This is a genomic window from Aeromonas sp. 600479, assembly GCF_049175515.1.
In the GTDB taxonomy this organism is placed as follows: Bacteria; Pseudomonadota; Gammaproteobacteria; order Enterobacterales; family Aeromonadaceae; genus Aeromonas; species Aeromonas veronii_A.
The window spans coordinates 1-105,429 of the sequence record NZ_JAAKVF010000018.1 but is presented as its reverse complement, the minus strand read 5'-3'; the positions used below and the strand labels follow the sequence as shown (position 1 = coordinate 105,429).

The window sequence follows — 105,429 nt, the reverse complement described above, 5'->3', positions numbered from 1 at the left end:
TCCGTTTCACACCTTGTCCCATCCGGTTCTCCATTTATTGGGAGGAAAGGTGTAAACCATATTCAGGACGGGACACCCGTGCGAAAAAAGCCCCTTGTGCAACACAAGGGGCTTTTTCGTGGCTATCGGTTAGCACATGCCATGATTCAGCGGCGCTGCCAGGTCTCGAATCGGTAGGGGTGCGGGTTCTTTTCATCGGCAGGGTGGCTCTCGCAGTCGATGCGCAGCCACTGGCCATCATCAAACGCGGGGAAGCGGGTATCTCCTTCAACTGACAGATCGATTTGCGTCAGGTAGAGACGATCCGCACTCGGCAACATCTCGGTATAGAGATGACCACCACCGATCACCATCAACTCTTCCACCGTGCTACTCGCCAACAGGGCCAGTGCCGCCTCGACTGACCCCACGACCTCGATGCCCCCAGCCTGATAACCGGGATTGCGGCTGATCACCAGATTGCGCCGTCCGGGCAGCGGTCGACCGATGGATTCGAAGGTTTTGCGCCCCATCAATACCGGTTTACCGAGAGTGACACGCTTGAAGTGAGCCAGATCGGCAGGCAGATGCCAGGGCATCTGGTTGTCCTTGCCGATCACCCTGTCGTGGGCCATGGCGGCAATCATGGAAATCTTCATGGGGCCTCTCACCGTCTGTCAGATTATGGGGCGGTTACGGTACACGACCAGAGAGGGGATCGCCAAACCGAAACTGAGGGCACCAACGATAAAGAGCGCCTTGAGGCCGTTCTCTACCGCACTCTGGATTAACTCCATGGTCACGCCGTTGATATTGAGCTCTACCACCGCAATCATGGTTTTGAACGCATAACTGCCCGGGATCATCGGAATAATCGAGGCAACGCTGAACACCGGACGCGGCGCCAGCAGACGGCGCGACCAGTAGACGCAGACAAAGCCGACCGTGGTCGCCGCCGCCAGCGTCGCCCACTCGATGGGCATACCATAGTGGATCAGCAGGGTACGCAGGCTGTGGGCCAGCGCGCCGCCCATGGCGCAATACTTCAACATCCGTGGCGGCACGTTGAACAGCATGGCAAACCCCACCGCCGGAATGGAGGACCAGAAGGCATCCTTGGCCAGTAGCCAGAGCAAATCCATCATACTTTCCACCCCCAGATACCGGTGACCGACATGGCCAAAATGATACCTATGGCGGCGCTGATGGTCAGCAGGGTCGCGGTCCCCCAGCGGGCCAGCCCCATGTTGAAGTAGCCCTTCACCATGTCGGAAACCGCATTGATCAGCGGAAAGCCCGGCACCAGCAACAGCACGCTGGCCGCCATGGCGAGATAGGGCTGGTCACCCCAGTTGAAGAAGGTGGCGCTGGAAGAGAGCAAGGTGGCGATAAAGCCGGTGGCGGCAAAGTTGATGAGCGGACTGTGATGATGGCGGGCCATCAGCTGGCGCACCCGCATCGCGACGGCAGACGAGAAGCAGGTCACCAGGAAGATGGGCCAATCACCACCAAACAGCAGACTAAAGGCTCCACAGGAGAGCCCTACCATGGGCACCACCAGCCAGGGGTGATAATGGAAGGGGACAATGGCCTCGAGGCGCTGGCGCACTTCCCGTGCGCCGATCAGCTCTTTCTCCGCCATGATGCAGATCCGCTGGATTTCGCACACCACCTGCATGTTGATGCCATGTTCACGCACCCGCCGGGTAGTGGTGACACAGCTGCCCTGATAGAGACTGGTGAGCACAATGGCGCTCGACGAGATAGCCATTTCGACACTCTCCAACCCCAGCGCCATCCCCAGTCGCACCGTGGTCTGTTCGATGATCCGGCTCTCCGCCCCGAACTGGGCCAACAACTGACCCACCTTGACGATAATGCGGGTGATCTCTGTCTGTTGCTCCCGCGACAACACCCGTCTTGGTGTGATACTTCTCATAATCCCTTCGAGTCGTAGCAATAAAAATTTCGGCCATATTAGCCTAACTTTTACCGTTATTCATCCACCTCAATCACAACCTGACTAATAAGTTATTACAAGAAGGAGAAAAGAGATTACATCACAAATACATTACGACTAACATTAAAAACCATAACAATCAGGTCGTCAGCAATTCCCTTTATTATGACCTCACCGATTTGGCTGAAATATCAACCAAGGAGTTTCTTGCAGATTATTTACGACGTCGATAGTCCGCCAGACGGATTATTTTACCACTGCCATCGTTTTCAGGCGGAGGCTCTCCCTCTTCTCTGAACTGGATCATTTCGCTGCGCATCAGATAAAAGGATTCCCGCATCATGTTGGCAATCCGGATACAGCTGTCTAGATTGTTTTTAGCCAGCCGACGCTGACCATCAATCTTGAACTGCAATCCGCGCAGACGGCGCTGCTGATCCGGGCTAGCCCGGGCCATCAACTGGTCTATCTGCTGCCTCAGGATCGCATCCAGCCGGGAAGGCTCACTCGCAGCCAACTCCTTCAGGGTGTCAAAATCAGGCAACTCCATATGCCCTCCTTGGCGACTATTGCTGGCTCTACAACTTGAGGAACCAGCCATATAAAACTTTATATACGACCGAGCGGCAAAGAGCTCACCACACCACTCAGGTAATCGTTATTAAAATGGCAACCATGATGAAAATCATCCATTGAAATAACATGCAGAAACAAACATTTGCTTAAAAAAGAAAGAGCATGCAAAACACTTAGACATTTTAGGCTGCTTTTTTATGTTTTTTATTTCCAATAAAAGTCGGGATAAATTAATTTTGCTTCATTCGACTCTTTATCATCCATAAAATGACCAGTAGCTCCTTCCGACGATTTAACATATCTCACTGATTATGTTATTTTAATTGCCACTTTTATCGGACATTCAAGAGCAGACCATGAGCAAGGCAAAAATCGGTATCGTCACCGTCAGCGATCGCGCCAGCGCGGGCATCTATGAAGACCTCTCCGGCAAGGCCATCATCGACACCCTGAACGCCTATCTGACCTCGGAGTGGGAACCTGTCTATCAGGTGATCCCCGATGAACAGGATCAGATTGAAGCGACCCTGATCCGGCTGGCGGATGAAGAGCAGTGTTGTCTCATCGTCACCACAGGCGGCACCGGCCCGGCCAAGCGGGATGTCACGCCGGAAGCGACCGAAGCGGTGTGTGATCGCATGATGCCGGGCTTTGGCGAGCTGATGCGGGCCGAATCCCTCAAGTTTGTGCCGACCGCCATTCTGTCGCGCCAGACTGCCGGGCTGCGCGACGATACCCTGATCGTCAATCTGCCGGGCAAGCCCAAATCGATCCGCGAGTGTCTGGATGCAGTATTCCCCGCCATCCCCTACTGCATCGATTTGATGGAAGGGCCGTATCTTGAGTGCGATGAAACTGTCATCAAGCCATTTCGGCCGAAAAAATAGCAAAGCCGACCATAAAAAATAATGGCGAGCCACGGCTCGCCATTATTTTTAGCTCATCTGTTCGTGCAGACAAAATGCATCGATTATTTACGGCCGAATACTTTTACGCCCGCTTTGCTGCGCTCTGAATTACCGTACACTTCGATCTTTTTCACACAACGACGCGAACCCAGTGATTTCCACTCGGTCTCTTTATCACTGCTCATCTCCCGATCGAAGCGAATGGTTTTGGTACGATCACCACCATAGGTCACCACCACCCGATCCAGGGTCAAATCACGTTCCGCCTTCACCTTGATATATTTGGTCTGACGGCAAATCACCAAAGGAATTGTCGCACCATGATCACCGGCCCCCAGCAAAATAGTCCGCCCCAGCGTGAACTGATCATCGCCAGCATGGCTGGCTGACGCCACCACCAGCAAGACACCACCCAGCAGGGTGCGCGCGGAAAAACGGGAATTCCAGATAGACATCAGGGACATAACACCTCCAATAAAAAACGGAGTGCAATAATACGGACCGAACCATAACGGAAGCTGTACCCGAACGCGCATTTGTGGCGAAAGAGGTGCGATTGCCTGAGAAAATGGAGAGATTTGCCGGTAAAAATGTGAAGGGCCGCATATTGCGGCCCTGACTGCATATGAGCGCTCAACGCTCCATGATCTGGGTCACATCTTCTTTATTGATCATCACCTCACGCCCTTCATGATCGTAATAGCGATACATACCGGTACTCTCGTCCAGCTTGGGCTTGCTCTCTGTGGTGATCATCTTGCCATCCTTGGTGCTCATGATGTATTGGGAGCTGCATGCTACCAGCCCCAGGGCGCACACCAGGATCATCATCAGTTTTTTCATAGGCGCACTCTTCTCCTTTCACCCTCACCACGAGGGTGTCATATCCAGCCTACTCCAATCCGGCAGGCAGTCGGAAACTTGCACAATAAAGTGAGATCACCATCAAAAATCAGTTACTTGCGACCACCCGGTTTGCCACTGCTACCGGTACCGGAACCACAGCCAAGTGCCAGCCGATCTGCCGCGGCTCTGGCCTGCACCAGACCATAGCCATAGCTGTTGTCCCGTCCGACAGCCCCCAGATCCTGGGCGCTGCTGCGCAGGGTCTGGCGCAGTTGATCATTGCTGCACTCCAGCCGCTGTGACCAGGCCAGGGTGGCGACCCCGACCACATGAGGGGTCGCCATCGAGGTACCGCTGTAGCTGGCGTAACCACTCGGCACGGTCGACAGCACAGCAACACCGGGGGCCGCCAGCTCCACCTGATCGTTGCGTTGCGAGAAATAAGCCAACTGCTTGCTGCTATCGATAGCAGCCACGCTCACCACACTGCTGTAAGAGGCGGGATAGGACTTGCTGGTGTTGCCCGCATTGCCCGCCGCCGCCACACTCAACACATTCTGGCTGTAAGCCTGATTGAACGCCTGCTCTTCCGTCTTGCTGGGCACATTGCCCCCTAGGCTCATGTTGATGACCATGCGAGTAAAGCCACGACTGCTCATCCCCTGCTTGCAGGCATTGAGGGCCCCCACCAGGTTGGAGGTATAAGCCCAGCCGTTGGCGCCAAACACCTTGATGATGTGCAGCGGAACACTCTGATTCGGCAAGACACCGACCACGCCCATGTCGTTCCCCCCAATGGCGGCTATGGTGCCTGCCACGTGGGTGCCGTGACCGTTTTCGTCACTGCTCCAGCTGCCAGTACCAGCGTTGTCACTACCCTGCACCTGCGCCCCATGGGGCAGATCCGGGTGATTGCCGCTATAGCCAGAGTCAATGATGCACACCAGCACCTCTCCGGCCATACCATCGCTCAGTTGTGGCGCCTGTACCATGGGAATGCCATAAGGCAGGGTCTCGGCACTGGCATAACGCTTGGCATCCGGCTCCACCCACAGCACGTTGGGGTTGCGCGCCAGCGCTGTCGCTGCAGCAGCTGGCAACCAGAGCGCCAGCGCATGCTGCTCGGGCAGTTGCAGGGCCAGCTCGCCCCCCATCCCTTTGCTTTGGGCCAGCACAGCGGCCTCCGCCCCCGGCTTGAGTTGCACCAGATAACGAGCCCGTTCGGCAGCCATTACCCCCTGTGCCAGTACGCCTGCCACCAGCAGGCCTGTCCATATCCGTCTCATCAGCCACTCCTTCCATCGACCTGATAGCCACCAGCAAAGTGTAGTGGCAGGCTGGCGCAGGTCCGAGCGGATACAAAAAGGCCGGACATCTGTCCGGCCTCTTCTTTCAAGCGCAAGAGCGCAATCATGACTTGGCGGGCTGGCGCTCACCGGTCACGGTCGGGTTCTTGGGATCGGAACTCCACTCATACCAACCGCCGTCGTAGACGCTGATCCGTTTCCAGTCCATCAGCCAGGCGTAGAAGAAGGCCTCGGAGGCGCGCCAGCCGGTACCGCAGTAGAATGCGGCCTGCTGAGTTGGCTCGATGTTCCACTGCTCCCACATGGCGAGGATCTCGCGGGCCGGCTTCATGGTGCCGTCCGGGTTGTGGAAGTCGCTCATGCTGTTGGCATCCACCCCACCGTGACCCCACTTGGCCCCCGGAATATCGCCCTTCGGCTTGATGTAGCTGTAACCTGAGGTGTTGCCGACAAACTCGTCCCAGGTACGCACACTGACCAGTGCGCTATCGGGCTGCTTGAGCAGCTCTTTCGCCTGACTTAGCGTGGTGTAGTACTCGGGGTGAGCGGGAATGGCCACGCCAAACTCCTTCACCGGCTCATATTTGTTGGGCAGGCCGGTTTCGGTGCGCAGGTGCTGGATAAACCAGGCATCCAGGCCACCGTCCAGCAGGCGTACATCTTCCACCCCCGCATACATCATCAGATGCGCGGCACGGGCAGCCGCCATGGTGTTGCGACCATAGAGGATGACGGTGGTGTCGTGACGGATGCCGTTATCCAGCAGCAGCTTCTTGAGCGCTTCGTCAGAGACCTTGTTCCACAGCGGCTCCTCTTCGAGGCTGTTGGTATCGATATATCCGGCCCCCGGGATGTGGCTGATGAGGTAGGCCTTGGGTGAACCCCAATCCACTTCAAACAGCTTCCAGTCACCCTTGGGCGCAGCGGCAACCGGCTTGCCCTCTTGCAGATCCGCCAACCAGCGCGGATAGACCAGCTGCTGCCAGCGTGCCAGCGACTCGCGCGGTGCGGGTTGCCACCCTTGCAGCTCGAACAGCTGCTTGATCCCCTGCTTGCGCAGCAGACGGGCCACCTCGGCCACTTCGCGGGACGCGCCGTAGAGGGCAACCGGACGATCGGCCTTCAGCCCCTTGATCTCGAGGGCCTTTGGCCACTCTTCATCGCTGTATTTCCACTCGGCAGAGAGGTTCTCGGCGCCCGCCACATGGCCGCCCTGCTTCTCCCCTTCCATCGGCCACCCCTGATAGAAGTAGCTGGCGCGGGTATCCAGGATGACAGCCTGTTTGGCCTTGGCATCGGCCAGCGAGAGCGGTGGCAACTCCCCTGCCACGGCGGGCAGGGCACACCAGAGCAGTAAGGTCGCCAGCGCGGCCTGCAGGAAGCGAAGATGTCGTTTCATGGTGATTTCTCGATTCATAGTGAACAAGGTTAAAAAATGGAGCGACCCAGCCGCTCGGCCAGCAGCTCCAGCGCCGCCGTGCCCGCCAGCGAGTTACCGGCTTTGTTAAGCTCCGGCGACCAGACACAGACGCAGAGCTCGCCCGGGATCAGGGCGATGATACCGCCGCCGACACCCGATTTGCCCGGCATGCCGACACGATAGGCAAAATCGCCCGCCTCATCATAGAGACCGCAGGTGGCGAGCAAGGCGTTGACCTGTTTGGTGGTGCGGGCGGGCAGCAGCGGCACGCTCTCACCCAGTGGCACACCACGGTTGGCCAGATAGATGAATGCCCGCGCCAGATCGACGCAGCTCATGCGAATGGCACAGGCATTGAAGTAGCTTTGCAGCACCTTGTCCACTTCGTTTTCGAAGTTGCCATAGGCCTTCATCAGATAGGCGATGGCGGCGTTGCGGGCAGAGTGCTGATATTCGGAGCGGGCGACCACCTGATCCGCCATGATGGCCGGATTGCCGGAAAGACGGCGCACCAGCTCGAGGGTACGCTGACGCGGCGCAGTGAGGCGGGTCTCCAGCAGATCGCTCACCACCAGCGCCCCGGCATTGATAAAGGGGTTGCGGGGGATCCCCTGCTCGAACTCGAGCTGCACCAACGAGTTGAAGGGCTGGCCGGAGGGCTCCTTGCCAACCCGGGCCCAGATCTCCTCCTCCTGATAGAGGGTGAGTGCCAGGGTCAGGCTCAGGGCCTTGGAGATACTCTGGATGGAGAAGGGTTCAAAAGCGTCACCGGCGGTGAACAGCTCCCCCTCGACGGTACAGACTGCGATACCGAGCCGATCGGCCGGTACCTGAGCCAGTGCCGGAATGTAGTCGGCCACCTTGCCTTGTCCCAGCAACGGGCGCACCTCTTCAAGGATGCTGGCCAGTAATTCGGATGACAACACCATAAGCAATAAGCGATTCCATGACTAAAACAGCGTTGGAGATCCCATCCCCACTGACAAAAATCCCGCCAGCGGCGGGATTTTTCAGTTACCCACAACAAGGCGCCAGATGCGGCAGCCTTGTATCAGGCCGGTTCACCGTACCAGAGGTCGAACAGCTCGGTAACGACCACGGCTTCCATCCCCTTGCCTTCCAGCCAGGATTTGACGGCAGCGCGGTCTTCTTCGGTACACTTGCCCAGTTGCTGGGTGCAGATCATCCCTTCCCAGGCCAGGTGACCGGAGCCGGCAAAAGCCAGTTTGCGGGGTTCAACAACCTCATCGATCATCGCATCGACTACCGCATCGATGGTCTCTTCGGCAGTGCCGACCGGGAAGTTGAAACTGATGTCGAAACCCATTTCCTGGAATTCATCGACGCGCAGTTTCTTGCGCAGGCGGCGGCTACGATTGGCCATGATAGCTCCTCAAGTTAGTTGATACGCTAGGTGTGTTGACGTGCCAGCTTAGCTGACACGCTTGAAAATCAGATCCCAAACCCCGTGGCCGAGACGGTGGCCACGTTGTTCAAATTTGGTCAGCGGACGCCAGTCAGGGCGCGGCACCCAGTTACCGGAAGCAGAGGTGTTCTCGTAACCCTCGGCGGCGCTCATCACTTCCAGCATGTGCTCTGCATAGTTTTCCCAGTCGGTCGCCATGTGGAACACGCCACCGATGGCCAGCTTCTGGCGAATATCCTGAGCAAACGCAGGCTGTACGATGCGACGCTTGTGGTGACGGCTCTTGTGCCAGGGATCCGGAAAGAAGAGCTGCAGGCAGGAGAGTGAACCGTTCGGGATCATGTGCTCCAGCACTTCGACTGCGTCGTGACAAATGACCTTGAGATTGGTGACGCCCGCTTCCTGCGCGCTGCCCAGACAGGCCCCCACGCCCGGGGTGTGCACTTCAATACCGATGAAGTTCTTCTCGGGGGCATTCCTGGCCATCTCGACCAAAGAGGCGCCCATGCCAAAACCGATCTCCAGCACCACAGGAGCTTCACGGCCAAACAGTGCGACCAGATCGAGCTGCTTTGGCTCGAAATCGATGCCCATGACCGGCCAGAGCTCTTCCAGGGCCTTCTCCTGCCCTTTGGTCAGGCGGCCTTCGCGACGGACAAAGCTGCGGATCTTGCGCATGAACTTGCCGTCTTCGTTAAATACATCTTGGGTCACAGGCATAATGGTCTCGTTATTTCATCAATCCGGGTAATACATCTTGTGTCCGATCCCGAGCGGGACCGCTCGCGGCTCGGCATTTCATCGACCCGCGAAAACAGGGGAGCGAATTATCCCAAGATAGGCCCAAGGCGCAAGTGTTTCACGAAACAAATCCCTCATCTCTCACCAATTCATCTATAACGGTTGACAAATGCCGACCCGTTCACAGAATCGGTCACGCGTCGAGTGCATGCTGCCTGCGCAAATAAAACCATACACAACAAAGGATTGCAGTATGAAATACACAGCATTGGCGTTTGCCATCACCGCTTTGCTTGCGGGGTGCAACACATCAACAAATGACTCGCAAGCTCCTGCCGCCGCCGAGCAAGCCTATGAGTATCTGGTGCAGTTGAGTTCAACCGCAGAAGGGATTGGCGCACGCCCCACGGGGACAGAGGCAGAAACTCGTGCCGCGGCCTGGATCCAGGACCATCTGACCGGTTGGGGCTACGATGTGCAACGCCAGTCCTTCACCTACACCAAAAATGGCGCCAGTAAAAACTCCCAAAACCTGATCGCAGAGCTCAAGGGTAAGAGTGACAAGGTGATCCTGATCGGCGCCCACTACGACAGCACAGGTGACAAGAAAGGCTCTGAAGGGGCCACCGACAACGGCGCTGGCGTCGCGGCCCTGCTGGCAGTGGCGGAGGAGCTTAAAGGACAAACCTTGCCCTACACGGTTCGCTTTGCATTCTTCGGCGCGGAGGAGAACGGTCTCAACGGTTCCAAAGCCTATGCCGCCAGCCTCGACAGCACCGCCGTCGCCAAGCTGCTGGCGATGGTGAACTACGACACCATCGCCGGGGGCGACATCGTCTACGTCCACTCAGCCCACTCGGACGTCGCCGAATACAACTGCGCCGATCCGAGCCGCTACAGCTTCGATCCCAAGGTGCGGGATCGCCTCCTCACCCTCTCCAAACAGACAGCGACCCCATTTGCCATTCATCCCAGCTACAGCGGTTATCCGGAAGGGGAGACCGGCAGCTGGTCAGATCACGCCCCCTTTGCCTGCCTGGGGGTGCCGATCGCCTACGTTGAAGCGACCAACTTCACCATCAACGGTGCAGATGGCTACGACGGCTACTCCCAAAGTACCAATCCCGCACTATGGGATTGCTACGACGATGCCACCAAGAGCGCCTGCGATCGTGACAGCGAAACCCAGTGGGGAAAAATCTGGCACACCCAGTATGACCGCCTCGACAAGATGGCGGAACTATTCCCAGGCAGAGTAGAAAGCCAACTTGGCGCCAACACCGACCTGATGATCCGCTTCCTCAAGGAACCGGGTTTGTAAGGTCAGTTGCTTTTCAACAAAACAAGATCGCCCCAACTCAATGCATTGTCGCCACACAGACAGGTAAAATTCGGGCAGGTGCCAAACCTGCCCTTTTTGGGCGATTTTTGTGACAATCATTGCCTCATTTCTGAAATCTGATACAAACGGATAACCTGGCGGTCGAATGGAGCGACCGCCCACATGCCGAGAGAATTGTCTATGCAGCCGTTTTTTGCCCAGCGCTTCGAGAAAGTCGAACCTTCCTTTATCCGTGAAATCCTCAAAGTTGCCGCCAATCCGGAGATCATCTCCTTCGCCGGTGGCCTGCCCAACCCCCATCTGTTTCCGGTCAAGGCGATCGATCAGGCCTGTCAGGATGTACTGCGCGAGCAAGGGGCTGCCGCCCTGCAATATGCGGCGACAGAGGGCTTCGCTCCACTGCGCCAGTATATTGCCGACCGCTATCTGGCCCGCCACGGCATGCAGGTCAATCCGGACAACATCCTCATTACCAGCGGCTCCCAGCAGGCGCTGGATCTGCTGGGCAAGGTACTGATCGACGAGGGACAGGATCTCATTATTGAAGAGCCAGGTTACCTTGGCGCCATCCAGGCCTTCTCTGTCTACCAACCCACCTTCAAGCCAATTACCCTCGGCGAAGCTGGACTGGATCTGGCGGCGCTGGATGCGTTGCTGGCAAACGGCTCAAATGCCAAGCTGCTCTACGGCGTGCCCAATTTCCAGAACCCGAGCGGCGTCTCCTACAGCCGTGCCAATCGCGAGGCGCTAGCCGAACGACTGGTCAACCACGAGCTGTTGATGGTGGAAGATGACCCCTACGGCGAGCTGCGTTTCGAAGGGGAACATCTGCCCCCGATTGCCAAGCTGGCGCCAAACAATACCGTGCTGCTCGGCTCCTTCTCGAAAACCGTGGTGCCCGCCTTCCGTCTGGGCTGGATGCTGGTGCCGGAGTGGCTGCGCAAGAAGGTGACTATCGCCAAACAGGCCACCGACCTGCACAGCAACGCCTTCAGCCAGCAGGTGCTGCACCGCTTCCTGACCGACAATTCACTGGATGCCCATCTGGAGAAGATCAAGGAGATCTATGGTCGCCAGCGTGCCGCCATGGAAGCCGCGCTTGCCCGTCACTGCCCGCCCGGCGTCAGCTACACCAGACCCGAAGGGGGCATGTTCCTCTGGCTGACCCTGCCTGACCACATCAGTGCCATGGCGCTGTTTGACGAGGCGATCAAGGAGAAGGTGGCCTTCGTACCCGGCGCCCCCTTCTACGTGCGCCCAGAGATCAAGAACACCTTGCGTCTGAGCTTCTCCTGCGTCGATGAAGCGACCATCGAGGAGGGGGTCAAACGCTTGGCCCGCGCCCTCCAGCGCATGCTCTGATCGCCCAAGCCAAACCGTATCAACAAAAAACCAGCGAGCATCGCTGGTTTTTTTATGTCCTCAACGCAACCCATCAGCCAAACAGGGTCTTGCAAAACTGCTTCATCGGGATGGGACGGCCATAGAGATACCCTTGCAAATAATCAACATGGCGAGTCCGCAGGTAGTCCGACTGCACCTCAGTCTCCACCCCTTCCGCAACCAGCTTCAAACCCAGCCGGGTTGCAAGATCGATCACATTCTCGACGATATGGCTGGAAAGGGCATCAGACCCGATCATTCCGACAAAGCTCTGATCGATCTTGAGCGCATCTACCTGGAACTGCTGCAGATAAGTCAGGCTGGAGTGGCCGGTACCAAAGTCATCGATGGCGATCATGACTCCCAACTGACGCAATTCAGCAAACAGCTTGTCGGTCGTCTCGTCCGCAACAATCAGCTCCCGTTCGGTCAGCTCCAGCACCAACTTGACGGGGTTATCCTTGAAGGCGTTGATAAAATCCCTGCAGTCGGTCACCAAGCTCAAATCCTTGCAGTGACTGGCACAAATGTTGAAACCGAAATGAAATCCGGCTGGCAACTTGCGGGCATCAGGGGAGAAATAGTCGCGCACCTGAGTCATCAGCAGGCTGGTCATGGGCACGATCAACCCGCTATCTTCCGCCAGCGGAATAAAGCGATCCGGCGAGATCATCCCCTGCTTGGGATGTTGCCAGCGCATCAGCACCTCACAGCCATGCCATCGCTCATCCTCACCGGAAACCACCGGCTGCAGGTAGGGGATAAACTCCTCCTCGATCAACGCCCGCTTGAGCTCCTCTGATGGTGAGCGGCTACGCCCCATCAGCCTGAAGGAACCGATCCCGACCAGCAAGGCCAGCAGAGGATAGAGCACGATACTGCCTGCGGAGTGGCGCCAAGCGTGGATCAGATAATCATGGTTAGTGACCTGAGTGGCTACCTGGTAAGGGAAACTGGCTGACCGATAGGATAGATACCCCTCTTCCGTAGCAGAAGGGGCGGGCCCCATCTGGCCCGAACCAAACAGCGCCGTATTTCCCACCACCAGGGCAATCCGTGAATTCTTGCTGGAGATATCCAGGGTATTGCGCAGGTAGTACCCATCTACCACGATCAATACACTCCCCTTGTCTGTCTGGTGACGCAGCACGATCAACGGACGATCCGGTGTGACCTCATTACCCGGTAGCAGTTGTAGCCTGCCTTCCACATAGATGTCCGGATTGAAGAGACCATCGTAGTCACCATAGAGCGAGGTGCAGTAGATGTGGCTACCAATAGCCAGATTGGCGGAACGCACATCGGGTACCGTAGTCACCTGCTCGCGCAACCGCTGTGCCGCCTCCTGGCAGGGGTGACCCAGCATCCCCTCCAAATTGATGGCTGCTTGCCGAGCATGATTGAAGGTCCTGTCGAACATCTCCATAGCCCGCTGCAAACGAGACTCCGCATCCCGCTCTATCTCCGAAACAGTTTGCCAGATGATGGCAGCCCCCCCCAGCAGCAGGATCCACACCCCAATCAACAGCGACACCAGAAGCCGCTTGTAGAGCTGACGAAGTTTCAATCGACGAAATGGCATGCGGCCTCTTTATTGTGCAAGTCGGGGGACAGCCCGGATGGAAGGCGACAAGGATCGCAATGACTTCGATGGAGCAAAATAACCACCCGACAGAAATCAATCAGTTAACGCTATTATTCCACACCTGGCGGCAAATCAGCGGCACGGTTAACACAGTTGAGTTGCTCATCACATACTCTGCGACCCTGCTTGTTGATCCAGAATCAGCCAATTAGAGTAGAGCAAAAGGGAGCAGGAGTGTGCAGCATGAAAATTCTGATTACCGGCGGAACAGGCTTTATCGGCCGCAAGCTGGTTGCCCATCTCAAGGTCAATCACGAGGTCGTGGTATTGAGCAGGCAGGGGAGCCGCGCATACTCCCTGCTGGGTCACGATATCAAGGTATTGGATAACCTAGACCGACTCGATGACCTCAATGACGTGGACGCCGTGATCAATCTGGCGGGTGAACCCATTGCCGCCGGACGCTGGAGCGAGTCGCGCAAACAGCTGCTCTGCGATAGCCGCTGGCTGTTGACCGAGCAACTGGTGGATCTCATCAAGCTATCCAGCACGCCGCCCAAGGTGCTGATCAACGCCTCCGCCATCGGCTGGTATGGCAGACAGGGCACCGAAACCCTCGACGAGCAGTGCCGCTCTCCCAACGACGAGTTTACCCACCAGCTCTGCCAGCAGTGGGAGACCCTGGCGCAGGAAGCCCAGAGCCGCCAAACCCGGGTCTGTATCGTGCGGATCGGGCTGGTGCTTGGCATGGATGGCGGCGCCCTGCCCAAAATGCTCCCCCCCTACCGACTCGGACTCGGCGGCCCCATGGGGTCAGGCAGCCAGATGATGAGCTGGATCCATGTGCAGGATCTGGTGCGCGCCATGCTGTTCTTGCTGGATCACGAAGAGTGCAGCGGCATCTTCAACGGCACTGCGCCCCATCCGGTCAGCAACCGGGAGTTCAGCCAGACCCTTGCCACCACGCTGCACCGTCCACACCTCTTCTTCGTCCCGGCGCCGCTGTTGCAACTGGTGATGGGGGAGGCGGCAGATCTGCTGCTGACCGGACAAAAGGTGATACCAGCAAGGCTGCAACAGGCCGGTTTTCACTTCAGCTATCCCGAACTGCCGAGCGCCCTCACCAATCTGCTGCGTGAGCCCCGCTAACTCACACCCGCTCGCTGCGTCCACTCGTCAGCACCTCATATAGCAAGCAGCCCGGCCAATGGCCGGGCTGCTTGTTTATGGTGGCTGCGCTATTGCACCTTGTGTGCATCGGCTCGCGTTGGCGGGATTACAACAACCCCTGACCCAGCCCTCGCAGCCGATCGCTCAGGGTGCCAGCCAGCAGCTGGCGCTGCATCCCCTGCCCCGCCAGCGTCACCAGCAGTGCCCCCAGCGTCGGCAGGCCGAGCCAGATGGCCCAGTGGAACTGCCACTGCCCCTCGAACCACCACCACTGCAGGCCAAAGGAGCAGAGCTCCACCACCATGGCGGCACAGAGCCCAGCCAGCGCACCACTGGCCACCAGCTCCCAACGCAGCATCTTCCTGAGCAGACCGCTACTGGCACCCAGGGTGCGCATCAGCAACAGCTCGCGCCGACGCTGAGCCATGCTGGCCTGGGTCTGGGTCAGGAGCACCAGCAGCGCGGCCACTGTCACCAGCCCCAACATCAGCGCCAGCGCCCGGCTCACCTGCTCCGATACCTGAGTGAGCCGCGCAATCAGGTCATCCACATCGATAAGGCTCACCGTGGGGTGACGGCGGATCAACTCCACCTCGGCAGTGCGCCCCGCCTCGGGCAGCCGGTAGCTGCCAAGCCAGGTTCGGGAGAAGGGTGCCAGCAGATCCCCGGAGAAGATCATGTAGAAGTTGGGGCGCATATTGTCCCACTTGATGCTGCGCAGACTGGTAACCCTGGCGCCGAAATTGCGACCCTCGATGGTAAAGGCGAGCATGTCCCCCAGCTTGATATCGAGTCGCTTGGCCAACTCGCTATCCACCGACACCTCGCCGGGCCCGGCGAGCCATTTCCCGGCCACTAGCTTGTTGTCGATTGGCAGGGTGGCGGTGGTAGTGAAGTTGAGCTCCCGATCGACCCCCTCGCGGCCACTGCTGGCCCCCTCGCCCACCGCCTCACCGGCGATATGGGTCAGCCTGCCGCGCACCATGGGGTAGAAGTCGGAGGTGGTGGCCCCGGCTGCCGCCAGCTCGCTCAGGATCCCCTCCCGCTCATTCTCGGCCACATTGACCAGAAAACGGTTGGGTGCATCGACGGGAAGACGAGCCGAAAACTCATCCAGCAGATCGACCCTTGCCGCCCAGAGCAAGCCAAACAGCATCAATGCCAGCGCAAAGCCCGCCAGCTGGAACAGGCCGCTGCTGCGCTCGCGCGACAGGTGGGCCAGCGCCAACCGCAAGGCATGAGGTCCGTTCACGTTTGCTCCCAGCCGCAACATCAGCGCCGCCAGCAGGGCCAGCAGCCCCATCAGCAAGCCCATGCCACCCACCAGACCCAGCGCCAGCCGCACATCGGCGGTAAAGCCCCAAACCAGCGCAAACAGCCCGAGCAACCCGACCGGCAGGGCCAGCCAGGGGGGAATGCCCGCCTCCAGCTCCCGGCGCAATACCCGCAGCGGCGGCACTTTCAGCAGCCGCAAGAAGGGCACAAAAGCGAGCAGCAGGGTGATAAAGAGCGCCACCGCTACTCCCAGGGCAAAGGGGCGCCAAGAGGGAGGCGGCAGATCCGGCGGCAGCAGGTCCCCCAGCAGTTGCAAGGTGATCCACTGCATGGCCGTACCCGCGACCAGACCCAGCAACGCGCCGATCAGCGTCAACGACAGCAGCAGGGTTCCCATCAGTTGCCAGAGCGAGCGACGGGATGCCCCCAGGGTTTTGAGCAGCGCCACCATATTGGTCTGGCGCTCGGCAAAGTGGCGCACCGCGATCCCCATCGCCAACGCCCCCAGCAATACCCCGCTTAGGGAAGCAAGCCGGAAGAAACGCTCGGCATTGGCCAGCGAGCGGCCGACACGGGATTCGCTGTCATCCGGTTTGATCCACTTCTGTCCGGCCTGCAATTGTGGCAATAACCACTGTTCGTAACGAGCAAGCGGCTCCCGCGGCCCCTTGAACAGATAGCGCCACTGCTGGCGGCTGCCGGGTAGCAGGGCACCGGTCGCCTCGATATCGGCACTGTGGATCAGCGCCCGCGGCGCCAGCAGGAAGGGGCTGAAGCCCTGATCCGGCTCCTCACCAAGCAGGCCTGCCACCTTGAGCACCGTATTGCCCACCTCCAGCTCATCCCCCGTTTTGGCCTTAAGCAGCTGCATCACCCGGGCGGAGAGCCAGATCTCGCCGGGGGCCGGGGCACGGGCCGGTTCCAGCTCCAGCTTGCCGTAAAAGGGGAAACCGTCGGGCACCGCCCGAATGGAGGCGAGCTGCAACGCATCGCCGTGAAACAGCATGCTGTTGAAGCTGACGGTGGTCTGCACCGCCAAGCCATCCAGTTTCGCTCGGGCCAGCCAGCCATCCGGCAGGGCGGCGGCAGTGCGCAACACCCGATCCGCCCCGATAAAGTCGCGGCCCGACGCCTTGAGCCCGGCATCGAGCCGATCCGCGACCAGCGCCACACTCAAGACGCACGCCACGCTCAGGGCCAGCGCCAGCACAAACCAGCGTAGCTCGCCACTGAACCCTTCCCGGCGCAGCAGCCGCCATCCCAATCGCCACTGCATCATCCCTTGTATCTCCCGCCTGATCCGCAGCTCACCCCGTTACACCACATCATGGGCCACCTCGCGATCCAGTCTGCCCGCCGTCATGACCAGTTGCCGCTGGCAACGCTCGGCCAGCTGATGATCATGGGTCACTACCACCAGGGTGGTGCCGTGCTTGCGATTGAGTTCAAACAGCAGCTCGATCACCTTCTCGCCGGTCTTGCTGTCGAGGTTGCCGGTCGGCTCATCCGCCAGCAGCAGGCTGGGACGGGTCATAAAGGCGCGGGCGATGGCCACCCGCTGCTGCTCGCCGCCGGAGAGCCGTGGCGGCAGATGGTGCAACCGCTCGCCAAGCCCGACTGCCGCCAACAGCTCGCGGGCCCTCGGCTCGCAGTGGCGTTCGCCACGCAGCTCGGCAGGCAGCATCACATTCTCCAGCGCCGTCATGGTCGGGAGCAGCAGAAACGACTGGAACACAAACCCGATCTGCTCGGCGCGCAATCGGGCCCGCCTCTCTTCATCCTGCTCGCCCAGGGATTTGCCGAGGATTTCGATATCCCCCTGACTCGGCAGATCGAGCCCGGCCAGCAGCCCCAGCAGGGTGGACTTGCCGGAGCCGGAGGCGCCAACCAGGGCCACCGTCTCGCCGCTATTGACTTGCAGATCGATCCCTTCAAGGATGGTGAGGCTTTCCTGGCCGAGGCGAACCGATTTGCCGAGGCCCTTGACGACAATAATGGGGGTTGAACTCATGCTCTGTATCCTTTGTTCCAATCCCTTGATGACAATCCATAGCGGGAGTTGAATTGATGGTGCGTATTCTGTTTGCCTTGTTCGTTGGCCTCGGCAGCCTGCTCTCGTCGGCTCAGGCCCAGACCCTGCTGGTACTGGGAGACAGCCTGAGCGCCGGCTATCAGATGCAGGTTGAGCAGAGCTGGCCCGCCCTGCTCAACCAGAAATGGCAGGCAGAGGGGGGCAAACACACCCTGCTCAATGCAAGCATCAGCGGTGAAACGACACAAGGGGCTCTGGCCCGTCTGCCCGCCCTGCTGAAGGAGCACAAGCCGGACTGGCTGCTGATCGAACTGGGGGGCAACGATGGCCTGCGCGGCTTCGCACCGACCATTACCCGCCAGAATCTGGCCAGTATGATCGCGCTCGCCAAGGAACAGCAGACCCGTGTGGTGTTGACCCAAATCCAGCTTCCCCGCAACTACGGTGCCCGCTATCTGCGCCAGTTTGAACAGATCTTTCCCGAGTTGGCCCAGGCTAACGATCTGCCCCTACTGCCCTTCTTCATGGATGATATTGCGCTGCGCCCTGAACTTATGATGAACGATGGTATTCATCCCACCCCGGCGGCCCAGCCCAAAATCCGCGACAAGGTAGCCGCTTTTATTGAGCCCCTTATGGAGCCATAAGTAACATCCCCCTGTTTACCTCAGCAGCAGGCTGTTCATCAGGGCCCGCAGTTTGAGCGGTTTGACCGGCTTGCTGATGTAGCCATACCCTCGCTCACGGATCTGCACCTGCAACTCGCTCTTGCGATCGGCGCTGATGACGATGCCCCCCAACTCGTCACCACACACCTGTTGCAGCGCAGCCAGCGCCTCCAGCCCGGTCTTGCCATCGTCGAGGTGATAGTCGGAGAGCACCAGTCTCGGCACAAACCCGTCTGCCACCAGCGCTTCGGCTTCGGCCAGATCGACGGCGCAACGCACCTCGCAGCCCCAACGGCTGAGCAAAGTGCTCATGGCGGTCAGAATATCCCGCTCATTGTCGATGCAGAGCACAGCTACGCCTTCCAGCTGGCTGTCACGCACCACCGGCGCCGCCAGCTGATGGGCCGTGACCGGCCGGGTCGCCAGATTGAGGGTCACCGCAAAGACCGATCCCTTGCCCGGCCAGCTTTGCAGGGTGAGCTGATGGCCAAGCACCTGCGAGATGCCGCGGGCGATGGCGAGCCCCAGACCCAGCCCCTGCTCCTTGGCGGTACGGGAGTGATCGAGACGGGAGAACTCGTCAAAAATAGCCTCCTGCTTGTCCTGCGGGATACCGGGGCCGTTGTCCCACACCTCGATGCGGATCTTGCTTCCTGACCTGCGACAACCGAGCAGCACCCGCCCCCCCGGATTGTAGCGAAACGCATTGGTCAGGAAATTCTGCAACACCCGGCGCAGCAGCCGCACATCGCTATGCACCGCATGCTTGCTCTCCACCACCGAGAAGTGGATCCCCCCCGCCTGTGCCAATACCCCAAATTCCGCCTTGAGGTTGTCGAACAAGTCATGCAGGGCGAAGTCGAGTTTCCTGGCTTTGAATTTGCCCGCTTCAAGCCGCGAGATATCGAGCAGATCGCTAATGAGATCCTCGGTCGCCCCCAGCGCATCGTCGATATGGTGGGCGATACGTGCCGGTTCCCCCTCGGCGGGCAACATCTCCAGCAGGGAGGAGGTAAACAGCTTGGCCGCATTGAGGGGCTGGGTCAGATCGTGGCTGACCGCCGCCAGAAAGCGACTCTTGGAGTGGTTGGCCCGCTCCACCTGCTGGTTCACCAGCAATAGTTGACGGTTGAGCTCGGAGAGCTCACGGGTGCGCTCGGCCACCCGTGCCTCCAGATGTTCGTTCGCTTCGCGCAGCACCCGTTCGGCATCGCGAAACGGGGTGATGTCAGTAAAGGTCATGACAAAACCACCGGCGGGCATGGGGTTGCCCTGCATCTCGATTACTCGCCCATCCGGGCGCTCCCGCGCCGAGATATGGGCGCTGCCCCGCTTCATAAAGGCGACCCGCCGCGCCACATGATCCTCGATATCGCCGGGGCCACAGAGCCCCTGCTGCGCGTTGTAGCGGATGATCTCTTCAATGGGGCGCCCTGCCTGAATAAGCCCGGGCGGATAGTGGAACAGCTCGATGTAACGGCGGTTCCAGGCCACCAGCCGAAGCTCCCTGTCCACCACCGAGATCCCCTGCCCGATATGCTCGATCGCACCCTGCAGCAGGCCGCGGTTGAAGCGAAAAACGTCGGAGGCTTCATCGACGATGGTGGCGATCTCCTCGAGCTGCATGTTGCGCCCCTGCAGGGCAGAGGCGAGCACCAGCCGTGCCGATGAGGTACCAAACACCCCCGCCAGCAGCCGCTCGGTGTGGGCAATCAGCTCGGCCGAGGCCTGCATCTGGGGCGCCAGGGTGCCGCCCCGCTCACCGGCGAAACGACCAAAGGCGCGTTTGACCCGGCTTGAACCGACGAAGCGGGCCGCCAGCATCTCCAGCTCCTTGACCGAGACCCGCGCCTGATAGAGGGCGGCGGTATCGCGGCTCGGCTTGCCGACAAAGTTGGCCGCCTGCAGCCGCTCGCTCACCGCAGGGCGCGACAGCAGCGAGCCCGCCACATAACCGAGCAGGTTGAATAGCAAGCTCAGGAAGATGCACCAGGCTCCGAGACTCAGCTCGCGAAATGCGGGCCAGTCCGGCGGTGCCAGCAGTTCGGCCAGCGGTGAACCGGCCAACAGCCCGCTCTCCACCAGCAGGGTGACGAACCAGAGGCTCACCCCGAGGCTCAACCCAAGATAGACCCCCTTGCGATTGCCGTGACGCCAGTAAAGACCGAGCAGCAGGGCTGGCGCAAACTGGGCCACCGCGCCAAAGGAGAGATAGCCGATGCGCGACAAGCTGGTGAGATCGCCGAGCCAAAGGTAGAGCCCCCAGGCCGCCAGCAAGATCAGCAAGATGGCGCCACGGCGCACCTGCAACAGCAGCCGTACCAGCCGCTCGTCACGCCCCTGCCGCCAGAAGCGGCGCAGCAGCACCGGCAGCACCAGATCGTTGCTCACCATGATCGCCAACGCGATGGTGCAGACGATCACCATGCCGGTGGCCGCCGAGGTGCCGCCGAGAAACGCCAGCATTGCCATGCCATCGAACCCGAGGGCCATCGGCAGGCTGATCACATAGGTGTCGGAGGCCATGTCGGCCCCCACCCACTGCTTGCCCGCCAGCGCCAGCGGCCAGATAAAGAGCCCCATCACGAACAGGTAGAGCGGGAAGATCCAGCGCGCCCAATGCAGATCCTGTCCCTGATTGTTCTCCACCACAGTCACATGAAACTGGCGCGGCAGGCAGATGACGGCGCACATCGCCAGCACCGTATAGATGGCAAGCTCCAGCAGGTTGCCAGGGCTCACCGCCACCACCTGTGCAAAGAAGTCGCGAGTCACCACCTCGTGAGCCTCGCCCGGTTTGCTCAGGATCAGCCAGAGGGCGAAGCCCCCCACCGCGATAAAGGCCAGCAATTTGACCACCGACTCGAAGGCGATGGCTACCACCATCCCCCTGTGGTGCTCGGTGGCATCGAGATGGCGGGTGCCGAACAGGATGCTGAACAGCGCCAGCAGCAGAGTGACCCCGAGCGCCAATTCGCTGGTGTTGCTGGTCGGGCTGATGCCGCCGCTGTTGACCATCAGCAGATCCAGCCCGGTAACGATGGCTTTGAGCTGCAACACCAGATAGGGGAGGATCCCCATGATGGCGATGAGGGCGATCACCATGGCAAGCCGCTGGGATTTGCCGTAACGGGCGGCGATAAAGTCGGCTATGGAGGTGATGTGCTCGCGCTTGGCCACCAGAATAAGGCGGGCCAGTAGCCGCCAGCCAAACAGAAAGACCAGCATGGGGCCAAGGTAAATGGGCACCGGTGACCAAGGGGATTCACTCGCCTGCCCCACTGTGCCGAAGAAGGTCCAGGAAGTGCAGTAGACCGCCAGCGACAGGCTGTAGAGCAGCGGTTGCCCCTTGAGACGGTGCCGTTTGTGCTTGTCTGCCACGAAGGCGATCAGAAACAGCAGCCCAAGATAGATGAGCGACAATCCGATCAGCAGCCATCCCTGGTGCATCGATAACCCCTTGTAGATGTTGAGTTTTTGTATACAACCTCGCCAGTCTAGAGAGGCGACAGCCAAAAGTCATCCCCCTGCAGGCAGATTGAATTTATCGTTTTTCAATAAATTCAGCCTTGACACTATATCGTAAAACGATAAACACTAGCGCCTGTTTATTGATAAACAATAATTTCATGCGCGCACGCTCCATCTTTCTCTTTCAAGCAAGAGGTGAAACGATGAAACACCACACGCTCGGACACATCAGCGACCTCATCGAATGGTTCCTGCTGCTGACCCTGCTGGCAGCACCGTTCATGGCCCTAATCTTTCTGTCACATTCCATCTGGAGATAAACGATGAAACACAACAAGCTCGAACGAATGAGCGGCCTGATCGAGTGGGTTCTACTATTTGCACTGGTGGCCACACCACTTATGACCGTCATGGGAGCCTGGTCACACCTGTTGGGTGGCAACGACTATCTGCATCAGGAGCTGGTCGATGCCCTGGCAGTGAATGACGGTTCCACACTCCGCAATGTCCCACTGAACATGCCCTCGCCAGTAGTGACCACTCCGGCCCCCTCGATTGCCGACTACTCCCTCAGTATGGGAACCCGCCTGCTGGCGACCCTGGTCATGCTACTGCCTGATGTAGTTTTCATGCTCATCCTGTGGCAACTGCTCCAGCTGTTTCGTGGCTATCGACGCGCTATGCTGTTCACCTTCGGCCAGATCCGTCGTTACAAGATGATCGGACTGCTGCTGTGTGCCAGTTTCATCGCCGAGATCATCACCACGCCACTGCTGGATATAGTGCTCACTCTGCATGGCCCTGAACTGTACTGCACCATCAATATCAGCTCCTCAAACTTTCAGCTGCTGCTGGGTGGATTGATCGTCTCGGCGCTGGCACTGGTGATGCGGGAAGCAAAGCAGCTGGCCGATGAACAACAACTGACGGTGTGAGGATCCCATGCCCATTATCATCCGGCTCGATGCCCTGCTGGCCGAGCGCAAAATGACCGCCCGCGAACTGGCCCAGCGCATCGACATCACCGAGGCCAACCTCTCGATCCTCAAGAATGGCCACGCCAAGGCGGTGCGCTTCTCCACCCTGGAGGCCATCTGCCGTGAACTCAAATGCCAGCCCGGCGATCTGCTGGGCTACGAGCAGGAGCGCTAACCCTCTTATGAGTCGTCATATCACCCTGTTTGCCCTGTGGCTGCTGCCGCTGTGGGCCTGCGCTGGCAATGACGCGAACGGCCCCCGCTACCTTATCGAGCAGGGCGCCAGCGCCAATGTGCTGCAAGTGCACCTCACTATGCAGGGCAAACCTCCCTTTACCCTGCTCCCCGCTCGTCAGTTGCCGGGCAGTGCCACGCCGGTTTCCCCCGCGCTGGTCTGCCTTGCAGACAACCAGCCGGTTGCCCTCAACCAGCCCTTCTCCTGCAAGGAGATCGGCTGGCAGATCACGCTCACACCGGCTCCGGCAGAGGGTGCTGATGCCTCGGCCCAACAGTCGCTGCTGTTTGCCCCTGACCAGTGGCTATTGACCGAGTGGGGTAACTTTGTGCGCCAGATGGGGAGTCGCCAAGGAAAGGTTTGTCTGCCGGATGGCAGCTGCCAACCACTGCCGGATGTCAACCAGCCGCCGCTGATCCTGCCATTTGGTCTGGACACTGTGCCCGTCACCAAGCCGGATCCGCGGCTGGTGCTGAGCCATGACGAGACCGCCAACCAGCTCGATCTGCCAGCCTTGCAGCAGCAACTGAATGAGATCATCGACTATCTGGCCTTCCAGCTCGATGTGGAGCCACCCACTCATCCATGGCAACTGGTGTGGCTGGGGCGGGATGTGGCGACCCGCTCCCTTGGCGGCGCCGCCGGGGATCAGGTGTTTGTCGCCAACTACCCCACCGAGGCTGGCAAACCGACGCCACAGGCCCCCTTGCGCCTGCTGCGCACCTCGGCCCACGAGGCGGTGCATATCCTCAGCGCTCGCCACTCTGCTCCACAACCCACCTGGGTCAACGAGAGCCTCGCCGAGTACCTCGCCATCAAGGCGCTGCGCCGCTTTCGGCTGCATCAAGTCACGGCGGTCAACGAGCTGGCCGAGCGGGGCAAACAGATGCCCCATCGCGAGAGCGGCCTCTATCGGGCAGCTCGCGAGGTGCTGGCGGGCGATCGCTCCTACTACCCGCTCTTTTACGTCAAGGGGAGCGCCTTCTGGGAAGCGCTGGAGCGGGAACTGCAACACAATGACGTGACGCTGGCGCAACTGCTGCCCCAACTGGGCTGGCTGCCGGATGGACGCTTTGATGCCGCCTCCAATGAGCTGCTTGCCGGCACCATCGGCTCGGATACCTGGCGCCGTCTCAGCCGCCTCTATCTTGGCGAGCAGCAGTAACGCCGCAAACTGCAACAACGAAAAAGGGAGAGCCGTGGCTCTCCCTTTTGTGAGGAGATGATTCAAATAGACAAATATCAGGCTGGAGCACTCTCCTGCGCAGACGGCGCAAAGGGACGCAGCCGCAGGAAGAACACCGGCAAGACCACCAGCACCATCAGGAAGAAGATGCCGCCGCCGAGAGGCTCGAACAGCACGCCGCAGAGTGCCATCAGGGCCGCCACCGTCATGCCGAGGCCAAGGGCCGCATAGAGCGCCTGAGTCGGGATCAACTGCTCGGCCGGTAGCTGACGGGTCATAAAGCGCACCGCCCCCAGATGGCTCATACCGAACGTCACCGAGTGGAGCAATTGCCCCAGCACCAGCACCCACAACTCGGTCGAAGCCCCCAGCAATACCCAGCGCACCACACAACCGATGGCACCGGCGATAAAGAGACTCTGGGCGCCAAAGCGCTGCAAGAAACGCTTGTCGGCGGCAAACATACAGATCTCCGCCACCACCCCGAGCGCCCACAGATAGCCGATGATGGTGCCGCTATATCCTTGCTCCTTCCAGTAGATGGCGCTGAAACCGTAATAAGCGGCGTGGCTCCCCTGCAGCAGAGCGGTCAGCAGCAGGAAACGGCGCACCGGTGCGCTGCGCAGGGTTGCCAGCAAGGACGCCTTGGCGCGCTCGTCCTGACTATCCTGTGGCGCCGGATAGAGCGGCAGCCAGCTGAGCAGCAGCATCAGCACCAGCCCCGCCACCATGGTGTGCAAAATCCAGTCACTACCGAAGTTGCCCACCAGCGCCCCTACCAGGGTAGAGGCGACGATAAAGGCAAAAGAGCCGCACAGCCGCACCTTGCCGTAGTCGATATGCGCCTGCACCACCATGCGGGTTGCCAGCGCCTCACCTACCGGCATCAGGGTCGGGTAGATAAAGTTGGCAATCAGAGTGAGACCGACCAACCACCAGAGGTGATGGCTGAGATAGAAGCCAAGGAAGGCGAACAGACTGAGCAGAGATAACAATCGGGTAACCGGCAGCAGATGACCCGCCCCCTTGATCTGCCCCATCACCATCAGGTTGCCGGCAAAGCGGATCGCCATCCCCGCCCCCAGCAGGAGACCAATCATCTCGGCGCTGACGCCCACCCCCTCCAGCCAGAGCGACCAGAACGGCAAGTAAGCGCCGTAGACAAAATAGAAGGCGCCGAAAAAGAGCGCTAACCAGGAGAACGCGGGCATAGATCCTCTGCAACCAGATGACGGGAGCAGAATGATAACTCATCCGCCCCCACAGATCCCGATGGAAACCCCGCTAAGAAAACGGAAAAACTTCAACAAAATTGAACTATTACCGAAGGTACAGGGTCTACTTGGTAACACCTCCTCCTGGTTAGTGTTGCAATCCTTCCACCCGCCTATGGCGGGTTTCTTTTTTGTCCCCTAATCACTTTGCTTCATCATCAGGATCTGCATCTCGGATTCAAATTTAAATCCATCCTCACAACGAAAAATCATCTGGATACAACAAATCTTCGAGCTATCCTGCACCAAAACTATTTGTAGCGATAAAAAAACACCGGCGTTAAGCCGGTGTCAGGTGATAACTAGATCTGAACATATTGTCCCGGCTTAGTAAAACAATGAATTTAAAAACTTAACTCTCTCATTTGTTTTTTTTAATAGACAACTCTTATATATAGTGGCGTAGCCAGAGCCAGTCATTGACTCGTATGTTTCCAAATCACAGTCAGTATCTCGCATTTTTATCCATGCCTGCTGATTTTTCTTAAGAAAAAATGACACGGGTTTGATGTCTACACCCTCACCATGAATATTTATGGAGTCTAATTCCACCATCTTCTTTTTGTAAACAGAGTTTAATTCCGCATCTGATTTTTCATAAAGCGCAGAGATACACTGATACATTTCAGTCTCTGTTTTTTTGTCAGAGCATTCTTGAGAAAAAGCAGAAAATGAAATGCCTATTGATAATAAAAAAATTAATTTACCCATGATGACCTCGCATTGAATCTTTCTCGGGGGACTCTAAACACATCAATCCAAACACTTCTGTCACTCATCAAATATTTAAAAGCACTATAGTCACCAGACTCTAACCCCTCAACCAAAGTTGGAATAATAGAGTCTCTTGATTTCGAATGGTTATCACCTCTAAATGTTAAATCCACTAAGACTTCCTTTACATCTGTAGGTAATTGATCCCATATGATTTTACCTGGTGGTGCAAGAACATGACGAGAGCCTCGAGCCGCCTCTATTGTACGTTTTGTTGTACTTTCACGATCACCATATACAGATAAAAATAAAAAGTGTTGTTGCTTCCTGGTTAGTATTTGCTCATCCATAGGAACAGAATCATTAATCAAAGCAAGGTGATCTTTAGCAAGATCGCGTTTTTTACCGGAGCCAACAATTAGCCAAGAAGACATTTTATCAGATAATGGCCTTGCATTTTCACTGATCGCCGACAACAAGTTTGAAACAAACGGTTGTGTTTGCTGACCAATATCTAAACCTCGTCCATAAGTGATTCCTGATTGACCAATGACAGTACCATCTCTTTGCATTGGTATATGTGGCTTTCTCGAGAAGTATATGCTCGTGTCAACATCGTTTCCTTCAGCATCAAATGTGAGCTGCCCTTTGGGTACTGTGAGCCATTTTTCATCCATCTCATCATCAGAGATAGGCTCAGCCACCAACCCCATCATCCCTGCCGGATGAATAAACCAAGGCTTGGTATCACCTAATATCGCGCTGGCATCTTCCATCCACGCCATATTGTTGTGTACCTGCATCGCATACTCATAGAGCTTCGGCTGCTCGGCTAACTCCTGCTTTAGACGCGGCCAATCGCCAGGCTTTACCCATTCGCTTTTGTGCTTGATAAACAACATGCGCAACTTGCCCGCCAACTCCTCATCGGCCAGCGCGGCCTTGATATCATCGCCGCTCAGGGTGCCATCGTTGTCCCTGTCTGTCACCAGCTTGTCATAGAGGGTACTGAAAAATTTGCTCGCCTCTTTCTGTTGCGGATCTTCACTCTCGGTATCAGCCTTGTCCAAAAATCCATCGTCATCGCTGCTGCCATCGACCAGCTTGACGCCCAGCTTGTGCCAGTCGTGCTGACTGATGACTTCAACATCACCGCCCTGCAATATGAACTCGCCAGCCAACTCCCCGTCCGCAGCAGTCCGCTCACGTACCTTCACAAAGTTGTTGGCACCGTGAGTGACAATATCAGACTCTTTCACCGCCAACGGTAAGACCAGCGGCCCAAAATTGGCAACCTCGTGAAAACCATGCTTGCTATCGCTGGTGAGACGATAGGTAGTGACCTTTTTCTTTACCAGCAGGTAGCCTTGGCCACCGGTGACCCGCGCCTTGTTATTGATGCAATCTTCAAGCACCTGTTTGTCGCTTTCTGCCACAAACACCTCAAAGTGCACGGCTTTGCTGTCTGCGTCTTTCTCGAAACCGCTGGCTCCGGCAGTGGCTAGCTCATGCTCACCCCAATGACCGATGATCTCTCCGGCCTGCACCGGTATCGGGTTTGCGCTGCGGTCAACGACCGCATCGTCTTTGAATTCGACAGGGATACTCGGTTCTGCGGTCAGTCCGGCCCCCATCTTGCTTTTTGCCAGCCAGCCAACGGCACCTTTGCTGGCATTGGTCATCACCTGATTGGCCCTGTCTTTGACAGTGCCGCTGCCCACCTTGAAAACCTGTACTTTACGAAACTCAGTCGTGCCGCCATTGATGCTTATCATTTGTGCCGGCTCACCAGATATCACGACCTCACTACCTGCAGGCAAGCCCAAGCTCTCAGCTGTGGTGTCAGCGCTTTTACGTAGCCATGTATTACCAGGGATCTTACAGCGAGCTGGTTTGCCTTCTGGTGGTGTCATCCACTTCGGCTTTTGTGGAAACTCCTGCTGTAATTGGCTTGCCGCAATATGGAACAGGCTGTCCGGGTCATTAACGTAGTGCACCAGATAGTAATCGTGGGGCTCATCTTTGTGGTTAAGCAGGCTCTTCACTTCCTGGCCGACCAACTTCACTTCAGCCCCCCTTTTCGCATAGACAGGTTTATCGCCAGACAGCCGACGTGTCAGCTTGGGAGGATGTCCCTCGACCACCGGTTCATAGGTGGACACACCTGTCCCCTTGACCATTACTCGCGCAGCCTCGGAACTGTTGTAGCTGTTCTCACAGGCGATGTGCATGTAGAGGCTGTAGAAAGTCAGACGATTCTTGTTCTGCTCACCGGCTTCGTAGCGATGACGTACCAGACAAAACGAAGGGGAGGTATACAAGTCAATCTTTCCCTCTGGCTTGCCCTCTTCGGTGCTACGGGTCGCCTTGGCTGGTTTGGTCGCCAGTCGGTAGGCCACAATCTCCCCGTCAGCAATCGCGCGCACAGCGCCGCTCGGGTGCCAGCCTCCGCTTTTACTGAAGTGGATACCACCGTGCCAGATACGGTTGCGGCCTATCGGGAAGGTACCGCTCTTGAGGCCGTTGATCTTCTTGATAAATTCATCGAGAGATGCAATCTCGCTGGAGCCGTTCTCACCCGCCAGTTGCATGGGATAGACGATTTTCATCTTTGTCATTCAATCCTAAGTTGTTCGTCGAACATCAAGCGGAGGGCTGATAATCGCTATCGGGCTCCAGCGCCTTGAGCAACGCCTCCATCGCCTTCTCGGTGGCAATCGCCTTGACCAGTTCAACCAGTTCCGGAGCTTTGACCACCTCAACCCCTTTGGGAATAACGGGAGCCTGACCAGCCCAGCCAGAGCCAGCTCCCGGGCTGCCTCCGGCATTGAGTTTGATGGCGGGGCCGACCAGCTTGATGCCGCTCGGGTCAACTTTGACAAAGCTGCCACCCCCCTTGAGGGTGATCTCTGAGCCCGCCTCCAGCACCAACTTGTCACCCACCTTGATATGCACCTCTTCACCCGCTTCCACCAACAGGGATTGACCCAGTTTCTGGTGCAGGGAGGTATCCACCGTCAGCGAATAGTCCGCCTTGATCTGTTCACGCTTTTCACCCTCCACCGTCAGGTGGTCGTTGGCCTTGATGCGAGTCACCCGATCAAAGTCGATGTCGGTGTGCTGGTCATGCTTGATGTGCCAGGCGGCATCGTTCTCTATCAGCACGTTCAGGTCTTTCTGACCGTGGATATAAATCTCTTCCTGTCCCGCCTGGTCTTCAAAGCGCAGCTCGTTAAAGCCCTCGCCCTTGTGAGTTTCGGTGCGCAGCACGGTGCGAGTCTTGTTGGCAGGCAGCTCATACGGCGGCCGGTTGGTGGCGTGGTAGGTGTGCCCCGTCACGATGGGCTGGTCGGGGTCGCCCTCTAGGAAGCTAACAATGACCTCGTGGCCGATACGCGGGATGGCCATCATGCCATATTGACCACCGGCCCAGCCTTGGCTCACTCGCACCCAGCAGGAGCTCTGGTCGTTGGAGCTGCCGTAGCGGTCCCACGGGAATTGCAGTTTGACCCGGCCATGTTCGTCGCAGTAAATCTCTTCCCCTTCAGGGCCCACCACCATGGCGATTTGCGGGCCATCCACCATCGGCTTATGGGGTGCCTCGGGGCTGCCGATACGGGCGCGCCAGGTGGTGCTCGCCTTCACTACGCCAAATTCGTTGTGGTAGACGGTCGGGCCACTGCCGCCCTCTTCCTCCAGCGCCTGCGGTTGCTCACCGGTGTGGCAAATATGGACGATTTGCCAGTCGGTGTTAAGGCTGCCATTGGGGTGTTCGGTGAGTGAGAAGTGCTGGCCCGGCAGCAACGCGGCGCTGTTGGATTTGCCGCTGCCTGCTACCGCGTCATTGCGCAGCGCATCGAGCCGGTGCTGGGCAAACGCCTTGCCGCTCGGGTCCTGCTTGTAGCGGCCCGGGTAGTCGAAGTGCTGATAAGTATCCCGTTGATGCTCAAGCTCTGCTCCCTGCTTTTTGTGGGAGAGGCCATAGGCCGGCGTCTTGAAGCTGTAGTCTTTCAGCTCCACATCCGAGGGGCGCACCGCCTCGCGGTAGTGGAACTGGCGCACATAGGGCCCTTGTTCCAGCGAGCGGTTGCCGAGGTTGAAGAAAAGCTCGGGGCCTTGAGTCAATGCCGCCGCGTCGTCGGCAAACACAATGCGGTGCTTGCCCGCTTCAAATTCGTGGAAGTAGAACAAGCCCTCTTCGGCAGCAAGGCGATTCACGAAATCGAGGTCGGTCTCCCGATACTGCACACAGTATTCCCGCTGGGCGTGCTCGTTCTTGAGCGCAAAGGCGTAATCGGTGATGCCATGTTCTTGCAGCAGGATACTGAGGATTTCATCGGGCTTTTGCGCCTGGAAGATGCGGGAGTTCTGGCGCAGCCCCAGCCGCCACAGGGCGGGTTTTACCTCAAGGCTATAGCGGGTGCGGCGAAAGCCGCTGTCCCCTTGGGCAAACTCGCTCACTACCCCGCACACCTGGCGTTGCAGCTCGCCGTTGTACCACACCATGAGCTCGCAGGGTTGGTCCAGCACGGCGCCAAAGTCGACATCGGGCTGGCTGCTGGCCAGCTCAAGGCGCAGGTTGAACGGCCGATTCAGTCCCTCGTCCAGCTGGAAACTCGCCACCACGAAGGTGCTCTCGGGCAGCGCCCCCACCTTGACGGTAAATTGCAATCCGGTTTGATTAGCCATGGCTCTCCCCTCTTGTCACGGCCACGCGATGTCTGCGCCCCTCTTCAAGACCCCAACCGCCAAACCACGCTACCGCCCTCTCCTGTGCCACAACGGGCAACCAAGATAGCGGCGAACACGGGTTACGGGCGGATTGGGTCTGCATCACAGGACACCCTTTAGTGCTTTGCCATCCCTCCGCGCTCACTCGCAGGGCATCAAACCCCGGCTGGGGGATGGCAAAACAGAAAAGCTCCAGCCAACCCGTTGGCCAGGCTGGAGAAAATGCACAGTACAAGAAGCCGGTTGAACAACCGGCTCAAAGACACATTACTACTTACAAGGAATACCAAAGTACCGAAGCAAGGCTTACGCCTCGATGGGGGCGCGCCAGTCGTCCGCACCGGAAGTGCCGGCAACGGTGTGCTCCCAGTCAATCTTGCGGTAAGCCATGGAGACCTGGATAAGCTGGGTAAAGTCAGACTTCGCCGGGTCCTGGCAGTGGGGCATCTGGCAGTCGATGTCAACGATAGTGGCATCGGTCAGCACGGTAGAGAAGAAGTGCTCCTGCTTGCCCTCAACGGAGGTGCGATACCACTTCAGGGTCACTTTCGGCAGCATTTCGCCGGAAGCCAGCGCGTTGTACATCAGCGGCACGGCTTTGTTCAGGGCGACGGTGAACTTGAACGGCTTGTGGACACGCTGACCGGCAGGCTGACCGGATTGCGGGTCGGTCGGGACGGTGACAACGTGCTGGAACTCTTGTACCAGCATCTCGTCTTCGTGGCCTTGCACGAAGATGTTGCCGACTGAGTCAGAGGTGAAGGCCCCGGCGGTGATATTGCCCTGGGTTTTACCTTCGATGCTGATATAACATGGAGTTGGCATGTGTATGCTCCTAAATAAGTTGGTTAAACGAGATAGCACTCGACCAACCTTTAGCAGCGACCATGCCACTTTTTTATTCTTTATTTATCAGTCAATTACCTTCCATCTGTTCTCTCTCTACGCGCATAGATGCAATAACTTGCGCAATATCATCACACCCACTGGCAAAACTGACATTTTTAGTAATTTAATCTACGTAATGAGCAATTTTTTGCGTTAGGCAGCATCATGCACTGTCATCATCCACATTTTCAATCTGTGCCGTGTCAATGTTCAGTCTGACAATACCCTGCATCAGCGCCCATGATATCGCCTGATTTTTGCAGCTCGCACCCAGCTTCTCCGCTATCCGTTCAAGATGGAAAGTGACGGTTCTGGGCTTGATCCCCAGGATCTGGGCAATATCACTCACTTGCTTGCCTTCGGCAGCCCACTGGCACACTTCCTGCTCCCGTAACGTCAGCTCTTCCTGAGGCTGCCTCACACAGAGACAAACACGGGCTACCGCTTCAAAGACATGCACAGCCAGCCAGCTTAAAAAAGGAGTGGCACTCAACCATTGATGCTCGGTTCGTGGGGCGCGAGTGATCAATGACAGCAAGCCAACATGGCCATTAGCCCCATGCCAGGGAATTGTGATCCCGTCGCGCAGCCCCATCTCATATGCCTGCCGCATCACCTCCAGCCCCACCATATCTTGCCGCTCACAACACTCGGTGATCAGGCTGCCCCAGAGGATGGGGGTGCTCTGCTTCATCCCTTTTCTCACAACGGGATCCACCGTAAAGAAACGTTGTTTGTCATAGGTCTGTACCCATTCGGCAGGACAGCCGTTGAAAATCCTCACGTCAGGTCGCTGAATCGAACTGGGAAAGATGAATCCCAGCCGGAAGTGGTCAAAACCCATCTGCTGGCTAAGGGTACGCAGCAGGGCCACTATGGTCTGCTCGTCAGGGGCCTCATTGAAGCGGGTAATCAGCTCAAGAGCGTCGGCGGTGTCGAGGAAAAAGTTCGATGTCGAAGTCAAAAGCTAGGCACACCCGTTGTAAAGAATTACTAAATGTCATTAACAATAAATCAAATAGCATAATATCTCGCCAACACAAAGAAAAAGGCGAAGCCAATGAATAACATGGTGTGAGCGGGTCACCTCACACCTGGCTACATGTATAAAAAATCCCCGCCTGTCAGGGCGGGGATCCGGTGCGGGCAACAGCCCGAGATCACTGCGTGTGTTGTCTTTTTAGAATACGTATTTGACCCGTGCACTCAGGTTGCGGCCCGGTTCAGTCATCATGCTGTTATCGGAGCCCTCGGCACGACCGGCGATGCGCTCGTAGCTGGTGTACTCCTTGTCAAACAGGTTGAAGACCCCGACGTTGAGCTGCAGGTCGGTCATCGGGTTGAACTGGGCGTACATATCCACCACACCCCAACCGGCGCTCTTCACGTAATCCTTGCCTTTGCTGTCTTTACGGACTTTGTCCATGTCGTCCGCAAAGCGCAGCGCGGTGTTGAAGTTCCATTGGGACTGTTCCAGACGCACACCGACGGAGCCGTTGAGCGGGCTCAGGCTGTTGATGTAGTTGCCATCCCCATCCTTGCCTTCGATGTAGGCGAGGTTGCCCCATACATTGACGATGTCGTTGAGCCAGTAATCCGCCTTGGCTTCGACTCCTTTGGTGGTCGCCTTGCTCAGGTTCTGGTACTGGTAGACGGCGGTGCGCCCCTCTTTGCCCACTTCCACCATCTCGATGAAGTCTTCGAACTTGTTGTAGAAGCTGGCTACTTCATAGCTGAAGCCGTTGCTGCTGCCACGCACGCCGAGCTCGATGCCGTCGCTGCTCTCCGGATTGAGGTTCGGGTTGGGCTCGATGCGATAGCCGTACGCCTGATGGTTCAGGGTGGAGAAGGCACTGTCATACATGGGGGCCTTGAAACCGTGGCTGTACTGGGCGAACAGGTTGGCCGCCTCGTGGGCCTTGAACACCAGACCCAGCTTGGGTGACAACTCCCCTTCCGAGAACTTGTGCAGCTTGTCGCCGGTGTAGGCCGGATCGTTGTCCGGAGTCATCCGGTAGTAGTCATAACGGGCACCCGGGGTGAGCACCCAGCGCTCGCCAAACTTGATCTCGTCAAAGGCCCACAGGGCGCTGCGCTCGCTGGTGGTAGCCGGGAAACTCAGCTCGTTGTAGCCGACAAAATCACCGGGAGTCGTCGGCCCCTTGTAACGGGTACGTTCGTTGTCGGTGTGCTCGTATTCAGCACCCCAGGCCAGGCGGTGGTTGGCGACCGCCTTGTGGAACTGCAGCTGGGCGCCGATGTTCTTCTGATCGAACACGTTGTGATCCAGCGAGTTTTTGGTCACATAGGGGTTGCCGGGGCTGACCGGATACTTGGATGAGGCGTACTGATCCAGCGTCTGCTTGGTGCGGGCGAAGTAAACCTTGCTATCCATCCGATCAGCCCAGCCTTGATTCAGCGCGATGCCGTGATCCAGCACCACAGAGAGGTTGTCGGTCTGCTTGTCGGTGATGGGCTGATCAAAGACACGGGCAGTACCGGTACCGACCTTGTTGAGCTTGACCGCATCCGGCTCCTCGCCATCGGTCAGGTAGTCGACGGTCAGCTTGAGGAACTGCTCATCGGAGAGGTTCCACTTGCTCTTGAGCAGCAGGGCGTGGGTACCGATATCGAAGTCGTTCTTGGTGGAGTCGAAATTCTGGGTCACACCGCCATCGCGCCAGGTGTAGCGCAGCAGGTTCTCCACTTCGCCGGTGCGCAAGGCGCCGGTAAAGCCCGCCATCTTCTGGTGGCTGCTGGAGGCGTAACCGCTGGTCACATCCAGATAGCTATCCTTGCCCTTGAGGAAGTCGCTGGCATCCTTGGTGGTGATGGCAATCACGCCACCCAGCGCATCGGAGCCGTAGGCGGCAGACGCCGGCCCCTTGGCCACTTCTACCTGCTTGATCATGTCGGTATCAAAGTAGCTCTGACCGACACCGCCCTTGCTGTAGGCATCGTTCTGGCGCACACCGTCGCGCACCACCTTGACCCGGTTTTCTCCCATGCCGCGGATGATGAAGGTCTGCGCATCACCCTGACCGCCGAGCACGGTCACACCGGGTTCGTAGCGGAACAGGTCGGCGACGTTGGTGACGACCTGCTCTTCAATCTGCTTGGCGGTGATCACCGAGATGGGGCCGGAGACATCTTCCAGTTTTTGCTCCATCCGTGAGCCGCTGACGACCACGACTTCATCCGCCTTCTGGGTGGCAGCAAAGACCTGGGAGGAGAGACCGGCAGCCACGGCGAGGGCAACCAGAGAGAGTGCGTTATGATGGGTCACAGCGAATCCTTATTGAGAACTGTTATCAAACAGGCCGCATATTACCCGGCTCTCGACAAAGATCAACAAGAAACGAAATCATTCTCATTTGTTTTGAACCAAATTGGTTTTACACTGTCACCCTGTGTTGCCCTTATTCTCTATTAGCCCCCCGAGATGCACCGGCATCCGGGCATATCAGCCGTGAGATCCCATGATTAGACGACTTCCCCTGCTCGCACTGCCGCTGCTGCTGGCAGCCTGTGCCACCCCCACCCAGCCGACCCAGTCATCACAGTTGCAGACGCTCTATGACTACCGACTAAGCAGCGAGGGAGACGCAGACCTGACGCTGGAGCAGGCGATCGCGCGCACTGCCGACGCCGATATCATTCTGGTGGGTGAGCTGCACAGCCATCCCGCCGTGCACCTGTTGCAATCGCGCCTGCTGAGCGGGCTCTACACCGCTGGCCAGCAGCACGGTCGGCCATTGGCCCTCTCCATGGAACAGTTCAGCCGCGCCGATCAGAAGACGCTGGATGCCTATCTGGCGAACCAGATTGGTGAAGCGGCCTTGATCCGCGAAGGCAACGCCTGGCCCAACTATCCGAGCGACTACCGCCCGCTGGTAGAGTTTGCCAAGGCTCACCGGATGCCAGTGATCGCCGCCAACGCCCCCAAGCCGCTGGTGAGCTGTGTCGGTCAGGAGGGGGCTGAGTGGCTCGACAAACTGCCCGCGTCGCGTCGCAGCCAGCTGGCCCGCCAACTGACGCTGGGGGATGATCCCTATCGCCAGAAATTTATGGCCTCCATGCACCACGGCGATGCCGACAGCAACGCCCGCCGCTTCGCCGCCCAGACCAGCTGGGATGACACCATGGCCGAGAGCATGGTGGATTATCTCGCCAAGCACCCGGGCCAGCAGATCATGCATATCGCCGGCAATTTCCACGTCGAGGGGGGGCTTGGGCTCGCCAGTCGCATCGCCAGCCGTAATCCGGCCCTCAAGGTAGCGCTGGTCGTGCCCCGTACAGATGAGACCTCTGTTGCAGATCCCGCAGCCGATGTGCAGGTAACCATCATGCCGCTACCTAAGCGCTGGCAAAACAGTGACGAGATGAAGCAAGATATGGGCGCGCTGCATCAATCCCGCAGTCGTGACTGCAGCCAGTGGCTGCAACCCTAATCTTCCAGGAAACGGCGGGTAAAATATGGATGTGTTACTGATCATCGATGTGCAGCAAGGCTTGTTCAACGAGCCCCGTTACCGCCAGGAGCAAGTGCTGGCCAATATCAATCGGGCTGCGGCCCATGTCAGGCAGCAACAGGGACGGGTCATCTATATCCAGCATGACTCGCCCCCCGGTACCGAACTGGAACCGGACACCCCGGGTTGGCAGTTGCACAGTGCGCTGCAACCGGCCAAAGGAGATAGCCGGGTGCGCAAGACAGCATGTGACAGCTTTCTCGATACCGAGCTTGCCTTCCTGCTGGCCGAGCAGCCGGTCGATCGACTCATTCTCTGTGGCTGTGCCACCGATTTTTGCGTCGATACCACGGTGCGCAGTGCCGCCTCCCATGGGTACGAGGTGCTGGTATTGAGCGATGGTCACACCACCGCCGATCGCCCCCACCTGAGCGCGGCCCAGATCACCGAGCACCATCACTGGATGTGGCGCCACCTCAGCCTGCCGGAGGGGCGCAGTGTGACCCTGCTCACCACCGACGAGCTGCTGGCAGTAACACCCGCCCTGCAGCCGTGCTAATCTGCGAGCCTCGCCTCGTTTCTCACTGGAGTCTGTCGTGCGCCTGTTGTCTGCCACCCTGTTGTTGATTGTTCCCCTGCTGTCGGCCTGCTCCAGCTTGCCCGGCCAGAAGTATGACGGGCCGGAACCCCTGTTTCTGACCCACATCAACGAGGAGGGGAGCAAGCGGTTCACCTTTGAAGCCGCGCCCAACGACACCTTGCCGCGCGGCCTCTCGGCAGCCCAGAGCCAGCGGCTGCTGGAGCAGCGGGAGGCGTTACAGGAGAACCTGCTGACCGAGACCCTGGCGACCAAGCAGTATTGCCGCCAGGGCTACATAGTGCTGAGCCAGACCTCCTGGAAGGTGCGGGGAGAGTGCAACGAAACGGCTACCGACGCCGATCGTCGCGCTTTTCCCAACAAGGCCAGCTGGCAGGATTGAACAGGCCGGATGAGATAACGCAATAAAAACGGGCAGCCCAGTGGCTGCCCGTTTTGTTATGACGGCTGTCGTGGTCGACAGGGATCCTCAGACCGGCGCATCGGCCGGGCTGGTGAGCTCGGCACCGTTGTCGATGCGCTTGTGCCCCTCCACCAGATGGACAAAATCCACCAGCTCGTCACCGGAGACCGCGAACGCCTGGCCGAAGCCCTTGACGAACAGCCCCTGCTCCGGCTTGAGGCGGAACAGTTTGAAATCCTTGAGGTTGGAGAGACCCTTGATGATCTCGCCAAAACGCCCCTCCAGCGCCGCGACCGCCTTGCTCCAGCGAGCGTCGTCACGGGCTACCACTTCAGCCACCGCATCGAAGGTCAGGCGCTTGCGGGCAAACAGCTCGCGGGCACCGCTCTCATCCTCGATCAGCATCAGGGATACCCGCGGCACCTGTTGCAGGTTGCGGGCGTGGCGGGCGATCTCGGAGATCAGCACATAGTAGCCATCTTCCTGCAGCACAAACGGGGCATAGCTGGCGTTGGGATTGCCTTCGCCATCGACGGTGGCGAGCTGCAGGGTACGGCAGCTGTCGCGAAACTCGCGGATCTCCGGTTGCAGGCGGTTCTGCAGACGCTCCTGACGTTCACTCATGCTTTGACTTCCTCTTGAGAGTTGTGGCGCAGCGCCATAAAACGGGTGACCTGATCGGCCAGCAGCTGGCGTTTCTCGTCGCGACCCAGATAGACCTTGAAAATGCAGCGGCCGGAGTGACCGAAGAACTGGAAGGAGTGCCCCTCCTTGCCCATGAACAGCTTGCTGACCAGCGCAATCCCCGCCACGTTGTCGAGCTTGAGGTGACCATGCAGCTCACCGTCGCGGCCCATCAGGTTGTAGTAGCCGCGTGCGTCCTTGCCTTTCGGGAAGGGGGCTTTTACCTCGAAGATGGAACCTTCTGATTCGACGATGGTGGTCACCGGGCCCCAGTCGGCCAGATCTTCCAGCAGACCTTGTGCGCGATCGGCGGGCAGCAGGGTCACCAGCTCGGCGGGCAGATGGCGAACCACCTCCCATTCGCTGATGGCGAGCTGGGCCGCCAGGGTGGACGGATGAGCGCCGGGATCCTGCTCCAGCAGCGCGTGAATGCGTTGTGCAATGCTCATGTTTTCTCCCTTTGCGGGACCAGGTCGTCCCGCTGTTTATCATGGCGGCTACTCTAATAAAGCACTGGAACCAATGCAATTGATAATTGCTATCATTATCAGTGCATTTTTTCCAAAGCCTTGATATTCTCGGCGGCACACCCGTTTTATTCACCCCTTCGGAGGTTAGCATGGGCCGTCGTCTTGCCCTCGCCATCACCCTGCTCTGCAGTTCACTGTCCCCCTTCTCTGCCGTTGCCGCCGACGGACAGAAAGAGCGTATCGTCAGTATCGGCCCCGCCACCACAGAACTCATTCTGGCCCTTGGCGGTGAATCGAGCCTGATCGCCACCGATATCAGCAGCCCCTTGCCAAAAGGGTTGCCCAAGGTGGGTTATCACCGGGCGCTGGCCGCCGAAGGGATCCTGAGCCTCTCCCCCACCCGACTGGTGGGCAGCGACGAGATGGGCCCGGCCCCGACCCTGGATCAGCTGCGTCGTGCCGGGGTCAAGGTGGAAGTGCTGGATACCGCGCCGACCCTCGCCAACCTCAACCAGCGTATCGACACCCTCGCCAGCCTGCTGGGCGATAAAGCAGCTGGTAATCGCCTGAAGGCTGAGATCCAGGCTCAGACTGCTCAGCTGGCGGCGCAAGCCAAACAGAACAAACCGCTCAAGGTCGCCTTCCTGCTGCTGCACAAGGGGCAACCCACCAGCATCGCCGGGGGGGACACCACTGCCAGCGCGCTGATATCGCTGGCGGGCGGCATCAATCCGGTCGCCGAGTTACGCAACTACAAGCCGGTATCCGCCGAATCCCTCATCGAGATGCAGCCCGATCTGGTGCTGGTTAGCGGTCGTGACTGGCAGCAATATGCCGATCCGGCCAAGGTGCTGGCAGAAGTGCCCGCCCTGGCCGCCACCCCGGCTGGCAAGCGTAACGCCATTCACGCCATCGACGGTCACGCCCTGCAAGGGGGCCTGAGCCTCAACTCCCTGCAACAGGCGAACCAGATCGCCCAGTGGATCAAGCAGGGGTCATGATGCGGTTACCCCTCTCCTGGCTGTTGGCCTTCACCACGGCCGCACTGGCACTGTTGCTGCTCGGTTCGCTGGCAACCGGCCCCATGACCCTCACCCTGGGCGAGAGTCTACGGGCGCTGTTTGCCGGGCAGGAGAGCGGGATTGAGTCGCACAAACTGCTGATCGTGCAAGAAATTCGCCTGCCGAGAACCCTGCTCTGCATCGCAGTGGGGGGAATTCTCGGGCTCTGTGGCGCCGTGATGCAGGGGCTGTTTCGCAACCCTCTGGCTGACCCCGGCATCATAGGGGTCTCCGGCGGTGCGGCGCTCGGCGCGGCGCTCGCCATCGTGCTGCTGGCCCCCCTCGGCCAGCAGCTGCAAGCCACCATCGGGGTTGGCCTGCTGCCGCTGCTCGCTTTTCTCGGCGGTGCGCTGACCACCACCCTGGTCTATCTGCTCGGCACCCGGGAGGGCGGCACCTCGGTGACCGTCATGCTGCTGGCCGGGGTCGCCATCACGGCGCTCTCCGGTGCAGTGATCGGCCTGCTCACCTATCTGGCGGACGATCAGATGCTGCGCAACCTGAGCCTGTGGCAGATGGGAACGCTGGCGGCAGGCAAACCGGCCGATGTGGCGCTGGCCCTGCTCACCCTGGCGGCCCTGCTGTGGCTCTTTATGCGCGATGCCAATCCCCTCAACGCCCTGCTGCTGGGGGAAGGAGAGGCCCGTCATCTTGGGGTCAATGTGCAATCCCTCAAGCGTCGCCTGATTCTGCTCACCGCGGCGGGCGTCGGGGTGGCGGTGGCGGTATCGGGGATGATCGGCTTCGTCGGGCTGGTAGTGCCCCATCTGGTGCGCCTGCTGGCGGGCCCCAACCATGTCAGGTTGCTGCCGCTCTCGGCCCTGCTTGGCGCCGCCCTGCTGCTGGCAGCCGATATGCTGGCGCGCACCCTGCTGGCCCCCGCCGAGCTGCCGGTGGGCATCATCACCGCCCTGCTCGGCGCCCCCTTCTTCATCTGGCTGCTGGTAAAAGGCCGCCGCGCCCTGTGATACGGACTGTTATGCAACCACTCTCATCCTCACTCTCCTCCCCCCTGTTGAGCTGCACACGACTCAGCCTGCGCCGTGGCCAGCGCCAGATCCTGGATGGGCTCGATCTTAGTCTCGAGAGCGGCACCCTCACCGCGCTACTCGGCCCCAACGGGGCGGGCAAGAGCTCGCTACTCAAGTGCCTGACCGGCGAGCTGGAATATGAGGGCTCCATCACCCTGTTTGGCGCGGATCGCCAGCAGTGGGACAGCAGCCAGCTTGCCCACCGGCTCGGGGTATTGCCGCAAAGCTCCTCCCTCAACTTCCCCTTTCTCTGCGAGGAAGTGGTCGCCATGGGGCGCCTGCCACACAGTGAACCGGCGGCGCGGCGCGACGAGATTGTGGCTGCGGCCATGACCCACGCCGGGGTCGAGCATCTGGCCAAGCGGCTCTATCCCGGGCTCTCCGGCGGCGAGCGGCAGCGGGTGCAGTTTGCCCGGGTGCTGGCGCAGATTTGGCAAGCCCCCTCCCCGACCGAGCAGGCCGAGCAACCCCGCTTGCTGCTGCTCGACGAACCCACCTCGGCGCTGGATCTGAAATACCAGCACCAGCTGCTCACCATGGCGCGCGCCCTCGCCAGCCGCAATACAGCTGTGCTGGTGGTGCTACACGACCTCAATCTGGCGGCGCGCTATGCCGATCGGCTGGTGATGCTGGAGCGGGGCAAGCTGATGGCCGATGGCACGCCTGCCGGGGTGCTGACCCCTGAGCTGATCGCCCGTCTCTATGACTATCCGGCACAGGTGATCCACCACCCCGAGAGCGGCCTGCCGATGGTGGTGTGACAAATTCAGAGTGCGGTAACGGCTGGAAGCGCGCCATTCATCCCGGAAACTGCAGCGTAAAAACCGGTTTTTCACACCCCATATCGCCCTGCTAACATTCATCATCGCCAGATATGTGGTGTGAATATCCTCACACTTTGCTCAGGCAAAACCCCCGCAGCATCACCGTCTACTTATAATGACGCCGCCTCACAGAAGGCATAACTCATTGATGCTACGGAATAATTACAATGAAGAATATCAACAAGACCCTACTGGCTGCCGCCATCTCCCTCGGGATGCTGGCTGGCTGCAACAGCGACAACGACTCAAAGGCAGCTGATCCCATGGTTCGTTTTGCCACCTTCAACCTCTCTTTTGACCGCACTGCCGCCGGTATGCTGACCGGTGAGCTGGCGCTGACCCGCACCGAGCAGGATGCCCTGCTGGCCCGCCTCGCCGAAGGGAGCCTGAGCGGCGCCACTGAAACCAAAGCCAAGAACGTGCAGCAGATCCGCAACGTGGCGGAGATCATCCAGCGCACCCGCCCGGATGTGTTCCTGCTCAACGAGTTCGACAACGACGGCAAAGGCGAGAGCACCGCCGATCTGAAAGCCTTCAACGACAACTATCTGGCTCACGCCCAGCACGCAGAGGTGACGGCCATCAGCTATCCGGTGATGCAGAACTTCGCCACCAACACCGGCCTGATGAGCGGTTATGACCTCAATCTGGATGGCAAGGTCAACAGCGGCCCCGACGATGCCTGGGGCTTTGGCAACTATCACGGCCAGTACGCCTTTGCGGTGATGTCCAAATATCCCATTGACACCAAGCAGATCCGCACCTTCCAGAACTTCAAGTGGAAGGATATGCCGGGCGAGCAGAACCCCATCATCGATGACTGCAACAATCCCAAGGTCAAGATCCCGGCCAGCCGCCAGTGTGGTGATGCCTGGTATTCAGACGCAGCCTGGCAGCAGTACCCGCTCTCCTCCAAGAACCACGCCGATGTGCCGGTACGGATCAAGACCGAGAAAGGGGAAGAGGTGATCCACTTCCTGATCTCCCACCCGACCCCGCCGATCTTTGCCAACGCGGCGCGTCACACCGTCAAGCACAACCGCGCCGAGATCGCCTTCTGGAATGATTACGTCAAGGGTCTCAACTACATGACCGATGACAAGGGCACCAAGGGTGGGCTGGCCAAAAACGCCAAGTTCGTTATCGCGGGTGATCTCAACGCCGATCCGCTCACCGGTGACGGTGACCTGACCGCCATTCAGGATCTCCTTAACAACCCGCTGATGAATCAGGCCATCACCAATGGCACCCTGATCCCGGTCAGCGAAGGGGGCCCGGAGTGTGTCAGCAAGGGGGCCGACTGCAAACGCAACCTCACTCGCCCCAACCCGGAACGCATCACCAACTCCAGCGTGCTGCAGCTGGATCACGTCATCCCCTCCGCCAACCTCAACGCGGTCAAGAGCGGCGTCTTCTGGCCTGCCAGCTTCGAGGCCGGTTATCACCTGGTCTATGACGCGAAACTCGGCATCGCCAAGGGAGTCAGTTCGGATCACCGCATGGTATGGGTCGATCTCAAACTCGACTAACTCTGCCATGACCCCGCTGCGGTGGGGTCTTTTATTGGCGATGGGTGGCGAGCTGAACACTGCTCGTTAATCCACCGCCCTGCCATTGGATTATCCATCCATAACTCCTCCATGGCCTTTGAATGGGCCTCGCGATCACAGAACCACCGCGCCAATGGTGGTAGCATGCCTCCTCTTGCCATCCGGCCGCACGGCGGATACGGTGGCCCTCCCTCCTCCGCTTTCACTTTTTGAGGAACGATTTGATGGAACTGCTTCTACTAAGCAATGGTAAAGCCAACGAATTTCCGGGTCTGCTCGGCTGGGCCCGCGATCGGGTTCAAAGCCTGCTCGCGCGCAAACAGGTCAAGCGCATCCTGCTCATCCCCTACGCGGTGATCCGCAGCGACTGGGATGCCCGCGCCAACGAACTTACAGAGAGCCTCGGGATCGAGACCATCAGCATTCACCACTTCGATGATCCGGTCGCGGCCGTCAATCAGGCCGACGCCATCTTTATCAGTGGCGGCAACACCTGGCGCCTCAACCAGATGCTGCATGAAAACGGCCTGATCGTGCCGATCCAGCGTGCCGTGCGCGAACGGGGCGTCCCCTATGTGGGCTGGAGCGCCGGTTGCAACGTGGCGACCCCGAGCATCCGCACCACCAACGACATGCCGGTCTGCAACGCCGCCGTGCTGCCCGCGCTGGGCCTGTTCCCGCTGCAAATCAACCCGCACTATCTGGATGCCAGCATCAGCGGACACATGGGCGAAACCCGCGACGAGCGTCTGGCCGAGTTCTGCGCCATCAACCCGAGCGAATACGTGGTGGCCCTGCGCGAAGCGAGTCTGCTGCAGATCAGCGGCGATACCGTTGAGTACTGGAGCGCCCGTGAGCAGGACTTCAAGATCTTCAAACAGGGTCAGGAGCCGCAAGCCTTTATGGACGCCGCCCCGCTGGCCGAGCTGACCCCCTTCAAGGTCGGCTGAGCCACGCAGAGCACCGCGCCACTGGCAGGCGGATAGCTCGCGAAACCGTTAAAACAAAAGAGGGATGGCTCAATGCCATCCCTCTTTTTATCGTCATCTTTCGGCTGGTTGCAGCCTGATTACTCACCCTGCAGGGTCACCAGCACCTTGCGGGCACCGCCATCGACGCGATGTTCGCCAAGCCAGATCCCCTGCCAGGTGCCGAGCGCCAGCTGACCATCACGGATCGGCAGCAGCAGGCTCACCCCGAGCAGGGAGGATTTGATGTGGGCGGGCATGTCATCCGGCCCCTCATAGGTGTGGCGATAGTAGGGGGCATCCTCCGGCGCCAACCGGTGCAGATGGGCCTCCATATCGCTGCGCACACTCGGATCGCAGTTCTCGTTGAGAGTGAGCGAGGCGGAAGTGTGTTGCAGCAGCAGGTGCGCCATGCCGACCCGGTAATCCGTCAGCATCGGCAGCTTGGCCACCAGCTCGTCCGTCACCAGATGAAAGCCCCGCGAACGGGGCTTCAACGTCAGCAGGCACTGCTGCCACATCAGACGTACTCCATAAAGACGCGGGAGGTGAGCTTGGTGATGAGTTCGTAGGGGATGGTGCCAATCTCGTCGGCCACCCGCTCCACCGGCAACCCCTCGCCCCACAGTACCGCCTCGTCGCCGGGCTTGTCGGTGGCGCCAGGCCCGAGATCGACCGTGCTCATATCCATGGAGACACGCCCCACCAGCGGCACGATGCGACCGTTGATCAGCACGGAAGTGCCGTTGGGCGCCATGCGCGGATAGCCGTCACCATAGCCGATGGCGATCACCCCGAGCCGGGTATCGCGATCCGCCACCCAGTTGGCGCCGTAGCCCACCGGCTCGCCCGCCTTGTGATCCCGCACCGCAATCAGCTGGGTCTTCAAGGTCATCACCGGTTGCAGGTCGTAATCGGCTGCCACCGTGTTAGGGAACGGCGACACGCCATAGAGGATGACGCCGGGGCGAACCCAGTCGCAGTGGGAGTCTGGCCAGGCCAGAATGCCCGCCGAGTTGGCCATGGCCCGCTCGCCCGCCAGCGGTGCGGTCAACTTGCTGAACAAGTCGATCTGCTCGCGGGTGGTGGGCTGCTCCAGCTCATCGGAGCGGCTGAAGTGGGTCATGATGTTGAACGGCTGCACCACGTTCTTGCACTTGCCGAGTCGTTCGATAAAGGCGGGCATCTCGTCGGCACGTACCCCGAGGCGATGCATGCCGGTGTCGAGCTTGAGCCAGGCAACCACGGGCGCTGGCAGCTCAACCTGCTCCAGCGCTTCGAGCTGCTCCCAGGTGTGAACCGCCGTCTGCAGGTTGTTGGCCGCCAGCACCGGCAGATCGTCGGCAGAGAAGAATCCCTCCAGCAGCACGATGGGTTTGACCACGGCGCAGGAGCGCAGCATCAGCGCCTCTTCGATACGGGCCACCGCATAGGCATCCGCATCCACCAGGGTGCGAGCGACCGGCAGCAGTCCGTGGCCATAGGCGTTGGCCTTGACCACAGCGATGATCTTGCAAGCGGGAGCGTGGCGCTTGACCACGGCGAGGTTGTGGCGCAAGGCCGCAGTGTTGATTTGGGCAGTAGCCGCTTTCATGGTTTTCCCTTACGAGGGCACAAATGGTCTCCCCCTCATCGGGCAGAAGACCGCCACTCACTTATCGTCGTCGAAGGCCGGACCGGCATAATTGTCGAACCGGGAAAACAGGCTCTGACGGGCTGCCTTGCAGTGAATGGCAAGCGGGTCAGAGCGGTGGTGGCAATCCTGACCACAGGATTGCCATGATTGTTACTTATCAATAATCGTCGTCAAACGCCGGACCGGCGTAGTTGTCGAACCGGGAGAACTGACCCTGGAAGGTGAGGCGCACCCGGCCGATGGGGCCGTTACGCTGCTTGCCGATAATGATCTCGGCAATCCCCTTGTCCGGGCTGTCATCGTGATAAACCTCATCACGATAGATAAACATGATCAAATCCGCATCCTGCTCGATGGAACCCGATTCACGAAGGTCCGAGTTGACCGGGCGCTTGTCGGCCCGCTGTTCCAGGCTTCGGTTCAACTGGGAGAGCGCCACCACCGGGCACTGCAGCTCTTTCGCCAAGGCCTTGAGGGAGCGGGAGATCTCGCCGATCTCCAGGGTACGGTTGTCAGAGAGCGCCGGCACCCGCATCAGCTGCAGGTAGTCCACCATGATCATGGATAGGCCACCGTGCTCGCGTGCCACCCGACGGGCACGGGAACGTACATCGGTCGGAGTGAGGCCGGAGGCGTCATCGATATACATCTTGCCCTTCTCCAGCAGCAATCCCATGGTGGAGGAGAGGCGTGCCCAATCCTCGTCGTCGAGCTGACCGGTACGCACCTTGGTCTGGTCGATACGACCGACCGAGGCGAGCATACGCATGATGATCTGCTCGGAGGGCATCTCCAGCGAGAAGATAAGCACCGGCTTGTCGGCCGTGAGGGCCGCATGCTCACAGAGGTTCATGGCAAAGGTGGTCTTGCCCATGGAGGGACGGGCCGCAACGATGATCAAATCCGAACGCTGCAAACCGGCGGTCATCTTGTCGAGATCGTTGTAACCGCTCGATACCCCGGTCACCCCGTTGTGCGGCGTCTTGAACAGCTCTTCAATCTTGTCGACGGTCTGCTCGAGGATGAGCTTCAGGGGCTGGGGCCCCTCGTTGGCGCTGGTGCGCTGCTCGGCAATCTTGAATACCTTGCTCTCGGCAAGATCCAGCAGATCGCCTGATGTACGGCCTTGCGGCTCGTAGCCCGCTTCGACTATCTCGTTGGCGACCGAGATCATCTCCCGCACCACCGCTCGCTCGCGCACGATTTCGGCGTAGGCGTTGATGTTGGCGGCACTCGGGGTGTTCTTGGCGATCTCCACCAGATAGGCGAAGCCACCCGCCTCTTCCAGCTGTTCGGAGCGCTCCAGCTCCTCCTGCAGGGTGATGAGGTCGATGGGGTTGCCCGCGTTGGAGAGGCGGGTCATGGCCTGGAAGATCAACCGGTGCGGACGGCTGTAGAAATCCTGATCGATCACCCGTTCGGCAACCCGATCCCAGGCATCATTATCCAGCATCAGGCCGCCCAGTACGGACTGTTCGGCCTCAAAAGAGTGGGGAGGAACTTTCAGCTGTTGTGTCTTGGCGTCTTTTTTCGCCGTCACTTGCTCTGCCATACACATAAAAACCGCAGCGGGAAGGGGACGGGAATTTTACAAAAGAAAGCCAACTACGGCGAGCCCTATCTGGCGGCTCATACCATCATAAAGGGCCAAACCAGAGTCTGCTCTACCTTGACCATTTTGATTTTGCTTCGCATTTTGCGCTCCTTGCGACTCAATCTTCTGCTTTTCATCCGGTTTACTCCTCTTGTTTGACGCCGCATCGCGGCTACCTCGTTCATGAATAATTCATGCCAGAGGTGATATTGATGAATACAAGCTGCGACACAATTAGGGACAGGCAGCCTGCCATGCGCCTTGCTGAGCTTGCCAAAGCGGAGCATGCCCCACCCACAGACGAGAGTGAAAAGAGTCAAAATGAAAAAGATGCTGACCCTGTTTGCCGTGATCCTGGCCATTGGCCTGGGGGCACCTCACGCCGAAGCCAAGAAATTTGGCGGCGGCAAATCCTTTGGTAAAAGTTACAAAACTGCGCCGGCCCAGCCTGCGGCCAAACCGGTCGACAACAAGAATCCGACACTGAATGCCCAGACGCCGCCGAAAAAGAGCGGCATGATGGGTGGCCTGCTGGGCGGCCTGCTGGCTGGCGGCCTGTTTGCCTACCTGCTGGGCAGCGGTGCCTTTGAAGGTCTGCAAGGAATGGACTTCCTGCTGATCGCCCTGCTGGCGCTGGGTGCCGTCTTCCTGATCCGTACCCTGCGCAAGGGCAAGGTCGCGACACCACAGCCACAACAGGCAGCCTATGCGGGCTATCAGCCACCGCAATCCACGGCCCCGCAGCAGTTTGAGCAGAGCAACAGCGCACCGCAAGCCACCGGCTTTGCCGACAGCGATGTGCCGTTCCGCCTGCCGCCAGGCTTTGACATGAACAGCTTCCTGGCCGGTGCCCGCGATCACTATCGCACCCTGCAAGAGGCGTGGAACAAGAACGATCTGGAAAAGGTGCGCGAGTACGTCAGCCCCGAGCTGTTTGAACAGCTCAAAGCCGAGCGCGCCGAACTGACTGGCGACCAGCACACCGAAGTGATGTACGTCGATACCCAGCTGGTACGCGCCGACTACGGCAGCGACTGGGCTCAGGTAAGCGTGCGCTTCAGCGGCCGCTACATGGACCGTCAGGAGCAGGTCGAGGAAGACATTAAAGAGGTGTGGCACCTCGAGCGCGATCTGGCCAAGAACAATGCCCCCTGGCATATCGTCGGTATCGAACAGCTGTAAGGTTTAGATTGTCACTACGCAAGAGGCGGCCCACGGGCTGCCTCTTTTCATTTCATCCCCTCACCTCATACAGGCGATGGCTATCGTCATTGATGATTGAAGAGTTGTAACCGCCACCCAAACAACGACAAAGGGCAGCCACCGGCTGCCCTTTCGGATCACATCTGGGGCTATGCGCCCCGCTGACGAATCAGTTACACCCTTCGGTAGACGTTGAGTTCAGATAGCTCACCTCATTGCCTGGCTGATAATCGGCCACGTTGATGGTCTTCTTGATTTCGATGAACTCTTTCAGCACGGCAGCATCGACCAACCCGGCATTGATGGTATCGATCTTCGGATAGCCGTCACCACCGGAGGCGCTGAAGCTCGGGATCGCGAAGCTGTAGGTTGCTGCCGGATCAAACGCCTTGCCACCGATACTGGTGATATTGACGCTCTTGGCTTGGCAATCCACCGCCATGTTGATACCGCCAAACTGGGCATAACCACCGGTATTGCGGGTCTTGGTTGCCACCTGGCCCAGATAGGTCGCCAGATCACTCCCCTTCATGGCCGCCTTGTTGACCGTGTTGCCAAACGGGTGCACCAGCAGCACGCTGCGGTAGGTGATATCACCGGCCGGGATGCTGTCACGCACACCACCTGAATTGACGATACCAAAGTCGACCCCCAGCTTGCTGCTGGTCGCCGTGGTGATGAGACGACCCAGGTTGGTCTGTTTGTTGCGAACCGAGTTGCGATCACCAACCAGCAAGCCATCTGCCGAGCCAATGACGACATTCAGCTCTTGCTGACCTTTCTCCTGATAACCCAGCAGGGTGTTATACAGCTCGGGGTCCTTGGTGATCTCATCCTGGATCAACACCATGTTGGCCGGGTCCTTGGTCACGGCACCGTTGGCATCGATCGCCTCGCCCTTGGCATTGCGCTTGATCAGGTTGACCGGGATCAGGTCATAGCTGGTCAGGGTCAGCTTGCCATTCTGGTAGTCAAACTGGGCGCGGCCCACATACTTGCCCCACTCGTGAGCCTGCATGATCCAGGTACCGTTTTGCTGATCTGGCTGGCAGTTATCACCCGGTTTGAAATTGGCGTACTTGTTGGTGGTGCCCGGTTCCATACAGACCGGATTCTGGGAGTGACCACCAATGATGGCATCCAGAGTCCCTGCCGGCAGCGCACGAGCCATCTCTACATCGCCCGGCGCGTTGCTACCGTGCTGACCATCGGCATAGTGGCCCATGTGGGTGATGGCAAAGACCAGATTGGCCTCCTTGTTGTCACGGATCTGTTTGCCCAGCTTGGCCGCCTCGCTGGTCGGATCGCGGAACTCCAGGGTCTGCACGTTGTTGGGATCCACCAGCTGGGCGGTATCCTCGGTAGTCAGCCCCAGCACGGCGACCTTGAGGCCGCTCTCCAGCTTGAACACCTTGTAGGGGTCAAAGTAGTGTTTACCGCTGGCCTTGTCATAGATGTTGGCCGAGAGCATGGGGAACTGAGCCCACTTACGCTGCTTTTCCAGCACGCTGAGGGGGTTGTCGAATTCATGGTTGCCCACCGCCATCGCATCGTAGCGAATGCTGTTCATGCCGACGAAGTCAGGCTCGGCATCCTGCAGATCGGACTCCGGCACCCCGGTATTCACGTCACCACCGGAGAGCACCAACACCTCGCTGCCAGCAGCCTTGGCCTCGCTACGCAGCTGCTCGACCAGAGTCTTCTGGGCAGCCATACCATACTCATTTTCGGCGTTGTGCCAGAAACGGCCGTGGGTATCGTTGGTGTGCAGGATGGTCAGTTTGCAGACATTTTCGGTGCAGGGTGCAACGGTGTCATTGCTCGAGGTATTACAGCCAGTCAGTGCAGCAAGCACGGCCAGTGCCACGCCGCCTTTGATGAAGTTATTATTCATATCCATATCACCTTGATTGTTTTGTTATTTAATGACCTTATCCAGCCGGTCGGGCGCCAATATAACAAACTACAGATGACCGTTTTTCATCGATGACTCACAAATTCCGTTAATTGTGATCTTCACCCCAACATAGAGCTTCTTATTGATTTCTAGAGTTTTTCGTTGAGATGTCACTCACTTGCAACGCCTTGTTATCAAGGTGGCGCCACGTATACGCCCCTTTATGGCATACTCCCCAGCCAACCATGCCCGAGGAGAGAGTTGATGGCCAAGTACGACAAGATTTCCCCCGAGACCCAGCAGGAGGCGATGAAAATTGCCCGTGCCAACCAGAAGCCGGGGCAGACCAAAGAGCAGACCCAGCTTATTGCGCAAGGGATCCAGAAAGGCATCGACGAATACAAGAAGCAGATGAAGGCGCGGGCCCGCGAAGCAAGCCGCCAGAAAAAATGGCAGGCCAAAGCCAGGCAGCCACAGGGCACGCCCCAAACCGAAGTGCAAGACGATCAGCTTGAACTGGTTGAAGTAAGCCATCAGCATCTCCTTCCCTGGATCTTGCTGGTGTTGAGCTGGCTGGGATTTGCAGCAGCCTGGTTCTGGTCGCACTAAGACGCGCTAGCAAACCTTTATCCGGGATCCTCTTCACAGCCCGGGCCCGGGCTGCTGGTGATTACCTGCGAAGAGTGGTTAAATCCCGCGCCTCTTGCACCGGACAACCGGTTTTTTGACGATCAGTTTTCAGGAAAGATGTTATGAACCCCGCTCCGCTCTATCTGCTGGCCCCTTTTGTTCTGTTCCTTGTGACCATGCTGCTCTATCGCATTTCGCCGCTGCGGGCGGTCGCCGCCGGTGGGGTACGCTGGTTTATCCTGCCGGCCTTCACCCTGTTTATTTTGCTGATCATCATCAATGGAGCCGCCGATCCCGCCCTGCGCGATCCGGCATTCCACTGGTTGATGCCGGGCCTTGGCTTTGCCCTGAGCCTGTTTCCGGCCCTGCCCAAGGCGCTGGTGCCACGGCTCGCCATCAAGGAGGGGGCCTTTGCCGCCCTCGGTCTGATGCTGATGAGCCTGGCCATGGTCTACTGACCAACTGGCCACAGCCGTTAACATGACTCAAGGGGCGCTCTGTGACGGGCGCCCCTTGTACAAATAATGGCCGGCAGGCATCTTGGTGACAGGATAACCAGCAAGGAGGCCAGATGGACAATCCGCCCGATTTCATGGCGCTGTGGGATTATCAGGATCCCGCCGCCAGCGCCCTTCGTTTTCACACCCTTCTTCCCGAAGCGCGCGCCGCCGCCGACCTGCAACTCGAACTGGAGTTGCTGACCCAAATTGCCCGTACCCATTCGCTGCAGCGCCAATTTGCCGAAGCCCACCAGCAACTCGACGAGATAGAGCCTCGCCTCACCGATCAAACCCCCAGAGCACGGATCCGGGCCCTGCTGGAGCGAGGCCGCACCTTTAACTCGGCGGGCGACAAAGCCAGTGCCAAACCGCTGTTTGAACAAGCTTGGCAATGGGGGCTCAAGGAGAAGGAGACCTATCTTGCTATCGACGCCGCCCACATGATCGCCATCGCCGCACCGCTGGAAGAGCAGAGCCGCTGGCATCAACTGGCGATGGAGCTGGCGGAACGCAGCAGTGACGAGAAGGTGCGCGGCTGGCTGGCCCCCCTTTACAACAATCAGGGCTGGACCCTGTTCGAACTGGGCCGCTTCGAGGAGGCGAAAATCCAGCAACAGAAGTGCCTGGCCTGGCATCTGCAACATAACCAGCCGGCCAAGGCGTTTATCGCCCGCTGGAGTCTGGCTCGCCTGACCCGGGCCCAGGGTCAGCACCAGCAGGCGCTGGCAGAGCTGCACCAGCTCAAGGCCGATATGGCCGAGGCTGGCGAACCTGAGGATGGTTATCTGTTCGAGGAGCTGGGGGAGAATGCCTTGGTGCTGGACGATCCGCTGGCCGCGGAATACTTCTCCCGCGCCTGGTTTCTGCTGTCACAGGACCGCTGGTTCAGCGCCAACGAGGGGGAGCGGCTGACCCGCCTCAAGCGCCTCGCCAAACTCTGATCCCCAAAATAGCAAGGGCGGCACGCTAGCCGCCCTTTCTGCTGGCAAGATGGTTCAGGCCCGATTGGACTCTTCCCACCCCTGCTTTTTACGGTAAATGGTGGAGGGGCTGATCTCGAGCAGGGCCGCCGCTTTGGGAATGTTGCCGTCACAGCTGGCGATGGCCTGTTCGATCACCTCTTTTTCCACCAGCCAGAGCGGGCGGATAGGCCCGTTGGCCACTCCGGTGGCGGCCGGAGCCGATGCCACCGCTGCCGCAATCGCAGCCGGCAGTTGGGGGCGAACCCCATTGAGCGGTGGCGGCAGAATATCCGGGCTCACCAGCTCCTTGTCGTTGAGCACCACGATATTGCGCACCACGTTTTGCAGCTCGCGTACGTTGCCAGGCCAGGGGTAGTCGAGCAGCACTCGCGCCGCCTCGACATCGAAATCCTTGAAGCGTTTGTTCTCCTCCTTGGCGTAGCTCTGCAGCAGGGTACGCGCCAGCAGCAGGATATCCTCGCCCCGCTCCCGCAGCGGCGGCAGGGTGAGGGGAATGACGTGGAGCCGATAGTAGAGATCCTCGCGAAAACGGCCCGCTTTTACCTCGACCAGCGGATCCCGGTTGGTGGCGCAGATAAAGCGGACATCCACCGTCTCGAGCTTGCCACTGCCGACTCGCTGCACTGTGCCGGTCTGAATAAAGCGCAGCAACTTACTCTGCAGATCCAGGTCCATCTCGCAGATCTCGTCGAGAAACAGGGTACCGCCATCAGCCAGACTGGCTGCCCCCTTGCGATCCCCCTGGGCGCCGGTAAAAGAGCCCTTCACATGACCGAAGATCTCGCTCTCCATCAAATCGTGGGGAATGGCGGCGCAGTTGAGGGCAATAAAGGGCTGCTCGCTGCGGGGACTGCACTGGTGAATCGCCTCGGCACACACCTCTTTGCCGGTGCCGCTCTCGCCAGTGATAAAGACGGTCGCCTTGCTGGGCGCCGCGCTCTCGATGATGCGATAGACCGCCTGCATCGCCATGGAGGCACCGATAAAACCGAAGAAGGAGCAGCGCTCGAAGTTCTCCCGATAGTGGGCAACCAGCGAGCTCAACTGCTGGTGTTTCAAGGCATTGCGGACGGTGGCGCAGAGCCGCTTGCTGTCAAACGGCTTGGTCAGAAAATCGAAGGCACCGAGGCGCATCGCCTCCACCGCCACATCCACCGAGCCGTGGGCGGTGATCACCACCACCGAGCAGGGCAATTGCTGTTCGGTGATCATTTGCAGAATATCCATACCGGACATATCCGGCAGCTCCAGATCCAGCAGCACCACGGGGGGAGGACTTGCCAGCAACTGCGCCAACGCTTGTTGACCACAGTCGGCCAGCACCACCTCATACCCCTCCTGGCGCAGGTACTGTTCATAGACCACCGCCAGACTACGGGTATCTTCCACCAGTAGGACACGCGATTTATTTTCAGCCACTGGACTCATCCTTGTATTTGATTCTGCGATCTATTTTGCCTTATTTTCGCGCGCAAACCCAACGCCAAGACAACTCTGTTATCCCGCGATTGCAGGGAATACACAAGTAAAAACGGCTCCTTAAGGAGCCGTTTTTAACTACAAGAAGGGATTACTTCTTGGCGTCATCAGCAGTCGGCTTCTCGATAGCCAGCAGCTCAACGTCAAACACCAGCACGGCGTTCGCCGGGATGGAGCCTGCACCGTGCTCGCCATAGGCCAGCTTGGACGGCAGGAAGAACTTGAACTTGGAGCCAACCGGCATCAGCTGTACGCCTTCAGTCCAACCCGGGATAACCTGGTTGAGCGGGAAGGTAGCCGGCTCGCCGCGATCGACGGAGCTGTCGAACTTGGTGCCGTCGGTCAGGGTACCGGTGTAGTGCACCTTGACGATGTCGGTAGATTTCGGCTTGGCACCAGTGCCCATCTTCTCGACCACGTATTGCAGGCCGGATTCAGTGCTCTTCACACCCTCTTTCTTGGCGTTTGCAGCCAGGAACTCTTCACCCTTCTTCAGATTCTCAACGGCGTCTTTCTCGGCCTTGGCCTTGGTCAGCTCGTTGATCTTGGCATCGTAATCCTGCAGTACCTTCTGGATCTCTTCATCAGTCATCTTGGCTTCTTTGCCCAGACCGTCGGTCACCCCTTTCAGGATCACGGCGTTGTCCAGTTTGATGCCCAGTTCCTGCTGACGCTCCAGGGTATTGGCGATGTAACGACCCATGGAGAGGCCAATTGCGTAGCCAGATTGCTCTTCAAAGCTCTTGGCTTCGGCCTTGGTCGCCTCTGCCGGCTTGCTGGCTTCTGCCTTCACTTCGGCGGTATTGGCCGCAGCAGGCTTCTCGTCTTTTTGGCAAGCAGTCAGACCGACGGCAACCGCCGCCGCCAACAGGGACACCTTCAGAAATTTGTTCATCAGTTTCTCCAAACTCCAAATACCGCTCTCGGTTCCATCGTGAAATGAGAGGTTTATCGTGATAAGCGCCTTATACTAACGCCGTGATCGCAGGTAACAAAAGCGTGAGACCGCAAAAATGATAAAAAGTGCCATTTATCTGGTGAGCCTCTGTTTAATGCTCACCGGTTGCGAGCAGAGCTCCCAACCCAACCAGCAAATGCCCCTCGCCAGCACGGGTCTGCTGACCGCAGATCTCTCCAGTGATGGCAAGCAGGCCATCGTCTCCAGCATCAGCCAGGGCATCATCGTCTGGGATCTGGAACATAACCGTCAACGCTGGCGCTGGAAGCAATCCGACTCGGCGGATGATCTGGTATTCATTACCCGTTTTTCCGAAGGCAACAGCCATGCCGTCACCGCCACCCCCGATACCTTTGCAACCTGGCGGCTGAGCGACGGGCAATCACAAGGCTACTACTCACTTCCTGAATCCAGGCTGAGGGACATCGCGCTCTCTGCCGACGGTCGTTATGTGCTGATCGGGCGGGAAGATGGCAAAGCTGAGTGGCTCGATACCCGAAGCGGTCGTCGCCTGCAGTTTCTGGGGCACACCGAGCAGGTCAATACGGTGGATCTCTCCGCTAACGGTCGCTATGCCCTGACCGGCGGCAACGACTATAGCGCCTATCTGTGGGATACCCGTAGCGGGCAGGTGATCTGGCGCTTCAACCATGGTGGCCGGGTGATCATGGCCAGACTGGAGCCGAGCGGCCGCTACGCCTTCACCGCCGACAGCAGCCGGGCCAGCATCTGGGATCTGAAAACCGGCAAGGAGGTGAGTCAGCTGCAATATGATCACCGCTTCGAGGTTTACACCAGCGCCCGCTTTGCCAACGATGGCAAGTGGCTCATCACCGGCGCCCCTTCCCGTCAGCTCTCGCTGTGGCAAGTGAGCGATGGTGCCCTGCTGCAGAGCTGGCGCGTCTCGCCGCAACCCAAGGTGAAACCGCCCAGCGCAGTAGTCTACGGCGTCGCTTTGCGCGACAATAGCCACCTTGTCAGTGCCAGCTCCAGTGGTCTGGCCGAAATCTGGACAATCAAGTAAGGACCCGAAGGCCCATGAGTCAGCAACTTAACGATCGCATCGAAACCCTGGAAACCCGTCTCGCCTATGCGGAGTACACCATAGAGCAGCTCAACGACGAGGTAACCACCCAGGGCCGTGAACTCGATCGACTCAAATACCAGATCCAGCTGCTGATCGACAAACTGCAAAGCGTACAACCCAGCCAGATTGCCAGCATGGCCGAAGAGACCCCTCCGCCGCACTACTGAACCGGCGCTATCTCTGGTCTGGCGACATGGCTTGGCACCACTGTCAGCCAATAAAAAACCCGCGATTATCGCGGGTTTTTTATCATCGGCCTGGCCGTGATCAGTGGTGATGACCCTTGCCACCACAACCGCCACCACCGCAGCAACCGCCGTGACCATGGTCATCACCGTGGTCGTGGCCATGATCGTGACCGTGGCCAGCACCGCCGCAGCAACCGCCCTGGCCGTGATCCTCATCATGGTCGTGACCATGACCACCACAGCAGCCGCCGTGATCGTGGTCATGACCGTGATCGTGACCGCAACCACCGGCACCGTGAACGTGGCCGTGAGCCAGCTCTTCGGCAGTGGCAGCACGCACGTCCTTGATCTCGACCTTGAAGCCCAGAGTCACACCAGCCAGCGGATGGTTGCCATCCACCTTGACGAACTCTTCGGACACTTCAACCACGGTCACCGGACGGTGGCCATCGTCGGTTTCAGCCACAAAAGTATCCCCTTCGGAGACTTCCATGCCATCGAACAGCTCGCCCGGTACTTCTTGTACCAGTGTCTCGTCATATTCGCCGTAGGCCTGGCTCGGTGCCAGAGTCACTTCGAAGGCTTCACCTACCGCGCGACCTTCCAGCTCGGCTTCCAGGCCTGAGACCAGGTAACGGGTGCCGTGCAGATAGACCAGCGGCTCTTTGCCGACAGTGCTGTCGATGACTTCACCGTGCTCGTCGGTGACTGTGTATTCCAGCGTAACCACGCTCAGAGGAGCTACTTTCATGTCAGGATCCTGCGGATAGAAAAAAACGGGCTCAGAATACCCTAAAAAGCGGGCCGCGCATATGCCGTGCGGCGCCACTGAGTGACGAAAAAAACGGCAACAGCGTCAGCAAGGAGACCCTCATTCCACCCGCCGTTCCCTTATCAGGGGCGAAACACCCCGATCACCTCTTCCGCCTCGCGAGTCTGCTTGTCGACCTCGGCAGGCGTTTGTACCTGGGTATCGCCACAGGCGACGCAGGTCACCTTCTCGACTCCATGCTCCAGATACAGCATCATGTTGTCCAACTTGCCGCACGCCGGGCAGACTGCACCGGCAATGAAGCGTTTTTTACGTCTGGTTTCCATATTTGTTACCTCCAGGCAGCATCATATCAGGGTTTTTACATGCATCACGCCATCGAGTATCACCATTTTTCCTGCCAGGGCCTGCACGCCGGCAACCGCAAACGAACTCCGGTCGGGCAGCTGTTGCGGATCACCCGGGGCGCCGCGCTGCTGAGACTGGGCCAACATGAGCTATTGCTGCCGGCAGGCAGCAGCTTCTGGCTCTGCGCCGATGCCCTCGCCGCCTTCAGCCCCCTCAGCGGTTGCGAGTACGATCAGCTGAATGTCTCTTTGCGCGTGGCTCAGCCGCAGCAGGCAGGCTGGCTGCAGACGACCCCGCTGCTCGATGCCCTGCTCGACTCGCTAGCCCGGTGGCAACGTCCGAAAGAGTGGCAAGGGGCCTACGGTCAGCGACTGCAGGTGATCCTGGATGAGCTGCAACAGTGCGCCATCAGCCAGCAGGGTTATGGTGAGCTGCAAGCTTGCTGGCAAGCGCTGGCCAATGGCCAGCCGGAGTCTCTGCAACAGTGGGCACAACAAGCCGATGCGCCGATGGAAGGGAGTAAATTGCAACAACAGTGGCAACTTCTACAGGCGCTCAGATTGCTCAAGGGCGGCAGCAAACCCGCGCAGGTGGCCAGCAAGCTGGGTTATGCCGATGAGGCCTCATTGCAAGCAGCCTGCCAGCAGTGGGGAGTTGGCGAAGATGGTGATCAATAACCGGATGCCGGTGTGAATGCGCCAACTAAATTGGCTGAACGAGTCCAGTTTTTTGCCAGATGGTCGTTAACAAGGAAGGGCCATCCCCACCGTAATCCTTTATGCTAGAGACCTGAAGTGACTGCCAACGTTTCGACCAACAGGACATCTGCCATGACGAGCAAAGCCAATCAATCCCAAGGCATGTTGCTGTTTCACCTTTCGGCCCAGCAATCCTTTGCCATCGGTACTCTCAAGGTGAAGGAGATAGTCCCTTACACCCAGCTGACCGCCATGCCACACTCGCATCCGACCGTGTTGGGGGCCGCCAACATGCGCGGTTCCACCATTCCGGTGATCGACATGGCGATGGCGGTGGGTTATCGCCCCATCAGCAAGGAGGAGATGCCCCATTGCTTCATCATCATCACCGACTGCCGCCGTACCCTGGTGGGCTTTCTGGTACGGGGTATCGACAAGATCACCGAGTGCAACTGGCGCGATATCGAATCACCTCCCGCCGCCCTCGGCCACAATGTCTTCGTAACCGGTGTAACCCGGGTCAATGACCAGCTGATCCAGTTGCTGGACGTGGAGCTGATCCTCTCCCGGGTCTATCCGGACGATCCGAGCCACCTCTATCCGGTACTGACCGATGTGCAGCGGGAGCGGATCAAGCCGATGCGGATCCTGCTGGTTGATGACTCCTCGGTTGCCCGCCGTCAGCTGATGGCCGCCCTCGACTACATCAATATCCCCTATGAGGTCTGTACCAATGGCAAGGATGCACTGACCCTGATGCAGCAACGGGCCAGCCAGAAGACCCCTATCGACATTCTGGTGAGCGATATCGAGATGCCGGGGCTTGATGGCTACGAGCTGGCCTTCGAGGTACAGAGCGACAGCAAACTGGCGGGAGCCTACATCATCCTCCACACCTCGCTCTCCAGCGAGATCAGTGTGGAGCGTGCCCATCAGGTGGGGGCCCATGAGGCGCTGACCAAGTTCGAGGCCAACGAGCTGATCCAGGCCATGCTGCGCGGCGCCGAACATCACGATCGCCTGCTGAAATAAACCAATGACTGGCGGGAGGTCACTTCTCCCGTCCTCTTTATCTTCGACACTGACCGGCTGACCCCATGCTGACCGAGAGCCACTTCCACGCCCCCTGGTGGGCCCGCAATCCTCATCTGCAGACCATATTGCCCAAATGGCTGCGCCGCCCCCCTGCCCGTTTTGTGGCTGAGCGTTTTGAACTGCAGGACGGGGACTTTGTCGACCTCGCCTGGAGCGGGGAAGTCAGCCTTGATGAACGGCCGCTGGTAGTGGTGTTTCACGGGCTGGAGGGGAGCATTCACTCCCACTATGCCAAGGGATTGTTCGCCCACCTGCAGCAAGAAGGCAGAGAGGCTGTGTTGATGCACTTTCGCGGTTGCAGTGGCGAGCCCAATCGCCACCTGCAAGCCTATCACTCCGGCGCCATCGGTGATGCGCAGGAGCTGATTGCCGAGCTGAGCCGGCGCTTCCCGGGCAAACCGCTGATCGCCATCGGCTTTTCACTGGGTGGCAATATGCTGGTCAATCTGCTGGCGCGAGCCTGTCCTGCGGCATTGAAAGCGGCGGTGGTGGTCTCGGCCCCGCTGCAACTGGCGAGCTGCGCCGAGCGGGTCAATCAGGGCTTCTCGAAGGTCTACCAGAACTATCTGCTGCGTACCATGCGCCGCAATCTGCTCAACAAAATCAGCCAGCAGCAGAAAGCGAGTGAACGCTGGCAACCCCAGCAAGTAGAGCAGATTGCCACCCTGCGTGATTTTGACGAGCTGGTCACCGCGCCACTGCACGGCTTTCACAGTGCAACCCACTACTACCAGAACTGCTCCGGCCTTCCCCTGCTGCGCCAGATCGCGATCCCGACCCTGATCATCCACGCCGCCGACGACCCTTTTATGTCACACGCCGTCATTCCACGGCCGGAGCAACTCTCGCCCACGGTGCGCTATGAGCTGAGCCAGCGCGGCGGCCATGTCGGCTTTCTGCACGGCACGCCCTGGCGGCCACGGTTTTGGCTGGATGAGCGGATCAGCCGCTGGATTGCCGAACAGAGTCACTCTGCAACACAGAACTGATTGCGTCCCAACTCCTTGGCCCGATAGAGCGCCTGATCGGCCCGCTCCAGTAGCTGCTCGCCACTCTCCCCGTTTCCCAGTGCTGCGATCCCCTGACTGATGGTCACCCGATCGGCGACGTCGGATGCCAGATGCTCAAGCTGCACTTCAGCCAGCCCATCCTGCAACCGCTGCGCTACCTTAGCTGCGCCCTGACTATCGGCATCGGGTAGCAGCAACACAAACTCCTCACCGCCGTAACGGGCAGCCAGCTCCGCCTCACTGCGCACCACACGCATCATCAACTGCGCCACTTCCCGCAGGCAGACATCTCCCGCCTGATGGCCATAGTGATCGTTAAAGCGCTTGAAGTAGTCCACATCAATGAGGATAAGGGCAAGCGGAGTGCTGCTCGACTGACTATGGGCTATGCAACGTTCGAGCTCCTGACTGAAGTGGCGCCGGTTGGCAAGACCGGTCAGTGGATCCTGCTTGGCCAGTGCATCGAGGCGCCGCAACAGAGCCAGATTGTCATGCTCGCGAATTACGGCCAACTCAAACCAGCGATGCAGCATCCGGCGGCCAACCTCCAGCGCCATGATGGTACATACCACTTCAAGCAGATAAAGCTGGGGAAAATCCACCTCCAGCCACCACAAGCGCGCAACGCCAAATAGCAACGGTACACTGAGATAGGCATACAGCACGCGTCGGTCGGGATAGAACGCGATCAGCGCGGCCAGTAAATTGAGGCGCATGATCCCGTTGGCATAGCTTGCACCTCCCCGCAGCTCAACTTCACCAATGGTGAAGATATGTAGCGTCCAGACGCCCCCCCAGACCAACATTACGACCAGTGCGCACCATAGCCAGACTCGATCCTGCATATGGTTGCAGAGCAGGGCTGCAACCGGCAGTAGCAGTAGCACTACCATGACAAAACCCAACTCACTCTGAAAACGCCATGGTAGAGCACCATCACTGGCCAGGCCCGCCTGACTGTAGACCTGGTAGCGTATCGCAAGAAACAGCACCACCAGCCAGTTCAACAGCCAGAACCAGACCATGCCGCGACTGATAGCCTGCCGGCGAGCAAGATCCATGTGAGCCGACATCGTTGAGGGGGCCCGGCGTTGCTCTTCAGACAACATGTCTCACACTCCACGAAACGCGTAAAAAGAGGTTGCACTCATTTTATTGCGCACAACAATAGCTGACAGTTATACCCTTTTGCATCGAGATCCCTTCATGATAATCCCCTGGCAAGCATTGGATGCCGATACCCTGACCAACCTGATCGAGCACTTTGTGCTGCAGGAAGGCACCGAATATGGCGAACATGATGTGCCGCTTGAGGCTAAGGTCGCTATGGTAAGGACTCAATTACAGCAAGGCATCGCCGTGATCGTCTATAGCGAGTTGCATGAATCGGTCAATATTGTGCCGCGTGATCGTTTCAACGAGCCGTCTTGACCATCTCGGGTTCACGCCCGTATAACGAAACTCCCAAGGAAGAGAGCATTCTATGTCGGCCAAGCATCCCATTATCGCCGTCACCGGGTCGTCCGGTGCCGGTACGTCTACCTCCACCATTGCCTTTAGATCTATGTTCCACCAGCTGGGTTATCAGGCGGCCGTGGTAGAAGGTGACAGTTTTCACCGCTATACCCGCCCCGAGATGGACGTGGCAATCCGCAAGGCGCGCGAGCAGGGACGCCACATCAGCTATTTTGGCCCCGAGGCCAATGACTTCGGCTTGCTGGAGAGCTTCTTCCAGGGCTATGGCCAGGATGGCACCGGTCAATATCGCCGCTATCTGCACAGCTTTGACGAGGCGGTCCCCTTCAACCAGATGCCCGGCACCTTTACCCCCTGGCAGCATTTGCCGAACGATACCGACCTGTTGTTCTACGAAGGGTTACACGGCGGTGTGGTCACCGAGGATCACAATGTGGCCCGCCACGTTGACTTTCTCATCGGCGTGGTGCCCATCGTCAACCTGGAATGGATCCAGAAGCTCATTCGCGATACCTCGGAGCGTGGCCACTCCCGTGAGGCAGTGACCGACTCCATCGTCCGTTCCATGGATGATTACATCAACTTCATTACCCCGCAGTTCTCCCGTACCCATATAAACTTTCAGCGAGTACCGACGGTGGATACCTCCAACCCCTTCAGCGCCAAGGTGATCCCGAGTCTGGACGAGAGTATGCTGGTGATCCGGTTTCGTGGCATAAAACAGGTTGATTTTCCCTACCTGTTGTCAATGATCGATGGATCATTCATGTCGCGGATCAATACCATCGTCGTGCCGGGCGGCAAGATGGGGTTTGCCATGGAGCTGATCCTCAAGCCACTGATCCAGCAACTGCTCGAAACGGGCAAAATCACCTGATACAAAGGAGCTTATGATGCGCTTTGCCTCTCTCTCTGTGGTGCTACTTGCCCTGCTGGGTGGCTGCAGTAGCGGGCCGTCAGCACCAACGTTTGAGCCCGGAACCATGGTGGCTCGCTCGCTCGGTGACTGGACCTTCGGCGCCACTCCGCGCTACGCACTGGCTGAACAATATCAGTTTGCCGGCGATCAGGCCGAAGGATGGCTGGAACCCATCCAGAATGCGGTCAGTAAAGAACTCAATGGCAAGGGGTGGCAGAGCGTTCCTCTTGATGAAGCGGATCTCTGGGTCGCTATCGGTGTAGCGGGTAACAAGGATATCAGCGATGGACAGATTTTTTCCCGCCTTGGCATGACGCCCGGGGTGCAGGCCACACCGGATCAGCGCAAGGGCACCCTGGCCATCGTGCTACTCGACCGCAAAACCCAGAAAGCCGTCTGGAGTAGCGCCATCTCGCTGGCCAGCGATGTCGCCATTGCCGATAACCAGCGCCAGGCTCTCAGCCAACAGCTCGCGGCCAAACTGCTGGCACCAGTACCAACCCACTGACGTCCTCATCATTTTTGTTGATGCTTTTAATAAGAAGAGCGGCTTGTCGAATGACAAGCCGCTCTTCTTGCGGGAACACACCGGGATTACTTCAGCGTACAGGTCAGCAGCGTCACCCCTTTCTGGGTAAGGAGAGCTTGTTTTTCCTGATTCCAGAAGGTGGTCAGGCCGTCAGAATATTTGGCGCCAGACTCTGACTCCACACGCGCCAGCTTGTGGTAAACACCGGCATAGGGGAACTGCACCATATCAGCCTGGGCATCATAGGTAACGGCCAGCATCTCTTCGCCACACTGGTATTGGCTGTATTGATACTGGGTAGGTTGCGGGCTGCTGCACGCCGCCAGGCCCAAAAGGGGAAGCAGAGCGATCAATTTTTTCATTGCACTTTCCTTATGTAATGGCTTTATGTCATGGCCTTGTGCAGTGGCCTCATGTGACGGCCTTATGCCAGGGTACCAACGAAACAATCGTTATCAAGCTTCAACAATTTGATAACTATGGGTAATTTGTACCGCTTTTTCCAACATCAGGGAAACAGAACAGTATTTTTCCATCGACAGATCGACCGCTCTGGCCACCTGCTTCTCCGCTAATCCCTTGCCGGTCACCACGAAGTGCAGATTAATCTTCTCGAAAACCCGGGGCACGCTATCAACCCGTTCGCCACTGACATCGACATGACAAGCGGTCACCGACTGGCGCGCTTTTTCGAGGATCGAGACCACATCAATGGAGCTACAGCCACCGACCGCCAGCAGGATCATCTCCATCGGGCTGGCCCCCTCACCGGGGTTGGCACCATCCAGGATCACCTTGTGACCGGATTCACTCTCACCCACAAACTTCATCCCTTCCACCCAGCTGACCTTGGCTTTCATCTCGCACTCTCTCCTGTTAATCGTGATGATGGATCCCTAGCATAACCCAGTCGCTTATCTCTGCCGAACAGGGGGAGTTGGGATGGAAATAGATCAAAATCAACATCTCCGACCTCTATCTTCCCTAGAATGGCCGAAGCGGCGCAGCAGGCATTACTCAAAGGGCTCTGTCAAAAGCCCGCAAAGCCTTGTCAGCACAGGCAAAGGCTCTTATCCTACTGCGACCAATACAAGGAATGGCAAGATTGGCAGCTTGCCCGGACGCACAAGTCCATAAAAAGACACTACAGAGGAATTCTCATGGTCATTGGCAAACCGCAAAGCGATCCCACCCTGGAATGGTTCTTGTCGCACTGCCACATTCATAAGTATCCCGCCAAGAGCACCCTGATCCATGCGGGTGAAAAAGCGGAGACCCTCTACTACATCGTCAAGGGCACTGTGGCCGTCTTGATCAAGGACGATGAGGGCAAAGAGATGATCCTCTCCTATCTGAACCAGGGCGATTTCCTGGGCGAGATGGGGATGTTCGAGGAGAACGAGAATCCCGAGCGCTCCGCCTGGGTTCGCGCCAAAGGCTCTTGCGAAGTGGCAGAGATCTCCTACAAGAAGTTCCGCCAGCTGATCCAGGTCAACCCGGACATTCTGATGCGTCTCTCTGGCCAGATGGCCAAGCGCCTGCAACACACCAGCCAGAAAGTGGGTAACCTCGCCTTCCTGGATGTGACTGGCCGGATCGCCCAGACCCTGCTCAACCTGGCCAAACAGCCGGATGCCATGACCCACCCGGATGGCATGCAGATCAAGATCACCCGTCAGGAGATCGGCCAGATCGTCGGCTGCTCCCGTGAAACCGTGGGCCGCATCCTGAAGATGCTGGAAGAGCAGGAGCTCATCTCTGCTCACGGCAAGACCATTGTGGTATTTGGCACTCGCTGATGACCCGTCCGCAGGCCTGGCTGAGGCCTTGGGATAAAAAAGGCTGCTACGGCAGCCTTTTTCGATCCTCTCCCCTATAATCCCGAACGCCTTTCACTGTTCCGGCATTCGCCCAGAGAGTTACTATGCACCTTCAATGTCCCCGTTGCCGCAGCCCGCTCCATCTTCATGAAGCCTCCCAGGGGCGCTATTGCGACAACAAACATCACTTCGATCCGGCACCGGAAGGTTATCTGGATCTCATTCCCGGCAAGAAAAACCCCAAAGACAGCGACAGCCGCGCCCTGATGCGCGCCAAGCACCATTTCCTGGAAGCCGGACACCAACTGCCGCTGGTTGAAGCAATGGCCTCCCTGCTCTCTCCGCTGGCCCCGCAAGAGTTGATCCATCTCGGGTGCGGTGAAGGCTACTACTGCCGTGCTCTGGCAGAGCGCCTGCCCGGCTGGCAGTTTGCCGGGATTGATATCGCCAAAAACACCATCTTTGCTGCAAAAAAAGCGCAGCCGGACGGTCAATTTGTCATTGCCGATCCCGCCCGTGCGCCGCTGCAACCAGGCTCGGTTCAGGTGTTGCTGGTCAACGATCTCAAGGTCAAGACCGAACAGCTTGTTAGCTGGCTGGCCCCCGGTGGCTATCTGCTCTATCTGCAGCCGGGCCCGCGCCATCAGTGGCAACTGCGGGTCAGCCTCAATCCGGTGAGCATGGAACACCCCCTCAGCTGGCCAACCCTCGACGGCCTCAATTTGATGGCTCAACAGCGCTGCCAGTTCAGCTTCACCATGGATCAGGCCATGCGCAGCTTTATTCTGGAGACCAGCCGTCTCGGCTGGCGGGCAACCGGTGAGCAGCGTCACGCTTTCGCTCAACAGGGTCCGGATGAACTGGAACAGGATCTGCTGCTGACCCTGTGGCAAAAAGCAAGTTGACTACCTGGCAAGACACTCAAAGGGGCTGGGTTTCCAGGATAGCGTCGTCATCAGTGCGGGTACACAGGGAGGTGTAACAAACTGAGGCGCTGTCACGCCCCCCTGGCGTTGGCTTATTTTGGCGCAATTCCTCACTGTTGCAGCAGATATAAACAAGGTATTGTTCATCAGATAACGTGCAATGTTTCCAGTATTACAGCCTGAATATGGCTGACCTTATACATGGAGCACCGATGGGACGAGGAGTGAGACTCACCGATTTTTAAACTGCCCTTTATCGGATAGAGCAAAACTGGTGAGTTGATATGCTGGCAGACGCCGACGCGTTATGGCTGTCAGGGTAAACTAGCCCATTCTTATATGGTTACGTGCAGGAAACACGGGATGGACCTGCTAGCTCCTTGACAGCAAGTACCTTAAGCAATCTGCGGAGTACTAGGTGGGTATATGTGCTGTATCCAAAACTGGGTATCGCAAGCCAGACTACCTACAGCATCAGCGCTGGGCATATCACATAGGCAACCACCATTCTCACCACTTCAACCGCCCTTTCAACCAGCTCAAGAGTGGCACGAGCAGGTCATGTTAGTGAACTCATCAGCACTCCGGATCTCCAATCTAACTATTTGTCAGCAAAAAACGGATGGAGAACCTGAGCATTATGGCGCAATACATGCTCATGCAAGATAGCAGACAACCAGGTTCACAAAGTGCTACAGGTTGTGTGCCGTCTGCTATCCAGAAAAGCGTTGGCACTATCAGCCGTGACACAGCTCACAACTTGCTTTATCGGCTTGGTTGATGAGGAATGTCGAAATACATAAAAATTAAAATGATAATAACACATTGAATTTAATTGCTTTTCACCTACTTCAAAAATGTCTTTTCTGATATTTCCAGCCCCCTTCCCCGCTCAATTAAACGGCGACAGATTCAGGCCCAGTCAAGGTTCAGGCGCCTACCGTGTGGTTATCGGACCCTTTCCGATTTCCATAGAGCCGATCACAGGTTCGGAAGTGTTTACATCAGAGGAAACATGGATATGAAAAAATCTGCACTGACTATGGCCATCACCAGCTTAGTACTGGCCAGCGGCGCTCAAGCAGCCACTGTTATTAATCAAAATGGTACTAAGCTGGATATTGGTGGCCGAGTAAACGGTGAATATTATGCCTCCGGTAACAAAGATCTCCGTGGTGATTCAAGCTATTTTCGCCTGCATGTTAACGGTGAAACGGCTATCAATAATGAGCTAAATGCTTTTGGTTTCGCTGAGTATAACTTGCCAACCTCTGGCTCTGACAACGATGAACTGCGTTATGCCTATGCAGGTATGAAGCATGATACTTTCGGAACGTTAGTCTATGGTCGTCAAGATGGTTTGTTCGATAAAGCAGTAAAGAACACCACTGATATCATGCCAGAATTTGGTGGTGATGGCCTTGGTAAAGTAAACGATCTATTTGGTACTGGACGTAGCAACGGTCTGCTTCAGTACATCTATACATACGATGGCCTCTCCTTGGGTGCTCAGTTTACCGGTGAAGGTAAAGCTCAAAATAATGACCGTTTTACCAATTCTGGTAATCATTTGATGGGGACTGGTAACGGTTTCGCCACATCAGCTACTTACAACTTTGATAATGGTCTCGGTTTGGGTGTTGCTTATAACCAAGCCAAGAAAACTAACGATCAAAGAAACTATTCATCGTTTGGTGGCGACCATGATGCCAAACTTGTTGGTGGTGCAATTAGCTATACCAATAGCGGTTTCTACATGGCAGTCAACTACTCTCATGGTGAATATCAGTCTATCGTAAACAATGGTTTTGCTGCAGAGAGCAATGGTTATGAAGCCGTAGCAAAATATCGTGCTGGCGACTTTGAACCCATCGCAGCTTACATTAGAGAAGATGTAAAAGACACCTCTAACAATATTAGCGGCCGCCTTAACGAATATATTGACCTGTCCGTAAGATATTACTTCACCGAGAATTTCACTACCTTTGTAGATTATAAAATGAATCTGCTGGATGATGGTTCCATGAGTGGCTATAGCAAATATGGTCAGCCGACAGATGATATCGTAGCTATCTCCATGGAATATAACTTCTAATTACAGATAGCATTAAAATAAAAAATGCCGGTCATCCGGCATTTTTTTTGCTTTTTCTTTTTGTCTTTAAAAACAATCATCAATTAATTGCTGACACAATTTGCTACAGATAAACACATTCATAACACATATCTTGGTTACACTTTAATAATTAATGAGCATACTTGATTTTGTAAATTAATACAGAATATATCTATCAAGTATTAAATATCGCCAAGGATGATTTCTGCTGTTCACTTACAGTCATAAGGTTATATCTTCTTGCCACCCATATTTTTATCAGCCAGGTAATAAATGCATGTATAGAAAACATACTCTATTGTTATCCTTTGTTATTTTTAGCTGCTCAGCACTACTCAGTGGATGCAATAGAAATACTAACACGCCATCTATAAGTACCTTACCTACTGAGGTTAGTTATATTAACTTAGTTAATGAAAACATCCCTGTCATTACAAGTTTAGTTGGTAGAGTTGAAGCAGAGCGTGTCTCTGAAGTAAGGCCCAGAGTTGATGGAATAATTTTAAAGCGTTTCTTTGAAGAAGGTGCTGATATAAAAAAAGGACAAATACTGTATCAGATTGATCCAACACCATATGAGGCAACAGTCAAAAAACTCAAAGCTGAATTAGCAAAAGAACAGGCTAATGAAGAGATGCTGAGACTGCAAGATGAACGATTTAAATATATTTTAAGCAAACATCTTATAAGTAAACAAGATTATGATAAGAATCACTCAGCTTGGCAACAGGCAAAAGCTGCCGTCATGGCTGCTAAAGCAGCACTAGATGAAGCTGAAATAAATCTTGGTTATACAAATGTACGAGCCCCTATCAGCGGAAAAATCGGTCGCTCGAATATCACTGAGGGCGCGCTGGTCACCGCCAACCAAACGGCAGCGCTTGCATCTATACAACAACTTGATCATGTCTATATTAACGTGAATCAGTCATCTACTGACCTCATCAATCTAGAAAACGCCGTAAGCAAAGGAAAAATCACTAACCTTAGCTCAACAGGAAATAATGTAAAAATATCACTAATGAATGATACCGATTACCCTCATCTTGGCAGTATAAAATTTTCTGACATTAGTGTTGACCAAGATACAGGTATGGTATTGGTTCGTGTAACAGTGCCGAATCCGGAACACAAATTACTACCGGGCATGTTTGTCAAAGCTTCAATAAAAGAGGGTTCATTAAAGGACAGCTTTTTAATACCCCAGAAAGCAATACAGAGGACTCCTCGCGGAGAAGCATTTGTAATGACACTAACCAAAGATAATCATGTTGCAATAAAAAATGTGTCGCTAGGTAAAATGACTGGTTCTAATTGGACTGTTACATCTGGTTTGTCAAGCATTGATAAAGTTATTGTTGAAGGGATTCAAAAAATCAATCCTGGTGATTTAGTAAAACCATACCTTTATAACTAAGGCCGGAGTATCTATCACATGGCTCGTTTTTTTATAGATCGCCCTATTTTTGCTTGGGTTTTAGCCATAATAATAATGCTCTCAGGCATATTATCCATTATCTTTATGCCTATAGAGCAATACCCTGATATCGCCCCCCCAGTAGTTCGAATTACTACAAGTTACCCCGGTGCGTCGGCTGAAACTGTAGAGAATACAGTAACTCAGAATATTGAGCGGAAAATGCTTGGTATCGATAATCTGATGTATATAAAGTCAACGAGTGATTCGAATGGTAATGGTGTCACTCAACTAACCTTTGAACCAGGAACCGATCCTGATATCGCTCAGGTGCAGGTACAAAATCAGTTAAAAACTGTTGAGGCTCATTTACCTGATGCAGTAAGACAACAGGGTGTCATGGTTAAAAAAACATCCGACTCTTTTCTAATGATTGCATCAATTACCTCCAGCAATCCAAAAGTCAGCCGGGCAGATCTTTCAGACTACTTATTAAATAATATTTATGAACCACTAGGCCGGGTCAACGGTGTTGGAGAGCTACAAGTATTCGGTAGCCAATATGCCATGCGTATCTGGCTTGATCCTAATAAATTGGCACAGCTTAACTTATCTGTTGCTGATATTAAAAAAGCTATTAAATCCCAAAATTCTCAAGTATCCTTTGGTCAGCTCGGTGGAGCACCAGCCACATCAGCTCAAGACTTCAGTGCAACGATTGTTGGTCGCGGTCGTTTGAATACCAGCGAGCAATTTGAGAACATTGTAGTTTTGGCAAAAACTGATGGTAAAAATGTAAAATTGAAAGATATTGCAAGAGTAGAATTAAATAGCGAATCTTTTGACACATCTTCATTATTAAACGGCCAAGCTACGGCAGCAGTAGGTATAAAACTGGCATCTGGTGCGAACGAGATGCTTACATCAAAGCTGGTACGTGAAAAACTGGATGAATTGTCTCAACAATTCCCAATGGATTATAAATTGGAGTATCCTAACGACACGACGCCATTTGTAAAGTTATCAATTGAAGAGGTTGTAGAAACACTATTTGAAGCTGTCATCCTTGTGTTTCTTATCATGTATCTGTTTTTGCAAAATTTTCGTGCAACCTTGATTCCAACCCTTACAGTTCCAGTAGTACTATTAGGTACATTCGGGATTATGTCGGTTATGGGGTTCAGTATTAACACCCTTAGCATGTTTGGATTAGTACTGGCTATCGGTTTGCTGGTCGATGATGCAATTGTCGTCGTAGAAAATGTCGAGCGTTTAATGACGGAGGAGTCACTTTCTCCTATTGAGGCGACTCGCAAATCCATGGATCAAATCACAGGTGCACTAGTTGGTATCTCACTAGTATTAAGCGCTGTCTTTATTCCTATGGCTTTCTTTGGTGGTTCAACTGGTGTTATATATCGTCAATTTTCACTTACTATCGTTGCAGCCATGGGGCTATCTGTAATTACATCTATGGTTTTTACGCCAGCCCTCTGTGCAACATTATTAAAAGCAACACATGACAGCTCGACAAGAAATAAATTTTTTGAGACTTTCAACATATATTTTGAGAGAATGACAATCAACTACGAAACTGGCCTGGTACAAATACTTAAAAGAGGAGGAACGTTTACTCTCATCTATGTTTTACTGCTATGCGTAATGCTTGGTTTATTTAAGGTATTACCATCATCGTTCTTGCCTACGGAAGACCAGGGTTCATTTTTTGTATCTATTCAGCTTCCTGATGGAGCCAATCTAAAACAGACTCAGGCTACCCTGGAAAAAGTAAACAATTATTTTTCCAGCGAAGAAAAAAATAATGTGCAGATGATGCTAGCTGTACATGGATTTAACTTCTCTGGTCGCGGGCAAAATATGGGAATGGCATTTGTAAAACTACAACCATGGGACCTTCGTAAAAATGAAGACGATCAGGTTGATAGCATAATAAAACGAGCCAACAAATATTTCTCCTCAATAAAGGAAGCCAATGTAATGGCTTTCAATCAACCAGCTATTCGTGGCTTGGGAACATCTTCTGGTTTTGACTTCTTTTTGCAAGATCGTTCAAATCTGGGGCACAATGAACTAATGAATCTAGAAAAAACATTTCTGGAGAATGCCAACAAGGATCCTCGACTAGCAAATGTAAGAGCTAATGGGATGAAAGATAGCCCTCAGTTTATTATCGATATTGATTATGAAAAAGCAATCGCACAAGGTGTCAGTATTGATGATATTAATGAAACTCTATCAACAGGTTGGGGTAGTAGTTATATCGATGATTTCATTGACCGTGGCCGCCAAAAACAAGTAATCATGCAAGCGGAACCAAATTATCGAATGACTCCCGATGATCTTAACCTATGGTATATTCGTAACAGTAAAGGAGATATGGTGCCTTTCTCTTCCTTTGCGTCCACCCGTTGGAAGGTGGCATCGCCGAGGTTAGAACGTTATGATGGTTACTCTGCAGTCGAAATCGTTGGTGAGGCAGCCCCTGGCTATAGTACCGGTGACGCCATGAAGGCCGTTGAAGAAATAGCCGAAAAATTGCCCAATGGTATTACCGTCTCTTGGACAGGATTATCACTGGAAGAGCAAAAGTCGGGATCACAAGCACCGTATCTTTATGCTATTTCCATACTCTTTGTTTTTCTGTGCCTTGCAGCACTTTATGAAAGTTGGACAATTCCTACTTCTGTTATATTAGTAGTACCATTAGGCGTAATTGGTGCATTAGTTGCAACATATGTGCGCGGGCTTGAAAATGATGTCTATTTTCAAGTTGGTCTATTAACGACAATTGGCCTGTCAGCTAAGAACGCAATCTTAATAGTTGAGTTTGCAAAAGACCTTTATGCACAAGGTGCTAATTTACAATCAGCAGTTATTGAAGCTGCTCGACAGCGTCTACGGCCAATTCTCATGACATCTTTGGCTTTCTTGCTGGGTGTTTTGCCATTAGCAATCAGTTCAGGTGCTGGAGCCAACAGTCGCCATGCTATTGGTACAGGTGTCATCGGTGGCATGATCACAGCAACTATTCTAGCTATTTTTTTCGTGCCTCTGTTCTTTGATATAGTAATGAAAAAGTTTCCACCAAAAATGTCGGAACAACTATCGGTCATACCAGAAAGTGGGAACTAGAAGAATATCGATGCTGGTTACGCCGAGTACGTATCTACCGCTGTATGATTCGGCTTAAGCTCGGATTGAAAACTGAACCAGCTCGATTCAGTTGGTGGCTATGCCACCAACTATCTGAGCAATAACAGCGATAACACTGTTGCTGCTGTTGCTCTGCACTACTGCTTCCAAGTGATTGGAAGTCAGTTATACCCTGTAATATCTATGTCTACTATTTTATTTTCTTCCGGCCGCTCTGCGGCCGTTTTTTTATTGCGCGTTTTCATGGTCTTGCATATAACTATCGAGCGGATAGCTGTAATTTCAGCCCGTTTGACAGGCAAGGATGCGCAAAGAGGGGATCAAGGATGACAGAGTTACTCGGAAAACGGTGGAGGCCACTATGGTCAGTGTTACTGTTGCTGGTGAGCATCGGCTGGAGCGGGAATAGCGCAGCCAGTAGTGAGCGCCATCTCTACCAGCAGCTTGGACTTGCCGGTAAACTCGACAGACAAACCTTTCAAAAAGCCCTTGTCAGCTATCAAAGCGTACGCAGCAAGCAAAAAACCATCCTGACCATCATTGATTACAGCAAGCCTTCGACTCAACGCAGGCTGTTCGTAATCGACATGAAACGCCACAAACTGCTTTATCACACCTGGGTCAGTCATGGCCGAAACTCCGGCGAACTGGCCGCGGAACGCTTCTCCAATCAGCTCAACTCCCGGCAAAGCTCTCTCGGAGTATACCGCACAGCAGAGACCTATCTGGGCAAACATGGCTATTCACTTCGACTTGATGGCTTGTCACCAGGCAAAAATTGCAATGCCCGCAAACGCGCAATCGTAGTACACGGCGCCGCCTATGCCAGCCCAAACCATCTGCGTAAACATGACAGACTGGGCCGCAGCTGGGGCTGCCCAGCCCTGCCAAAGGAGCAGGCCAGGGCCATCATAGATACCATAAAAGGGGGAAGTGTCATCTACGCTCACGGCTAGCAGTAACACAATAAAAAACAAGGCCAGCTCTTGCTGGCCTTGTTTTTTATTGTGTTGCTATACAGTGAATCATTGGCGCACCACCAGTACCGGACACGGAGCATGACGCACCACGGACTCGGCAACGCTGCCTACCAGCAGATGACTGATACCGGAACGACCGTGGCTGCCCATGACGATAAGTTCAACCTCGTCTTCCTTGGCCTGAATAATGATTTCATCCGCCGCTCGGCCAAAACGAATGTCAAACGTAGCCGGGATAGGGAGGGTTGCAATCAGTTCCTTGAGTTGGGTTCTGGCCTGACGCTCCATTTCGTGAGTGATCTCAACAGCGGTCATATGAAGAATTTTGTAACTGTCAAAGCCGTGTAGTTGGTCAACGACATGGATCAGCTTGAGCTGGGCCTGATGGCTCTGCGCCATGAATACGGCATAGTCGAGTACAGTCCGGGACATTTGGGAAAAATCGACAGGACAAAGCAGAGTTTTGATCGATGGCATAACGCAGTCTCCTCTACTGATTGGGGTGCTATTGAATCTTGAGACCATCATAACCATCAGATTGAAAATAACCCTCGACCCTGTCGCAAAATGAACATCATGGATTTTTTCTGTACGCCGTCACCATCAATGCCATGGTATAAAGTAGGTCATGAGTGTTTTTCCTCTACCCCAATGAGGCCAGCTCTGACCATGCTACGCATCTGTCTGTTGCTCTGTTGTCTGTGTACTGCGGTTAATTGCCGGGCAGAGTCTATTGACGTTTATTGCGATGATTGGCCCGGTTTTTGTCAAAAGGATGGCAAAGGCCTTTATCTTGATCTGGTGCGAGCCATCTACCAGCCTCACGGTTACCAGGTCATCCCCCATATTGTGCCCTATAAGCGTGCCCTCGCGATTATTGCTAAAAAAGGAGGAGATATCGCCATGGGGGTATATCGCGATGAAGTCTCCGGCGTACAACAGCCTCGCTATGCGGCATCAGCCGATGACCTGACCGTATTCATGCTCAAAAAATGGCAGCCCCAGTGGCAGGGAGAGCAAAGTCTGGAAGGGCAAACCGTGATATGGCAACGAGGCTGGGCATTCGACAAATACATTACGGTCAACATGCTGTGGCATGAAATTGATAGCGATGAGCTGGCTCTGCAACTGCTCGGTAAAGAGCGTTATCGTTATTACCTGACTGCCGGCGTGCTCTATGTGGATGAGGCTATCCCTCCCGAGCTGCATCGTGTCTTCCTGCGCTGGATCCCGACCTATCCCATCTTTGCCAATACCCAGCAAGGCAACCGGATGTTGCAGCTCTGGGATAAGGAGATGGTTCAGTTGATCCGCAGCGGGGCTTTGGCAGAGATCTATAAGCACTATCAGCTCTATGACTACTATCAGGGTTTTATCAAAGAGCTGGAGCAGAAAGTGGCGACCAGCCCTGCAACTGAGTGATAGCGTTGCGCTAATTACTCTCCCCTCATTCCCTTGGCCAACCGATCATAGAGGATCACATTGACCGAGGCAGCCAGATTCATGCAACCCCGGGTCGGCACATAAACCACATCTTTCACCGCCCCGTAGAGTGCGGGATCGAGTGTGCCATCCTCCGGTCCGAAGATATAGAAGGCACGCTCCGGATGAACGTAGTCCGGGAGCGGCGTGGCTCCGTCGATCAGATCGACCACCACGGGCACACAACCTTGCGGGATAAACGCCATCAGGTCATCCACCCCGAGCAGCGGGATCTTCTCCACCATCTGCTTGGTATCAGTGGCAAAGCGGCGTGCCAGCTCGAATCGGTTGCCGGTGTAGTAGACCTCATCCACTCCGTAGCAACCCGCAGCCCGCATCACCGAGCCGACATTTTCCGGGGACTTGGGATTGACCAGCCCCACACAGCAGAATGCACTCTTTTCCATTATCTCTCCTCTTAATCTTGCTGCGGCCATTATAAGCCGCAATGGAACGCCAGCCCGGTGAAAAATACTTCGGCCGCTTACCCGTTCACCAACCAACCCACATGACGTTTTTTTGTGCGCGAACCGACAAATTTTGTATAACTCGATAGCTAGAAAACGTTTATCAGCAATAATAGACAAACGTTTTTAAATGGATATTTGTCTATGACCGAGCGTGAACAAGAGATCCTCGCCCTGTTGCGTCAGGATCCCATGATTGCCCAGCAGGATCTGGCCGACAACCTCGGCATTAGCCGCTCTGCGCTGGCCAGCCATATCTCCAGCCTGATCCGGCAGGGATATGTGCAGGGCAGAGGCTATGTACTGCGAGAGGGGCCCTATGTAGTCGTGATCGGCGGTGCCAATATGGATATATGCGGTACCAGCCACGACAACCTGCTGCTCGGTGACTCCAACCCGGGCAAAGTGCGCACTTCAGCCGGTGGTGTCGGCCGCAATATCGCCGAGAATCTGGCGCGATTAGGGAGCGATACCCGGTTGCTGACTGCCGTCGGCAACGACCAGTATGGTCACCATCTGCTAGAGGTGAGTCAACGAGCCGGCGTCGATGTACGCCAGACCCTGGTGCTCGATGGTCACGCGACCTCCTGCTACCTCAGCATTCACGATGGGAGCGGTGAAATGAGCTGCGCCATTAACGACATGGCTATCATAGAGCAGCTCACCCCTGCCCGCCTGACCCCCCTTGGCGGCTTTCTCGGGGGTGCCAAGCTCTGGGTGCTCGACACCAATCTGGCCATCCACACCCTCGACTGGCTGTTCGAACGACAGGGGGATCACGCCATCTTTGTCGATACCGTCTCGGTGGCCAAGGTGGAGAAGATCCGCCCCTGGCTCGGCAAGATCCACACCCTCAAACCCAATCGCAGCGAAGCCGAACAGTTGTGTGGCATGACCATCGCCGGGCCAGACTCTTGGCCCATGGTAGCCGCCTGGTTCCACCGCGCCGGAGTCAAGCGATTGTTCCTCAGTCTGGGTGAGCAGGGGATCTTCTATAGCGACGGCGAGCAGCAGGGCCACCTGCCGATACTGGGCAGCCCGGTGCTCAACGTCACCGGTGGCGGGGATGCCTTTATGGCCGGCCTCGCCCACGCCTGGCTGCAAGATCTCGATATCACACAGACCACCCGTTTTGCCCTGGGCTGTGCCGCCCTCACCGTCAATTGTTCCGATACCGTTTTTTCCGGTCTCTGCAAAACCGCCGTTGACCGCATACTGGAGGAGTACCCATGCTGAATACTTACCTCGATATCCAACCGGAAGTTGCTGCCGCGCTGGCCGCTGGCAAACCGGTCGTTGCCCTCGAATCCACCATTATCTCCCACGGCATGCCCTATCCGCAGAACGTGGAGACGGCCCGTCAGGTAGAGCAAGTGGTACGCGATAACGGCGCTATTCCAGCCACTATCGCCATCCTCGACGGCCGCCTCAAGGTGGGTCTCGATGCGGGGGCTCTGGAAGCGCTGGGCCGGGCAGGCCACGACGTAACCAAGTGCAGCCGCCGGGATATTCCGTTCGTGCTGGCACGCAAGGGAATGGGCGCCACCACCGTCGCCTCCACCATGATCATCGCCGCCATGGCGGGGATCCGGGTCTTTGCCACCGGTGGCATTGGCGGGGTACATCGCGGTGCGCAGGAGACCTTCGATATCTCAGCCGACCTGCAGGAGCTGGCACAAACGCCGGTGGCCGTAGTCTGCGCCGGTGCCAAGTCGATCCTCGATATCGGCCTGACGCTGGAGTATCTGGAGACCCAGGGCGTGCCGGTGATCGGCTATCAAACGGGCGAGCTGCCCGCCTTCTACACCCGCGAGAGCGGCTTCAAGGTTGACTATCGCCTCGATACCCCGGCAGCCATCGCCGAGGCGCTGCGCCTCAAGTGGGAGCTGGGACTGGCGGGCGGCGCCGTAGTGGCCAACCCCATCCCGACCGCACACGCCATGCCGAAAGCCGATATCGACGCGGCCATCGCCCGAGCGCTCCATGAAGCGGACGAGCAGGGGATCAAGGGCAAGGCGTCAACCCCCTTCCTGCTGGCCCGCGTCTGCGAACTGACCGGCGGCAACTCGCTGGCAGCCAACATCCAGCTGGTACTGAACAACGCGGCCCTCGGCGCCCGCATCGCTGCCAGCCTGTAATCGCACACCGATACCTCGCCATGTAAAAGAGGGCCTGACGGCCCTCTTGTTGTTTTTGCTATCTACTGTGCTATTGCAACGCTGTGTTATTGCAGGACCACGCGCCCATTGAGCGGTTGCACCGGCCGGTTGTTGGGGTGGTGCATCACCGCCTTGAAGGCGTCGATCTGGGCCTGACTGACCTCAACCGGCTGCTTCATCACCAGCCAGCGCACTCCTTCCGAGCATGGAGGCGTAGTAAGGGAGCCGCTGAAGCGATAGTAGTCACGATTCTCGGGCAGTAGTTGCTCAGCAGAGAGCGGTGCCTTGAGGGTGTGGATCTCCCCCACCTTGGCCGGTAGTTCACCCCAGGCTGCCGCCAGTGCCGGATTGGCCTTGCCAGCCTCGAACATCACCGCCACCACGGCGATCTCTCCCTTGTCACTGACGTGTACCAAATGCCCTTCCAGCGGATAGGATTTGCCCTCGATGAGGTTCTCACTCGGGGCGTGGAAGTGAAACTGCTTGAGTTCAAACGTGGTGCCATCGAGTTGCAAGGTGCTGCCCGGGGCATAACCGACCTGCACGGTATGACCGTTGTTGACCACTGTGTTGCCACCCGCCTGATAGTGGAGTACCAGCGGGGCCAGTTTGGCCTCGACCAATCCGCTCAGGTCAACCGGCGACTGATTGCTGCCCGCACACTGACCAAACTCAGGGGTCAGCTTGGCCCAGTGGGCAGGCCCCGCCTCACCGCTATATTCCCAATGGGGGGCGGCAGCAAACACGACAGGGCACAGCAACAGGGAGCAGGCCAACAGAGACTTTCTCATCATACATCCTTATCTTGATTGAAAAGCACAACCATCCCATCCCCCTGATAGTGGGGCATGCAGAGATGGCATATCTGATACGCGGGATACAGAGCGGTAGAGCGACTTTCTAATGGTAACGAGCAAGGGCTGGTCAATCGATTTGACTGCCGCTCAATTCAGAGTCGTTTGGCAAGTATATGGTGAGGGATCGGCAGAAACAGTGAAAGAGGGGGAAATTAATCAGCCCGCTATCCTCTCATCGTCAGGTGACGCGGGCCAAGGTTCAGGGAGTCACGCTTTCATAACAACCCGCGCGGGAGTCCAAACTCCCGCGCGGGTTGCAGATAACGGCAATTAACGGTCTCGATTCAACGCGATCAGACGATCAAGAATAGCTTCACCATCGGCGCGCAAACCGTTGTGCTCATACTCGTTGGTGATCCAGGCACGGCTGCTACCCAGGCCACGCAGGGTCTCGCGACTGTAGTCAAACTCCACATACATATCCTCGGCATAGACGGCGCAGGCTACCGGCACCTTGTTGCGGGCAAGCTTGGCCGGGTCATAGAGCGTGCCCCAGTCCGCCTTGTTGGCCAGCAGATGAGCCGCCTCTTTCAGGGGCAGCAACTCGCGGAACTGCTCGAACATCCAGGGGTAAACCATCTCGCCGGTGAAGGCGAAATCCTTTCCAGGTGCCCAGTTCACCGCCGGGAATTCCCCTCTGACCCGATCCGCCGCCCAGCGAGTCGCCTCCCCCTCGGCGTAGATAGCCTCGTGCAGGATGGCAAACAGCGGGTTGGTGTTGAATGGCTGCATGCTCTGCACCTGATAGAGAAAGGCCGGACTCAGCTTGTCGCCGATAAAAGCCTCTTCCAGCAGGTAATAGAGTTCCTCGAAGGCCCCCGTAGCACCGAGATCCAGCCCTTGCTGCTGGAACTGCTCCACCGTCAGGCGCTGGCCGTTGGGCAGCCGCACATCATGCTGGTGCAGATGGTTAGCCAGCCGGTTGGCAATCCCCTGAGCGTGGGGGAAGCGGGCGAAGAAGGCGTGGTTCTTGTCGGCCACCCGCTGGTAGGTGGCGCGGTAGACCTCCTCGGCACTGCGACCAATTGGCGCTATACCGCCGGTGATATAGACCTCCCGCAGGCTGTCGGGAAAGAGCGAGAGATAAGTCAGGCAGCAGAAGCCGCCAAAACTCTGACCAAGCAAGCTCCAGCGATGCTTGGGACTCAGCTCCTGCCGGATGAACTCGGCATCATGTACGATGCTATCAGCGCGAAAATGGCTGAGATACTCTGCCTGTTCGACAGGTGTCATATTGGCCAGAGTATGTCCATGGATGGGGCTCGACATCCCGGTGCCACGCTGATCCAGCAGCAGCACTCTGAACTCCTGCAACGCCCGCTTGAGCCAACCACTATTGGCCGTCGGGCGCGGCGCCCCGAATCCCGGCCCTCCTTGCAGAAACAGCAGCCAGGGTAGCTTCTCATCGAGCTTGTCTTTGCGACAGAGGGTGCGGCCAAACAGGGTAATGCTGTCGCCATCCAGCTCATCATGATCGAGGGGAACGTTAAAAAAGTGCGGCTCGCAGTGGATGCCGTCCAGTACATAGCTCAAGGGGCTGTTCATCTGGGATCTCTCCGTCAGGATGGGAACATCATTGATCTCATCATATCCCCGCCCTGCACCAGGGTCACTCCGGTTTTCCAAAATGTTTACAATGGCTTAAAGGTCGAAACATCTCCAGAGAAGACACGGTTCAACTGTGCTGAATTAATTGTTTTGCGAGGGAGATTGACGCCATCGCGCCATTCAACAAAGATGGCGAGCCTGCACAGGAGTGCGACAAAATGGATAAGGAAACGTGATGAAACCGAAGTGGATCAGGGCCAGAAAAAGAGAAAAGAAGCCCTGCCCTGGCAACATGCTGCAGACCGGAATGCTGTTGTTCAGTGCCACCTGTGGTGCGACGCTCTTTTTGGCGGCATGCAACAGCAACTAGAAATGAAAAAGCCCGCTCGATTGAGCGGGCTTTTCGAATTTGGCTCCTCCTACTGGACTTGAACCAGTGACATACGGATTAACAGTCCGCCGTTCTACCGACTGAACTAAGGAGGAATTGTGGTGCCCAGAGACGGAATCGAACCGCCGACACGGGGATTTTCAATCCCCTGCTCTACCGACTGAGCTATCTGGGCAACGGCGCGCATTAAACCCTTTCTGGACTGGGGTGTCAACCTTGTAGACCCAGTTTCTGGCATGTTTTTGCATAGGGTGAACTAAGTGGCGAGATAGTGTGCAAGGAGCTCCTGACCCAACACCGGGATCCGGTTGTCGGTAGGTTCTCCTATCGAGGATTTTTCCCTTTATAGAATTGCCTTTTCGCTCTCTCACCCATCCCGAGCCTCCAACACGTGAGCCCATTTTTTGTCAAAAAACGGATGAACTAACCTGCATGTTTTTTGTGCGCTGAAAAGTTACCAGAAATTGACCAGACAGGGTTTGCTGTGTCGCTGCCTCTGTACCTCCGGTCGTCAGCTCCTCAGCGTCCCTGTGAAGAAGAGAAGTGATGGTGTTTCGGCGGGGAAACTTAAATTTATTGTGATAAACATCACAAAAATGAATTTTGGTTACACCTCGCAAAAGGACTCAATCGACAAGTGTTTTTATGTAGGCAAATCACGATCATCCCAGCAAATCAGGAGCGTTTGTCACGAGATTCAGAAAGTCGGTCTCCAAAGCGGGATCTGAAATTTGCCTCTGAATCGCCTCTCCAGACGGCCTTCAGAACCTTCACACATAAAAAATGCATTAAATATCAATGCCTTGCTCATTTTTTGAGCGGTTGTTCTTTGGCTATGAAAATGCAAAATGCCTCCCATAACCGTCAATCCCGGCGGTTATGGTTAGAGAGGTAGTTGTGAGCAGCGAAGTGTCAACGCCAACTGCTAAAAGCAGACTGGGGTCGTGTGGAGAACACGTCTCCAAACAAAAAGAGGTGAAAGACGAGTACGTCCCTTGGCTCGCATGGGTCACATATCAATCTGGTGCCAGGGTCGGCTACTTCAATGTGCACAGAAACAATCAGCGTTATCGGTTTAGGATCGCGAGCACCAGTGAGGCTAGCCTCAAAGTGATACGCGATAAAGCACGTAAACTGATGGCGGAGCTCATCACAGATCCTGATGGATTCAAGCAAGCCTATCGCGCTAGTTTATCGGTAGAGCGCTTCATTTATGATGATTACCTACCCACAGTGCAGGAAACTCATCGTTCTATCAGGACTATAAAGTCCCGTATAAAGCCAATCGTAGCAGCTTTAGGGCACAAGCCACTGAACCGTGTCATTCGTGATGACATCGAGCGCTTTCAAGCGGAGCAAGCTAAAACCAAATCTGTTGCTACGGTGAATCGCTACCTAGCGCAGATTAAGGCTATTGCGACCTTCGCAGTGGAGCGCGGCATACTCAAATCGTCTCCCGCAGCAGGTATACCCGCCAAATACGAGCCTGTCCTGCCTCCCAAGGGCTTACCCGATGAGACAGTCAATAAGCTGGTCGCTCGCTTGATGGAAGACATTGACGAAGAAAAGGCTCGTCTGTTGCTCTTCCTGTTCGCAACGGGCTCCCGGATGGGAGAAGCCAGAGCTCTAAAGCTGCAAGATTGCGATCTCAATCGACAGATAGCGTACCTACCTACCAGTAAGTCTGGTCGGGAAAGGTTAATACCGCTTAATCAATTCGCTCTGGGGTTAATTCGACTTCAACTCCAGCGCCATGGCACGACTGGTCTGCTGTTTCGAGGCCAGGACGGTGTCTCTCAAATTTCAGAACCACGTCGGTATTGGTACCGAGTCTGCAATGATTGTGGGCTAACAGAGGTACGCATCCACGATGCCCGTCATACCGTCGCGACTTCACTGCTGAACAAGGGCTGTTCGCTCGATGTCTTGCAGAAAGTCTTGGGCCACAGCTCTCCTCGGATGACTGAAAGGTACGCCAGGTACCACGATAAGACGTTGGTCAAGGCCGTTGACGCACTTCACACCGTCTGGGACCTCCCCAACCTCACCTGCTAACCAACTTTAGGAGATGGGGGAGGGAGCCTCCCCCATAGAGAATTATGAGTCTTTCAAAAACAAATGATAACTGCAAACAGAATCGTTTCCGTTCTATTGAGGAGTCCCGTAATGGGTCTCTAGGAGCCCCCAATAGTGCTGGTCAGGGTGTATCGCCGACAGGTTCGGCATTAGGCCCCATTCAGGAGGCATCCGCGCCAGAATCAGTGCCTGTCTCTGCTATCGCTCCGGTAGTTCGGCCATCAGAGTCAGCTTTATTAGTGCCCAACGAACCCTATTGCAGCCATCAAAACTTAGCGCTGCAAGAACTGGCGCGTATCCATCAGTGGTCTCAAGAAGCGACCTATCTGGCATCCGAAGAGGGGCTAGCCCTTAATCAGGGGAAGGGCTCTTCTGAGCGTCCCATCAGGTCGGATGGTACTCATCTGTCGTATACCATTGATGAACTCCAAACATGGATGAAATCCAGTCTGTTACCCGAGCACTACGTTGTTAGCCCTGACCTGAAAGTGGTGAACCTTGAAGGAAGGAAGCCCGTTGAGCTGTTCGATACGTTAATCCTTCCGCTCAATTGCATTATTGATAATAACAATCAGTTCAAAGGGTTGGTGTTGGTCTGCATTGGCTATGATGGTAAGCCACATGTCTTTACAGTCCTGCTTGATGATGTCCTGCATGACTTGAAAAGGGTCAAGGTCCAGTTGGGTGAGCTACGTGTTGGGTATTATGGTCATGACGATCGGCAGCTTTCTCGGTTTATGAACCACTGCTCAAGATGGAACTCAATTGAGCCAATTTATCGCGTTGAGCAGGCTGGATTTATCTCTGGAAAGTTGATCTATATATCGCATGAGACCGTGCTACAGCGGAACATTGGAACCCCGGAAACCAAGCTCAGCTATCAAATCCGTAAAGCATTGCCGCAACTGAGAGCACAAGGCACCTTGCTGGAATGGCAAGAGCATGTGGCTGGGCCTGTCCGGCAGCTCACTAACATGATTTTTCCGATTTTGGCGATGCTTGGGAATGTATTGTTGAACCTCCTGAAGGAGGGGACGGTTATTGTTCACTTGCATGGGCTCAGCTCAGGCGGCAAGACGACTCGGGCGCAGATGGCACAGAGTGTCGTAGGACGAGCTACTGACCCAAGCAAAGATGGTGGGTCTGCTATCAGGAAGTGGCATGGCACGACGAATTGGCTGTTTGCTGTGGCAAAAAGTCACCACGGTATGGGGTTAGTACTGGATGAGCTTGGGTCACACAACAGCAAAAATTTCGACGGAACCATCTATGCCCTATCCAATGGGAAAACCAAAGGAAGGTGTGAAACGGGTGGGGATGAGAAGGAGGATCAAGACTCAGCCATCCTCTGTATTATATCCACTGGTGAACTCAGCACAGATGACTATCTGAGGAAAACGGGTGGCAGCGCCAATTCCGGTGTCTATGTGCGGATGCTCAACATCGAGGTTCACCCCGATGATGCGAAATTGCCCGACGAAACCCTGGCCCAAGCCAAAGCCCGGATTGACCAACTCAAAGCGGCCTGTGGTCAATACTACGGCACAGCCCTTCCGGCTTTGGCACAAGGGCTGTTGAACTTGCCGGAGGCCACTTCTTATGAGGCTTTGCAAGAGTTAGTTCGCAACCGGGTTCATGAGTGTGCCGAGCGCCTGATGCAGATGGTCAATGGCGCGATGGATTCACCTCTGGTTCGTCGTGGCCTGGATTTCTTCGCTATCACGCTGGCTACCGGCTTGTATAGTATCGAGCTGGGTGTGTTGCCCTATACCGAGAATGAGGTGGAGGCCGCCGTGCTTGAGGGTGCCAATCGCTGGGTTGCGTCCTTGGAGGAGCAACTGGATGACGTCACCCGAGCCGCTACCCAATTCAAGAATACGGTAGCGCTCCAACGACATAAAATTCACCTTGGCAAGCCAGCCGTTGTAACGAGGGAGCTCCTAGGCTTCATAGAAGGCGAACGGTGTTACATCTTTAAGGAGCAGTTCGACAAACTGGTTCCGAGCATGGGTGAAGCTGTTAAAGCATGGTTGTTCGATAACCAGTATCTTGAGAGGTATGCACCAGACCGCTATGTAAGAAAGATCAAGGTAGCGGGTGTGGATAGTGGCGTTTACTCGTTCTATTTGAATCGATTGTTTGGCAGTACTGGTGAGGTCGTCAGTAGCCATGCCGGAGAGAGTGACAGCCTGAAGGGGTCGCTGCCAAAATGCGAACCATCAAAGCGAATTTTTAGCCGATTCTCAAACAGCAAGGCGGGCAGCATCAGCGCCCCCCCCACATCGGAAACACCGGAGGAGACGACACACATCGAGCAGTTTTAAGAGTAAGGGGGGCCAGTGCGAACTGGCCCCTTTGCTTTTATGGAATCCGGTGGCAAAAGCAGGCAGCAAAGGGAGGAACGTTTTAGCAGGCCGAGAAGGCCAGGATGATCTTGTTGCGGAGGTTTGGAGGGCGGCGCAGCCAAAACGGCTCATTGGGTCGCTAAACCGCGATACTGGTGCCTAGCCATGCGGGGATTACCCCGGTATTGCTCACTGGTGTGATCTCAGCCTGTGCTGTCGAACGGTCCAAAAAAAGAGGCCAGTAGAACTGGCCGCTTTGTCGTTACGAGCGTTTCGTGGCAGATATCGCTCACAGGAGTCAACTAATGACCAACTAACATGTACGCGTTGACGTTATCGATATACTTCATATCCGGCAGGAACGCGGTCTTCATTATCGACTTCCTCTCGGGATTCACCGATCACCCGGTTCACCCGATCCCAGAAAGCCTGGCCATCCGTTTCGGTCAGGCCGTATTCCTGCTTCACCTCGCGCTTTGCGGTGGACTCTTTCATTTGGATCATTTTACTCATGCATCACTCCTTGGATTGCTACTGCTTGATGGTTGACGACAATGCAAAACTGCGGCGACAGGTGGTGTCGCGGCATGTCAGGCGCTGTCGCCAGATGTATAAACTGGGATCTTTGTCACAAATGAATCAGGGTGGAGCCTGACTCATCAGGGTCAATAGATGGCGTAAATCACGGACGATCTGCTCATGGATAAAACCGGGCGAGATCACGGTGAGCCCCGGCATCCAGGATTTGATGACGGGCAGAATTTGATTGGCATCGAGTACGCGACTGCTCAATAACAGCGCACCGTCATCCAGGGTTTTGACAATCTCTTGCTCAGGCAGCAACGGGCGATACTGAAAGTTGATGGCGATGGCGGCACTGGCCTTGAGGAGCACCTCGATCATGCCGGAGCGCCAGAGCGTCGGGTCGGTATCGATTTGTCGTTGAATGAGCGCATCACGGGTAAAGGTCTGTTGCGATAGCTCAACCAGTGTGATGTTGCTCAGCGGATAGGCTTGCAATCTCCCCTCGCTGACGCCGACCAAGTGCCAGGTGCCCTTGTAGTTGACGAGCTGATAGGGGCTAAACAGCTGCTTGCGCTGGTCTTTGGTGATGAGCCAGCATTGCAGATGCTGGGTCATTGCCTGCTCTAATACCGGTAACTGGTGGCTCAGTGAGTCGGTAGACTGGGCATCGAATCCCTTGATGGCGAAGAGGCTTGGGGTGTCTCTGTCCAGCACCTGACCCAGACGATGTTCACTGGCGCGGGGGAACAGGTCGGTGATACCCAACTGTTCGGCCAGCTTTCGCAGTTTTCTGTCGTTCTTGTGATTGAGAAACTCAGGATCCAGCCAGTATTGCTGGCTGCGGTGCTCTATCGGTAGATAGTTGAGGCGTTGATTGAAATCCCGCTGCAGGGTGCGCACGGTGACGTTGTACTCGGTGGCCAGATCACTCAGGTGTAGCTTCTCACCGCTGTAGAGGCGGGTGAGGAGCATACCGAGGCGCTGAGCAATCTTGTCGTGTTCGTGCATACCATCACAGAAGGGGAATAACCGTGTCGCGGATTATCCAAACAGGCCGCGACACGGCGTGACGAATTGGCTGGCAGTCAGTTTTTCGCAAAACCCATCATCGGCGATGGTTTTTTGTCATCAGTAGAGGGGTTTTGTTATCAACCGGCGAGAAGCGGTTGAGCGGGCCAGAAAGACCCGTTCGGTGAGGTTGTGGCAGTTGGTGGAGGGAGTTAGCGAAAACTGGTTCTCAGGTGACTCAATAACGATAAGCGGTATCTGACTTGATTGTCAGACACCGTTGTTATGTCGGCATATTGTCACTTATGTACGCACACACGGGCCTTACCTGCGTTCTTGGCTTCGTACATCGCAGAGTCAGCTTGGCTAATCAGTTGATCGGCATTGATTATATCGTCAGCATGATGGATTGCTATGCCGATACTGGCACTGATAACAGCTGTTGTTGAATCGAGTTGTATCGGCTGTTGGATGGCCTCCAATATCTTCTGCGCCAGCATATTGACATCGGGAGTCCCGTGCTTAACGTTCTCCAACACGATCGTAAATTCGTCACCGCCTAAACGTACTGCTGTATCCGTTTGTCTAATGTTTTCCTGTAAGCGAGTTCCTATGACACGTAATACGGAATCGCCGGCATCATGACCGTGTGTATCGTTGATTTGCTTGAAGCCATCAAGGTCGATATAAAGTAACGCTAAAGATGTCTGAGTCCGCTTGGCGCGGGCTATTGCTGCTGGCAACAAGTTGAACATACCACGCCGGTTATACAATCCAGTTAGCGCGTCGTGAGTGGCTTCGTATTCACGGATTGCTTCGGCCTGTTTACGCTCGGTGATATCATGCAGGAACGCACTAAAAATTGTTTTTCCATCAATGAATAAGGGGCTAATCCGGACCTCAACAGGTAAGGTCATGCCATCGCGGCGTACAGCAGTCAGCTCGATATGTTGATTGAGGACATGGTGCTTACCGGTAGCCAGATAGCGTGCCAACCCTGTTTTATGAGCATCACGCATTTGGGCCGGGATGATCGTTTCATCCAGTGGGCGGCCAATTGCCTCTTCGCGGCTCCAACCGAAGGTATGTTCTGCTTGTTGATTCCAGTCGCGGATCACGCCGTGGTGATCAATGCATACGTAAGCATCGTTGGCGTTTTGGAGCACCATTTGTAATTCAGCTTCGCGTCGACGTAACTCTTGCTCAAATCGAAGCTGCTGAGCGATAGAGGCGGACAGCATTTCATTAGCTAATTGTAGGTCTTTTGTTCTTGTTTCTACTCGACTCTCCAATTCTTTATGTAACTTAGCCAAGGATGCTTCTGCTTCTTTTTGCTCCTGTATATTTTTAATAATTGAGATGAAATACTCTAGCTCACCGTTAATGCTCAATTTCTTGGTGACTATCAGGTCTATCCAAACAGAACGCCCTGATTTAGTGATGTAACGTTTTTCCAGCTGATAATGGTCGATGTCATTATTAATTAATTGCTGTAAAAGGGACAAATCGGTATTTAAATCGTCTGGGTGGGTTATATCCTGAAATGTGAGCTTGAGGAGCTCATCTTGGCTGTAACCGACAATTTGGCATAACGCATCGTTGACACGCAACCATCCGCCGTCTGGCGCAACCATCGCAATACCTACACCCGCACGTTCGAATATAGTCCTGAAACGCGCTTCGACATCCTCCAAGGCTTGTATGGCTTGCTCGGAACGCGCATGACTCAAAAGCATCGCTTCACGCATTTGCATTTCTTTGCTAACGAGTGCGGCAAGGTCAACCAGAATGCTTATCTCATCAGGACTTAATTGTCTAGGTTTGGAATCGATGGCACATAATGTGCCAATTGATAGCCCGCCGATACTACGTAAAGGCACACCTGCATAGAAGCGAATATTCGGATTTCCCGTTACGAGAGCATTACTCATGAAACGCGAGTCTTGCGTTGTGTCTGTCACGATCAGCGGTGTTGTTTGCGTTATGGCGTGAGCACAAAAAGCAACTTCTCGTGGGGTTTCATTTGCATCAATACCTATCCGCGACTTGAACCACTGTCGGTCAGTGTCGACCAGTGAAACCAATGCAATCGGGACATCTAAAATGTGTGCAACCAATCGAGTTATGCGATCAAAAGCCTCTTCTGACGGGGTATCGAGAATGTTGAGAGCGTGTAGTAGATTGAGTCGCTCTGCTTCATCTTGTGGAATTGGATAAGTTGCCATGTTCGGTAGCTCCTGATGCCTGCCGAAAAATATAACCATAATAAATATCAGGGGTGAGGTTAATGAGCAAATTTCTTTTAAAAATTAATATGATATGTGTCACTTGTTGAGTTTTTGGGAGGGCTGGGGCAGCGTCAAGATGTTGAGTGATCATCCTTCGAGTGGAGAGGCTGTACTCGGTGGTCAGGTCATTCAGGTACAAGCTCTCACTGCTATGTAGATGGGTAAGGAGCTTTGTGAGCAACCGGTGAGAAGCGGTTGAGTGGCCCAGGAAGGCCGGTCAGGGCAGGTTGTCGCTGTTGGTGAGCTAACACCACGCCTCGGGCGGCTAAACCGTGATATCGGTATCTCACCCAGCCGTGAGATACCGATGTTTCTAGCTGGCCTGAACCCACTCGCCCTCTTCGGGAAGTGGCAACGGCTTGGATGGTACAGAGCTGGTCAGGGCATCATGGATGCAGTTGGCTATTTTCTGGCTGGTCTGTTGCATCCGAGTGTTATGCAGGTGAGCATAACGCAGTGATGTCTGACTGCTCCGGTGGCCTAGCTGGGATTGCACATCAAACAAGGTGCCGCCGTTGGAGACAATCAGCGCCGCGACCGAATGACGGCAGGTGTGCAGACAAACCCCCTCCTTATCTATGCCGGCTCGCGCCAGCATTCGCTGAAAACCCTTGGTGGGATTTTGCAATGGCTGCCCTTGCCGCTTGCCTGGAAACAGATAGGGATTTCCCTGTGTCACCGGTAAGTAGTTCAACAGCTCCACCGCCATATGGTTCAGGTGCAACACACGGCTATGGCCGTTCTTGGTGTGTGGAATATATAGGGTCTTGTCCTCCTTGTTGTAGTGCTGCCATTTGGCCCTTGCCAGCTCGGCCCGGCGCAAGCCGGTGAGCAGCAACATCTTGACGTACTGACCGGTATAGAAACTCTCATGCTGATCAGCAGCCCGGAACAGGCGACGGATTTCATCTGGAGTGAAGTAGCGTTCGCGCCGATTGTTCTCTCGCAGCAACGACACCAGGGCTGCGGGATTCTCTTTAATCAGCCCGGCACGGGCTGCCCAGGTCATGATGGCCTTGAGCAATGCCAAGACGCGATTGCAGGTGGCCGGAGTGAGGCGCTTGAGCAACATCTGTTGCATGTTCTGGATGCGCGTAACGGTGATCTCTTCCGGTATCAGATTGCCGAAGATTGGCCGTAGGTGATTACGAAAGCGATGTTCATCCGTTTTCCAACTGCGATTTCTCGATTGCAGATAGGGGAGATAATCCTCCTGAAACAAATTGCTCAGGGTCTTCTGGTTGCGCTTGTCCTCCTTGACCTGTTGCGGGTCAACGCCTTCGGCGATCTTGCGTTTGTAGTCGAGCGCGAGCTTACGAGCCGCGCTGACATCCAATGTGGGATAGTGCCCGAGGGCAATCGCCCGTTTGCGCCCATGTATTTGATAGCGCAGCAGGAACTTGCGGCGGCCTTCCCCTTTGCCCACCAGACAGCGCAGACCGGTCACGTCGGTATCGGAATACTCCGCTTCGGTACTGCGAGCGTCATCTGGGTTAGGAGGCAGATCGGCAATCCGCCGATTGGTGAATTTAAATCGGGTAGGTGTTTCGTTCATGGTTCGCTCCTCAACATGTGAGCTGGTTAGACACGGCATAGGCCCCCTTCACAGTGGAAAGGAGGTCTAATCCCCGTCTCTGGCTTGGCGATCAAAATGGTCGTTGCTCATCGCGCCTTGGCCTGGTTGGCCCGGCACGATGACAACGCGGGAAAGGTGAGTGAACAGATGGCCGCCCCGGTCGCTACCCGGTCCGATCCCGTAAAAATGCTACCGAGCCCCGTGTCCGCCCCGCACAAACGGGGGGAAACGGGGCGCGTTTTTCCCTTTGAGTGATTAGACTTTTCCATCTCAACCCCGTGAACCCGCGAAATTTGCGGAAAAATGGGTGAGTTAATGAATTGGTCGGGTTGCCCCGCATATTCACGGCAAGCCCCGTGCCCGCCCCGCACAAACGGGGGGAAACGGGGCGCGTTTTTCCCTTGGAGAGATTGGGTAAATCGACGCCAACCCCGTGAACCCGCGAAATTTGCGCATTAATAGGGAGGGATCATTCAGTGGCTACCGTGATCGCATAGACACCCAGCGACAGGTAGGTGAGGAAATTGCCCTCCCATAATTCATAGAACTCACCCAACTCAGACAACGGCACCACATGCGCATAGGCAATCAGCCCTTCCTGGCTTGAGAAGTCAAAATCAACCTCCTTAGCCAATTCGGCATAGTCACCCATGCCGACATAGGAAAAGTCCGTCATATAGACCAAGGACCATAGATTTCCTCGGCGTTGTAGACGGATTTCCACCGGATGAAAGCCACCACTCTCCGGACCATAACCCGGATCACGAAAGTTCATCGTGACAGCACGGGCTTGGGGCCATGTGGGATGGTGCGTGTTCAGCAGGTCGGTCAGACATACTGCGAACTGGCGTGAAACCGGCAGAGGGAGCCCCTGCCAGTTCAGTGCTATGTCACGGTTGCTCATTGTTGGGCCTCCTCACTGGCCGCCGGGTCTGCGGTTTCAACTTCACCCCCTGTCTCATCCATCATGTCTGACAAACCGGCCTGGTCGTTGGCTGTTTCCAAAAACGGGGGCTCATTGCCTTTCTCGATGGTTATCTCATCGGTCGTGTCATCTTGGCCCTTCTGCCCCTTGGCTTTTCCCTTGCGAGCCTGTTTATCCATATTGGCCGGTTCATCCAACTGAGTTGACCAGTCGCTGAGGGATAGGCCGACCCGGTGGAACGGCGAGTTGGGCTCGGCGGCGACCAGCAACTTTTCAGATCGCAGGATGGCGGCGAGGAAACCGTGGTTATTGGCACTGCCTCGAACAAACAGCGCCTTGAGCGCTACCGATTTGAATGGCGCATCCTTGAGGATGTCCAGTAGTGCCAGGATGTCATCGAGCGATAACCAGTGCTTGCTGAACAGGCCGCCCGTGTCGTTGGCGGTAATGCGAAGGGCGTAGCGACCTTCATCGTTCTTGCCCACGTCGTAGTGCAGCAAACCACTGGCCCGAGCGCTGATCTTCGGGGCCTTGGAGGATTTAATAACAGTCCAGACCGGAGCAGCCGACGCTGCCGGTTGTGTGGCTTTAGCCATAATGAAATTCCTTCTGAAGGGATTACTTGAAGAAGTCAGCCGCTTTGCTGCGATGACCTTGATGGATATAACTGCCTAACGAGGCAATGGCACCGCTAATGACCCCCAGGTCATCGGTGAGCCCCACGCCGGGGATAAAGTCCGGTACGGCATCGACCGGACAGAGCAAATAGGCGAGTGCGCTGACCACGATGGTCTTGACCCACACAGGCGTCTGCTCGTCAGCCATCAACAGGTAGAGCAAGACGGCCTGCTCAACCAGCAGCTTCATGCCCTTGATATGCTTGAGCTTGGCGAGTAGCGAGGAGCGGTTGATCTCGGTCATGCGACCCACTCCCCATCCCACTCTGACTCTAGCGCCAGACTGACCACGCCATCGCAGATATCCAGGACCGGACCAGTGTTCCGGGCGGTGACGTTGAGCAACTTGAACACCGGATGGTCTTTATCGTGCAGCGCCACTTGTGTGCCCTCCAGAGCAATCCAGCGCTCCGGTAACGGCAACCAGTAGACGGCCTGCTCGGCGCTGTCCGTGGTAAAGCTGCTGTCACCCATATTCCAGATCTCTTCAAAAATGCCGTTGTCCAGGTCATGGGTAGCCTGACCGGAAAAGCGAGCAATCGACAGCACCAACTGCCCTATCTGATTAGAGGGCAGTTGGTGCAAGGTGTAAGTGTTGGTGTGACTGAAGATGGCAACCAATACCGGCAGACCGGGCATTGGCAATGATTCCGGTACATAACGACCGTGGATGCGGATAGCTTTGACCAGTTGATGATGGCGCAGCAGTGCCCGCGACAGGGTATCCAGATAATCCTGAGTCGCGTTTTTGCCTTCGCCAATGGCATCGAACAATGAAAGTTCAGACATGGATGTTCTCCTTGGATGTTCCCGGACCGGAATGGTCATGGGTTATCCAGAGATTCATATATGTTTGAGGATTGGGCTTTTACGGGAATGGGAGAGCAGGAAATCAGGATGACCAGCAATTGATAGCGGATGAGCGGTGATTTTGAAAAAGGCCATGCAGGGAAAGTGAGGGCTTCCCGCGTGTTGATGCTGTCCATCACCCTCTAATTCGGATTAGTTTGTTGATCTTGCTCAGAAAACTACAATTCCCCTCTTTTGTGTCATCTATCTGAAGCGCTAGGATAATCGTTTGGAACTGCCTCTCCTGAATCACCCATGAGCCAGGCTGGAGAAACGCCCTAGGTAAAAAACAGCAGACTGAAGGTTGTAATTCAGGAGCGGTAGCTTAGGCACAACTCGGGAGCCATGCGACCACGTTAGGAGGCAGCGATTATCCCAGTGGACTGACTTGTCAGCTGTTTTTTTATACAGTGGTAGTGATAGCGCAAATATAGGGGGGCAAACGAATGCGTTTGAGCGTCAGAGGTAGACTGGTAATGCTATGATTTAATTTTGATTTTTGCTTGGCGGTGATGAAAATGGGGCGGAGTTATATGGAAGGCTCTGTTAACGGATTAGTACCGCCTTCCATCTAATCACTGTCAGAGATTACAAGATGTCCCTTGCCAAAACCGCATTCGAGCACGGAATAAAAGACGCCGAAGAACTCCTTGCTCACTTTGACGCCATGAACGCAAATCCTCCGCCACCAAACGCCGAAGTCTTGAAGCGCGCGGGGCTGGTCATGGCACTAACGGCATGGGAAACATACGTAGAAGACCGAGTAACAGAAGGTGTCCAAAAGCGCCTTGCTGCTGTCGCCGGTAGCTATGTCGGAAATTTCATCCTGAAAAAACTGCAGGTTGAGCTATGTGAATTGTATGAATCCTGAGTATCATATCCTGGCTGTGGTGGCATACAGATAAAAATAGTTATTAACTTCGCCCTGGAATATGAAATATGATTTGAAGAATATTTTTTTTGATGTCACATGCAATAATATGTTTTTCTTTATATGAGGTGCCAGTGAAAACTGTAAAAAAGAAACTGAGGGAAATAAAGGACTCTGGGTACATTATTATTGGGTCTGATATCTTATTACACCTTAATCCTTCTAGTAAGGCGGGAATACAAATTAGACAACCTACAGGAACGACAAAAAGACTTTCTGCTTTTTTTGTTGGTATGGATAGACAGCCCCGCCTGTACTTTTCTTTCCCATCAGCCAGTCGGGATGAGATGCTTTCTATATGCCACCCCGGATACAAAGTTCATGCCTCCGTTTTATGTGAGAAAGGAATTGGCTCCATCGTTTATTTTGATGGAGTGATTGATAAGGTTGGAACCGAGCCAGCTATTATAACAACTGATGTGCCAGAATATATTACAGTGAATCATATCCGCAAGGAGGCTCGTTATCCAGTCTCTATTTTTGGATGGTCTATCGTTGGTGAGGGAGTAAGGTTACCACTTAAGCTTATCGATATATCAACATATGGATGTGCTTTTATAGTAAAGCATTTTCAATACCATTTAAAAATGGGTCAAGAAATTCAAATATTCTTTGATGATATTGAAATAGGGAAAAACATGACTCTTAGTGGATGTATATGTAATCAACGAAAGCTACTTGACTCTATTGTGTATGGAGTCAAGTTTGATTCGTTTGGTATTGAAAGTGGTAAGCACTTGTTTACATATCTTGAATTCAATGGGCAAATAATGGTTGCTCGTTATGGCTCTAACGAGTCTCACGATAACGCCTAGGGAAGGTGCGAACAAGTCCCTGATATGAGATCATGTTTGTCATCTGGAGCCATGAAAAAGGGTTCATCATGAGTCATCAGCTCACCTTCGCCGACAGTGAATTCAGCAGTAAGCGCCGTCAGACCAGATAAAGAGATTTTCTTGTCCCGCATGGAGCAGATTCTGCCATGGCAAAACATGGTGGAAGTCATCGAGCCGTTTTATCCCAAGGCTGGTAATGGCCGGCGACCTTATCCGCTGGAAACCATGCTACGCATTCACTGCATGCAACATTGGTACAACCTGAGCGATGGCGCGATGGAAGATGCTCTGTACGAAATCGCCTCCATGCGTCTGTTTGCCCGGTTATCCCTGGATAGCGCCTTGCCGGACCGCACCACCATCATGAATTTCCGCCACCTGCTGGAGCAGCATCAACTGGCCCGCCAATTGTTCAAGACCATCAATCGCTGGCTGGCCGAAGCAGGCGTCATGATGACTCAAGGCACCTTGGTCGATGCCACCATCATTGAGGCTCCCAGCTCGACCAAGAACAAAGAGCAGCAACGCGATCCGGAGATGCATCAGACCAAGAAAGGCAATCAGTGGCACTTTGGCATGAAGGCCCACATTGGTGTCGATGCCAAGAGTGGCCTGACCCACAGCCTAGTCACCACCGCGGCCAACGAGCATGACCTCAATCAGCTGGGTAATCTGCTGCATGGAGAGGAGCAATTTGTCTCAGCCGATGCCGGCTACCAAGGGGCGCCACAGCGCGAGGAGCTGGCCGAGGTGGATGTGGACTGGCTGATCGCCGAGCGCCCCGGCAAGGTAAGAACCTTGAAACAGCATCCACGCAAGAACAAAACGGCCATCAACATCGAATACATGAAAGCCAGCATCCGGGCCAAGGTGGAGCACCCGTTTCGCATCATCAAGCGACAGTTCGGCTTCGTGAAAGCCAGATACAAGGGGTTGCTGAAAAACGATAACCAACTGGCGATGTTATTCACGCTGGCCAACCTGTTTCGGGCGGACCAAATGATACGTCAGTGGGAGAGATCTCACTAAAAACTGGGAATAACGCCTTAAATGGCGAAGAAACGGTCTAAATAGGCTGATTCAAGGCATTTACGGGAGAAAAAATCGGCTCAAACATGAAGAAATGAAATGACTGAGTCAGCCGAGAAGAATTTCCCCGCTTATTCGCACCTTCCCTAGTTGATCTTGATAACTGGTTCCTGTCATATGTCCTTGTCCATCAAAATGGGAAGCGGTTCCATCCTGATGTTCCATTGTTCGCTCAACCGGGGATGCTTCAAAAGGCGCATAAGTAATACTGCCCATACCATATGCATTCGGACACGTTAAGCCAATTAATTGGCCATTACTGTAAAAACTCTGCGTACCAAAACGAGTTGCCATCTTGATAAATGCCATATCATTGGCTCCTTATGCCTACTCTATATCTATGTAAACAGTATGGATTAACGCTAACAAGATTCGGCACATAACTCAATGAGGGCCATGGGGTCCACAGTATCTTCCATGACTGTCCGGGAAGCAGCCCCTCTGCGATAACCGGGATTCGGCTCACGACACAACCTGTATAACGTAGAGTTGGCAGGGAGGGCACGTGTTGTTTGTAAGAAGTGGGAGTCATTTCAGGGGAGGGAGGCGTACTTTGCTATCGGTTGTCAGATGAAGCAGCGGAGCAGGAGGCGGGGATTATTAATCCCGAGCTCGGTGAGCAACCTTGCCAGAGATTGACCAGAGACGCATAACAAAAAGGCCTCGCATTGAAAGCGAAGCCTTGTGGGGTGTGCTATCCAGAGCTGTGGTATGGAAACTGTCATGGGGATTTTCAATCCCCTGCTCTACCGACTGAGCTATCTGGGCAACGGCGCGCATTAAACCCTTTCCTGCGCAGAGTGTCAACCATGATGGCACGATAAAAAGCGCGTTCGCTCAACAACTGAACGCCATGGCCATATATCACCCATTTCAGTCCCTTTTCCCACACTTGCTGGCCCCTGCATGCCTACAGGCAGCGTCAATATGATAGAAATTAGAGGGTCAGCAGGTCAGCCACATTGAGCCGAATCCACTCTGCGAGTATGCTTTGCCGCAATGATACCGCCTGGAGGCAACATGAGTCTGAATATGCAAGAGTGGCATGATGAGACCACCGAGATCGTCAACGAACTGCTGGCCGATGGCAGCAATCCCGATGCGGATTACGACATCGAGCACCACTTCGCCTGCCAGGATTTCGACCGTTTGGAAAAAGCAGCGGTTGACCTGTTCAAGGCCGGATTTGAAGTGACCGATGCCGAAGAGATGGAGCTGGATGACGGCGCCACCATCTTCTGCTTCGATGCCACCATCGAGTGCAAACTGGATGTCGAAGCCATCGTTGCCGATATCGAAAAGATGCTGCCCATCCTGGAAAAATACGGGGTGGACTACGATGGCTGGGGCACCTACTTTCAGGATTGATCCCTGCCACAAACAGAGAGGCCACCTGTGGGTGGCCTCTCTGTTATTGCAGACTGTCACAAATAACTGGCGGCAAACTGGTCGGGCGGCAACGGAGGGCTGAACAGATAGCCCTGTAGCCGATCACAACCCGCCTGGGTCAGCCACAACTGCTGCTCGACGGTTTCCACCCCTTCTGCAGTAATGCGGATCCCCAGCTCATGGCCAAGTCCGATGACCGATCGCACGATGGCGGTGGTGGCACTGTTGCTGACCAACCCCTGGGTGAAGCTGCGATCCAGCTTGAGCGTGGCGACCTTGAGCCTTGGCAGATAGGCCAGCGAGCAATACCCGGTACCGAAATCATCGATGGCCAGTTGAAAACCGGCGGCGATCAGGTTATCCAGGTTGGTCTCAATCTCATCGGCATTCTCCATCAAGACTCCTTCAGTGATCTCCAGCTCCAGCTGGCCTGCATTCAGACCATGACGGGCAATGCAGCCCTGCACCAGCTTGCAGAGCGCCGGATCACGAAACTGCAACGGCGAAAGGTTGATGGAGAGCACCATATCCGACCGAGCGGTTTGCCACTGGGCCAACTGAGCACACCCCAACTCCAGCATCAGCTGACCAAGTTGGCCGATGATCCCCATCTCTTCCGCCAGTGGAATGAACTCTTCCGGCGAGATCATGCCAAGTTCAGGATGCGGCCAGCGGCAAAGTAATTCTGCGCCACAAAGCTGATGGGTTGTGCTGCTGATAATGGGTTGATAGACGGCAATCAGCTGGGATGACTTGATGGCGAGCGGCAACTGGGCGGCGATCAGCTGGCGCCGCTTAAGTCTCGCCTGCAGATAAGGATCAAACAGGGTGCAGTACTGCTGCTGCCGCTTGCCCTGCGCCAACGCTGCTTCGGCGTGGCTAAGCAACCGCTCGGCATCGTTTGCCCGCCCCTGAGCCAACCCCAGAAACACCGGGATCTGGATACGATGCTCTTCCACCTGATAGAACTCCATCAACTGCTGCTGCAGATGCTGGTTCCACTCCAGCAAAGGCTCGTTGAACTCGGGAAGTAGCAGACAAAAGTCATCGGCAGCCACACGGCAAAGCAGGGTTCGCGGCGGAACCAACTGCTGTAGTCGCTTGGCCACCTGGCTCAGCAGGCGATCGGCAATCCGGATCCCGAAACGATCGTTAACCTCACGAAAGTGGTGCAGATCGACCAGCACCAGCGTGGCGCTGCGGCCCCCCAAATGGCGGCTGGTCTGCAAGAAACGGGAGAGTTTGAGCAGCCCAGTGAGGCTGTCGTAGTGCTGCTCCTGCTGCAACTGCGCCTGGGTGGTCCGCAAGCCGGTGATATCGCGTCCCAGCGTCAGGATCCCGAGGGAGTGACCATCACCATCGGGGACATCGACCCGGGTGATCTCCATGTGCCGCCCCTGCCCGCTGGCATCCAGCAGGCAACATTCGCCGCGGCCCATCCCTTGGGGGGCCGCCAACCGATATGGTATCTGCTGACCCAGCACCTCATCCGCCCCCTGACCAATAAAGTCGAGAAATGCCTGGTTACACTCCAGCAACACCCCGTTGTGATCATCGAAACGGATCAGGTCAGGGATGGCATCGAGCAGAAAACGCTGCAACAACTGCTGTTTTTTGACCGTCTGTTCCAGGTGCTTGCGCTGGGCAATCTCGTTGACCATTCCGAATACGGCATATGGCTCACCCTGAGCCGTGTAAAGCGGGATCTTGTGCACCTCCATCCAGCAGGTCTCACCGCCCCGGTTGCAGTGCAACTGTTGATGAAGCAAGGGACCCCCCCCCGTCAGCAACTGCGCATCCTCAATGCGAAATACATCACCCCATGGCATCTCTGCATCACTCTTGCCGACCACCTCGGCGGGTGAACCCAGCCTGGCCTCAATGGCAAATTCACGATTGGCAAACAGGTAGCGACCATGCCTATCACGACAAAAGATACTCATTGGCAACTGGTCGATGATCTGCTGCAGCAGATCCGGGGTAAGCATGTTGGTCACAGAGGCGCTTATGGAGGAATTTCGAGCAAATCTATGATAGCAAACCAATTTTGTAAAGCACCCCCGGTAACCCCTTCGTTCACACCGATGCAGCACGCATGCTGACAGAGGTTGTCGCTCAGGTGATAATAGGCACCGGTTGGCCAATGGCCTGATAAATGGACGAGAGAAGCAAGATGAAAAAGATGATGGGGTGCGCATTGGCGCTGTTGCTGGCGGGTTGTGCTGGTGACAATAACGGTGGTGAGGAGTATCGCTACAATCCGCCGGTCGCCAAAGCGACCAACAATACCCAGGAGATGGCGATCCCGGTGGATCTGGTATGGGCTCGCGCCGAGAAATGGTTCACCGATCACGGCCTCACCATCGAAAACAGTCAGCGCGGTGCCGGCCTGATGACCGCCAATGTCAACCAATCAGCCGACGGACTGGAGTGGCTGGACTGCGGTACCATGGGTTCAAAAGTAGCACTGGGCAACCCGAACCTGCAGATCAACCTGATCATCACCCAGAGCGGCAACAGCAGCGTGGCCACTGTCAACGTCAAGGGCAACACCGAGCTGTTCTTTGTTGAATCCTCAGGCGAGCGCGTACCAGCCCCGTCCATCAAGCCGGTCTGTGTCTCCCGCGGCTCTCTGGAGCAGAGCCTGTTCGCCACCCTCGGCAACTGATTTCACTTACCTGCAAAGATAAAAAAAGCGGCAGATTACTCTGCCGCTTTTTTATTGCCCCGAGTTGGGCTTACTTGTCGATATCGAGCATGTTGTTAGTCAACATGTAATCGATCACCTGGTTGGCAGTGGTACCGGCCCCCCCCGTCAGACTATCGAAGGTATGGTTCATCAGTACAATCTCCTGAGTCACCGGCGCAGTACTGCTCTCCTTGACCTGTAGATGTACCCCCTCATTGTCCTGGAACACCGACAGCAGGCTCTTCAGATCGTTCTGGTTACGAGAACCATCGTGATCCAGCAGGTCGCTCAGATCCAGCTTGTCACCTTCCGCCTTGGAGAAGTCGACCACGTAATCCTTGGCAACGCTGCCTGCGGCTGTGTCGCCCTGCAGCCAGGTGAAGGTATCGGCACCGCCATCCCCCTTGAGGATGTCATTGCCAAGCCCGCCGACCAGGATGTCATTGCCCAGACCGCCGATCAGGTTATCGTCGCCGATTCCACCAAACAGGGTATCGTTGCCACTGCCACCGTACAGGGTATCGTTACCGCTCTCGCCATACAGGGTGTCGTTGCCGGCACCACCGAACAGGATGTCGTTGCCGGCACCACCGAACAGGAAGTCATCGCCCCCCTGACCGAACAGGATGTCGTTGCCATCCCCACCAATTAGCACGTCCGCCTTGTCATTGCTGGAGGACTGATCGAACTCGCTGGCATGGTCCGTGATGTAGTCATGGACCTGGGCATCGGTCACCGAGCCTGCGCCCAGCTTGCCGGCCACATACTGCTTGATGGCCGCGTAGCCTTCACCATTGATACCGGCGAAGTGGATGGCATCCCCGAACAGGATATCGTCGCCAGCACCGCCGTCGATCCGGTCACTGCCCGGCAGGTTGTTCACCGACGTGCCCAGAATAGCGTTGGCCAAATCGCTGGCGTTGACGCCGGTCATGATGACGCCGTCAGAGTCGTAGGACTTGAGATCGTTGTAGGAGATGTTGGCCCCCAGTCCGATCGCTTCTACCGTAACCCCCATCCCTGTAAGCAGCCCAAAACCTGCTACCGAGTTATTGATAGTTGAGCTGGAGGTAGTGCCGCCATCACCATCCAGTGTTGAGTAGGTATATCCCCCTCTACCATCCGGACGCATAAAACCAATCGGGTTGCTGTATCTACCATCGGCATACACTCGGCCAGCGCTATCGATGATGGTGTAGCCATTGGAGCTATATACCCGACCCGGAATATAGGTGCCACCAAGCAGACTGTTGAGATAGACGTCATAGTTGCTACCTGAGAAATTCAATACCCTCGGGTTGGAACCTTCGTTACCGAGGTAATAAGTCGGCTGACCATCGGTAATGAAATAGGTCAGATTCTTGGCATTACTGTTACTTTGAGCCGTAGAACTACTGAACCAGTTGGCAACCGTCTTGAACACATCTTCATAGTTGGTACCCCCTCCGCTACTCATGGAATCGATTACAGCCTGCAGCTGATTCAAGGCATTGCTGTCTTTCAGGTTCACACTAATACTGGCATTCGACAGAGCATCAAAGTCAACCAGCATGATGTTGACTGTACCAGCCCCTTCGCTACCTGCGCTCGCCTTGAGGCTGGCGAAGATCTGTGCCAGCTGGCTCTTGATGGTGTTCATGGCGCTGGTGCCGATACTGCCCGAGCTGTCGATCATAAAGGCGATGTTGTAGTTCTGGCCCGGCAGCACCACGCTGCCATCCAGATCCCCGACCACAATATTGTGTTCGCTGCCATAGGTGCGGTTCTGATCGCCCGGCTCCCCTTCGGTAGAAAGGAAGTAGCTCATGCGGATCGAGTCCTGATCCGATGCGCTGCTGGTCTGATCGGTCGCCACTTCCTTGGCGATGGCTTCAACCTTGAGGTCGAACTGGCCGGCACTGCTGCCCGGCACCCGCAGGGTCAGACCGGTCAGTTTGATGTCCAGTGCACTCTGGTTCCACAGACCGCTCAGCGTCAGCGTGCCATTGGCCCCCACGGTACCGAGCGCGGTGGAGCCCTGATAGAGGGTCGACCCCGTCGGCATGCCGGTCAGCACCAGGCTGTCGAACTGCTCGCTACCATCCCGGTCAGTCAGGGAAGCAGTGATCTCGAGCGGGTAATCCACCACGCTCGGCTGTACCGCCGTCAGGGTGCCGTCGGTCTGGTTGAACTGGTAGATACCGTCATCAAACTGCACCTGCTCGATGTCGTAGAGCGACTTGCTGATGGTGACGCCGCTCTCCTTCACCAGGAAGTTGAAGCCGCCATCACTTCTGCGCTCGATGACATAGTTGGCACGCGAGCCCATCAGTACGGCCAGGTCGGTACCGGCACCGCCAAACAGGGTATCGCCACCCAGCCCGGCCACCAGGATATCGTTGCCGGTACCGCCGTCGAGGGTGTCACCTGAGGTGGAGTTACCACCGACCAGCACGTCATTGCCAGCACCGCCGACGAAGTAATCGCCGCCACCCTTAACGCTGACGATGTAGTCATTGCCGTTGCCACCCACCACTTGATCCTGACTGGTGGTGCTGTCGGTCAGACTATTGGTGATGCCAAAGTTGCCCTTGTTGAAGTTGCCGCTCTGGAACGCCCCGGTGGAGATGCCGGACGACGGGTACTGGGTATAAAGCGGGACGCCGTTGCCCGTCAGGCTGATGTCGACCACCGGCTTGTCCGCGACCGCCGTGATATCGATCACCAGCTTGCCTGAGTTACTCAGGTTGGCACCATCGCTGATCTGGTAACCCAGATTGGCGTAGTCCCCTTGCTGGTTGCCCGTCGTCGTACCGCCACCATTGAGGGCATTGCTGCTGGATTCATTGAGGCTAGGCACAAAGCGCAGATGGCCGCTGTCGATATCGGCGTAGGAGACAAGATCCCCCACCTTCACCGCAATCCACTGGCCAGCAGCGTTCAGGCATTCCAGCTTGCCGCTCAGCGGCAGGGTGTTGATCTGCACGCTCAGGTCAGAAGCGGCCTGATCATCGCTGGCACCAAACTGGGCCCACTTCAGCACCAGTGGCGTGTCCTCCTTGCCGGCACTGTAGCCACCCGTGGTCACCGGCGCCCGATCGTTGTCCACTATGGTGCCGGTCCCGCTCTGCCCACCGATGGTCACCGAGAGGGTCTCGTTCGTTTCGACCAAGCGATCGTTCACCGTCGGGATGGTCACAGTGAAGTCCGACACGCCGGCTGGTACTGTGATCTTGCCGGTAGTGCTGTTATAGGTCACGCCATTGCTGAACTGGGCATTGCCCCAATCTTGGTTGGAGGCGGGGTTGTTGCCCGAACCACGAATGGCGAAATCGTATTCAGTCGCTTCCTGGGTCGCATCTGACAGGGTGACTTTGTGCAGCAGATTGCCCCCTTCGGTTACGCTCTCGCTGGAAACTCCCTGAACCAGCGGCGTGAAGAGAGGCTTGGTTGCAAAGGAGCCAATGCTGGCGTCGCCGTCACCATCCACCACCCGGATCTGGAAGTCGATGTCACCATCACCCAGAGGTTTGGACATACGCTGATACTGGAAGAACTCCCACTTGCCTGTGGCCGGCGTAAACTCCAGCTTGAAGACGAGGTTGCCGTCCGCATCCTTCCCGACCAGGGTATTGGCGCCGCTGGCGGTGATGGCGATGGCAGAACCGGAAGCCGTTCGCAGACCATTTTCGAAGGTTGCCGGGTCCATTACCAGCCCGATGGAGCCCTTGCCGTCCGCCCCCCACTGCGGGGTCACGGTGCCGGAACCATAGGCGATTGCCTGCACCGTGTTGGAACCGAGGAACTCGATGCTCTGTACGGTGAAGTCGCTGTTGTCGGAGGTATTGATGTTGCCGTTGTTGGTCGCCTTGATCACCATGGTATCAAAGCCACCCTGCTGCACCTGGAAGTTCTGGTTGAACTCCCCACCCGATGCGTTGGAGTTGAATACCAGGGTACTGATCAGTACACCACCGCGATAGAACTCCACGACCCCGCTCTCGAGCTCGCCGCCAAACATCTTGCTGAACTTGATGTTGGCGCCGTAGGCAACCTTGCCTGCATCCAGCCTGACGATCAACTGCTCGGAGGCGGACGATCCGTCAGCAAAGTGACGGAAGTCAATCTCGTTGGCGAGGTTGTGGTAAGGCGCAGCTCCGCTGGCCACCCCCAGCCCCGAGCTGGAACCGTTGACCACCGCCGTTACCAGTGAGGAGTCTGTTGCCGACTTGAAGCCCAGGGCGCTGATAGTAAAGCCCGCCATGTTCAGAGTGCTCTGGTTGCCACTGTACTTGGTCAGGTCAAAGAGCCCGGTCAGCACGTTCGGAATATCGGTCTTCACCACGGAAACGGCATCGCTGTTGTCGGCAATGGGGGAGTCGTCCTCAACGCTGACATCCAGCTTGTCCTTGGTGACGCCGCTGCCATCGGAGACCTCCACATCCAGCTGGAACGACAACTTGTCTTCCGAGGTCGTATCCCCGTGGTCGAGGGGACCCTTGAGGGTCACGTCATAGGTCCACTCTCCCTTTCCACTGGCATTGGGTGCCGTCAGCTTGACCTCGACCACCGCCTTGTAATCGGCGCCGCCAATCACTCCTGTGTAGCCAACCAGCGTCTTGCTGCCCGCATCCCAGCTCCACTGGACCTTGGCCCCACCGGACGTCAGCCCGGCCGGTCCATTCAGGGAAATGTTGAGTGTGCTGCTGTCGATGTCGCCCACCGAGAGGGTACCCGACGCCTTGATGGCATTGGTGGTATCCGGGTTGCCGACCGTGTCGGCAATGCCGTTTGCCAACCCCTCTTCAGAGACGACAACCCCGTTGGAGATGCTCAGCGTCGGCAGATCGTTGACCGCATCCACCTTGATGGTCACGGTTGCGGGACTCGCATCCACGGCGCCGTCGTTGTCTACCGCCGCATAGTTGAAGCTGGTGTTGCCGTTCCAGTTCGCATTCGGAGTGAAGGTGAGCTTGCCGGCGTCCGCCACCGCAATGCTCTGATCCACGGTCACCGCCACCCCGTTCAGATAGAGGATGCCGTTGGCAGGCAGGCTCTTGATGGTGAAACTCACCACGTTGCCATCAATGTCGCTGCCACTGAGGGTCGGAATGGCGATGCTGGCGGCATCTTCCTGACCGTTTGCCTGTTTATTCACTGTCTCCGGCGCTTCATTCAGGATCTGCGCGTTGTCGCTGCCCGGCAGTGAGACGTTGCCCGCCTTGTCAGTCTGGGTTGCCGTCACCGTCAACGACTTGCCGTTGGCCGGGGTCGTCTCCGTCCAGCTGATGGTGCCGTTCTGATAGCCGTAGCTCTTGCCATTGCTTGCCAGCAGGGTGCCATCGGCCTTGAGCGTCAATTGGACAGTGCTGTTCACCCCGCCATTGTTGATAGTCAGCGTCACCTTGCCACCCGCAACCAAGTCAGCATGATTGACCTCTGCCCGAACCTGGATCTGATCATTGCCAATCTCGGCCTTGGTCAGCATTTGGTCATTATTGGTGTCATCAACGATGGTCACGGTCGGTGCTGAGGAAGCTACGCTGTCCAGGATCGCATTCTCGCTGTCGCTCGCCGGGTTGCCCGCCTGGTCGGTCACGTCCGCCTTCACGGTGAACTTGCCATCCGCCAGGCCGCTGGCGCCCAGGTTCACGGTGGTGCTGAACTTGCCGCCGGTCACGGTCGCCTCGAAGGTCACCGACTTGCCGTTCACGTCGGTCACGGTCAGGGTGACCTTCTGGCCATCTTCCACG

Annotated in this window: 95 protein-coding genes and 2 tRNA genes; 45 read left to right on the top strand and 52 right to left on the bottom strand. The window is 56.1% G+C overall.

Going from position 1 to position 105,429, the window contains the following annotated elements; translation table 11 throughout:
- Positions 1 to 146: 146 nt before the first annotated feature.
- From folA to G5149_RS17360, 4 genes are all read right to left on the bottom strand, one after another.
- Positions 147 to 638, bottom strand: coding sequence for a type 3 dihydrofolate reductase (gene folA / locus G5149_RS17375; protein ID WP_216978158.1), 492 nt, complete (start codon positions 636 to 638; stop codon positions 147 to 149).
- Positions 639 to 656: 18 nt separating this feature from the next.
- Positions 657 to 1,124 (bottom strand): threonine/serine exporter family protein, encoded by a 468-nt coding sequence (locus tag G5149_RS17370; protein ID WP_026035076.1) that lies wholly within the window; start codon positions 1,122 to 1,124, stop codon positions 657 to 659.
- Positions 1,121 to 1,918: a threonine/serine exporter family protein gene (locus tag G5149_RS17365; RefSeq protein WP_421213134.1), complete on the bottom strand. Its 798-nt coding sequence runs from the start codon at positions 1,916 to 1,918 to the stop codon at positions 1,121 to 1,123. Before G5149_RS17365 ends, G5149_RS17370 begins: the two co-directional genes overlap by 4 nt.
- 235 nt (positions 1,919 to 2,153) lie before the next feature.
- Positions 2,154 to 2,489, bottom strand: coding sequence for a DUF3135 domain-containing protein (locus G5149_RS17360; protein WP_139410235.1), 336 nt, complete (start codon positions 2,487 to 2,489; stop codon positions 2,154 to 2,156).
- Between the two features lie 382 nt (positions 2,490 to 2,871).
- On the opposite strand from G5149_RS17360, the gene mog reads away from it, so the two are divergent.
- Positions 2,872 to 3,402 carry a molybdopterin adenylyltransferase gene (mog, locus tag G5149_RS17355; RefSeq protein WP_005354170.1) on the top strand — a complete coding sequence of 177 codons (531 nt, stop codon included), beginning with the start codon at positions 2,872 to 2,874 and terminating at the stop codon, positions 3,400 to 3,402.
- 83 nt (positions 3,403 to 3,485) lie between these two features.
- Here mog and G5149_RS17350 read toward each other — a convergent pair whose 3' ends face one another.
- The 7 genes from G5149_RS17350 to trmB all read right to left on the bottom strand — a co-directional run bounded on the left by G5149_RS17350 (position 3,486) and on the right by trmB (position 9,142).
- Positions 3,486 to 3,887: a DUF2541 family protein gene (locus tag G5149_RS17350; protein WP_129503427.1), complete on the bottom strand. Its 402-nt coding sequence runs from the start codon at positions 3,885 to 3,887 to the stop codon at positions 3,486 to 3,488.
- Between the two features lie 169 nt (positions 3,888 to 4,056).
- Positions 4,057 to 4,266 carry a YgdI/YgdR family lipoprotein gene (locus G5149_RS17345; RefSeq protein WP_129503426.1) on the bottom strand — a complete coding sequence of 70 codons (210 nt, stop codon included), beginning with the start codon at positions 4,264 to 4,266 and terminating at the stop codon, positions 4,057 to 4,059.
- A 113-nt stretch (positions 4,267 to 4,379) separates the two neighbouring features.
- A complete protein-coding gene (locus G5149_RS17340) occupies positions 4,380 to 5,555 on the bottom strand; it encodes a S8 family peptidase (protein ID WP_227342051.1) in 1,176 nt (391 codons plus the stop codon).
- 124 nt (positions 5,556 to 5,679) lie between these two features.
- Positions 5,680 to 6,975 carry a sulfurtransferase gene (locus G5149_RS17335; RefSeq protein ID WP_421213132.1) on the bottom strand — a complete coding sequence of 432 codons (1,296 nt, stop codon included), beginning with the start codon at positions 6,973 to 6,975 and terminating at the stop codon, positions 5,680 to 5,682.
- Between the two features lie 29 nt (positions 6,976 to 7,004).
- Entirely contained in the window at positions 7,005 to 7,925 is a 921-nt protein-coding gene (glsB, locus tag G5149_RS17330) for a glutaminase B (protein ID WP_005348151.1), read from the bottom strand.
- A 122-nt stretch (positions 7,926 to 8,047) separates the two neighbouring features.
- Positions 8,048 to 8,380, bottom strand: a complete 333-nt coding sequence (locus G5149_RS17325; protein WP_005348158.1) for a YggL family protein — start codon at positions 8,378 to 8,380, stop codon at positions 8,048 to 8,050.
- Positions 8,381 to 8,428: 48 nt separating this feature from the next.
- Positions 8,429 to 9,142 carry a tRNA (guanosine(46)-N7)-methyltransferase TrmB gene (trmB, locus tag G5149_RS17320; RefSeq protein ID WP_421213130.1) on the bottom strand — a complete coding sequence of 238 codons (714 nt, stop codon included), beginning with the start codon at positions 9,140 to 9,142 and terminating at the stop codon, positions 8,429 to 8,431.
- Between the two features lie 274 nt (positions 9,143 to 9,416).
- On the opposite strand from trmB, the gene G5149_RS17315 reads away from it, so the two are divergent.
- Positions 9,417 to 10,484, top strand: a complete 1,068-nt coding sequence (locus G5149_RS17315; protein WP_421213129.1) for a M28 family metallopeptidase — start codon at positions 9,417 to 9,419, stop codon at positions 10,482 to 10,484.
- 201 nt (positions 10,485 to 10,685) lie between these two features.
- Complete coding sequence (locus G5149_RS17310; protein ID WP_337072474.1) at positions 10,686 to 11,867, top strand: PLP-dependent aminotransferase family protein; 1,182 nt, start codon at positions 10,686 to 10,688, stop codon at positions 11,865 to 11,867.
- Between the two features lie 73 nt (positions 11,868 to 11,940).
- Here the strand turns inward: G5149_RS17310 and G5149_RS17305 are convergent, their stop codons facing one another.
- Positions 11,941 to 13,470 (bottom strand): EAL domain-containing protein, encoded by a 1,530-nt coding sequence (locus tag G5149_RS17305; RefSeq protein WP_421213126.1) that lies wholly within the window; start codon positions 13,468 to 13,470, stop codon positions 11,941 to 11,943.
- A 246-nt stretch (positions 13,471 to 13,716) separates the two neighbouring features.
- On the opposite strand from G5149_RS17305, the gene G5149_RS17300 reads away from it, so the two are divergent.
- The gene (locus tag G5149_RS17300; protein WP_110302630.1) at positions 13,717 to 14,622 is read left to right on the top strand and encodes a TIGR01777 family oxidoreductase; all 906 of its coding nucleotides are present in this window, start codon (positions 13,717 to 13,719) and stop codon (positions 14,620 to 14,622) included.
- A 127-nt stretch (positions 14,623 to 14,749) separates the two neighbouring features.
- Here G5149_RS17300 and G5149_RS17295 read toward each other — a convergent pair whose 3' ends face one another.
- Complete coding sequence (locus G5149_RS17295; RefSeq protein ID WP_421213124.1) at positions 14,750 to 17,197, bottom strand: ABC transporter permease; 2,448 nt, start codon at positions 17,195 to 17,197, stop codon at positions 14,750 to 14,752.
- Between the two features lie 36 nt (positions 17,198 to 17,233).
- Positions 17,234 to 17,929, bottom strand: a complete 696-nt coding sequence (locus G5149_RS17290) for an ABC transporter ATP-binding protein (RefSeq protein ID WP_421213122.1) — start codon at positions 17,927 to 17,929, stop codon at positions 17,234 to 17,236.
- A gap of 56 nt (positions 17,930 to 17,985) precedes the next feature.
- Here G5149_RS17290 and G5149_RS17285 point away from each other — a divergent pair, with 56 nt between their 5' ends.
- A complete protein-coding gene (locus G5149_RS17285) occupies positions 17,986 to 18,597 on the top strand; it encodes an arylesterase (protein ID WP_421213121.1) in 612 nt (203 codons plus the stop codon).
- A gap of 15 nt (positions 18,598 to 18,612) precedes the next feature.
- Here G5149_RS17285 and G5149_RS17280 read toward each other — a convergent pair whose 3' ends face one another.
- Complete coding sequence (locus tag G5149_RS17280) at positions 18,613 to 22,068, bottom strand: NahK/ErcS family hybrid sensor histidine kinase/response regulator (RefSeq protein WP_421213120.1); 3,456 nt, start codon at positions 22,066 to 22,068, stop codon at positions 18,613 to 18,615.
- Positions 22,069 to 22,412: 344 nt separating this feature from the next.
- On the opposite strand from G5149_RS17280, the gene G5149_RS17275 reads away from it, so the two are divergent.
- Genes G5149_RS17275 through G5149_RS17265 form a run of 3 tightly spaced genes read left to right on the top strand, consistent with a single transcriptional unit; the run spans position 22,413 to position 24,466 of the window.
- Positions 22,413 to 23,024: a DUF2975 domain-containing protein gene (locus G5149_RS17275; RefSeq protein WP_337072479.1), complete on the top strand. Its 612-nt coding sequence runs from the start codon at positions 22,413 to 22,415 to the stop codon at positions 23,022 to 23,024.
- Between the two features lie 7 nt (positions 23,025 to 23,031).
- A complete protein-coding gene (locus tag G5149_RS17270) occupies positions 23,032 to 23,241 on the top strand; it encodes a helix-turn-helix domain-containing protein (RefSeq protein ID WP_005335250.1) in 210 nt (69 codons plus the stop codon).
- Between the two features lie 7 nt (positions 23,242 to 23,248).
- Positions 23,249 to 24,466, top strand: a complete 1,218-nt coding sequence (locus G5149_RS17265; RefSeq protein WP_216978143.1) for a hypothetical protein — start codon at positions 23,249 to 23,251, stop codon at positions 24,464 to 24,466.
- Positions 24,467 to 24,543: 77 nt separating this feature from the next.
- On the opposite strand, the gene G5149_RS17260 is transcribed toward G5149_RS17265, so the two are convergent.
- The 7 genes from G5149_RS17260 to G5149_RS17230 all read right to left on the bottom strand — a co-directional run bounded on the left by G5149_RS17260 (position 24,544) and on the right by G5149_RS17230 (position 35,380).
- Positions 24,544 to 25,698: a 3-phenylpropionate MFS transporter gene (locus G5149_RS17260; protein ID WP_216978142.1), complete on the bottom strand. Its 1,155-nt coding sequence runs from the start codon at positions 25,696 to 25,698 to the stop codon at positions 24,544 to 24,546.
- Positions 25,699 to 26,088: 390 nt separating this feature from the next.
- Positions 26,089 to 26,472, bottom strand: a complete 384-nt coding sequence (locus G5149_RS17255) for a lysozyme inhibitor LprI family protein (protein ID WP_005348187.1) — start codon at positions 26,470 to 26,472, stop codon at positions 26,089 to 26,091.
- Positions 26,460 to 29,084 (bottom strand): hypothetical protein, encoded by a 2,625-nt coding sequence (locus G5149_RS17250; protein ID WP_421213116.1) that lies wholly within the window; start codon positions 29,082 to 29,084, stop codon positions 26,460 to 26,462. The genes G5149_RS17255 and G5149_RS17250 overlap by 13 nt, the downstream gene beginning before the upstream one ends.
- A 34-nt stretch (positions 29,085 to 29,118) precedes the next feature.
- Positions 29,119 to 31,164, bottom strand: coding sequence for a type VI secretion system tip protein TssI/VgrG (tssI, locus tag G5149_RS17245; RefSeq protein ID WP_421213114.1), 2,046 nt, complete (start codon positions 31,162 to 31,164; stop codon positions 29,119 to 29,121).
- 348 nt (positions 31,165 to 31,512) lie between these two features.
- Positions 31,513 to 32,031, bottom strand: a complete 519-nt coding sequence (gene hcp1 / locus G5149_RS17240) for a type VI secretion system effector Hcp1 (protein ID WP_010634242.1) — start codon at positions 32,029 to 32,031, stop codon at positions 31,513 to 31,515.
- Between the two features lie 226 nt (positions 32,032 to 32,257).
- Positions 32,258 to 32,968, bottom strand: a complete 711-nt coding sequence (locus tag G5149_RS17235) for a LuxR family transcriptional regulator (RefSeq protein WP_421213112.1) — start codon at positions 32,966 to 32,968, stop codon at positions 32,258 to 32,260.
- Positions 32,969 to 33,274: 306 nt separating this feature from the next.
- Complete coding sequence (locus tag G5149_RS17230; protein WP_421213111.1) at positions 33,275 to 35,380, bottom strand: TonB-dependent hemoglobin/transferrin/lactoferrin family receptor; 2,106 nt, start codon at positions 35,378 to 35,380, stop codon at positions 33,275 to 33,277.
- 193 nt (positions 35,381 to 35,573) lie between these two features.
- On the opposite strand from G5149_RS17230, the gene G5149_RS17225 reads away from it, so the two are divergent.
- From G5149_RS17225 to G5149_RS17215, 3 genes are read left to right on the top strand one after another with little or no spacing between them, the layout of a single operon-like run.
- Positions 35,574 to 36,545 (top strand): ChaN family lipoprotein, encoded by a 972-nt coding sequence (locus G5149_RS17225; protein WP_255909416.1) that lies wholly within the window; start codon positions 35,574 to 35,576, stop codon positions 36,543 to 36,545.
- Positions 36,546 to 36,570: 25 nt separating this feature from the next.
- Complete coding sequence (locus tag G5149_RS17220; protein WP_421213109.1) at positions 36,571 to 37,125, top strand: cysteine hydrolase family protein; 555 nt, start codon at positions 36,571 to 36,573, stop codon at positions 37,123 to 37,125.
- Positions 37,126 to 37,162: 37 nt separating this feature from the next.
- Positions 37,163 to 37,546 (top strand): hypothetical protein, encoded by a 384-nt coding sequence (locus G5149_RS17215; protein ID WP_005335256.1) that lies wholly within the window; start codon positions 37,163 to 37,165, stop codon positions 37,544 to 37,546.
- Positions 37,547 to 37,633: 87 nt separating this feature from the next.
- Here the strand turns inward: G5149_RS17215 and hutZ are convergent, their stop codons facing one another.
- Positions 37,634 to 38,191 carry a heme utilization protein HutZ gene (gene hutZ, locus G5149_RS17210; protein ID WP_005335257.1) on the bottom strand — a complete coding sequence of 186 codons (558 nt, stop codon included), beginning with the start codon at positions 38,189 to 38,191 and terminating at the stop codon, positions 37,634 to 37,636.
- On the bottom strand, positions 38,188 to 38,700 hold the full coding sequence (gene hutX / locus G5149_RS17205) for a heme utilization cystosolic carrier protein HutX (protein ID WP_005362516.1): 513 nt from the start codon (positions 38,698 to 38,700) through the stop codon (positions 38,188 to 38,190). The genes hutZ and hutX overlap by 4 nt, the downstream gene beginning before the upstream one ends.
- A gap of 170 nt (positions 38,701 to 38,870) precedes the next feature.
- Between hutX and G5149_RS17200 the strand changes: the two genes are divergently transcribed.
- The 5 genes from G5149_RS17200 to pepE all read left to right on the top strand — a co-directional run bounded on the left by G5149_RS17200 (position 38,871) and on the right by pepE (position 44,137).
- A complete protein-coding gene (locus G5149_RS17200) occupies positions 38,871 to 39,722 on the top strand; it encodes a heme/hemin ABC transporter substrate-binding protein (protein ID WP_421213107.1) in 852 nt (283 codons plus the stop codon).
- The gene (locus G5149_RS17195) at positions 39,719 to 40,750 is read left to right on the top strand and encodes a FecCD family ABC transporter permease (RefSeq protein WP_005335261.1); all 1,032 of its coding nucleotides are present in this window, start codon (positions 39,719 to 39,721) and stop codon (positions 40,748 to 40,750) included. Before G5149_RS17200 ends, G5149_RS17195 begins: the two co-directional genes overlap by 4 nt.
- A gap of 11 nt (positions 40,751 to 40,761) precedes the next feature.
- Positions 40,762 to 41,574 (top strand): heme ABC transporter ATP-binding protein, encoded by an 813-nt coding sequence (locus tag G5149_RS17190; protein WP_416034445.1) that lies wholly within the window; start codon positions 40,762 to 40,764, stop codon positions 41,572 to 41,574.
- Between the two features lie 230 nt (positions 41,575 to 41,804).
- Entirely contained in the window at positions 41,805 to 43,166 is a 1,362-nt protein-coding gene (locus tag G5149_RS17185; protein ID WP_088868604.1) for an endonuclease/exonuclease/phosphatase family protein, read from the top strand.
- Positions 43,167 to 43,411: 245 nt separating this feature from the next.
- A complete protein-coding gene (gene pepE / locus G5149_RS17180; protein WP_421213104.1) occupies positions 43,412 to 44,137 on the top strand; it encodes a dipeptidase PepE in 726 nt (241 codons plus the stop codon).
- 119 nt (positions 44,138 to 44,256) lie between these two features.
- Here pepE and G5149_RS17175 read toward each other — a convergent pair whose 3' ends face one another.
- The 3 genes from G5149_RS17175 to dnaB form a co-directional block, all read right to left on the bottom strand.
- Entirely contained in the window at positions 44,257 to 44,676 is a 420-nt protein-coding gene (locus tag G5149_RS17175) for a secondary thiamine-phosphate synthase enzyme YjbQ (protein ID WP_421213102.1), read from the bottom strand.
- Positions 44,676 to 45,749, bottom strand: a complete 1,074-nt coding sequence (alr, locus tag G5149_RS17170; RefSeq protein ID WP_164537587.1) for an alanine racemase — start codon at positions 45,747 to 45,749, stop codon at positions 44,676 to 44,678. The genes G5149_RS17175 and alr overlap by 1 nt, the downstream gene beginning before the upstream one ends.
- A gap of 199 nt (positions 45,750 to 45,948) precedes the next feature.
- A complete protein-coding gene (gene dnaB, locus G5149_RS17165) occupies positions 45,949 to 47,343 on the bottom strand; it encodes a replicative DNA helicase (RefSeq protein WP_026035132.1) in 1,395 nt (464 codons plus the stop codon).
- Between the two features lie 363 nt (positions 47,344 to 47,706).
- Here dnaB and G5149_RS17160 point away from each other — a divergent pair, with 363 nt between their 5' ends.
- On the top strand, positions 47,707 to 48,567 hold the full coding sequence (locus tag G5149_RS17160) for a Tim44 domain-containing protein (RefSeq protein WP_110304330.1): 861 nt from the start codon (positions 47,707 to 47,709) through the stop codon (positions 48,565 to 48,567).
- Positions 48,568 to 48,757: 190 nt separating this feature from the next.
- Here G5149_RS17160 and ushA read toward each other — a convergent pair whose 3' ends face one another.
- Positions 48,758 to 50,482: a bifunctional UDP-sugar hydrolase/5'-nucleotidase UshA gene (gene ushA / locus G5149_RS17155; protein WP_158114150.1), complete on the bottom strand. Its 1,725-nt coding sequence runs from the start codon at positions 50,480 to 50,482 to the stop codon at positions 48,758 to 48,760.
- Between the two features lie 267 nt (positions 50,483 to 50,749).
- Between ushA and G5149_RS17150 the strand changes: the two genes are divergently transcribed.
- The 3 genes from G5149_RS17150 to G5149_RS17140 all read left to right on the top strand — a co-directional run bounded on the left by G5149_RS17150 (position 50,750) and on the right by G5149_RS17140 (position 52,556).
- The gene (locus G5149_RS17150; protein WP_158114151.1) at positions 50,750 to 51,094 is read left to right on the top strand and encodes a DUF2956 domain-containing protein; all 345 of its coding nucleotides are present in this window, start codon (positions 50,750 to 50,752) and stop codon (positions 51,092 to 51,094) included.
- Positions 51,095 to 51,237: 143 nt separating this feature from the next.
- A complete protein-coding gene (locus G5149_RS17145; RefSeq protein WP_005358483.1) occupies positions 51,238 to 51,573 on the top strand; it encodes a hypothetical protein in 336 nt (111 codons plus the stop codon).
- Between the two features lie 113 nt (positions 51,574 to 51,686).
- Complete coding sequence (locus tag G5149_RS17140) at positions 51,687 to 52,556, top strand: hypothetical protein (RefSeq protein WP_216978130.1); 870 nt, start codon at positions 51,687 to 51,689, stop codon at positions 52,554 to 52,556.
- Between the two features lie 54 nt (positions 52,557 to 52,610).
- Here G5149_RS17140 and G5149_RS17135 read toward each other — a convergent pair whose 3' ends face one another.
- Positions 52,611 to 54,017 (bottom strand): sigma-54-dependent transcriptional regulator, encoded by a 1,407-nt coding sequence (locus G5149_RS17135; protein ID WP_158114153.1) that lies wholly within the window; start codon positions 54,015 to 54,017, stop codon positions 52,611 to 52,613.
- 151 nt (positions 54,018 to 54,168) lie between these two features.
- Positions 54,169 to 54,972 (bottom strand): FKBP-type peptidyl-prolyl cis-trans isomerase, encoded by an 804-nt coding sequence (gene fkpA, locus G5149_RS17130; RefSeq protein ID WP_005335283.1) that lies wholly within the window; start codon positions 54,970 to 54,972, stop codon positions 54,169 to 54,171.
- Positions 54,973 to 55,090: 118 nt separating this feature from the next.
- On the opposite strand from fkpA, the gene G5149_RS17125 reads away from it, so the two are divergent.
- Together G5149_RS17125 and G5149_RS17120 are read left to right on the top strand one after the other, a co-directional pair.
- Entirely contained in the window at positions 55,091 to 56,059 is a 969-nt protein-coding gene (locus G5149_RS17125) for a hypothetical protein (RefSeq protein WP_421213099.1), read from the top strand.
- A gap of 14 nt (positions 56,060 to 56,073) precedes the next feature.
- A complete protein-coding gene (locus G5149_RS17120; RefSeq protein ID WP_005335285.1) occupies positions 56,074 to 56,289 on the top strand; it encodes a SlyX family protein in 216 nt (71 codons plus the stop codon).
- Between the two features lie 100 nt (positions 56,290 to 56,389).
- Here G5149_RS17120 and slyD read toward each other — a convergent pair whose 3' ends face one another.
- Together slyD and G5149_RS17110 are read right to left on the bottom strand one after the other, a co-directional pair.
- Complete coding sequence (gene slyD / locus G5149_RS17115) at positions 56,390 to 57,061, bottom strand: peptidylprolyl isomerase (RefSeq protein ID WP_005348264.1); 672 nt, start codon at positions 57,059 to 57,061, stop codon at positions 56,390 to 56,392.
- A 143-nt stretch (positions 57,062 to 57,204) separates the two neighbouring features.
- Positions 57,205 to 57,408: a YheV family putative zinc ribbon protein gene (locus G5149_RS17110; RefSeq protein WP_005335287.1), complete on the bottom strand. Its 204-nt coding sequence runs from the start codon at positions 57,406 to 57,408 to the stop codon at positions 57,205 to 57,207.
- Between the two features lie 39 nt (positions 57,409 to 57,447).
- Between G5149_RS17110 and G5149_RS17105 the strand changes: the two genes are divergently transcribed.
- From G5149_RS17105 to G5149_RS17095, 3 genes are all read left to right on the top strand, one after another.
- A complete protein-coding gene (locus G5149_RS17105; RefSeq protein ID WP_421213097.1) occupies positions 57,448 to 58,107 on the top strand; it encodes a hypothetical protein in 660 nt (219 codons plus the stop codon).
- Between the two features lie 153 nt (positions 58,108 to 58,260).
- Positions 58,261 to 59,160, top strand: a complete 900-nt coding sequence (locus G5149_RS17100) for a chemotaxis protein (protein ID WP_371178290.1) — start codon at positions 58,261 to 58,263, stop codon at positions 59,158 to 59,160.
- A gap of 65 nt (positions 59,161 to 59,225) precedes the next feature.
- Positions 59,226 to 60,212, top strand: coding sequence for a hydrolase (locus tag G5149_RS17095; RefSeq protein ID WP_421213094.1), 987 nt, complete (start codon positions 59,226 to 59,228; stop codon positions 60,210 to 60,212).
- On the opposite strand, the gene G5149_RS17090 is transcribed toward G5149_RS17095, so the two are convergent.
- Positions 60,191 to 61,294 carry a membrane-associated sensor domain-containing protein gene (locus tag G5149_RS17090; protein WP_421213092.1) on the bottom strand — a complete coding sequence of 368 codons (1,104 nt, stop codon included), beginning with the start codon at positions 61,292 to 61,294 and terminating at the stop codon, positions 60,191 to 60,193. The two genes, G5149_RS17095 and G5149_RS17090, sit on opposite strands and share 22 nt — an antisense overlap.
- A 145-nt stretch (positions 61,295 to 61,439) precedes the next feature.
- Between G5149_RS17090 and G5149_RS17085 the strand changes: the two genes are divergently transcribed.
- From G5149_RS17085 to G5149_RS17075, 3 genes are read left to right on the top strand one after another with little or no spacing between them, the layout of a single operon-like run.
- Complete coding sequence (locus G5149_RS17085) at positions 61,440 to 61,664, top strand: YheU family protein (RefSeq protein ID WP_005348275.1); 225 nt, start codon at positions 61,440 to 61,442, stop codon at positions 61,662 to 61,664.
- A 52-nt stretch (positions 61,665 to 61,716) separates the two neighbouring features.
- Positions 61,717 to 62,586, top strand: coding sequence for a phosphoribulokinase (locus G5149_RS17080; RefSeq protein WP_421213090.1), 870 nt, complete (start codon positions 61,717 to 61,719; stop codon positions 62,584 to 62,586).
- Between the two features lie 16 nt (positions 62,587 to 62,602).
- Complete coding sequence (locus G5149_RS17075) at positions 62,603 to 63,136, top strand: DUF4136 domain-containing protein (RefSeq protein ID WP_005348282.1); 534 nt, start codon at positions 62,603 to 62,605, stop codon at positions 63,134 to 63,136.
- An 86-nt stretch (positions 63,137 to 63,222) separates the two neighbouring features.
- On the opposite strand, the gene G5149_RS17070 is transcribed toward G5149_RS17075, so the two are convergent.
- Positions 63,223 to 63,519 carry an MliC family protein gene (locus G5149_RS17070; RefSeq protein ID WP_005348285.1) on the bottom strand — a complete coding sequence of 99 codons (297 nt, stop codon included), beginning with the start codon at positions 63,517 to 63,519 and terminating at the stop codon, positions 63,223 to 63,225.
- A gap of 93 nt (positions 63,520 to 63,612) precedes the next feature.
- Positions 63,613 to 64,017: an OsmC family protein gene (locus G5149_RS17065; RefSeq protein WP_005362569.1), complete on the bottom strand. Its 405-nt coding sequence runs from the start codon at positions 64,015 to 64,017 to the stop codon at positions 63,613 to 63,615.
- A 300-nt stretch (positions 64,018 to 64,317) separates the two neighbouring features.
- On the opposite strand from G5149_RS17065, the gene crp reads away from it, so the two are divergent.
- The 6 genes from crp (at position 64,318) to G5149_RS17035 (ending at position 73,566) form a co-directional block, all read left to right on the top strand.
- Positions 64,318 to 64,956, top strand: coding sequence for a cAMP-activated global transcriptional regulator CRP (crp, locus tag G5149_RS17060; RefSeq protein ID WP_005335304.1), 639 nt, complete (start codon positions 64,318 to 64,320; stop codon positions 64,954 to 64,956).
- 125 nt (positions 64,957 to 65,081) lie between these two features.
- Entirely contained in the window at positions 65,082 to 65,882 is an 801-nt protein-coding gene (locus G5149_RS17055; protein ID WP_005348293.1) for a putative RNA methyltransferase, read from the top strand.
- Positions 65,883 to 66,924: 1,042 nt separating this feature from the next.
- Positions 66,925 to 67,998, top strand: coding sequence for a porin (locus G5149_RS17050; protein ID WP_421213088.1), 1,074 nt, complete (start codon positions 66,925 to 66,927; stop codon positions 67,996 to 67,998).
- Positions 67,999 to 68,296: 298 nt separating this feature from the next.
- On the top strand, positions 68,297 to 69,436 hold the full coding sequence (locus G5149_RS17045; protein ID WP_216980221.1) for an efflux RND transporter periplasmic adaptor subunit: 1,140 nt from the start codon (positions 68,297 to 68,299) through the stop codon (positions 69,434 to 69,436).
- Positions 69,437 to 69,454: 18 nt separating this feature from the next.
- On the top strand, positions 69,455 to 72,589 hold the full coding sequence (locus G5149_RS17040) for an efflux RND transporter permease subunit (protein WP_216980220.1): 3,135 nt from the start codon (positions 69,455 to 69,457) through the stop codon (positions 72,587 to 72,589).
- Between the two features lie 347 nt (positions 72,590 to 72,936).
- The gene (locus G5149_RS17035; protein WP_337072495.1) at positions 72,937 to 73,566 is read left to right on the top strand and encodes a murein L,D-transpeptidase catalytic domain family protein; all 630 of its coding nucleotides are present in this window, start codon (positions 72,937 to 72,939) and stop codon (positions 73,564 to 73,566) included.
- Between the two features lie 69 nt (positions 73,567 to 73,635).
- On the opposite strand, the gene G5149_RS17030 is transcribed toward G5149_RS17035, so the two are convergent.
- Positions 73,636 to 74,067 carry a universal stress protein gene (locus G5149_RS17030; protein WP_005348306.1) on the bottom strand — a complete coding sequence of 144 codons (432 nt, stop codon included), beginning with the start codon at positions 74,065 to 74,067 and terminating at the stop codon, positions 73,636 to 73,638.
- 192 nt (positions 74,068 to 74,259) lie between these two features.
- Between G5149_RS17030 and G5149_RS17025 the strand changes: the two genes are divergently transcribed.
- The gene (locus G5149_RS17025) at positions 74,260 to 75,012 is read left to right on the top strand and encodes a hypothetical protein (protein WP_337072506.1); all 753 of its coding nucleotides are present in this window, start codon (positions 74,260 to 74,262) and stop codon (positions 75,010 to 75,012) included.
- Positions 75,013 to 75,026: 14 nt separating this feature from the next.
- Here G5149_RS17025 and G5149_RS17020 read toward each other — a convergent pair whose 3' ends face one another.
- The gene (locus tag G5149_RS17020) at positions 75,027 to 75,479 is read right to left on the bottom strand and encodes an RNA methyltransferase (protein ID WP_005348310.1); all 453 of its coding nucleotides are present in this window, start codon (positions 75,477 to 75,479) and stop codon (positions 75,027 to 75,029) included.
- A 204-nt stretch (positions 75,480 to 75,683) separates the two neighbouring features.
- On the opposite strand from G5149_RS17020, the gene G5149_RS17015 reads away from it, so the two are divergent.
- Both G5149_RS17015 and G5149_RS17010 read left to right on the top strand, forming a co-directional pair.
- Positions 75,684 to 76,775: a PfkB family carbohydrate kinase gene (locus tag G5149_RS17015; protein WP_236348681.1), complete on the top strand. Its 1,092-nt coding sequence runs from the start codon at positions 75,684 to 75,686 to the stop codon at positions 76,773 to 76,775.
- Complete coding sequence (locus G5149_RS17010) at positions 76,769 to 77,677, top strand: pseudouridine-5'-phosphate glycosidase (RefSeq protein WP_005348314.1); 909 nt, start codon at positions 76,769 to 76,771, stop codon at positions 77,675 to 77,677. The genes G5149_RS17015 and G5149_RS17010 overlap by 7 nt, the downstream gene beginning before the upstream one ends.
- 86 nt (positions 77,678 to 77,763) lie before the next feature.
- Here the strand turns inward: G5149_RS17010 and G5149_RS17005 are convergent, their stop codons facing one another.
- Positions 77,764 to 78,489 carry a carbonic anhydrase family protein gene (locus tag G5149_RS17005; protein ID WP_337072496.1) on the bottom strand — a complete coding sequence of 242 codons (726 nt, stop codon included), beginning with the start codon at positions 78,487 to 78,489 and terminating at the stop codon, positions 77,764 to 77,766.
- Between the two features lie 336 nt (positions 78,490 to 78,825).
- Positions 78,826 to 80,100, bottom strand: a complete 1,275-nt coding sequence (locus G5149_RS17000) for an alpha/beta fold hydrolase (protein ID WP_337072497.1) — start codon at positions 80,098 to 80,100, stop codon at positions 78,826 to 78,828.
- 192 nt (positions 80,101 to 80,292) lie between these two features.
- On the opposite strand from G5149_RS17000, the gene G5149_RS16995 reads away from it, so the two are divergent.
- Complete coding sequence (locus G5149_RS16995) at positions 80,293 to 80,535, top strand: hypothetical protein (protein ID WP_421213085.1); 243 nt, start codon at positions 80,293 to 80,295, stop codon at positions 80,533 to 80,535.
- Here G5149_RS16995 and G5149_RS16990 read toward each other — a convergent pair.
- Both G5149_RS16990 and G5149_RS16985 read right to left on the bottom strand, forming a co-directional pair.
- Positions 80,514 to 80,589: transfer RNA gene (locus G5149_RS16990), tRNA-Asn, on the bottom strand. The genes G5149_RS16995 and G5149_RS16990 overlap by 22 nt on opposite strands.
- Before the next feature lie 4 nt (positions 80,590 to 80,593).
- Positions 80,594 to 80,669, bottom strand: a tRNA-Phe gene (locus tag G5149_RS16985).
- Between the two features lie 722 nt (positions 80,670 to 81,391).
- Here G5149_RS16985 and G5149_RS16980 point away from each other — a divergent pair.
- Complete coding sequence (locus G5149_RS16980; protein ID WP_223952007.1) at positions 81,392 to 82,549, top strand: tyrosine-type recombinase/integrase; 1,158 nt, start codon at positions 81,392 to 81,394, stop codon at positions 82,547 to 82,549.
- Positions 82,550 to 82,593: 44 nt separating this feature from the next.
- Positions 82,594 to 84,894 (top strand): DUF927 domain-containing protein, encoded by a 2,301-nt coding sequence (locus G5149_RS16975; protein WP_421213084.1) that lies wholly within the window; start codon positions 82,594 to 82,596, stop codon positions 84,892 to 84,894.
- Positions 84,895 to 85,248: 354 nt separating this feature from the next.
- On the opposite strand, the gene G5149_RS16970 is transcribed toward G5149_RS16975, so the two are convergent.
- From G5149_RS16970 to G5149_RS16935, 8 genes are all read right to left on the bottom strand, one after another.
- A complete protein-coding gene (locus tag G5149_RS16970; protein WP_029304370.1) occupies positions 85,249 to 85,428 on the bottom strand; it encodes a hypothetical protein in 180 nt (59 codons plus the stop codon).
- A gap of 126 nt (positions 85,429 to 85,554) precedes the next feature.
- Positions 85,555 to 86,448 carry a helix-turn-helix transcriptional regulator gene (locus G5149_RS16965; RefSeq protein ID WP_421213083.1) on the bottom strand — a complete coding sequence of 298 codons (894 nt, stop codon included), beginning with the start codon at positions 86,446 to 86,448 and terminating at the stop codon, positions 85,555 to 85,557.
- A gap of 299 nt (positions 86,449 to 86,747) precedes the next feature.
- A complete protein-coding gene (locus G5149_RS16960) occupies positions 86,748 to 88,673 on the bottom strand; it encodes a PAS domain S-box protein (RefSeq protein WP_421213081.1) in 1,926 nt (641 codons plus the stop codon).
- A 376-nt stretch (positions 88,674 to 89,049) separates the two neighbouring features.
- Positions 89,050 to 90,291, bottom strand: a complete 1,242-nt coding sequence (locus G5149_RS16955; protein WP_279962148.1) for a tyrosine-type recombinase/integrase — start codon at positions 90,289 to 90,291, stop codon at positions 89,050 to 89,052.
- Positions 90,292 to 90,781: 490 nt separating this feature from the next.
- The gene (locus G5149_RS16950; protein ID WP_043130272.1) at positions 90,782 to 91,216 is read right to left on the bottom strand and encodes a DUF2787 family protein; all 435 of its coding nucleotides are present in this window, start codon (positions 91,214 to 91,216) and stop codon (positions 90,782 to 90,784) included.
- Positions 91,213 to 91,833, bottom strand: a complete 621-nt coding sequence (locus G5149_RS16945; protein ID WP_279962149.1) for a hypothetical protein — start codon at positions 91,831 to 91,833, stop codon at positions 91,213 to 91,215. Before G5149_RS16945 ends, G5149_RS16950 begins: the two co-directional genes overlap by 4 nt.
- Positions 91,834 to 91,855: 22 nt before the next feature.
- The gene (locus tag G5149_RS16940; RefSeq protein ID WP_279962150.1) at positions 91,856 to 92,158 is read right to left on the bottom strand and encodes a YkvA family protein; all 303 of its coding nucleotides are present in this window, start codon (positions 92,156 to 92,158) and stop codon (positions 91,856 to 91,858) included.
- On the bottom strand, positions 92,155 to 92,703 hold the full coding sequence (locus G5149_RS16935; protein WP_143239030.1) for a hypothetical protein: 549 nt from the start codon (positions 92,701 to 92,703) through the stop codon (positions 92,155 to 92,157). Before G5149_RS16935 ends, G5149_RS16940 begins: the two co-directional genes overlap by 4 nt.
- 655 nt (positions 92,704 to 93,358) lie before the next feature.
- Here G5149_RS16935 and G5149_RS16930 point away from each other — a divergent pair.
- From G5149_RS16930 to G5149_RS16920, 3 genes are all read left to right on the top strand, one after another.
- Positions 93,359 to 93,634, top strand: a complete 276-nt coding sequence (locus G5149_RS16930; RefSeq protein WP_223954878.1) for a HEPN domain-containing protein — start codon at positions 93,359 to 93,361, stop codon at positions 93,632 to 93,634.
- A gap of 134 nt (positions 93,635 to 93,768) precedes the next feature.
- On the top strand, positions 93,769 to 94,509 hold the full coding sequence (locus G5149_RS16925; protein WP_223954879.1) for a PilZ domain-containing protein: 741 nt from the start codon (positions 93,769 to 93,771) through the stop codon (positions 94,507 to 94,509).
- A gap of 68 nt (positions 94,510 to 94,577) precedes the next feature.
- Positions 94,578 to 95,559, top strand: a protein-coding gene (locus G5149_RS16920; RefSeq protein ID WP_000019402.1) for an IS5-like element IS5 family transposase whose coding sequence is annotated in 2 segments (ribosomal slippage) — positions 94,578 to 94,637 and positions 94,639 to 95,559 — 981 coding nt in all. Because the reading frame shifts where the segments join, the coding sequence is not laid out codon by codon here.
- Positions 95,560 to 95,667: 108 nt separating this feature from the next.
- On the opposite strand, the gene G5149_RS16915 is transcribed toward G5149_RS16920, so the two are convergent.
- Positions 95,668 to 95,928 (bottom strand): hypothetical protein, encoded by a 261-nt coding sequence (locus G5149_RS16915; protein WP_143239059.1) that lies wholly within the window; start codon positions 95,926 to 95,928, stop codon positions 95,668 to 95,670.
- Between the two features lie 723 nt (positions 95,929 to 96,651).
- Between G5149_RS16915 and rraB the strand changes: the two genes are divergently transcribed.
- On the top strand, positions 96,652 to 96,987 hold the full coding sequence (rraB, locus tag G5149_RS16910) for a ribonuclease E inhibitor RraB (RefSeq protein WP_421213137.1): 336 nt from the start codon (positions 96,652 to 96,654) through the stop codon (positions 96,985 to 96,987).
- Positions 96,988 to 97,043: 56 nt separating this feature from the next.
- Here the strand turns inward: rraB and G5149_RS16905 are convergent, their stop codons facing one another.
- Complete coding sequence (locus G5149_RS16905) at positions 97,044 to 98,996, bottom strand: EAL and GGDEF domain-containing protein (RefSeq protein WP_419772926.1); 1,953 nt, start codon at positions 98,994 to 98,996, stop codon at positions 97,044 to 97,046.
- Between the two features lie 185 nt (positions 98,997 to 99,181).
- Here G5149_RS16905 and G5149_RS16900 point away from each other — a divergent pair, with 185 nt between their 5' ends.
- Positions 99,182 to 99,676, top strand: coding sequence for a hypothetical protein (locus G5149_RS16900; protein WP_216980216.1), 495 nt, complete (start codon positions 99,182 to 99,184; stop codon positions 99,674 to 99,676).
- A gap of 70 nt (positions 99,677 to 99,746) precedes the next feature.
- On the opposite strand, the gene G5149_RS16895 is transcribed toward G5149_RS16900, so the two are convergent.
- Positions 99,747 to 105,429 (bottom strand): type I secretion C-terminal target domain-containing protein (locus G5149_RS16895; RefSeq protein WP_421213078.1); only part of this gene is annotated, 5,683 nt, incomplete at its 5' end.

Excerpts from the sequence above, each read along its gene's own strand:
- folA (WP_216978158.1), bottom strand. The coding sequence starts at position 638 with ATGAAGATTTCCATGATTGCCGCCATGGCCCACGACAGGGTGATCGGC.
- G5149_RS17370 (WP_026035076.1), bottom strand. The coding sequence starts at position 1,124 with ATGATGGATTTGCTCTGGCTACTGGCCAAGGATGCCTTCTGGTCCTCC.
- G5149_RS17365 (WP_421213134.1), bottom strand. The coding sequence starts at position 1,918 with ATGAGAAGTATCACACCAAGACGGGTGTTGTCGCGGGAGCAACAGACA.
- G5149_RS17360 (WP_139410235.1), bottom strand. The coding sequence starts at position 2,489 with ATGGAGTTGCCTGATTTTGACACCCTGAAGGAGTTGGCTGCGAGTGAG.
- mog (WP_005354170.1), top strand. The coding sequence starts at position 2,872 with ATGAGCAAGGCAAAAATCGGTATCGTCACCGTCAGCGATCGCGCCAGC.
- G5149_RS17350 (WP_129503427.1), bottom strand. The coding sequence starts at position 3,887 with ATGTCCCTGATGTCTATCTGGAATTCCCGTTTTTCCGCGCGCACCCTG.
- G5149_RS17345 (WP_129503426.1), bottom strand. The coding sequence starts at position 4,266 with ATGAAAAAACTGATGATGATCCTGGTGTGCGCCCTGGGGCTGGTAGCA.
- G5149_RS17340 (WP_227342051.1), bottom strand. The coding sequence starts at position 5,555 with ATGAGACGGATATGGACAGGCCTGCTGGTGGCAGGCGTACTGGCACAG.
- G5149_RS17335 (WP_421213132.1), bottom strand. The coding sequence starts at position 6,975 with ATGAAACGACATCTTCGCTTCCTGCAGGCCGCGCTGGCGACCTTACTG.
- glsB (WP_005348151.1), bottom strand. The coding sequence starts at position 7,925 with ATGGTGTTGTCATCCGAATTACTGGCCAGCATCCTTGAAGAGGTGCGC.
- G5149_RS17325 (WP_005348158.1), bottom strand. The coding sequence starts at position 8,380 with ATGGCCAATCGTAGCCGCCGCCTGCGCAAGAAACTGCGCGTCGATGAA.
- trmB (WP_421213130.1), bottom strand. The coding sequence starts at position 9,142 with ATGCCTGTGACCCAAGATGTATTTAACGAAGACGGCAAGTTCATGCGC.
- G5149_RS17315 (WP_421213129.1), top strand. The coding sequence starts at position 9,417 with ATGAAATACACAGCATTGGCGTTTGCCATCACCGCTTTGCTTGCGGGG.
- G5149_RS17310 (WP_337072474.1), top strand. The coding sequence starts at position 10,686 with ATGCAGCCGTTTTTTGCCCAGCGCTTCGAGAAAGTCGAACCTTCCTTT.
- G5149_RS17305 (WP_421213126.1), bottom strand. The coding sequence starts at position 13,470 with ATGCCATTTCGTCGATTGAAACTTCGTCAGCTCTACAAGCGGCTTCTG.
- G5149_RS17300 (WP_110302630.1), top strand. The coding sequence starts at position 13,717 with ATGAAAATTCTGATTACCGGCGGAACAGGCTTTATCGGCCGCAAGCTG.
- G5149_RS17295 (WP_421213124.1), bottom strand. The coding sequence starts at position 17,197 with ATGATGCAGTGGCGATTGGGATGGCGGCTGCTGCGCCGGGAAGGGTTC.
- G5149_RS17290 (WP_421213122.1), bottom strand. The coding sequence starts at position 17,929 with ATGAGTTCAACCCCCATTATTGTCGTCAAGGGCCTCGGCAAATCGGTT.
- G5149_RS17285 (WP_421213121.1), top strand. The coding sequence starts at position 17,986 with ATGGTGCGTATTCTGTTTGCCTTGTTCGTTGGCCTCGGCAGCCTGCTC.
- G5149_RS17280 (WP_421213120.1), bottom strand. The coding sequence starts at position 22,068 with ATGCACCAGGGATGGCTGCTGATCGGATTGTCGCTCATCTATCTTGGG.
- G5149_RS17275 (WP_337072479.1), top strand. The coding sequence starts at position 22,413 with ATGAAACACAACAAGCTCGAACGAATGAGCGGCCTGATCGAGTGGGTT.
- G5149_RS17270 (WP_005335250.1), top strand. The coding sequence starts at position 23,032 with ATGCCCATTATCATCCGGCTCGATGCCCTGCTGGCCGAGCGCAAAATG.
- G5149_RS17265 (WP_216978143.1), top strand. The coding sequence starts at position 23,249 with ATGAGTCGTCATATCACCCTGTTTGCCCTGTGGCTGCTGCCGCTGTGG.
- G5149_RS17260 (WP_216978142.1), bottom strand. The coding sequence starts at position 25,698 with ATGCCCGCGTTCTCCTGGTTAGCGCTCTTTTTCGGCGCCTTCTATTTT.
- G5149_RS17255 (WP_005348187.1), bottom strand. The coding sequence starts at position 26,472 with ATGGGTAAATTAATTTTTTTATTATCAATAGGCATTTCATTTTCTGCT.
- G5149_RS17250 (WP_421213116.1), bottom strand. The coding sequence starts at position 29,084 with ATGAAAATCGTCTATCCCATGCAACTGGCGGGTGAGAACGGCTCCAGC.
- tssI (WP_421213114.1), bottom strand. The coding sequence starts at position 31,164 with ATGGCTAATCAAACCGGATTGCAATTTACCGTCAAGGTGGGGGCGCTG.
- hcp1 (WP_010634242.1), bottom strand. The coding sequence starts at position 32,031 with ATGCCAACTCCATGTTATATCAGCATCGAAGGTAAAACCCAGGGCAAT.
- G5149_RS17225 (WP_255909416.1), top strand. The coding sequence starts at position 35,574 with ATGATTAGACGACTTCCCCTGCTCGCACTGCCGCTGCTGCTGGCAGCC.
- G5149_RS17220 (WP_421213109.1), top strand. The coding sequence starts at position 36,571 with ATGGATGTGTTACTGATCATCGATGTGCAGCAAGGCTTGTTCAACGAG.
- hutZ (WP_005335257.1), bottom strand. The coding sequence starts at position 38,191 with ATGAGTGAACGTCAGGAGCGTCTGCAGAACCGCCTGCAACCGGAGATC.
- hutX (WP_005362516.1), bottom strand. The coding sequence starts at position 38,700 with ATGAGCATTGCACAACGCATTCACGCGCTGCTGGAGCAGGATCCCGGC.
- G5149_RS17200 (WP_421213107.1), top strand. The coding sequence starts at position 38,871 with ATGGGCCGTCGTCTTGCCCTCGCCATCACCCTGCTCTGCAGTTCACTG.
- G5149_RS17195 (WP_005335261.1), top strand. The coding sequence starts at position 39,719 with ATGATGCGGTTACCCCTCTCCTGGCTGTTGGCCTTCACCACGGCCGCA.
- G5149_RS17190 (WP_416034445.1), top strand. The coding sequence starts at position 40,762 with ATGCAACCACTCTCATCCTCACTCTCCTCCCCCCTGTTGAGCTGCACA.
- G5149_RS17185 (WP_088868604.1), top strand. The coding sequence starts at position 41,805 with ATGAAGAATATCAACAAGACCCTACTGGCTGCCGCCATCTCCCTCGGG.
- pepE (WP_421213104.1), top strand. The coding sequence starts at position 43,412 with ATGGAACTGCTTCTACTAAGCAATGGTAAAGCCAACGAATTTCCGGGT.
- G5149_RS17175 (WP_421213102.1), bottom strand. The coding sequence starts at position 44,676 with ATGTGGCAGCAGTGCCTGCTGACGTTGAAGCCCCGTTCGCGGGGCTTT.
- alr (WP_164537587.1), bottom strand. The coding sequence starts at position 45,749 with ATGAAAGCGGCTACTGCCCAAATCAACACTGCGGCCTTGCGCCACAAC.
- dnaB (WP_026035132.1), bottom strand. The coding sequence starts at position 47,343 with ATGGCAGAGCAAGTGACGGCGAAAAAAGACGCCAAGACACAACAGCTG.
- G5149_RS17160 (WP_110304330.1), top strand. The coding sequence starts at position 47,707 with ATGAAAAAGATGCTGACCCTGTTTGCCGTGATCCTGGCCATTGGCCTG.
- ushA (WP_158114150.1), bottom strand. The coding sequence starts at position 50,482 with ATGAATAATAACTTCATCAAAGGCGGCGTGGCACTGGCCGTGCTTGCT.
- G5149_RS17150 (WP_158114151.1), top strand. The coding sequence starts at position 50,750 with ATGGCCAAGTACGACAAGATTTCCCCCGAGACCCAGCAGGAGGCGATG.
- G5149_RS17145 (WP_005358483.1), top strand. The coding sequence starts at position 51,238 with ATGAACCCCGCTCCGCTCTATCTGCTGGCCCCTTTTGTTCTGTTCCTT.
- G5149_RS17140 (WP_216978130.1), top strand. The coding sequence starts at position 51,687 with ATGGACAATCCGCCCGATTTCATGGCGCTGTGGGATTATCAGGATCCC.
- fkpA (WP_005335283.1), bottom strand. The coding sequence starts at position 54,972 with ATGAACAAATTTCTGAAGGTGTCCCTGTTGGCGGCGGCGGTTGCCGTC.
- G5149_RS17125 (WP_421213099.1), top strand. The coding sequence starts at position 55,091 with ATGATAAAAAGTGCCATTTATCTGGTGAGCCTCTGTTTAATGCTCACC.
- G5149_RS17120 (WP_005335285.1), top strand. The coding sequence starts at position 56,074 with ATGAGTCAGCAACTTAACGATCGCATCGAAACCCTGGAAACCCGTCTC.
- slyD (WP_005348264.1), bottom strand. The coding sequence starts at position 57,061 with ATGAAAGTAGCTCCTCTGAGCGTGGTTACGCTGGAATACACAGTCACC.
- G5149_RS17110 (WP_005335287.1), bottom strand. The coding sequence starts at position 57,408 with ATGGAAACCAGACGTAAAAAACGCTTCATTGCCGGTGCAGTCTGCCCG.
- G5149_RS17105 (WP_421213097.1), top strand. The coding sequence starts at position 57,448 with ATGCATCACGCCATCGAGTATCACCATTTTTCCTGCCAGGGCCTGCAC.
- G5149_RS17100 (WP_371178290.1), top strand. The coding sequence starts at position 58,261 with ATGACGAGCAAAGCCAATCAATCCCAAGGCATGTTGCTGTTTCACCTT.
- G5149_RS17095 (WP_421213094.1), top strand. The coding sequence starts at position 59,226 with ATGCTGACCGAGAGCCACTTCCACGCCCCCTGGTGGGCCCGCAATCCT.
- G5149_RS17090 (WP_421213092.1), bottom strand. The coding sequence starts at position 61,294 with ATGGATCTTGCTCGCCGGCAGGCTATCAGTCGCGGCATGGTCTGGTTC.
- G5149_RS17085 (WP_005348275.1), top strand. The coding sequence starts at position 61,440 with ATGATAATCCCCTGGCAAGCATTGGATGCCGATACCCTGACCAACCTG.
- G5149_RS17080 (WP_421213090.1), top strand. The coding sequence starts at position 61,717 with ATGTCGGCCAAGCATCCCATTATCGCCGTCACCGGGTCGTCCGGTGCC.
- G5149_RS17075 (WP_005348282.1), top strand. The coding sequence starts at position 62,603 with ATGCGCTTTGCCTCTCTCTCTGTGGTGCTACTTGCCCTGCTGGGTGGC.
- G5149_RS17070 (WP_005348285.1), bottom strand. The coding sequence starts at position 63,519 with ATGAAAAAATTGATCGCTCTGCTTCCCCTTTTGGGCCTGGCGGCGTGC.
- G5149_RS17065 (WP_005362569.1), bottom strand. The coding sequence starts at position 64,017 with ATGAAAGCCAAGGTCAGCTGGGTGGAAGGGATGAAGTTTGTGGGTGAG.
- crp (WP_005335304.1), top strand. The coding sequence starts at position 64,318 with ATGGTCATTGGCAAACCGCAAAGCGATCCCACCCTGGAATGGTTCTTG.
- G5149_RS17055 (WP_005348293.1), top strand. The coding sequence starts at position 65,082 with ATGCACCTTCAATGTCCCCGTTGCCGCAGCCCGCTCCATCTTCATGAA.
- G5149_RS17050 (WP_421213088.1), top strand. The coding sequence starts at position 66,925 with ATGAAAAAATCTGCACTGACTATGGCCATCACCAGCTTAGTACTGGCC.
- G5149_RS17045 (WP_216980221.1), top strand. The coding sequence starts at position 68,297 with ATGTATAGAAAACATACTCTATTGTTATCCTTTGTTATTTTTAGCTGC.
- G5149_RS17040 (WP_216980220.1), top strand. The coding sequence starts at position 69,455 with ATGGCTCGTTTTTTTATAGATCGCCCTATTTTTGCTTGGGTTTTAGCC.
- G5149_RS17035 (WP_337072495.1), top strand. The coding sequence starts at position 72,937 with ATGACAGAGTTACTCGGAAAACGGTGGAGGCCACTATGGTCAGTGTTA.
- G5149_RS17030 (WP_005348306.1), bottom strand. The coding sequence starts at position 74,067 with ATGCCATCGATCAAAACTCTGCTTTGTCCTGTCGATTTTTCCCAAATG.
- G5149_RS17025 (WP_337072506.1), top strand. The coding sequence starts at position 74,260 with ATGCTACGCATCTGTCTGTTGCTCTGTTGTCTGTGTACTGCGGTTAAT.
- G5149_RS17020 (WP_005348310.1), bottom strand. The coding sequence starts at position 75,479 with ATGGAAAAGAGTGCATTCTGCTGTGTGGGGCTGGTCAATCCCAAGTCC.
- G5149_RS17015 (WP_236348681.1), top strand. The coding sequence starts at position 75,684 with ATGACCGAGCGTGAACAAGAGATCCTCGCCCTGTTGCGTCAGGATCCC.
- G5149_RS17010 (WP_005348314.1), top strand. The coding sequence starts at position 76,769 with ATGCTGAATACTTACCTCGATATCCAACCGGAAGTTGCTGCCGCGCTG.
- G5149_RS17005 (WP_337072496.1), bottom strand. The coding sequence starts at position 78,489 with ATGAGAAAGTCTCTGTTGGCCTGCTCCCTGTTGCTGTGCCCTGTCGTG.
- G5149_RS17000 (WP_337072497.1), bottom strand. The coding sequence starts at position 80,100 with ATGAACAGCCCCTTGAGCTATGTACTGGACGGCATCCACTGCGAGCCG.
- G5149_RS16995 (WP_421213085.1), top strand. The coding sequence starts at position 80,293 with ATGGCGAGCCTGCACAGGAGTGCGACAAAATGGATAAGGAAACGTGAT.
- G5149_RS16975 (WP_421213084.1), top strand. The coding sequence starts at position 82,594 with ATGAGTCTTTCAAAAACAAATGATAACTGCAAACAGAATCGTTTCCGT.
- G5149_RS16970 (WP_029304370.1), bottom strand. The coding sequence starts at position 85,428 with ATGAGTAAAATGATCCAAATGAAAGAGTCCACCGCAAAGCGCGAGGTG.
- G5149_RS16965 (WP_421213083.1), bottom strand. The coding sequence starts at position 86,448 with ATGCACGAACACGACAAGATTGCTCAGCGCCTCGGTATGCTCCTCACC.
- G5149_RS16960 (WP_421213081.1), bottom strand. The coding sequence starts at position 88,673 with ATGGCAACTTATCCAATTCCACAAGATGAAGCAGAGCGACTCAATCTA.
- G5149_RS16955 (WP_279962148.1), bottom strand. The coding sequence starts at position 90,291 with ATGAACGAAACACCTACCCGATTTAAATTCACCAATCGGCGGATTGCC.
- G5149_RS16950 (WP_043130272.1), bottom strand. The coding sequence starts at position 91,216 with ATGAGCAACCGTGACATAGCACTGAACTGGCAGGGGCTCCCTCTGCCG.
- G5149_RS16945 (WP_279962149.1), bottom strand. The coding sequence starts at position 91,833 with ATGGCTAAAGCCACACAACCGGCAGCGTCGGCTGCTCCGGTCTGGACT.
- G5149_RS16940 (WP_279962150.1), bottom strand. The coding sequence starts at position 92,158 with ATGACCGAGATCAACCGCTCCTCGCTACTCGCCAAGCTCAAGCATATC.
- G5149_RS16935 (WP_143239030.1), bottom strand. The coding sequence starts at position 92,703 with ATGTCTGAACTTTCATTGTTCGATGCCATTGGCGAAGGCAAAAACGCG.
- G5149_RS16930 (WP_223954878.1), top strand. The coding sequence starts at position 93,359 with ATGTCCCTTGCCAAAACCGCATTCGAGCACGGAATAAAAGACGCCGAA.
- G5149_RS16915 (WP_143239059.1), bottom strand. The coding sequence starts at position 95,928 with ATGGCATTTATCAAGATGGCAACTCGTTTTGGTACGCAGAGTTTTTAC.
- rraB (WP_421213137.1), top strand. The coding sequence starts at position 96,652 with ATGCAAGAGTGGCATGATGAGACCACCGAGATCGTCAACGAACTGCTG.
- G5149_RS16905 (WP_419772926.1), bottom strand. The coding sequence starts at position 98,996 with ATGCTTACCCCGGATCTGCTGCAGCAGATCATCGACCAGTTGCCAATG.
- G5149_RS16900 (WP_216980216.1), top strand. The coding sequence starts at position 99,182 with ATGAAAAAGATGATGGGGTGCGCATTGGCGCTGTTGCTGGCGGGTTGT.